A 95,428-nucleotide genomic window follows, 5' to 3' on the forward strand; every position below is an offset into this window, starting at 1 on the left:
CAAGCCTGAATTTAGTTTATTAAGCTGGTCAGCCATGTTGTTTTCTGCCGGAATCGGGATTGACCTGATGTTCTTCTCGGTGGCGGAACCTCTCTCGCATTATATGAATCCACCCGTCGGTGAAGGCCAGACTTTCGAGGCGGCTCGCCAGTCCATGGTCTGGACCCTGTTCCACTATGGTTTAACTGGCTGGAGCATGTATGCACTGATAGGTGTGGCCCTGGGCTATTTCAGTTATCGTTATAACCTGCCACTGACCATCCGTTCAGCACTCTATCCGATTTTTGGTAAAAAGATTCATGGTCCGATTGGGCATACGGTCGATACTGCGGCCGTACTCGGCACGATTTTCGGTATTGCGACCACCTGCGGTATTGGTGTGGTCCAGCTCAATTACGGCCTGCATGTGCTGTTTGATTTACCGGAAAACCTGTGGGTACAGACCGGATTAATCGCAGTCGCGGTGATTATTACCATTATTTCTGTTGCATCCGGTGTCAATAAAGGCATCCGCGTCCTTTCAGAAATTAATATTTATGTCTCGATTGGCCTGTTACTGTTTATTTTAATGATGGGCAATACCGAATTCTTGCTGGCCGCCCTGATTCAGAACTTTGGTGACTATATCAGTCAGTTTCCAAAGCTGTCCTTAACCAGTTTTCCATTTGAGCAACCTAAAGAATGGATGAACAGCTGGACCTTGTTCTTCTGGGCCTGGTGGATTGCCTGGTCTCCTTTTGTCGGGTTATTTCTGGCACGGATCTCTCGTGGACGAACCATCCGTGAGTTTGTCGCCGGCACCTTGATTATTCCCCTATTATTTACCCTGACCTGGTTATCTATTTTTGGTAATAGTGCATTACATAGCGTCATGTTTGATGGGAATACACAGCTGGCGACCACTGTCCTGGAAAATCCGGCACATGGTTTCTATGACCTGCTGGCACAATATCCTGGCTTTAGCTTTATCGCAGGGATCGCAACCATTACCGGTTTGTTGTTCTATGTCACTTCTGCGGATTCTGGCGCTTTGGTACTGGGGAATTTCACCACTAAATTTACCAATATCGAGCATGATTCACCGCGCTGGCTGAGTATTTTCTGGGCCATTGCCATAGGCCTGCTGACCCTGGCGATGCTGATGGCGAATGGGGTTACGGCCTTACAGAACACGACTATTATTATGGGGCTGCCGTTTAGCTTTGTGATTTTCTTTGTCATGGCGGGCCTATATAAGTCCCTGCGTCTGGAAGATTTCCGTCAGGCCAGTACCAGCATGAATGCCGCTCCTGTGGTCGGAAACGTGGATATTTTCAACTGGAAAAAACGGCTTAGCCGGGTGATGTTACATCCGAGCCTGTCCCAAACCCGCAGCATGCTGGAAGATGTGTGCAAACCGGCTATTCAAGCGGTAGCAACTGAACTAATGAATAAGGGCGTGCATGTCGATGTACAGGAGAAAGCGGTAGATGATGAGCCGGAACTCTATCATCTGGATCTGATTATTCAGCTCGATGAAGAAGAAAACTTTGTCTATGAAATCTGGCCGGTGCGTTATGACACGCCAAACTTCAGCTCACGCGGCAAACGAGCCAAACGTTATTACTACCGTCTAGAAAGTTATCTGTTTGAAGGTTCACAAGGCAATGATCTGGTCGGTTATAGCAAGGAACAGGTGATCAATGACATCTTGGATAAATATGAACGTCATATGATGTATCTGCATATTAACCGTATCAGTCCGGGTACACGTCCCCTGTTTCCAGACCGTGAAAATTAATACTGCCCAAGGTCTTAGAAGGAATTGATGATGTCAGAAAGCTTACATGCCTTTGCCCTGTTTTTTTCTTTGCTCAATCCATTTTTGATGAGTATTTATATGCTCGGAATTATCCGTAATTCCGAGGCCAAAGTCTTTAATATGGCATTGATTCAGGGCAGCCTGATCAGTTTTATCGTCTTTATCATTTTTGCCAAGACTGGTGAAGCCTTCTTTCAGGAAGTGCTGCATGTACGCTTTGAATCTTTCCAGATTTTTGGCGGTATCATTTTTCTGGTGATTGGTTATCGCTATGTCTTTGAAGGCGCCGATACCATTGGCGTGATGCGTGGGGCGCCTCATCATCTGGCAGGCACCATTGCCATGCCATTTATGATTGGCCCGGGCACCATTTCAGCGGCGGTGATTACCGGAATTCAGCTCAGTTTATGGCAAACCATGCTGGTGATTTTTCTTACCCTGTTTTTGACCTGCAGCCTGCTGATTCTAATGAAATATCTGCATGATCATTTACAGCATAAATACTCCAACTACATAGATTTATATGTGGATATTGTTGGCCGTGTTGCTGCGCTGCTGATCGGTACCATTGCGATAGACATGATCGTCACGGGCGTCAATGGAATTATCCAAAGTTAATGGTTGAATTAATCATATATAAAAAAGAGCGGGCTAATCTCCGCTCTTTTTTTTACGCTTGTAACAGTTTCAAGTTTAAAACTTGAAAGACACACCAGCATAGGTCGAGAATCCTTCTCCTGGTGAAGATCGCGCCACATCCTTCCCTTGATCATTTAGGCCCGGGATGACCACAGCAGCATATTTTTCATCGGTGATATTCTTGAAATTGATCCAGGTTTTCCATGATTGGTGTTCTGGTGCATAACCGAGGTCAATGCCCCAAATCTGGTAATCATCACTAAAGCGGCTATTGGCATAATCATGCGGCATTTTGGACGCATATTCGGTATTCACGCCGATATAAAAACCATTATGCATGGCATAACTGAGCTGTGCCTGATACAAATGTTTGGGTATTCCCGGCAACTGGTTTTCGCCAAACAGCGGATCATTTTTGTATTGGAAATCACTCAGTGTATAGGCCTGTTGCAAGCGTAACTCGCCGTGTTTAAATTCATGCAATGGTATATCCAAACTGAGTTCGACGCCTTGATGAATGGTTGGTGTGGCATTTGCTTCTACACTGATTCTTTCATTTTTGCTTGAACCCTCTCCATAATCCTTAATCATTTCAGACGTTAAAAGTTCATTTTTAACTTTAGAATAATAATAGCTAAGCGCCCAATCGCCAAAGCCTGATTGGCCACGTCCACCCAATTCCAATGTATTTGCAGTCTGGGTTTTTAATTGAATCGGAGCACGTACCCGACCTGAGGCAATTCCTTCATCAAAATAATAGGGAGATGACCATGCCATCGCCCAAGGATGAGCCGGTTCGATGCTGCGGCTTAAATTGGCAAACCACTGCACAGACTCATTCGGCTGATAAGTCATCCCGAGACGTGGGGCAAAATCCCACTCATACTGATTGATCTTAGGACTGGCAACTGGATAAGTCACTTCACTTTCACGATGGGCATAGACTGCTGCAAGACCCAGATCTAGGGAGAGCTGGTCATTGAGCGCCGTCTGCTGATCAAATTGCAATACATTGTCTGAACCACGATAGGTATAACGGCGCGTGACCGTATCTGCCGGATATGTTTGATTACCAATTTCTGTATTAAATCTTAAAGTTTCCGTTACACCACTGTTTGGACGATGGGTGGTACTGCGTAAGGCAATACGCCCCTGATGTTCCAGACCCAACAATTGATAGGGCTTTTCATACTGAATACGTGCAGTAATATCTTCATAATCGACATTGGTACGATAGCGACTTTCACGTAAGTCTAACGGATAATGATGATATGCCAGACTAGCAGTCAATTTTGCATCATCCTGCAAATTCCAGGTGGTGGTGTTGGCGAGCCAGGTACTGCCCGGCTGGATACGTTTGGCATCAATTCCTACAAAATTAGGATCAGCTACTTTAGGATTGTTTTTTAATTGTTCTTGCCTAATACGCCCCGGTGTCAGATGTTTGCTCTCACGGTAACGGGCATAAAAACGGGTTTCAATGTCCGGGCTAATCTGGTAGCCGAGATTAAAAGCTAGGCCTTTGCCATCACCTTTGGCATGATCCTGAATTCCGTCAAACTGGTTACCCGTTAGTGCCAGATAATAATCCAGCTGATCCAGTTTACGGCCAGTACTGAACTGATATTTTTGATAACCATGACTGCCTGCCTCATACTTCAGTTCAGAACCATTCTGCTCGGCACCAGTCTTGCTTTTATAGTTAATCGCTCCGCCTAGCGCCAGCGCCCCCTGTTTAAAACCGTTTGCACCGCGATAGACGCCAACATGATCAATCCACCAAGGCTCTAGTAATTCATAAGCGGTGCCGCCCGGCCCGGTAAATGGAATGTCATCAATCAGCACAAAGGTACCAGAGGCATGCGCACCTGATGTCCGGTTAATACCCGAGCCACGGATAGACACTTTGGCGCCTTCATTGCCCGGGGATTGAGCATAGATACCGGGTTGCAGACGAAATACATCGGCATTATTTGCAATATGTTGATGTTCAAGCTGCTGGGCTGAAATAAAATTGGTTCCACCTGAGGTTTGCGCAAGCTCGGTCTGGTATTGCTGCTGCGGATCTGTCTGTTCAGCACTGACCACGATGGTGTTGAGTTGTTGCACAGGATGCTGGCTGCGAGATGTTTCAGCATAGACAGCACTGGAAAGAACTGAAAGGATCATCAAGCTTAGCGGTTTTTTGTTCAGCGGAATTGTTCTCGTGCTCATATCGGGTTTATACAATCCTGTATACATGATCCTAATCCTAGAGGGATTCTGGTTTTAAAAATTATGCTGTAGCATAAATGAACAATGCCGAATCAAGGCATTATTTTCTGCCAAAAAACTGACTGATCAGCGTATATTTTTTGATGTAATTTTGGTATTTTTTGATTATACAACTTGCAAGATAGCCACCACATCCTCACAAGTTCCAAGAACTTAATAATTAAGTATTTGATATTAAATAATATGCTATTTAATTCTGCACACATGTATTTCCAGTTGGCATAATGTAATACTGCGTTAAATTCATAGTGGACTAAACCAGTTACTTCATATTCAAAGCTCACTGAAATTGAGTAGCATATCGATTTGAATTAGCTCATAGCATCGTCTTGGATCGAGCCCACAGTCGTTTATATATTTTGAGAAAATTACTGAGCACTGGGTCTTGGATCTGGGCTAAAGGATAAATTTTGGATCAGACTCAACCTGACTCATATTCAAAAATTATTCACTCATTGAGCAGAAAAAGGGTGAAAACCGCGTGAACATAAAGTGATGCAAACAGCAACTGTTTCATTAAAACCTGCACATAGAATAAGCAGATATTTGGACTGAATAATATGCCAAACATTCCCGAACTTGCTGCTGACAATTCAAAAAATATAATTGAATAGCCTATTAAAGAGCTTTATTTTGTAAAATATAGGGAAAAGACCAAGAGTAATAAGATAAACAGAATCGCGGTGCAGCATTTCCAGAATGTCAGGGGATGACGCTCAATCACAGGACGTGAAACAGATTTTTTTAATTCAAGATCAGGCTGTTTCAAGTCATAGATAAATGCTGAAAGTGCCTCATAACGTTGCTCTGGACGAATTGACAGTGCTTTTTTAAAAATCGCATCCAAACCCTTGGGCAAATCCGGACGATATTCAGACAGTGAATGATAGCGTACCTTTTTTAATTTTTTTTCGGTCTTGCAGCGCGCCAGCTCTGTCCCATAAGGCAATTGCCGGGTCAATAAATAATAGCTCATCACTGCCAGTGAAAACTGATCTGATTTTACCGAGGGTGAGCGCCCTATAAAATACTCTGGTGCCATAAATGCCAACGTTCCCAAAGGCACATCTGCATGTTTAGGATTCAGTTCGACCAGCCCTCTAACTGCCGTCGATCCATAATCAATCAGTTTTAATTTCAAAGCATCAATCGGTTCAAGCAGCATGACATTTTCTGGCCGTACATCCTGATGCAGCATTTCAAGTCGATGCATGGCATTCAGTGCTTTGGCCACCTGTTCAATAATCGGAATCAGTTGTTTTAAACTTAAAGCAGTTTTTTGACGATGTAGCCATCGGTTTAAGCTTTCCCCTTGCAAGTATTCATAACTTTGAAATAAAAACTTTTTACTGCCTGTATGCGGATAGTAGTGCATCAGGTTTTCATGTTTTAAACGCTTGGATACCCAGTCTTCCAGCTGGAATTGTTCCACTGCTTTCAGGTCATCCTGCAAATCGACAGACAAGGTTTTAATGACCAGCTGAGCTTGTGTGGCTGCATCCTGCGCCAAATAAAGGCTACTGCGATGATTTTGGTGCAGGATTTTATGAATGCGATAACCTTCAAACAAATCACCATGACTGAGTTGCTGTGGAAATAAAATATTTTCCTGAATCTGAAAGCTTTTCTCTTGAGCTAATGCATCAATTCGGATGATTTGAATGGTGAGATTGTCATCGCTGCCGCGCTTTAAGGCCAGTTCGACGATAGATTGGGCAATAGTATCCAGATTTTGTTTTTGCTGCAGCATATCCGAGATCTGCTGTATATCGATAAATTCATAGACACCATCGGTCATCAAGAGAAACAAATCATCTTCACATAATTCAAGTTGTTGATAATCGACTTCAATCCGATGATCTACACCTAAAGCACGACTTAAATAATGCTCGGTTGAAGATAAACGAACCCGATGATCAATGGTCAGCTGTTCAATGCTTTGGGCTTGAATGCGATAAACACGGCCATCACCTGCATGAAAAATATGTGCCCTGTTTTGTTTCAAAATCAGTGCACTCAAGGTGCAGACATAACCATGATCTTTATCAAAACGTCCCTGACTCTGTTGGGTTTGCGCATACAGCCAAGAGTTGGTCGCACGAATCACCCGAGCAGCTGAAGTTTGGGTACTCCATGCATCCGAAGTTGAATAATAATCGGATAAAAAACTACTGACCGCCGTTTCTGCCGCAATATGGCTGACATTGCTGCTGCTAATCCCGTCTGCAATGGCACAGGCAATACCTTTGCTGCTCAGCGCATGGCCTTCAGGAATATAAATGCCATAAAAATCCTGATTTTGTGCTTTGATTCCGGCGGAAGAATATTGTCCGATACTGATTTTTAATTTTTTATTCATTGTAGACACTCGAAAAGGGATCTAATCGATCCCTTCAATTTCAAGACATAAATATCATGCTCAAATTAAAATTCTTTTTTATCACCTGTACGGACATGCGTGGTATACAGCGCCAGACCAGTTAAAGCTAAACCACCAACCAAGTTACCCAGCACTACCGGTAATTCATTCCACAAGAAATAGTCTGTAATCGAGAAATCACCGCCCATCATCATGGCAAATGGGAACAGGAACATATTCACGACAGAATGCTCAAATCCCATGGCAAAGAACAGCATGATCGGCATCCACATGGCAATGAATTTTCCACTTACAGTTGTTGACATCATGGCGCCAATCACACCAAGTGACACCATCCAGTTACACAGCATGCCGCGTATAAAGATGGTCATCCAGCCAGCAAAGCCATATTCGGCATAACCCAAAGTCCGGTCTTCACCAATATGAGCAATTTTCACGCCGACTTCGTTTGGTTCAGCTGCGAAACCCATGGTATAGACCGCCGCCATCAAGATTGCGACGGTTAAACATCCAATAAAATTGCCTAAAAACACCAGCCCCCAGTTTTTTAAAATACGCGCCCATGTCACCCCTGGACGTTTGTCTAGCCAGGCCAAAGGAGTCAATACAAATACCCCGGTCAGCAGGTCATAGCCCAATAGATATAACATGCAAAACCCGACTGGAAATAACAGTGCACCGATCAGTGGCACCCCTGTCTGTACAGCAATCGTCACCGCAAATACTGCTGCCAGCGCCAGAATCGCACCGGCCATAAATGCACGAATTACAACATCACGTGTGGCCATATGCAGTTTTGCTTCACCAGCATCGACTACTTTTTTTGCAAACTCTGCAGGAGCAAGATAAGCCATAGTTTTATCCCCTTTATATAAAAATTTCTTGCCTGTTATTAAATAAAAAGACGCCTAAGGTCTATTTCAACCCTAGGCGTCTTTGCCTTGCATTATTTAAGCAGATCAATCGTGTCATGGCGCCGTTGCCATATTTACTAAATAGATCAGCAAATAACGTGCCATATTTTTAAATGTAATTGGCTTTGTTGCACCAACCTACAATTGAAGGCTTATCCAGCAATATAATTTCTGAATGAGCAAGCCTAAAATTTAATCCTCCCCAACCCTCCTTTGCTAAAGAAGGGCTGGAGAGCTTTATCCGATTAGCCTACTTTCCTTAATGCAAAATCCCGACCAAAAAGCAGTTTGCTGCGGATATTACTAATCGGTGTCTGATCTGCAATCAGTTCTGCATACCAAGCCCCATCTTCGGTATCGCCAAATAGCACCGCACCAATGACTTTGTCCTGCTGAATGATGATGCGTTTATAAATCTGACGTTTTTCATCATTCAGCACGATATCTTCAAAATCATCCTGAGGTTCGAAATTTCCGGCTGAGAAGACATCACATCCGCTAACCTTGAGTTGGGTCGGAACAGTCGGTGCCTTAAAGGTCAGTCGGCCATGTTCAGCCAGATGCGTCGCACAGATAAAGGCCTGTCCCCAGAGTGGCTCAACCAGTCCAAAGGTTTGGCCACGATGCTCAATACATTCCCCCACTGCATAAATACTCGGGTCATAGGTTTGCATGGTGTCATTCACCAGCACACCGCGATTGCAGCGCAAGCCAGCCTGTTCAGCCAAAGTTTTATTTGGACGAATCCCGACGGCAAAAACCACCAAATCGGCATTCAGCATTGTCCCGTCTTTTAAACGCAGTTGAGTCACGTGACCGTCAATACCGAGCAGCTCTTCGGTATTGGCTTCGGTAATGATCCGGATACCTTTGTCTTCAATTGATTTTTTCAGCATTTGACTGGCTTTCATGTCCAGCTGACGATCCATAATACGGTCCATCAGGTGCAGTACAGTTACATTCATCCCTTGCTGCTTCAGTCCATAAGCTGCTTCCAGTCCCAGCAGGCCGCCCCCAATCACGACGGCGTTTTGTTTGGTTTTGCAGTAATCCAGCATGCGGTTAACATCCTGAATATCCCGGAAGCTAATCACGCCTTCAAGTTCAGTACCTGGAATTGGTGGTACGAAAGGTTTCGAACCGGTCGCGAGGATCAGACGATCATAAGCAACGACTTCGCCTTTTTCGGTATGAACCTGCTTACGTGAACGGTCGATAGAGATGGCAGCATCTCCAGCAATGAATCGAATGCCTTTTTCGGCATACCAGTCGGCTGAATGCAGCATAATTTCGGCAAAGCTTTTCTCACCAGACAATACCGGTGACAACATGATCCGGTTGTAATTACCCCATGGCTCTTCCCCAATCACGGTCATTTCATAACGATCTGGTGCCATATCCAGCAAGTCTTCCAGACAGCGCATACCCGCCAGTCCATTCCCGACCAGTACCAGTTTTAAACGCTCTGTGTTTTGACCATTACTGGAAATATAGGTCTTTTGTGGAGTTGGACTCACCAGAACTTTGCCATTTTCAATTCGGGTTGGAAATACTAGTAATTTCTGCTCTTGTTCTTCCAGACAACGACCGGTCACCAGACTGAAATGCTGCTTGTAAATTGGGGATGCGACTACACGCTCACCTTGCAGATCACCCAGAATGCCACGTGCCATGACATTGGCCAGACTAAACGGATCCTGATTGCTAAGCGCATAAACCCGCTGTTCCTGACCCACGCGAAAAATTGCAATCTGCTGATCTTCAATCAGGGCTGCAACACCGGTATTCGGGGTGATCTCATCCAGATGACAGACTTCGTACCAGTACAGTTCGTTCATGTCTTTTAAAATTGTCATTTTCATTCTCCCTGACTGTGGTATTTAGGCTTCAACCACTGGAATACGGTTTAAATCACGTTCAGCTTCTGTCTTTGGACGAATCTGGCCACGTACAGGCGCAAACTGAATATGCGGGTCATTCTGCTCGGCTGTTTTGGCATTAATAAAGGTCTTAAAGCGTTTGCGCACTTCAGGATCTTCAATTGCGGTACGCCATTCATCCTGATAAGTGCCAATCACATGCTGCATACGGCTTTCCAGTTCAGCAGCAATACCGAGTGAATCATGCACAATGACATCTTTCAGATAGTCCAGCCCGCCTTCCATATTGTCACGCCATACGCTGGTGCGCTGCAGACGGTCTGCCGTCTGGATATAGAACATAAAGAAGCGGTCGATATATTTGATCAGTGTGGAAGTATCCAGATCCGAGGCGAGTAGTTCAGCATGGCGCGGTTTCATACCGCCATTGCCGCATACATACAGATTCCAGCCTTTTTCCGTGGCAATGACACCGACATCCTTGCTCTGTGCTTCTGCACATTCACGGGTACAGCCAGATACTGCCATTTTGGTTTTATGTGGTGAACGCAGGCCTTTATAACGGTTCTCCAGGAAAATCGCCAAGCCGACAGAATCATCGACTCCAAAACGGCACCAGGTACTGCCCACGCAAGATTTCACCGTACGTAAGGATTTGCCGTAGGCATGTCCGGACTCGAAACCGGCATTGATCAGTTTTTCCCAGATTTCAGGCAGCTGATGTACCTGCGCACCAAACATGTCAATTCGTTGTCCGCCCGTGATTTTGGTATATAGACCATAATCTTTGGCGATCTGACCAATGGTAATCAGGCCATCCGGAGTAATCTCGCCACCTGCAACACGCGGCACAATCGAATAGGAACCATCTTTCTGAATATTACCGAGATAGTAGTCGTTGCTATCCTGTAAACCGGCATGGCTAGGTTTTAAAACAAAATCATTCCAGCAGGATGCCAGAATATTGGCTACGGTCGGTTTGCAGATATCACAGCCCATGCCGTGCCCATGTTGCTGAATCAGGTCAGAGAATGTCTTGATTTCATGCACGCGTACCAGGTGATACAGTTCCTGACGTGAATAGGCAAAGTGTTCGCACAGGTGATTGTTCACCGTGACACCCTGACGCTGTAATTCAGATTTGAGAACCTGCGTCACCAGTGGCGCACAGCCACCGCACGCCGTTGCAGCCTGCGTGCATTTTTTCAGTGCACCCAATGAAGTTGCACCGCCATCAATGGCTGAACAGATATCAGCTTTGGAAACGTTATTACAGGAACAGATGGTCGCACTGTCAGGCAATAAATCGATACCACTACCACCTGATTTTGAAGTTGACTGATCAAAGCCCGGCATGATCAGGCTTTCTGGTTGCTCCGGTACAGCCAGACCATTCAGCATCATTTGTAGAAGATCGCTATATTCTTTGGCACAGCCCACCAGCACTGCGCCCAGCAGCTTGGTTTTGTCTGCTGACACCACGATTTTTTTATAAACCTGCGCGGCTTCATCAGCATAGAAATAGCTCAAGGCATCTGGTGACATGGCGTGTGCATCACCAATAGAAGCAACATCCACACCCATCAGTTTGAGCTTGGTGCTCATGTCGGCACCAGCGAATGCATGGCTCTCTTGGTCCAGTACATGTTTTGCCGCGATCCGCGCCATGTCATAGCCCGGTGCAACCAGACCATAAATTTTATTGTCCCAAAGTGCACATTCACCAATGGCATAAATGTCCGGATGTGAGGTCTGGCAATAATCATTAATGATGATGCCGCCACGCTCACCAATCAGCAGGCCGCTCTGGCGCGCCAGTTCATCACGCGGACGAATACCGGCCGAGAACAGGATGATATCGGTTTCAAGTACCGAACCATCTCCGAACTTCATTACATGCTGAGCGTTGTAACCATCTTCAATAGATGAGGTTGCTTTTTGGGTATGCACCTTGACACCAAGGTCTTCAATTCTAGAGCGCAGTACCCGGCCGCCCAGATCATCAATCTGCACCGCCATCAAGCGCGGAGCAAATTCTACGACATGGGTTTCCAGATTCAGATCTCGCAAAGCCTTCGCTGCTTCCAGACCCAGCAGACCACCGCCAATTACCACACCGGTTTTGGCATTCAGGCTGGCTGCGCGAATGGCATCCAGATCTTCAATGGTACGATAAACAAAGCAATTCTGACGGTCATTGCCCGGGATTGGCGGTACAAAGGCATAAGAGCCGGTAGCAAGAATCAACTTGTCAAAATTCAGCACATCACCCTGGCTGGTGGTGACGGTTTTATTGAGCTGATCAATTTCAACCGCTTTAGTATTAATTCGCAAATCAATGCCATAGGCATCGGCAAAATCACTACGACACAGACTCAGATCCTTCACCGACTTACCGCTGAAATATTCGGTCAAATGCACCCGATCATAAGCTAAATGTGGCTCTTCTGCCAAAATGGTCAGCTCAATGTCATCACCGGCCTGTTCCAGTACAGATTCGATGAATTTATGCCCCACCATGCCATGCCCAATCATGAGAATTTTCATATCTGCACTCCAACTATTGTTTTTTTAAAGATGATAAAAAGCCACATATCACGTCTAGGCATTGATATGTCTGCTGATTGAATATGTTGTAAATACCGCAACCCAGCACTTTGTAATGCTGGCGGAAGGGTTGAAACGCTTGTGCGTTTTGTATTGCTGAACAACTGACCATGTCATTTATCCTGTGCTGAACGAAATACCAATCACATTTTTTTGAAAATGCAATTACGATCAGAACGGACATCGTTGGCCGTTGTTAGTATTGAAAGTCATCTTTGACGATTTAATAAATGCAGAAATCGTGCCAACTTTTCCAATAAGAAAACGCCTTATTTCAGGCAGATGATCTACCTAAACGCTTCATTTTGATCAGCCATCAGCTGAAATCCCTAAAGCTATGCACTAAATTGAACAGAAAAATAGAATTTTATGCACCAATTTAATGGCATGTTTTTTGCTTTACTCCTGCTTGAATATTCCTTAGGCCTTACTTGAAAATATTCCATGTCCAAATTACGAATTGCTCTTATTGATGATGATCTGGAGCGTGCCCAATTCATCCAGGAATCCTTACTTTCACATGATTTTCAGGTGGTGGCCTGTTTAATCCTGAATGACCTGAATATGGTACATGTTAAGGGTATTCATGCAGATGTGATCCTGCTGAATATGGATCATCCGCATCGGGATATTATTGAAAGCTGTGTCAGCCAATATGAACTTCCGACCGTGCTGTTTACCCAGAACTCCAATAAAGACACCATCAAAAGTGCGATTGATGCCGGAATCACGGCTTATATTGTCGATGGTATTGATCCCACCAAACTAGAAAGTATTCTGGAAATTTCAATTGAACAGTTTCGCAAACATAAAAAGCTGCTGAATGATTTAAAAGAAACCCAGGACAAGCTAATTGACCGTAAAGATATCGATAAGGCCAAAGCCCTGCTCATCCAGCTGCATGCCTTAACGGAAGAACAGGCCTTTGCTTTATTGCGTAAAAATGCCATGAGTCACCGGATTACCATTGGTGAAATGGCCAGACGCTTACTGGATGCACAGAAGCTGCTACTGGGCCAATAAGGAAAAGCATATGTCCACATTAGAAAAAACTGAACTCAATATTGGCTATATTCCTTTACTTGATTGTGTTGCCATTCTCTGGGCCGAAAAACAGGGGTATTTTGCTGAGCAAGGATTAACCATCAATTTAATCCGTGAAGCCTCCTGGTCAAGTTTGCGTGACCGTCTGGCCTATGGCTTTCTGGATGCTGCACATTGTCTGTCCGCCATGTTGCCCGCTGCCGCTCTGGGCACAGACCAGTTACAGGTGGCTTTGCAAACCCCTCTAGTACTGAGCGTGAATCAGGCTTTTATTAGCCTGCGCCAGGATTTGTGTTATGAACTCGGTATCCAGCCTGAGGATGATGAACAAAGTACCTCAAAGAAACTGGTACAGGCTTTACAAAAGAATCATCCCATCAATCTGGCCTATGTGTATAAATATTCGATTCACCATTACTGCTTAAAAGAATGGTTAGCCCTGACAGATGTCAATATTGCCCACAAGATTCAGCTCATGACCTCACCACCAGCTTCGATGGTAAAAGGAATCTCGGAACAGGTCTTTGATGGCTTTTGTGTGGGAGAACCCTGGAATATTCAGGCCAAGCTTGAAGGCTATAGTTTAATTGTCGCTGCAAGCCAGAATGTCATTCCTAAAGTTGCCGACAAGGTTCTGGCCATGACTCAGGAATGGGCAGAATTACATCCATGCACGGTGAAGGCTTTGGTCAATGCTGTCCAGAAAGCCCAAACGGATTTAAAACAGCGTGCTGATCTGTCCCAAGTTTGGGACATGCTGGTTGATTATCAGATTATCCAGTTTGAATGCTCTGCACAGCGTCATGTCTGTGACTATCATAAAATTCAAAACATCATCCGCAATCTTGTTGGTGCAAGTGCGAAACCGCAGCTTGCCGATTTTATCTGGTTAATCGAGCAGATTGAAAAATGGGATGGTGTCGAAATCTCTGAGATAGAGAAAAAGCAGATTGCAGCACAATGCATGTATGCTGAAATGCTATTTGCTTAAGATTTCATGCAACATATTGCGTAGCCATTGATGACTGGTTTTATGATGACAGGACATATGCCAATACTGCTTTACAGAATAGGTCGGGAAAGCAATCGGTGCCCCAAAAATCTTGAGATTGCCACGTGATAACAGGACTTCACTCAAATAATAAGGCACGGTCGCAATCGCATCGGTTTCCTGTACCACCAGTCCCACGCCTAAATAGCTGGGCAGACGCATTAGAATGTCGCGCTTGAGTTCCAGATTCAGCAATTCATTTTCAATATGGTAATGCCCCATCCCGGCATCAATATCGATATGGGTTTCACGTAAATACTCTTCGGTCGTGATGCTGTCACCCGTTAGTCGCGGATGGTCTTTCGCTGCGATCACCACATAATACTGTTCAAACAGTTTCTGCTGATAAAAGCCATTCTCCAGATTTGGCAAGAAGCCCAAAGCCAGATCAATCTCGCCATTGGCCATCTGATAACTGGTTTCCGAGGTAATCGGACGCACATTCAGGCGGATATGTGATGCATGCTGCTTGAGATACTGTGAAATTTTTGGCAATAACACCAGATGCGATACATCGGTCATCGCCAGTGTAAAACGTTGCTGTGAAGTGACCTGATCAAAATTGATGGTGAAATTATTAATCGCTTCAACTTTACTGAGTGCTTCACTGACCAAGGGAAACAACTGCTTAGATAAATCTGTCGGCAGCATTTCATTGCCAATACGTAAAAATAAAGGATCACCATAATGCTGGCGAATTTTATTCAGCAGATTGCTCACCGCTGGCTGGCTCATGTCTAAATGATCAGCTGCCTGAGATACGTTTTTAAATTTATAGACATAATAAAAAATACTGAGCAATTTACAGTCAAGTTCAAACACAGAAACACATTTCCTTTAACTTTCTAATAATTTTGACGAAGATATCATCGACATCATTTTATCAATTGCCAATGTTCAAATATAACACTTTGCAACGATTTCTAGGATCAGTCAATTTCCATGTGGTGTTAAAAATTACTTTTCTCTGATGTGGAACCTCGTTACAAGTACTTCTGTTGTAAATATGCACTTCTGTTTTTCCTTGGTCAACTTAAACACGCAAGCTTCATGCTATATACTCAAGCCCACAGAATTAACGATGCAAATTAAGAGAAATATCTTATGTTCCAAGGCAAAAAGTTGGTGTGTTTTGATTTGGATGGCACCTTGATTGATTCCGTGGGAGTCTGGAATCAGGTCGATGCTGCGCTGATTCAGGAGTTGGCAAATATTGAAGTCGACTTAAGTCAGATCCAGCAACAGCGCGATCTTCAGCTCAAAAAATTTAAACATCGGCCGGATCCCTATCTGGAATATTGTGCTTATTTAAAAGCGCTTTATGGATTTGCGCCGAATAAAGAAGAAGTAAAAAACCGCCGTTATGCAATTTCACGGCATTTTCTCGATCATGTGGTCGAGCTAAAACCACATGCTGAACGGTTCATTCAAGCCCTGAAACAACAAGGGATTCAGATCGCCCTGACCACAACCACCAGTTTGTTCAATGTGCAGCGTTATCAGGACAATAATCAAAACATTAACAAAAAAATCAGCTTTAATGATGACTTTGCCCTGCTCTTGACCCGTGAAAATGTGCAGAACATCAAGCCGCATCCTGAAGTCTATTTCAATGCCCTTCAGCATTTTCAGGTGCAAGCCGCAGATTGCCTGATTATTGAGGATTCATTAATTGGCGTTGAAGCGGCCAACAATGCAGGAATCGATGTGATTGCAGTTTATGATCAATACTCTGTTCATGAAATAGATTTGATCAAGGTCCAAGCAAATTATTTTGCAGAAGATTTTACTGAGTTATTAAGTTTAGCCCAATAAAAAAAATGCCATGAATCATTGTATTTCATGACATTTTTTTCTGCAGATCTCTGACCTGAGAAGAAAACGTTATTTGGCTTTCTCATAGACTGAGCCTGAACCGACCAGATTTCCTGTTTTTTCATCGATTGCAAAATCAACCATACCTGCACCTGCATTTAACTGAAGTAAGCCATTTTTGCTCACTGCTGCCGGCATCGGATTTTTCTCTTCGGTTTTACCAGTTTCTTTGTCTTTTATGGTGTTGGTAATGAAGTAATTTTCACCATTTTTCGAAATGACCAATACATTTTCAAGTTTTGGATTTTCCAGCGTATTTTTCCAGTTTCCTTGATAATCTGGAGCTGGTGCTTCTGTGAGGTTACAAGCAGTTAAAAGCAGTAATAATGAGATGCCTGAAAAAAATTGAAGATATTTCAAAACTGAGACCTTGATTGTGACAACGCGGCCATTATAGGGACAACCCTCTAGAGCTTAAGCAGGTTGTTGTAGGCAAAGCGTTTCAGCAGTACCGTATCTGTTTTTCTTTGGTGATTTTTTTGAAATATCTCTCCATACTTCATTCATAAAAATGGATGATTCAATTTCTACTAAAACGACAAAAAAGCAAAAAAGTCCCCAATAGACCATGTAAATCTATTGAGGCGTAGCAAACGGGTGAATACCACACATTAAAAATTAGGGCATGATTTTGGATTTAAAGTGGCTCAATACAGATTTAGCAGAGTGGGTTTTTTCAATAATCTGTGCAGTCCAGTGATTCGGCAATGAACATTTGGCCAGACGCACCCAAACAGTAGAAAACTGTTTTATAAAGCTCGCTTCATTATAATGAATGCCATATTCAGCACACAGCGCTTTTACTTTCGGCGCCACCTGCGCATAGCGATTGGCTGGCATGTCCGGAAATAGATGATGTTCAATCTGATGGCTCAAATTACCACTCAAAATATGCAGCCAGTCCGTCCCGGTAAAATTACTCGAACCACGAACCTGGCGTAAATACCACTCAGCACGGGTTTCATTGTCGGTATTATCCATCTCAAAAGTTTCAGCATCTTCCGTAAAATGACCATTAAAAATCACCGCAGACGCCCACAGACTACGAATTACATTGGCTACAGCATTTCCGGCAAACACAGGAATGGCATTCGGGCCAGCAATCACTGGAAAAAATACATAATCTTTTAACACCTGACGGCGCATTTTTTGACGCAGTGGAGCCGCTTCTTTCCAAACTTCTTTCCAGGTTTTGGTTTTATAGGCAATCACATCTTCCAGATGCAAGCGTTGCAGGCCGACATACCATTCAAAAAACACCATTAACTGCATGCCCAGTGGAATATTGAACAGGAAACGTGGTTCCCATTTTTGGGATTCACTGACCCGAATCAGGCCATAACCGACATCATGATCCATCCCGACAATATTGGTATAGGTATGATGAATATAGTTATGGGTATATTTCCAGTCATCTCCTGTGGAAATCGTATCCCAGTCATAGGTGGTTCCGTTCAGGGTCGGATCATTCATCCAGTCGAACTGACCGTGCATGACATTATGTCCCAGCTCCATATTTTCCACAATTTTGGAGATGCCAAGCAGCCCTGTCCCTGCCAGCCAAACCGGTGGCAACCAGCCAGCAAACATCAACATGCCTCGGGATGCAATTTCGCTATAACGGACAAAATTACGGATTTTATAAATATAATTGGCGTCTTTTTCACCCAGATCGTCCATGACCTCGCGGCGGATCGCATCGACTTTAGCACCAAACTCCTCAATCTGTTCAGGACTGAGAAATTGCGACTTACTGTGTCGTTTAAAATCAATTTGCATATTCATGGGAGCACCTTTTTATTCGTTTAATACTGGCTTATAAATTAATAACGACTGGACTCATCGCCTGGGAAATACAAAGTTTAATCTGGGTGTTATTGCCATGATCAACCTCACCGGTCAGGACATTACGCACCGAGCCACTGACTTTGGTACAGGAACAGGTATTACAGATTCCCATCCGGCAACCATGAGCAGGACGCAGGCCTGAATTTTCAGCGCTTTCCAGCAAGTTGGACTGAGCCTGAAACACTTGCTGCGATCTTAAAAACTGTACCGGCTGTGCTTTAATTTTTTCATCGACCACAATCTGGAAATATTCCGAATGAAAATTGGATTTCAATTCCAGTTTATCAACGATTTTCAGTGCAGCTTTCATCATCCCGGCAGAGCCACAGGCATATATTTTTCGTTCTGCAACATCTGGCACCAGTTTTTGCAATAATCTTTGATTCAGATGCTGTTGCTGTTCCCGTGTATTAAAATGATGATATTTCAAGTTTGGATGCATTAAAGCCAGGGTTTTCAATTCAGCATGAAAGGCATCATCGCGAGTAAAATAAATCAGGTCGATCTGTTCCAGGGACTGGATCACTGCTTTTTGCAGCAAGGAATATATTGCAGTAATACCACTGCCGGATGCCAGAAATAAGGTTGGCTGGCTAGAGTTTTGCAGTATAAAGTCACCTTGCGGCTGCGAAATTTCAATGACAGCCCCGATTTGCATCTGGCTCAAGGCGCGTGACACTTTGCCTTGCTGTTTCACCGCAATAATCAGATCACCATTTTTTAATACCGTCACCACAGAATAATATCGCTGATGACGTACACCATCGAGTCTTATTGTTACTGCAATATGCTGGCCAGCCTGAAATGACCTGGCTTTAAAATTATGATTCGGGCGCAAGTGAATCTTGAAAAAGTCAGGACTGATGGCCTGAATGCCCATAATGGCCGCTTTAACTTTTTTAAACGCCCAGGTTGGATGGATTTTTTCACCAATAAAATCAATGAAATCTTCACGAACCCAATGCGGCTGATAGGTCGGCATACTTGTCATTTTTATCCCCTTATCCGCAGACAGTAATATTAATGTACAACTGTCTATTTATTATGTTGTCAGCATAAAGTGTTTTATAATTCAGACCATATCAATACAGGTCAAATTATGTGCTTATCAAACATAATAGAGCTTTTTGTCGGACAATATGAAGCAAAAGCATCTGCTGAAACTATAGTTTTTAGAAAAAGGGATTTTTATATCTGTTAATTCTGCTAACTCTATATAAAAAGCTGACTTTTATAAGGAAATCAATTCTGAGTGATTTTTTTGCTTGTAAGATCGTCATGCGATACATTATTTGTCATCTCTAGTAATTTGAATTGATAACATAGCATCCTTAAATTGCTAACCGTATATATTAGCTTCTCTAATTATTGCTAAGTTAGTTTTATTCTTTTTAGACAAATTCGTAAAGGGTAGTTTTTTAAAGAATAGTTGAAATGTATGGCAATATACCAACCATTCTTCTGACTCTATTTCCTGGCTGTGTTATTGGTTGTTTTTGATAAACTTAAAAGACAAAGAATTAGTCTATGAAAAAAATATTATATATCAGCATTTTATCTTTTGCACTAACCTCGGTATCTTTGTTTTATCAAAGATACATCCCTATTAATCGTATAGTGGTAGATCAAATTGAGGAAGTACATAGACTTGCAGGAGGATTTCCTTTTGTATTCTTAATTGATGGAGATTTTACATCACCTGCTAATAATATAAGTGTGTTATTTATTTTCTGGGATCAAGATGAATTTCTCTTTAACTATTTTCTTTTAAATTATTTATTTTGGTTAAGTGTTTTATTAGCTTTTTACTTTATGAAAAAGAAATTTAAGATTTTATAATTTTCTAAAACCAATGTCCTAAAACTCCATATATAACTTTAAAAATCAATGATATGAGTATTTATAAAAAGCCTATCCTCTCTAGAATAGGCTTTTCTTATGACAAAAGATATGTTATATATGGCTCAATCAAAATTTCATGTTGAGGCTCTAACCGACAGCCTGCTCTAAAAGAATATTCCCATAGAGTTCCCGCAAATCTTTTTTCAGCATCTTACCAGTTCCACTCAGGGGAATTGAGTCTACAAAAACCACTCTGTCTGGAACCTGCCATTTAGCGACTTTATCAGCATAATAATCGAGTAGCTCTGTCTCACTCAGCTGACTGTCCGATTTTTTAATTGCAATCAATACCGGACGTTCATCCCACTTTGGATGCTGGGCGGCAATCACCGCCGCCATCGCAATTTCCGGATGTCCCATGGCAATATTTTCCAGATCCACCGATGAAATCCATTCGCCGCCAGACTTGATTAAATCTTTGGAACGGTCACTGAGTTTCATAAAACCATCTTGATTCAAGGTGGCAATATCACCGGTATCAAACCAGCCATCAGCAGTCAGCGCTGATTCCTCCTTGCCAAAATAATGATTGATGACCCAATGCCCTTTCACCTGTAAATTTCCTGTGGTATGTCCATCACGTTCAATTTCATGTGTCCCTTTTTCTGCATCGGTCAAACGCAGATCTACTCCGAATGGCGGACGGCCTTGGGTCAACCGAATCTGCTGTTTTTCTTCATCTGATAGCTGCAAATGTTTGGTCTTGAGCTGATTGGCAGTCCCCAGCGGACTGGTCTCGGTCATGCCCCAAGCGTGAATCGTTTCACAATTAAACTGTTCCTTGAAAGTTCGTAACATTGCCGGTGGACAGGCCGAACCGCCGACTACATTACGTTTCAGACTTTCCAGCTTGGAACCTGACTGGTTTGCTGCGGCAATCAAACCCTGCCAGATGGTTGGCACGCCAAGCGCCACTGAAACTTTATACGTATCAATCAGATTCACCAGACTAACACCATCAAGACCTGGCCCCGGCAGTACCAGCGTACATCCCACCATGGCCGCCGCGTATGGCGTGCCCCATGCATTCACATGGAACATCGGCACCACTGGCAACATAATATCGGCAGCCGAGACATTTAGTGAGTCCGGTAAAATGATGGCATAGCTATGTAATACAGTAGAGCGATGACTATATAGCACGCCTTTAGGGTTGCCCGTGGTTCCTGATGTATAGCACAGTGAACTGGCTGAGTTTTCATCAATGATTGGCCATTCAAATTCTGTGTGTTGACTGGCAATCAGATCATCATAAAATTGCACTTCTGGAATGGCTTCAGTGACGCTCGGATCGGCAGCATCCAGACAGATAAAATGCTCGACTGAGGTCAGCAGCGGTTTTACCGCTTTGATTAAAGGTACAAATGTTTTATCAAAGATGACCACACGATCTGCCGCATCATTCATAATAAAAATCAGCTGCTCCGGAAACAGGCGCGGATTAATGGTATGACAGACCAGACCGCTGCCAGAAATAGCATACCAGGACTCTAAATGGCGATGATTATTCCAGGCAATGGTGGCAACCCGATCTCCCTGTTCCAAGCCGAGTTGTTGCAATACCTTGGCAAAACGTTTCGAGTTTTGATGAATTTCGCCCCAGTTAGTCACCTTAATGCTGGTGTCGGTATTTTTGGAAATTACCTCGGTATCGGCATGATAGCGCCCTGCATGTTCAATCATGCTGCTGATCAGTAAAGGCTGAAACATCATATTTCCGAGCATTGTCCACTCCTTTGTGCTTGTTATTGGTCCGTGTATTCGTATCGTTGTTATATAGACATGATGGGGTGGCCTAAGACCGTGACATAGTTTTTATCATCATGTGGACTGAATTTAGCAAGTAAATCTGAATTTGTAAGTATCGAATTGTGACAAATTAAGAGAAGTGACTCAGGCGTATAAAAATTAGAATACGATTGATGGAGAGGTAGAGAATTTCTCTAGAAAGGTTGAGGCCTGATATTCAGTTTAATGATCATGTATTGAGTTCATGTCGACCCGATTAATACAACCATCCCATTTGAATGGAAATATTTACTTGGATACTGATCTTAGAAGAACAGTACAGCAGATCGATAGAACGCCAGCTTGAAAATAGACTGACAACCACATTAAACTTAATTTGTTATATTGAGCACCTTGAAATATGCTATAAATCAAAATAATTAGAACAGTCTTAGTTCAAGCAAGTGTATGTATAAGTCTGAAAAACTGGCGCAGAATATCCGTCAGATGATTGAAAACGGCGTATGGAAGGTACATGAAAAATTACCTTCACTCCGCGAACAGACCCAATTGTCTGGCTATAGCCTGATGACGGTACTCAATGCTTATCAGGAACTTGAAGCGCAAGGTCTGGTTTATGCCAGAGATAAATCCGGCTATTACGTTGCAGAGCGTTCTACAGATCTGGTCAACAGCAAACAACCAATCCAGATTAGTTTAAGCCCAAAAGTTCAAATCAACTCTGTGGTATTTAATTATTTAAAATCGATCCAAGCAGCAGAAATTGTGCCTTTTGGTTCCGCATTTCCCAATGCAGAGCTGTTATATAACGCCAAATTTATGCAGATTCTGGCGCAGCAGGCCAAAAGAAAAAGCAGTTATAACAACCAGAATCATATGCCGCCTGGCAATCAGGATTTACGCCAACTGATTGCTAATCGTTACCAGTTGCAAGGCATTGCTTGCCATGCAGATGACATTGTCATTACATCTGGAGCATTAGAAGCACTGAATCTGTCTTTACAGGCATTGACCCAACCCGGTGATTTTATCCTGCTGCAACAAACCATATTTTATGGGGCCTGGCAGGCAGCCGAGCGTTTGGGGCTACAGGTGATTACTATCCCTGAGCATCCGCAATTCGGTTTTGATCTAGCATCATTTGAACAGGCTTTGAAACAGTATCCGATCAAGGTGTGCTGGCTAATGCTGAACGCGCATAATCCGATTGGCTTTACTGTTAGTTCGGAAATTAAACAGAGAATTGCTGAACTTTTGTATGAATATCAGGTCTATTTAATTGAAGATGATGTTTATCAGGAGTTGAATTATGGTTCATCCAAACCGCTACCAGTTAAATATTTTGACCAGCATCAGATGGTGCTGCACTGTGCTTCATTTTCCAAAACACTAGGCATGGGCGCACGCGTCGGTTGGGTCTATGCCGGTCCATTTTCCGATGTCATTCAGCATTTGCAGCTCATGAGCACTTTAACGGTCAGTCCCTTACTCCAGAACACGCTGGTAGAATTTATTTCGCATCATCATTATGAAAAACATTTACGACAGCTAAGACATCATCTGGAAAAATATAAAAAGAAGTTTTATCAGGATCTCAAAAACCGCTTAGCGCCTACATGTAAAATTTACTATTATTCCAGTGGTTATTTTCTCTGGATCGAATTGCCAAATGGTCTAGATGGACAGGTGCTTTATGAGCAACTGATTCAGAAAGGTATTTCAATCGCCCCTGCATTATTGTTTAAACCGGATCATGCCAGTCAGCATTATATGCGCCTGAATTGTTCTTTTGAATGGACCGCCGAGATAGAAAATGCAGTGAATCTTTTAGCAGATACCATTCAGCAGAAATAGAAAAGCGTGAATGAGTTCATCCACGCTTTTTTTAGGTCAAGATACCCGAATTTACAAGCATCTTAGAAGTTGTAAATGGCAACCGCATTGATTCGGTTGTCTTCACCTTTGTCACTGCCATTTGTAGCTGGAGCTAAAGCTGTACGTTCACCATAGACATATTCCAGACCAAAACTGAGTGGCTTGGTTGGGCTATAGAACACGTTTGCCCACGCTTGCCAGAGGTCTTTGTTGGCTCTAGTTGCATTAGATTGCGCTGCATCAGCTGGCGTCGAAGCAATAAGCGCATCGGTATAACGTTGATCATCATCAAAACTCATATAACCATAGCCTAAAGTACCGCGCAACTTGTCATTAAATTGCTGGGTTAAGCCCACCGAAATCGAATCGAATTCACTTTGTAACAGATCACCATTTACAGCTGTAATTACACCCGTATTGGCATTCGAGATAAAGCTACTATCGCCTTTGACATGATAGTAGTCGGCTTTTAAAGTCGTCCCCGGCACAATGTCATATTTCGCCCCCAGCCCCACGCCCCACGCCATTTCTTCATCTTCATTCACGCGCTTTTCATGACCCATGGCACGTGCGCTGACTGCAAAATTATCGGCAAATTTATGATTTAAACGTGCGGTTAAAGCCGGTAGGCGTTGTTTGATCCCAGGATTCGTATCTTTCGGATCTTCAACTGCAACGACCAGATTGGTTTCAGGGCTGAAAGTGCTGGTGTGGCGCACTTGTGGTGTGCGTTTAATCGAACCCCCAGCATATACCAGAGCATCTACAGTTTCCGGAATATAGTCTGGCGTGGCAAAGTTTGACCAGGTTTGACCGATCAGCCAGTTAGCATAGCTGATATAAGCATGACGAATTCGCAGGTTGTCAAAGCCGGCTCCACCTAAAAAGTCCACCTCAACTTTACCGCTGAGTGCTTTATCCCCAGCACCTACAGGTGCTTTAAAATCCATCCCTAAACGCGTGGCAGAAAGTGTCGACTTAAACTCATCACTACGCTCCCCAGCACCTTCAAGTGGTACTGAACCAATCTGGTTGAACATGCGTGCTGCTGACCCACCTTCAGCCTGATAAGATGCATCGGCACGAATGTTTCCGTATAGATTAAACTCGGCACCACTGGCGATTTTCATCACCGGTTTGCTGGCTAGAGTTGCAGGTGTAGATGCGACGACCGGCGCAGTTACAGCCGCTTTCTGAACGTGCTGCTGTTCAATCAAGGCACGTAAGGCCTGAACTTCCTGGCGTAGTTGTTCAATTTCCTGCTGACTGCTCTGCGTGGTTTGTGCTTGAACCGATAAGCTCATGCTCCCCATACTGATTGCAATCATGCTCATCAAAAGCGTGTGTTTTCGTGTTGGCTTATTGATTGTTGTGGTGAATAGTGTCGTGTTCATCCTAAACTCGCTTTTTATTGTTCGACTAGATTCTAGCAACAGATCACCACCCGTTACGATGGCGATCTATATCATTGGTAATACTATCTTTATTAACTATAGTTTAATTCATTAACTGGTCTTTTCTGCCAGTGAATCTGGCTGAATAGTCTTCGCCGTAAGGGCTTGACCATCTACAGAGCTTTTTAAGTTCACCAGGAAAATTGCCAGCGCAGCAATCACGCCAGGAATCGCAATAGCAAAGAAGTTCATTTGATGCGGTAAATTCATGGTTAATAAAGCACCGGTCAGTACCGGACCAACAATCGCCCCAATACGTCCAATCCCTGATGCCCAGCCCATGCCGGTAGAACGCACCGTCGATGGATAATATTGCGCAACAAAGGTATAGAGTAGAATTTGTGAGCCAATCGTTGCAGCACCTGCTATAGCAATCAAGGTATAGAGCACAAACTGTGGACTGTTAAAGCCAAGCAAGATCAGGGCGATTGCTCCGCATAAGAACATGATCGTGAGGACTTTTTTGATGTGGAAACGATCTGCCAGATAACCACCGCCAATTGCACCGACCATCCCCCCAATATTTAATGCGAACAGGAAGATCATACTGGCACCTAGCGAGTAACCGGCCTGAATCATCAGTTTAGGTAACCAGCTTCCCAAGGCATAGACCATTAATAGGCACATAAAGAACGCCAGCCAGAACATGAAGGTACTGAAGCTGCGACCTTGTTGAAATAGTGCTTTTAATGGGGCTTCATCGCCTTTTTGTACTTCATTCAGTACAAACTGGGTGTCACTGGTAATAACCTGTGTCGGAGATATTTTTTGAATAATATCATTTGCTTGTGCAGTCTGTTGCTTGTTGGTCAAGTACATCAGCGATTCTGGCAAGTATTTCCAAAGAATTGGCAAAAGTAACAGTGGAATACCGGCTAACAAGAACATGATTTTCCAGCCATATTGTGGCACCAGCCATGCACCTAACAGCGCAGAGGTCATACCGCCAATTGCATAGCCACTAAACATTAAGGCCACCAAAGTACTGCGGATACGCTTAGGCGCATATTCGGTCATCAAGGCCACCACGTTCGGCATAACCCCGCCAATCCCTAAGCCGGCAAGGAAACGTAAGATTCCGAATTCGACCGGTGATGTCGCAAAAGCACCGATGAATGTGAATCCACTAAAAATAGCCACGCACATCATGATGGTTTTTTTACGACCTAACTTATCGGACAAGGTTCCAAAAGTCATGGCACCAAACATCATGCCAAATAATGCGGTACTGGCCAGCATCCCGGCTTGCACTGTAGTTAATGACCATTCTTGCATCAACAGAGGCAAGGCGACCCCATAGATCACCAGATCATAGCCATCAAAAATAATGATCAGCAAACACCAGATCAGCACGCCCCAATGAAAGGGCGTGAACTTTGCTTCATCAATCAGCGTATTTATATTCACTTTATTTGTAGACATCTCCACCTCCAGATTGTGAAGTTCAATTTATGAAAGCCACAATGAAGAAGATGCAGAATAATGTCCAAAACTGAATAGGCATGCCTTTATACCTATAAAGTCTGATTCAGGCTAAGCATTTAAATTAATTAAAAAATATATTATTGAATCGTGGAATATTTTTTAACATAGGCCGATAAACTTGCCAAGAGCTGCTGATTGCTGTGCCTCTTGAAATGATTGATTGGACTTAAAACACCGAACGATCATACTTTAATGCTTCAAGATCATAGACTTGATAGACAGCATCAAATAGGTAGCGGATATATTCACTTTCATCCATATTACGCATCGCCATAAAGACAGGACTCACAGCAAATGCATCTGCTAAAGGTATAAAGTTGAGATGGGCCAATTTAATATTTTGTGCACTTTCCGGCGCGATACAAACACCCTCTCCCGCCGCTACAAAACCGAGTGCCAGCTGCAATTCGCGTACAATCCGCAGATTTTTAGGCTCTAATCCATACTCAGAAAATATGCCGCGCACCTGGGTGGCAAAATTAGCCTTTCCCGTATTCGGATATAAAAACAACTGCTGATCGACCAGTTCAGATAAATGTAGGCTCTCACGTTGAGCCAATACATGACTGGCATGCGCTGCCACCACTAGACGCTCTTCACGCAACAACACCCGCTTTATGGCCGGATCCGAGATTCTTAAGCGGCCAAAACCGACATCTATACGGCCTTCTTTGAGGGCCTGAATCTGTTCATAAGTATTCATTTCCATCATCTCGATTTTGAGATAAGGATGCTGCTGTTTAAACAAAAACAGAATACGCGACAGCAAACCGAACAATAAAGAACCAACAAAACCGATGGTAATGGTGCGATCTGCAATGCCGATGCGCTTGGTCATCGACTTAATTTCTTCCGCATTAGACAAAAGTTTAACAGCGTGCTGATAGAAGAACTGACCTGCTTCTGTGGTCTTCAATGGACGGCTACCACGCTCAAATAACTGAATATCCAGCTCTGCTTCAAGGTTTTGGATCTGTCTGCTTAAAGGAGGCTGAGCAATAAATAGTTTTTCTGCCGCTTTAGTAAAACTTTGCTCTTCTACCACTGCAACAAAATAGCGTAAATGTCTAAGTTCCATGATCTAGAATACCTTTAAAGTATAAAAAAATGCTAAATCGATCTTAGACCAATCAACATTATTCTTTTAAGGTATATCAAATCGAAGCATTAAAGCAAGAATGTGAATCCGTATTATGTATAAGTCAGTTGAAACCTTGCTGGTAGAAATCCCGACCATTCGCCCTCACAAGATGGCTGTGGCGACGATGCAAACCCAGACCCTGGTCTTAGTTAAAATCACCACTGAAGATGGTTATATCGGTTGGGGTGAGGCAACGACGATCGGCGGCTTAGGTTATGGTGATGAAAGCCCGGAAAGCGTTAAAGTCAATATTGAAACTTATTTCGCCCCCCTTTTAAAGACATTATCCGGTTTAAATGTTGCACAAACATTACAAGCGATCAAAAAGAATATTAATGGTAACCGTTTTGCCAAATGCGCGATTCAGACTGCCCTGCTAGATATTCAGGCACAGCGCATGCAGCAGCCGCTCAGTGAAGTCTTAGGTGGCCGCTTACGTGACAGTATTCCAGTGCTTTGGGTCTTGGCTTCAGGCAATACAGAAAAAGATATTGCTGAAGCAGAAAAAATGATTGCAGCAAAACGCCATAACATTTTCAAACTCAAAATTGGTTCCCGTCCAGTTGAAGAAGATGTTGAGCATGTGCTGGCGATTAAAAAAGCCCTGGGCAAAGACATTTCGATTCGTGTCGATGTCAACCGTGCCTGGTCAGAATTAGACGCCATTAAAGGAATTCAGTTGCTGCAAGACGGCGGTGTTGATCTGATTGAGCAGCCATGTGCGATTGATAACCTCGATGCAATGCGCCGTCTCACCCGACGTTTTGATATTGCCATCATGGCAGACGAATCTTTAATGGGCCCACATTCAGCCTATGAAATTGCAAAACAAAACGGTTCATCTGTTTTTGCAGTGAAAGTTGCCCAGTCAGGTGGTCTGATCGAAGGTTGTGAAGTCGGAAATATTGCCAAACTTGCAGGAATCGATCTGTACGGCGGCACCATGCTGGAAGGTCCGGTCGGCACGATTGCTTCGGCACATGTATTTTCAACCTTTGAAACATTAGCTTTTGGTACTGAACTGTTTGGTCCTTTGCTACTGACTGAAGATATTTTGAAAACCCCACTCAACTATCAAAACTTTGAACTTGAGATTCCGAAAGGATCTGGTCTGGGGATTGAGTTGGATGAAAACAAGATTGACAACTTGCGTCGTCAATAATTCGAGGAGATACCCATGCTTTTCCATGTACGGATGGACGTGAACATTCCACAGGATATGCCAGTGGAACAGGCCAATGAAATCAAGGCCATTGAAAAAGCCTATTCCCACGACTTGCAACGTCAGGGTAAATGGCGCCATATCTGGCGAATCACTGGCCAGTATTCAAACATCAGTATTTTTGATGTTGAAAGCAATGAAGAATTGCACAGCCTGCTTCAGGGCCTGCCACTCTATCCCTATATGAAGATCGAAGTGATGGCATTGAATCGTCACCCTTCTTCTATTCGTGATGACGACAGCTAATTAAGAATATGGGAATTGGGGAATAACGTTATTCCCCTTCCCACAGCAAGACCAGAGGGTAACCAAACAAGGATTGTGGCCAGCAAGATTTAGCCAGCCAGAGCAAGCTAAACAGCGCGCCACATAAAAGAATGTAGATATACTGAGGAGTAATAGTATGAATCGCCAAGAAATTGATGCATTAGTAAAACAAATGAATGTCGACACTGCGACAGGTCCTGTAGATGAGCGTGTACAGCAAATTACTGTACGTTTACTCGGTGATCTTTTCCAGGCGATCGAAGATCTTGATATTTCACAAACTGAATTGTGGAAAGGTCTTGAATACTTTACTGATGCAGGCCAAGCAAACGAGCTAGGTCTATTGGCTGCAGGTTTGGGTCTAGAGCATTACTTGGACCTACGTGCTGATGAAGCAGATGCAAAAGCAGGAATTAGCGGTGGTACACCACGTACCATTGAAGGCCCACTTTATGTCTCAGGTGCACCAGAGTCAGTTGGCTTTGCACGTATGGATGATGGTTCTGAATCAGACAAAATCCCAACGTTGATCATTGAAGGGACAGTGACGGATACTGAAGGCAATATCATCGAAGGCGCTAAAGTTGAAATTTGGCATGCCAACAGCCTAGGGAACTATTCATTCTTTGATAAGTCACAGTCTGATTTCAACTTACGTCGCTCTATCTTCAGTGACCAAGACGGCAAATACGTTGCACTCACAACAATGCCGGTCGGTTATGGCTGCCCTCCAGAAGGTACCACCCAGTTTGTACTGGACAAATTAGGCCGTCACGGTAACCGTCCATCGCATGTGCATTACTTCGTATCTGCACCGGGCTACCGCAAGCTGACCACTCAATTCAACATCGAAGGCGACCAGTACCTGTGGGATGACTTTGCATTCGCGACTCGTGAAGGCCTGGTGGCAACTGCGGTGGATGTGACTGATGAAGCTGAAATTGCAAAACGTGGCTTAAAAGGTCCTTTCAAACACATCCAGTTCGATATTGAACTTGTCAAAGAACAAGCTGCTGCACCAACGACTGAAGTTGATCGTCGCCGCGCTAGCGCTTAATACAACTATAGAAGCGGGGTATGTTTCAAAGATATATCCCGCTGACTTCCCCCTTGGAAAGTCGGAGAAAGGACATGCCTCGTATTCCCGTAATTAACACCAGCCATTTAGACCGCATTGACGAATTACTGGTTGATGATTATGAATCTGGTGAATTTAAACTACACCGTTCAGTATTTACAGACCAGGCCCTGTTTGACCTTGAGATGAAATACATCTTTGAAGGTAACTGGGTTTATCTGGCACATGAAAGCCAGATTCCAAACAATAACGACTTCTATACTACTTATATTGGTCGTCAGCCGATCATCATTGCACGTAACCGTCAAGGTGAACTGAATGCCATGATAAATGCCTGTTCGCATCGCGGTGCACAATTGTGCCGTAACAAGAAAGGCAATAAAGCAACTTATACTTGCCCATTCCATGGCTGGACTTTCAATAACTCAGGTAAGTTATTAAAAGTCAAAGATCCGGCTGAAGCGGGTTATTCAGACTGCTTTAACAAAGACGGCTCACATGACCTGAAAAAGGTTGCCCGTTTTGAAAACTATAAAGGTTTCCTGTTCGGCAGCTTGAATCCGGATGTTCCTTCTCTGGAAGAATACCTGGGCGAAGCGACCAAAATCATTGACATGATCGTGGATCAGTCTGAACAAGGTCTGGAAGTTTTACGTGGTTCTTCGACTTATACCTATGAAGGTAACTGGAAGTTGACTGCTGAAAACGGTGCTGATGGTTATCACGTGTCTGCTGTACACTGGAACTATGCTGCAACGACTCAGCAACGTAAAGAAAAAGAAGCTGGCGACAACATCCGTGCCATGAGCGCAGGCGCATGGGGCAAACAAGGCGGTGGTTCTTACGGCTTTGAACATGGTCACATGCTGCTTTGGACGCAATGGGCTAACCCGGAAGACCGTCCTAACTTTGCCAAGAAAGATGAATACACTGCGCAATATGGCGAAGCCATGGCGAAGTGGATGATCGAACGTTCACGTAACCTGTGTATCTATCCAAACGTTTACTTCATGGATCAGTTCGGTTCACAAATCCGTGTCCTGCGCCCGATTTCTGTCGATAAAACTGAAGTGACGATCTACTGTATCGCACCTGTAGGCGAAGAGCCTGAAGCACGTACCCGTCGTATCCGTCAGTATGAAGATTTCTTTAACGCTTCAGGTATGGCGACACCAGACGATCTTGAAGAATTCCGTGCTTGTCAGGCAGGTTATGCCGGTATCGCGCTGGAATGGAACGATATGTGCCGTGGTTCTAAACACTGGATTCAAGGTCCGGATGATGCTGCCAATGAAATCGGTTTAAAACCAAAACTGTCTGGTATTAAAACTGAAGATGAAGGTCTATACCTGTCTCAGCACCAGTACTGGTTAGAATTGATCAAAAAAGGTATTGCGACCGAGAAAGAAATTGCAGCATCAACTGAAGGAGAAAACGCATGAGCGACATCACTTTAGAAAATATTGCTCAGTTCCTGTATCAAGAAGCCCGCTTTTTAGATGATGAACAATGGGATGACTGGTTAACTTGTTATGCCCCTACTGCGTCTTTCTGGATGCCAGCTTGGGATGATGATGACAAGCTGACCACAGATCCACAGTCTGAAATCTCGTTGATTTATTATCCAGACCGTCAAGGTTTAGAAGACCGCGTGTTCCGGATCAAGACTGAACGTTCATCAGCAACCATGCCGGATACACGTACCTGCCATAACCTCAGCAATATTGAAATTGTTGAACGTGATGGCGACAAAGTGACTGTACGTTTTAACTGGAATACTTTGAGCTTCCGTTACAAAACAAGTTACAGCTACTTCGGTATGTCTCGTTATGAAATCGATTTCTCAGGCGATAAACCGCAAATTTTAAGCAAATACGTGGTACTGAAAAACGATTACATCAACCAGGTTATCGACATTTATCACCTCTAAGACTGTTTATACAGCTAGGTTATGCCTTTCGGTCAGATGGAAAATTGGCTGAAAGGCTCAGTTACAAAGATTTATATAGGATATTCAGCCATGTCAAACCACAATGTTGCACTTCAATTTGAAGATGGCGTTACACGTTTTATTTCTGTTTCAGATGGTGAAACACTGTCAGACGCAGCCTACCGTCAAAAGATCAATATTCCTTTGGACTGCCGTGATGGTGCTTGTGGAACGTGTCGTGCGTTTTGTGAATCAGGTTCTTATGACATGCCTGAAGAAACTTATATTGAAGATGCTTTAACTCCTGAAGAAGCCGCTGAAGGCTTTATTCTGGCTTGTCAGTGTAAACCGACTTCAGATGCAGTGTTCCAGATTCAAGCCTCTTCAGAAGTCTGCAAAACTGAAATTCATGCCTTCCAGGGTACTTTGGCACGCGTAGAGAACTTATCTGACTCGACTATTACTTTTGATATTCAGTTAGACGAAGGTCAGGCAGACATTCACTTCCTTGCAGGTCAATATGTCAATGTCGGTATCCCGGGAACGACTGAAACCCGTTCTTATTCATTCAGTTCAAAACCAGGTAACCGTTTAACCGGGTTTGTGGTACGTAACGTGCCAAACGGTAAAATGAGTGAATTTTTAAGCGTCAATGCCAAAGCTGGCGACAAAATGACTTTCACGGGTCCATTTGGTAGCTTCTACCTGCGTAATGTGACCCGTCCAGTGCTGATGCTGGCGGGTGGTACAGGGATCGCGCCGTTTATGTCGATGCTGCAAGTCTTAGAAGAAAAAGGTTCAGAACATCCAGTGCGTCTGGTGTTTGGTGTGACCAATGATTTTGACCTGGTAGCGATTGAAAAACTAAATGAGCTGCAGGATAAATTCCCTTGGTTCGAATACCGTACTGTGATTGCGAATCCAGAATCTAATCATGAGCGTAAAGGCTATGTGACCGGTCATATCGAAAAAGAATGGCTCAATGCGGGTGATGTGGATATTTATCTGTGTGGTCCTGTGCCAATGGTTGAAGCAGTTCGCGGCTGGTTAGATGCTGAAGGCGTTAAACCTGCAAACTTCCTGTTTGAAAAATTCTCTGCAAACTAAGTTCAGACTGAACCGGAGAATAGAATGAACCGTGCAAAAAGATTTGAAAATAAAGTCGTGATCGTGACCGGTGCTGCCCAAGGCATCGGGCGCGGTGTGGCGCTGCAAGTGGCAAGCGAAGGCGCACAAGTCGTCATGGCGGATCTTTCCCCTTTTGTAGAGGAAGTTCTGGCTGAAATTAAAGCCAATGGCGGTGATGCGATTACTGTCAAAGCCAATCTGGAAACCTTTGCCGGCGCAGAATCTGTTGTCGCTAAAGCGCTGCAAACTTATGGCCGTGTCGATGTCCTGATCAACAATGTTGGTGGCGCGATTTGGATGAAGCCTTTCGAAGAATTTTCTGAAGAGGAAATTATCAAGGAGGTGAACCGCTCACTGTTCCCAACGCTGTGGTGCTGCCGTGCAGTTCTTCCAGAAATGATTCAAAATCAGAAAGGTACAATTGTAAACGTATCTTCTATTGCGACACGCGGCATTAACCGTGTGCCATATTCGGCATCTAAAGGTGGTGTGAACGGCCTGACTGCTTCCCTTGCCTTTGAACATGCCAAAGATGGAATTCGTGTTAATGCGATCGCAACTGGCGGTACCGAAGCACCACCGCGTAAAGTGCCACGCAATGCCAATCCACTGACTGAGTCAGAAAAAGACTGGATGCAGCAAGTGGTTGATCAGACCATTGACCGTACTTTTATGGGTCGCTACGGTACGATTCAGGAACAAGTGAATGCAATTGTATTCCTGGCTTCGGATGAATCATCGTATATGACTGGTACTGTCGTACCGGTCGGTGGTGGTGATCAGGGCTAAGTCCTGATCATGACTTTTTTAACAGGATCATGGTTTGACGCAAGGAGGCACATCACCAATGAATAACCTGTTTCACAGTTTAAAAAATGATTGGTCAATTTCAGCGACTGTTGCAGGATTTTTAGCAGTGCTGATTTCCTATTCAGGTCCACTAATCATTTTTTTCCAGGCTGCTCAACAAGCCCAAGTTTCCCCAGACATGATGATTTCATGGATTTGGGGAATTTCTATTGGTGCTGCACTTGCCGGTATTTTCTTATCGATTAAATACAAAATACCGGTGGTGACTGCCTGGTCTGCACCCGGAACGGCTTTATTAGTCACGCTTTTTCCTGATATTTCGCTCAATGAAGCGGTTGCTGCCTATATCACCTCTGCCGTGGTGATTTTTTTCATTGGGATCACCGGTTATTTCGACAAATTGCTGTCCTGGATTCCTCAGGAAGTGGCTGCCGGAATGATGGCCGGGATTTTATTGCAGTTTGGTTTAGGTCTGTTTACGGCAACCGATACCATGCCCTACATTGTGTTCGGCATGCTGGCAGTATTTTTACTGGCCAAGCGTTTCAGCCCACGCTATGCCATGGTTTGGGTATTGGTGGCAGGTGTGGTTTTAAGTCTGTTACTCGGTAAAATTAACCCGGTGACCGCTGATTTTAGCTTGGCGATTCCACAATTTATTGCCCCGGAATGGACCTGGAACTCGACCTTGAATCTGGCACTACCGTTGATTTTAGTCAGTCTTTCTGGCCAGTTTTTACCAGGCATGAGCATTATCAAGCTCAGCGGTTATGACATGCCGGCCAAACCTATTATTAGTGTGACCAGTATTGCTTCGCTTGCGGTGGCCTGTGTAGGCGGTATTACCATTGTACTGGCCTCAATCACGGCTGCTTTATGTTTGGGTAAAGACGCACATGAGCTGAAAGAAAAACGTTATATCGCCGGTATCGCGAATGGGATTTTCTATATTTTAGGCGGTTTATTTGCCGGCAGCATCGTCATGCTCTTTAGCCTGATGCCTAAAGAATTAATTGCGGCTCTGGCCGGACTGGCATTGCTCGGTGCAATTGCCACCAATATTTCCGTTGCAATGGGCAAAGAATCACAACGTGATGCTGCCCTGATCACATTTTTGGCGACTGCATCTGGTATGCAGTTCCTTGGACTGAGCTCAGTCTTTTGGGGGATTTGTATTGGTTTGGTGGCGCACTTTGTATTGTCACAAAAAGACCGTAACGCTGTTTCGCTTGCAGCATCAGATTCAAAATGAGTTTAAAGACATCCATAAGTTTAGGATATGAAAGGACCAGATTATGATAGATAAAAGTTCATTATCATTGAAAGAAGCACTCTCCCAGATCAAAGATGGTTCAACCATCATGATTGGTGGTTTCGGTACAGCGGGTCAGCCTGCTGAACTGATTGATGGTCTGATCGAATTGGGTATCAAAGACTTAATTATCGTCAATAATAATGCCGGCAATGGCGACTACGGTTTGGCGAAACTGCTGAAAGCCGGGGCTGTACGTAAAATCATTTGCTCTTTCCCGCGTCAGTCGGATTCCTGGGTATTCGATGAACTTTACCGTGCAGGTAAGATCGAACTGGAACTGGTGCCGCAAGGTAATCTGGCTTGCCGTATTCAGGCCGCAGGTATGGGCTTAGGTCCAATCTACACGCCTACCGGTTTTGGTACCTTGCTGGCTGAAGGCAAACCGACTTTAAATTACGAAGGCAAAGACTTCGTTTTAGAAAATCCAATTAAAGCAGATTTTGCTTTGATCAAAGCCTCTAAAGGCGACCGTTGGGGCAATCTGGTATATCGCAAATCTGCCCGTAACTTTGGCCCGATCATGGCGATGGCCGCAGATATCACCATTGCTCAGGTGTCTGAAGTCGTGGAACTCGGTGCACTGGATCCAGAGCACATCATTACCCCTGGAATTTTTGTTCAACACGTTGTTCAAGTTAAACCTGCACAATAATTGGCATCGGAGATAAATAATGAGCTATAGCAAACTGACCCGTGACCAGATCGCTGAACGTGTGGCACAAGACATTCCTGATGGTGCTTATGTCAACCTGGGCATCGGCTTGCCAACCAAAATTTCCAGCTACCTGCCTTCAGATAAAGATGTATTCCTGCATTCTGAAAATGGCCTGTTGGCTTTTGGTCCTCCTCCTGCTGAAGAAGACCGTGATCCAGAGCTGATCAATGCTGGTAAAGAATTCGTAACCTTACTGGAAGGGGGTTCATTCTTCCATCATGGTGATTCCTTCGCGATGATGCGTGGCGGTCATTTAGACATCGCAGTATTGGGTGCCTTCCAGATTGCTGAAAATGGTGATCTGGCCAACTGGCATACTGGCGCACCGGATGCGATTCCGGCTGTTGGCGGTGCAATGGATTTGGCTGTGGGTGCCAAGAAAGTCTTTATTACCACCGATCACGTCACGAAGAAAGGCGAGCCAAAAATTGTGGCTGAACTGTCTTATCCGGCGACTGGTTTGAAATGTGTGGATCGTATCTATACCGACCTGTGTGTGATTGATATCACTAGCGAAGGCATGAAAGTGATTGAGAAAGTCGAAGGTCTGTCATTCGAAGAATTGCAGTCATTGACTGGCGCCAAGCTGATTGATGCGACTCAAAACTAATTCATAAATCCTCCCTAAATCCCTCCTTTATTAAAGGAGGGACTTTCACCCTTTAAATTCAGGGAAAAACGCCTCCCTTTAGTAAAGGGAGGTTGGGAGGGATTCAAAGATTTGGAAAGTAAAAACATGAAAAACGCATATATTATCGATGCCATCCGTACCCCATTCGGCCGTTATGCCGGTGGCCTCGCTCCTGTTCGTACTGATGATCTCGGTGCACTTCCAATCAAGGCCTTAATAGAACGTAATCCATCGGTGAACTGGGAACAGGTCGATGATGTGATCTATGGCTGTGCCAACCAGGCCGGTGAAGATAACCGTAACGTTGGCCGCATGTCAGCGCTGCTTGCAGGTGTGCCTTATCAAGTGCCTGCAACTACAGTCAACCGCCTATGTGGTTCATCGCTAGATACTATCTCCATGGCTGCGCGTGCGATTAAAGCGGGTGAAGCCCATCTGATCATTGCCGGTGGTGTCGAGTCAATGTCTCGTGCACCCTTTGTCATGGGCAAATCAGAAACCGCCTATGGCCGTAGTCAGAAAATCGAAGATACCACCATGGGCTGGCGTTTCATTAACCCGAAACTCAAAGACATGTACGGTGTAGAAACCATGCCGCAAACGGCTGAAAATGTCGCTGAACAGTTTGGGATTAACCGTGAAGATCAGGACAAATTTGCCCTGAGCAGCCAGCAACGTACAGCCGCAGCACAAGCCAAGGGTTTCTTTGATAAAGAAATCATTCCGGTGGTGATTCCACAACGTAAAGGCGATCCGGTGGTCGTAGATAAAGATGAACATCCACGTGCCTCTACCACTGCAGAAGCTCTGGCAAAACTGAAACCTGTGGTCAAAGCAGATGGTACAGTTACAGCCGGTAATGCTTCAGGCATTAACGATGGTGCTGCCGCCCTACTGATCGCGTCTGATGAAGCGATTGCGCAATACGGTTTAAAACCACGTGCCAAAATTATTGGCTCAACAGTTGTGGGTGTTGAGCCGCGCATCATGGGCTTTGGCCCGGCACCTGCTATCAAAAAGCTACTTGCTCAAACCGGTTTAACGCTAGAGCAGATGGATGTGATCGAGCTGAATGAAGCTTTTGCGGCCCAAGCACTGGCATGTACCCGTGATCTAGGCATTGAAGACGGCTCGGAAAAAGTCAATCCGAACGGTGGCGCAATTGCCTTGGGTCATCCACTCGGCGCATCTGGTGCACGTCTGGTGACCACTGCCTTGAACCAGCTGGAACAAACTGGCGGTCAATATGCACTATGTTCAATGTGTATTGGTGTCGGTCAAGGTATTGCTTTGATTATCGAACGCGTCTAAAAGCACGATCACTTAATAAAAATTTCCCCTCCCTTTTTTTAAAGGGAGGTCGGGAGGGATTTTAATGCCAACATTTACATCTAACGATGCACAAATTAATTACCAGACTTTTGGGGATACCTCTAAGCCTGCAATTGTGTTCTCCAATTCATTGGGCACCAAATTCAGCATGTGGCAGCCACAAATTGAATTTTTCCAGAAAGATTATTTCGTGGTGTGTTATGACACCCGTGGTCACGGTGGCTCGAGCGCACCACAAGGGCCATATACCCTGGATCAACTGGGTCAAGATGTAGTGAATCTACTGGATCATTTAAATATCCAGAAAGCTGCTTTCTGTGGCATTTCCATGGGGGGTCTGACTGGCCAATGGCTGGCAATTAACCGTCCAGAACGCTTTAACCAAGTGATTGTGTGTAATACGGCAGCCAAAATCGGTCAGGAACAGGCCTGGCTGGAACGTGCTGCACTGGTGCGTGAGCAAGGCTTGGCACCGATTGCATCGACCGCAGCATCACGCTGGTTTACCGAACCCTTTATTCAAAGCAACGCAGCAATTGTTGCAGAACTTTCAAACGACCTTGGAGCTGGCAGCCCGGAAGGTTATGCGAGTTGCTGTGAAGCTTTGGCTAAAGCGGATTTACGTGAACAGTTAAAGACAATTTCAGTTCCTGTATTGATTGTGGCAGGTCAGCAAGATCCTGTAACGACTGTTGCTGATGGTCAGTCGATGCAAGCCAGCATTGCCAATAGCCAACTGTTTGAAATCAATGCATCGCATATTTCCAATGTCGAGCAACCTGAAGCGTTCAATCAGGCAGTTCAGGCATTTATTGCAGCTTAAACTGCTCAAAAAAAGAAAAAAGCCACTGATCATCATCAGTGGCTTTTTTTTATCAAGATGGAGTCAGCATTAAGCCCAAATGACCAAAATCGCAGCGATCACCACCAAGCCCAGCCCCCAATGCTCGGCACGTGCCAGTTTCTCCTTAAAGAAATATGCAGAAATCAGCATACTAAATAAAATCTCGATTTGACCTAGTGTTTTGACAATGGGCACACTCATCATGCTCATGGCAGTAAACCAGCCCAGCGATGCCATAAAGCTGCACACGCTGACTTTAAAGGTTAATCTCAAGCGTTGCCACATGGCCACTAAAGTCTGGCGGCTAAATAGACTCAGATAGATCAGCATACTGATGCATTGAAAACTGATGACCATCAGCAGTACCCATGCAGCACGATGGACAGTTGGCAATGTGCTTAGCTCCAGACTCGCCTCCCTGACCAAGAGTGAGGTAATCGCAAAACTTAAGCCGCTGCCGATTCCAATCGCTAAGGTATGGGCAGAAAATCCGCTGATCTGCTGGCCTTTACTCAGCAGGAATACAGCATAAGCACCGAGTACCACACCGATCCAGGCCAGTACCGATAAATGATCGGCTAAAAACACGACACCAATGACGGCGGCAAGAATGGCTTCACTTTTAGCCAAACCGACCCCAATCGCATAATTTTTTTGTTGAAACAGCTTCACCATCAAGGCAGTCGCTAAAATCTGGCTTGAACCAGCAATCACAATATAGACCCAAAACCTGGGAGTAAAATGGATAATATTTTCAACGGGCTTGAAGTGATAAAGACTGGACAGATAGATTATTGCAAAGGGCAAGGCAAAGATAAACCGTGCCAGCGTGACCCCCCAAACATCGACCGTAGTGCTCAGCTGTTTTTGAAATGCATTGCGCCATGCCTGCATAAATGCAGCCATTAAGGTGAAAAAGATCCAACTGATTGCCATAAAATGATTTGCATATATAACAAAAGTGAACCAATTCTATGCCTAAGTAAAAGGCATGACTAATTAAAAATGGAGTGAAGGTGAATAGCGGAAAGTTTGGATTGTTTTTAGATAGTTTAAATTTCAGCTAAATAGTCTTTTCGCATGGGAATAAAACGAATGCCATTTTCCTCAGTGTATTCGCCCATTTCAACAAAACCGAAGCGTTTATAAATATCCAAAGCATATAAACTGGATTTTACAGTAATAGATTGATGACCTTGGCTACGAATCTGATTTTCTAAAAAGCGCCACATTTGGCGACCGTAACCTTGACCTTGATAAGCCTTATTCAAGAAAAAATGCATGAAATGTGCCGGCGCTATATAAGCCACAACACCGACTATTCTGCAGTCAATTTCAGCCACATAATAATAAATATCTGGCCGTTCAAAAATGGTTTGAATTACTTCAGCTTTAAAACGTAAGCGTCCCTCTTCTGCCGTAGTGACAGCCTCTACAAATGGCGCAATGACTTCTACGATAGCAGATGTATCCTGAACAGTAGCTTTTCTAATGTTCATATTATTTTAAATTTCACCTTAACCTGGCTTTGTTGCAAAAACAGATCATCTGTCAATTTGTATTTCTCTAAGCAATCTTTTTCTATTAAAAATAACAAGTTATTTAGCTCACAATATAATGCCAAGCATCCTCCACTTACAATTCAGCCATATAGAGTTTTTATTAAAATTTTTATGATGTTATTACAATAGGATGAAATTTAGGTAAGCATTCTAGACAGTTTGCTTCCCTACAGGGAGTTTAGATGAAACATTTTGAATGCGCCGTCTGCCAGCAACAGCTATTTTTTTACAAATCAGTCTGTGATCATTGTATGTCACCAATCGGCTATGTCGCTTCGGAAAAAGAATTGTGCGCATTTAAAAAGCAGAGTGCTGATCAATGGATTCCAGTCTCCAAAAGTTATCAGCATGCCAGTTATAAACCCTGTCATAACTATACGCACTATCAGGTATGTAACTGGATGATTCCCAGTAATGAAGATGAAGATTTTTGTGAGTCCTGTCAACTCACTCATGTGATTCCTGATCTGGAAAATTCAGAGAACCTGATTTACTGGTTTCGACTGGAAGAGGCCAAACGCCGCTTCCTTTATTTGGCGCAGCGTATGAACATGATGCCACGCCCCAAAAAATCTGAAGATGATCCATTTGGCCTGCGTTTTGATTTTTTACTGCCTGAAGATGATCAGCCGGTTTTGATTGGTCATGCCAATGGTGTGATTACTTTAAATGCGATTGAAGCGGATGTGGTGTATCGTGAAACAACACGCGTGAATATGGGAGAAAATTACCGGACTTTATTGGGTCATTTTCGCCATGAAAGCGGACATTACTATTTTGCACTGATGCAACACTTACATCCGGAACTGATTGAAGAGTTTCGTCATTATTTTGGCGATGAGCGGCAAAATTACAGTGAGGCGCTGCAAACTTATTATAATGACGGCGCCCCGATCAACTGGCAGGAAAACTATATTAGTGCTTATGCCACCGCACATCCCTGGGAAGACTGGGCAGAAACCTGGGCGCATTATCTGCATATGATGGAAACACTGGAAACTGCTTACTATGCTGGAATCCGCGTTATTGGTAATGGTGGCTATCTGGCCAGCATGGATTTTAAAGAATGTCCAATTGGCGGACAGGACGTTGAACATATTCTTGCAAACTGGGTTACCTTAACCTTTAATTTAAATGCCTTGAACCGTTGTATGGGTCTGGAAGATGCCTACCCATTCAAGCTGACCGAAGCGGTAAAAGACAAGCTTCGATTTATACATCGGCATGTACTGGAAAAAGTTTTTAAATCATCCAAATGATCTCTAAACGACAAAAAACTGAATGTAATAAAATGAATAAAGCCCGTATACGACGGGCTCTATTTGATGATCAATGCGATTAAACGTATTAAGCGGTTTTCATTGAACCGGTTTCTTCAAATTGGGCATGCCAAGACAAAGCTTCATTCAATAAATGCGGTGTCTGACCACCACGCGCACAGGCACGCTCAAAATAATGATTTAAACTTTCGCGGTAATCTGGATGAGCACAGATATCGATAATCTTGCGGGCACGTTCACGCGGTGCCAAACCACGCAGATCTGCTAAACCTTGCTCAGTCACCAGAATATCAACGTCATGATCGGTATGGTCGGTATGGCTGACTAGGGGAACGACTGAAGAAATCGCACCACCTTTGGCATAGGATTTGGTCACAAAGATGGCAATATGCGCATGACGGGTAAAATCTCCCGAGCCTCCAATACCGTTCATCATCTTGGTTCCAGTAACATGGGTTGAATTCACATTTCCGTAAATATCAAACTCAAGTGCTGTATTAATCGCAATAATCCCAAGACGGCGAATCAGTTCAGGATTATTGGAAAGTTCCTGTGGACGCAAGACAATTTTATCTTTGTATCGATCAAAATTGTTCATCACTCGTGCGGCACAGTCATCGGTCAGGGTCATGGAGCAACCTGAAGCAAAGGTCATCTTGCCTGAATCGATAAGCTGGAAAGTGCAATCCTGCAAGACTTCAGAATACATTTCCAGATTATTGAAATTGGAATGTTCGAAGCCGGCAAAGACCGCATTGGCCACGGAGCCCACACCGGATTGCAGCGGCCCCAGATTTTCAGGTAAACGCCCTGCTGCCACTTCCTGTTCAAAGAAATGAATCAGGTGACTGGCAATCGCCAGCGTTTCTTGATCCGGTTCGTCCATGCCAAAGGAAGTGTCTGGAATCTCATTGATGACAATCGCAGAAATTTTTTCAGGTGCAACATGAATCCCGATTGTTCCAATTTTGTCACTGGCTTGAGTCAGAGGAATTGGCCCGCGGTTTGGACGTGCTTGAGGTACATAGATATCGTGAACGCCTTCCAGCACGGGATTAATCGTCATATCAATTTCAATAATGACCCGATCTGCCATTTCGATGAAATTTGCAGAATTTCCACAAGAGCCTGTCGGAATAATATGACCGTCTTCAGTAATCGCAGTTGCAGCAATTACAGCCACATTAATCGCTGGCAGGTTTTTATGACGGATATTATCGGCCAGTTCAGAGAGATGCTGATCGACATACATCACTTCACCGGCATTAATCGCTTTACGTAAAGAAGGATCTGCCTGATAAGGATAACGGCGGGTTATGACATGTGCTTCATTGAGTTTTCCATCAATCCGGTTCCCCAGACTTGCACCTGTCGCCAAGGTAATATGAATTGGATACTTCTGTGCATATTCAGCCAAGGCCAAAGGCACAGTTTTCGCTTCACCTGCCCCCCCAAAACCACTTAAACCAACTACATCGCCATCTTGAATCAGTTGTAGTGCTTTTTCGACAGATACGACTTTATCTTGTAATGGGAGCAAACGAATGCGCTCTAAACCGTTCATAAAAAATCTCAAAAATATAAAATAAAGAGGCGTCTGCTCCTGGTGAACCAAGAGCATTAGCGTCTAAATCAATCAATAATTAATTTTGCTAATTCGAGCATTGAATTTTGGCTGGACTTAAACCAGTTCCACTGCAATCGCAGTTGCTTCACCGCCACCGATACACAGTGCGGCAATACCTTTCTTGCCACCAGTACGTTTTAAGGCATGAATCAAGGTCACAATAATACGGGAACCAGAAGACCCCAGTGGATGACCGAGCGCACATGCGCCACCGTTGATGTTGACTTTTGCAGTATCCAGTTTAAAGCCATCAATGGCTAGCATCGTCACCATGGCAAAAGCCTCATTGATTTCCCAGAGGTCAACATCGGCGGCATCCCAACCGGTTTTTTTCAGCACTTTTTCAATCGCACCGACAGGTGCAATGGTGAATTCCGAAGGATGCTGCGAATGGCTAGCATAGGCCAAAATATTAGCCAGCGGTTTTAAGTTACGCTGTGCAGCAATTTCACTAGAGGTGACCACCAGTGCTGAAGCACCGTCTGAAATTGAACTGGCATTTGCTGCGGTAATGGTTCCGTCTTTTTTGAAGGCTGGACGCAAGCTTGAAATTTTGTCCGCTTTGGCATTTAAAGGCTGTTCATCCTGCTCAACCACCACATCGCCTTTACGGTTACTGACAGTGACTGCTACGATTTCATCTTTAAAGAAGCCTTGCTGAACAGCCGTCACCGCTTTGTTTAATGAGCCAATGGCATAATCGTCCTGCTGTTCGCGTGTATAACCTTTTTTATCTGCCATTTCCTGTGCCAGAATTCCCATCGACAGACCTGTTTCTGCATCTTCCAGACCTTCCTGGAACATGTGATCCGTGACTTTGCCATGTCCCATACGGAAACCGGCACGTGCCTTGTCCATCAAATATGGCGCATTAGACATAGATTCCATGCCACCTGCGACCACAATTTCAGCCGAACCCGCTTTGATTGCATCTGCTGCCTGCATCACCGCTTTCATGCCTGAGCCACAGATTTTATTGATCGTGGTGGCACCTGTTGAATCCGGTAAGCCGGCTTGACGCATGGCCTGACGTGCCGGGCCCTGTTTTAAACCCGCCGGCAGTACACAGCCCATAATGACTTCATCAATATCGTTTGCAGTTAAACCTGCACGAGCTACAGCTTCCTTGATCGCCACAGCACCCAAATCAGGCGCCGTACAGCTTGAAAGTGAGCCTTGAAAACCACCCATTGCGGTACGTACAGCTTCTACAATTACAATCATTCTAATCTCATCCTTTTTCATCATTGTTATTTAACACCGCACAGCAGAAGCTCTGCAGTGTTTGTCCTTCGCAATACTTGCCGGTTTAAGCCTGTGCAGTGAAATAGTCTTCAGGTAATTGCATGACCAGTTCTGCACCTGCCTGAATACGTTGAATTCGGGCACTCAAATCCGGGAGAACTTTGGCGACATAATAATTCGCCAGTACCAATTTGTTCTGGAAATAGCTATCGTCTTTCGTTGCTGCAGCTTTGCTGATACGCGCATACATATACACAAAACTGAGCAGACCCACCGCATGCAGATAATCGACCGCAATCGAGTTAGCAAAGTCCGGATTCAGTTGAGACTGCTCGACGATAAAGCTGGTGATGTCTTCCAGTTGCTGACAGGTCTCTAATGTCGCCGTTTTAATCGTCAATGAATCATCCAGACCTTGGGCGAACTCGCGGATTTCAGCGATATACTCTGCAATATAAGCACCTTTACATTTGGTGGTTTTACGGCCAATCAGGTCAATTGCCTGCACACCATTGGTGCCTTCATAAATTTGTGAAATGCGCAGATCGCGAATACATTGTTCCATACCCCATTCACGGATATAACCATGACCACCGAAGCACATTTGCGCTTCCAGTGCAGAATCTAATGCTTTATCAGTCAGATATGCTTTGGCAATTGGGGTTAACAGAGCCACACGGTCGGTCGCTTTACGCACCGCTTCAGCATCGGTCGAATATTTGGTGATATCCAGCTGCTGACCGACATAGACAGCAAAGGCACGAGATGCTTCATTGTTGGCGCGCACATTCAGCAACATCCGGCGCACATCACCATGTACCAGAATCGAATCGGCTGGTTTTTCCGGTGATTTCGCACCGGTCGAGGCACGTCCCTGTAAACGGTCTGTCGCATATTGTGCCGCATTCTGATAAGCAAATTCTGCCGCGCCAATGCCCTGAATTCCCATCGACAGACGTTCGTAGTTCATCATCACGAACATGCCGGCCAGTCCTTCATTTTCGTTACCGACCATATAAGCTTTGGCACCATCAAAGTTCATGACGCAGGTCGCCGAGCCTTTAATTCCCATCTTATGTTCGATTGAACCCGCAGATACTGCATTACGTTCACCGAGTGAACCATCTGCATTCACCAGAAATTTCGGCACAATAAACAGGGAAATGCCACGTGAACCGGCGGGTGCATTTGGTGTTTTTGCCAGCACCAGATGAATGATATTTTCACTCAGGTCATGTTCACCGCTGGTAATAAAGATTTTGGTACCGCTGATGTTATAGCTGCCATCTTCATTGGGTTCAGCCTTGGTTTTGATTATGCCAAGATCAGTACCTGAATGTGGCTCAGTCAGACACATGGTGCCCGACCATTCGCCCGTATAGAATTTTGGTAAATAGGTTTCTTTCTGTTCTTGTGAAGCACGATCATTAATCGCCATGCCTGCACCCACGGTTAACAGCGGGTAAAGCATAAATGATGGATTGGTACTCCAGATCATTTCATCGGCCAGCACGGTCAGCATTTTTGGCATATTCTGCCCGCCCCATTCTTCACTGGCACCTAAACCTACCCAGCCACCTTCAGCAAACTGCTTAAAGGCATCTTTAAAGCCTGTAGGTGTGGTCACTTCACCATGTTTAAACTGAGCACCACCTTCTTCATCCGCAGGACGATTCAGGTCAAGAATGACATTCTTGGAAAATTTGGCCATCTCTTCCAGAATTGCATTTGCAGTTGCCATATCTAAATGTGCAAGATTTTCATTACCTTGCCAAAATTGTTCAGCTTGAAACACATCATTTAAAATAAATTCCATGTCTTTTAGCGGCGCATTATAAATAGGCATTCTTACATTCCTTAACTGGTGATACTCAATTCTGTTGCTGAGCGTTTTATAATCATTGATTAATGAAAATCTTTTTTATGATTTTACTTCAATCAATGCATATCAATCGAAAATCATCATCTCGAATTAATCCAGCAGTAAATCTCATTCAACTAAATAAGCGACATAAAATTTAAAAACCCAAGCTTTATGTCACCGTTATTTACTGAACCAAGCAGGCTTAAAATGATTCTTTATTCACCACTATAATCCTTTGCCAGGACGGTCTTAAACCGAATAATGATTTCACTTGATGTGCTGAAACAATAAAATAATTATGCTGAAAATGGAATTTTATTTAGCAAAGTTGATCTCTAGGGTTCAGTTTTCTTGACAATATTTCCAGACTGACACCATATATATTTTTCATTGTCAGCAGTTGCTGCATAAATATACAAAATTAGATAAATATCACGACCTTAGTTTTATAGCTATCTTGGGTAAAATTGAATATTCTTGAAAGGTTCTTTTTCGAAAAATATGGACCAAGAAGATGACGACTGTAAGACAGCAGAACTTCCTTCTTCGTAAAGAGAAGATCCTGAGCATGGCTGAAAGCCTGCTACTGGACAATAATCAGGACATTACCCTGAGTGAACTTGCCAGTGAACTGGACATCGCGAAAGGAACGATCTACAAGCATTTCAAAAGCAAGAACCAGTTATATTTAGAACTAATTATTCTGAATGAAAAAAGAATTCTGGAAATATCAAAAAAATATAATAACGATATTAAAAATTATGTTTCGCAATATATGCTCTATCACATGCTCAATTCCAATCGCACCATCCTGTTGCATGTGATTGAAGAGCGTTTAACCAATAATGAAAAAAACCTGAAAGATTTATTTCAGGAGCTTTATCGGATTCGCGAAGAACGGATTATCCGGATTAAAGACATGACCCATGATTATCTGGTGGCTTTAGAAAGTGCCATGTCGATTCGGGATTATTTGTCTTATATCTGGACCGTGACTTATGGAGCTTCACTATTATTAAATTCAACCAATTATCAAAAAGCGATTGGTTCGCGTGAACGTCTGATTAAACTGTATATTAATCAGGCGCTGATGACCCCGGATAAAATCTCGTCAGTCTAAGCCCTATAATAAAAAATGCCGGATTGAATCCGGCATTTTATTTCAATTGAATGACTTAACAAATATCAAGCAGCAATTGGCGGAAATCCGTCTTCGGTTAAAGCCGCGACAATCTCGGACTCAGTGACTGTCGATTCAACTTCGACCAGCTTAGTCGCCACATCTATATGAACGGTGGCATTTTCATCCAGATCTTTAATCGTAGCAGTCACACTGCGTGCACAGCCACCACAGGTCATATTTTCAATACGGAATTTCATATTTAGCTCCATAGGATCGCTTTAAAAATTAATGTGATTGGGCAGATTATATTTAACCTGAGCTGCAGATCAGCTCAGTGCTGCTCAGGGACGACACCCTGTTCAATCTGTTTTAAAATCTGGCAATCGGACTGTTCATTGCCGGCACACTGCTCCACCGATTGCTGTAATATCACCAGCATATGCTGCATATCGGCAATTTTCTGTTGTAAAAACTGGATATGTTTTTCGGCCAGCTGTTTCACCTCGCTACTCTGACGTGAGCTGTTCAGCCACAGGCCGAGTAATTCTTTCATCTGCTCTGAAGAAAAGCCGAGTTCGCGTGCATGTTGAATAAAACTTAAGGTTTTAATGTCCGCATCAGTATAAACCCGATAACCTGCATCGCTTCGTTTCGCAGCAGGCAACAACCCGATGTCTTCATAATAACGAATCATTTTTGCAGAGATGCCGGAACGTTTTGCCGCCTGACCAATATTCATCCTGCTTGCTCCTTGAACTGTACCGCTTTGTAGGCTTTTAATCTCAAAGCATTAGTGACAACAAACACGGAAGACAATGCCATCGCACCTGCGGCAAACATCGGCGATAACAAGATGCCCCAGAATGGATAGAGCACCCCGGCAGCGATCGGGATTAAAGCAATATTATAGACAAAGGCCCAGAACAGGTTCTGCCGGATATTGCGCATGGTGGCCTGACTCAGACCAATTCCGGTGGCCACATGCTGTAAATTACCTGACATCAACACCACATCGGCTGCCTCAATCGCGACATCGGTGCCTGTACCAATCGCCATGCCAACATCAGCCTGTGCCAGTGCCGGGGCATCATTGATTCCGTCTCCGACAAAAGTGAGTACGCCATATTGCTGCTGGAGTTGACGTACCGCATCCACTTTCTCATGCGGTAAAACTTCCGCAATTACCTGATCAATTTTCAGCTGTTTGGCAATGGCCTGCGCGGTATGCTGATTGTCACCGGTGATCATCGCCACTTTCAGACCCTGCTCATGCAAGGCCTGAATCGCACTATAGGTAGTTGCTTTAATCGGATCCGCGACGGCAATAATAGCCGCCAGCTTTTGATTGATCGCCACATATAAGGGACTACGGCCCTGATCACCGAGTTTTTGTGCAGTAGACCGAAACAGATCGACATTTAGACCCAAGTCCTGCATCAGACGTTCAGCCCCAATATGCAGCTGCTGACCAGCTACCTGTGCCTTGACCCCTGCGCCGGTGATCGAATCAAAATCTGTGACTTCACTCAGTTCCAGTTGTTGCTCATGAGCTGCCTGAACAATGGCATGGGCAATCGGATGTTCTGACTTGGCTTCAACCGAAGCCACCAGTTGCAATACAGTCTGCTGATTAAAATCTGCTGTGACTTCAAAGTCCGTCAGCAACGGTTTTCCTTCAGTCAAGGTTCCGGTTTTATCAAGTGCGACGACTTGGGTTTGCTGCAATAACTGTAAAGCTTCACCCTTACGAAACAGCACGCCCAGTTCAGCGGCACGCCCAGTTCCGACCATAATTGAGGTCGGCGTTGCCAGCCCCATCGCACACGGACAGGCAATAATCAGCACCGCCACGGCGTTGACCAATGCATAGGTCAGATTGGGTTCAGGCCCAAACAGGAACCAGACCATGAAGGTCAAGGCCGCCAGTGCCATGACGGCAGGTACAAACCATAAAGTCACTTTATCCACCACCGCCTGAATCGGTAGTTTCGAGCCTTGTGCCTGTTCCACCATCTCAATAATCTGCGCCAGTACAGAATCCTGTCCGACCGCAGTGGCCCTGATTTGCAAGGTTCCATTCTGGTTCACTGTACCACCCACCACCTGATCCCCGGCCTGTTTGGCCACGGGTAAAGGCTCACCACTCATCATTGCTTCATCGATATAACTTTGCCCGGCAACCACTTCACCATCGACGGCGACTTTTTCACCCGGGCGGATTTCAATCAGCATGCCCTGTTGTACATCGGCAATCGCCAGATCAACCCAGTTGCCATGCTGTTGTACCCGTGCGGTTTTCGGTTGCAAGCCGACCAGATACTGAATCGCTTCTGAGGTTTTACCTTTGGCTTTGGCTTCCAGATACCGCCCCAGTAAAATCAGCGCAACAATGACAGCTGCCGCTTCAAAATATACATGGACGGTGGACTGGGGTAACAGCTGCGGAAAAAAGGTCGCAATGCAGGAAAATCCATAAGCTGCGATTGTTCCGACTGCGACCAGAGAATTCATATCCGGCGCCAAACGCAATAAAGCCGGAATACCATGCTGATAAAAACGCCGTCCCGGAATAATCAGCACCAAACTGGTCAGCACAAACTGCAGATACCAGCTGTTCTGGGTTCCCAACGTCTGCGCAATAAAATGATGAAAAGCCGGGATCAGATGTGAACCCATTTCTAGAATAAATACAGGGACTGCCAGAATAAGAGCAAGCCAAAGATCCCGTTTCAGTTGCGCGGTTTCAGTGGCTTTCTTTTCCTGAAAAGCCACATGGCGATCTGCCGAGAGATGTGTATTGGTTTTTTCTGTGGCTTTAAAACCGGCTTTTTCTACAGCAGCAATCAAAGCTGGGATGTGCTGACGGGATGCCTGAATCGAAGCAGTTTCAGTCGCCAGATTGACTTGTGCTGTACTGACGCCGTCTACTTTTAATAAAGCTTTTTCAACACGCGCGACGCAGGAGGCGCAGGTCATGCCTTCAATCGCCAGTTCAATCCGGTCAGCCTGAAGATCAAAACCGGCTTTTTGCACCACCTGAGTCAACTTGGACAATGGCACAGAATTGATTAGACTCACATGCGCCTTTTCTGTGGCCAGATTCACGTGTGCATCCAGTACACCTTCTACTTTTTTTAGGGCTTTTTCTACGCGAGCCACACAGGATGCACAGGTCATGCCTTCAATATTCAAAGCAAACTGTTGCGTCGGTACATCAAAGCCAGTTTTTTCAATTGCTTGAACTAGCACAGCGGCAGCAATCGGCTGCTGGCTTTTAATAAAAGCTTTTTCAGTCGACAGGTTGACAGATGTCTCAACCACGCCCTCAATTTTTTTCAAGGCTTTTTCGACCCGAGCCACGCAGGATGCACAGGTCATACCGCCAATCTGCACCTGCTGTTCATATAACCGGATGCTGTCTTGTTCTGCCACGCCCATCTCCATGCATCAACTTGCTGCCGATGCTATAGCTTAAACATTCCCAGCATGGCAAGGTCAAGTCTTTCATTTAAATATTTTAGGAAAGATAAAGCGGTATTGCGATTGGATGCTCATCCAAGAACCAAATAAAAGCCCAAAGATGACTTCGGGCTTTTATAGCAGTGTTTAAAATATTGAATGCTTCAATTTTATTCGGCAGAAATATCTTCAAACAGAACCGAAGACAGGTAACGTTCTCCGCCATCTGGCAAAATCACCACAATATTTTTACCGGCATTTTCCGGGCGTGCAGCCAGTTGTGCCGCTGCCGCCATGGCCGCACCACTTGAAATGCCGACCAAGATACCTTCCTGAGCTGCAGTTTTGCGTGCCCATTCGATTGCCTCTGCGCTATTAATGGCAATCACTTCATCGACCAGATCTAAATCCAGGTTGCCCGGAATAAAGTTGGCTCCGATACCTTGAATTTTGTGTGGTCCCGGTGTCAGCGTTTCGCCGCGTTTGGCCTGACCAATAATTGCAGATTCAGCAGGTTCCACCGCCACCGAATATAGAGGCTTATTTTTAACTTTCTCAAAGTAACGCGAAATACCGGTAATGGTTCCGCCTGTTCCGACACCTGCGACCAGAATATCGACATTGCCCGCCGTTGCTTCCCAGATTTCTGGGCCGGTGGTTTCTTCATGAATTTTAGGATTGGCCGGATTTTCAAACTGTTGTGGCAGGAAATACTGCTCCGGGTTCTCATTCAACAGACTCTCGGCTGCTTCAATCGCCCCTTTCATGCCTTTGGCCGGATCGGTCAAGACCAGATTGGCTCCTAAAGCTTTGACTACTTTACGGCGCTCAATACTCATGCTTGAAGGCATGGTGAGCGTCAGTTTATAACCTTTAGCGGCTGCCACAAAGGCCAATGCAATACCGGTATTGCCACTGGTGGGTTCAACGATGTGCATACCGGGTTTGAGTTTTCCAGATTTTTCTGCATCGTTAATTAATGCTGCACCAATACGACATTTGACTGAAAAGGCCGGATTACGGCTTTCAATTTTAGCAAGTACAGTTACCGGAGCTGAAATTACACGATTAATACGAACTAGCGGTGTATTTCCAATTGCGTCTGCATTATTACTATAAACCGCTATCCCTAAATTATTTGGTGTTGGAAAAGCTGAATCTGTACTCATGATGATATCCCTGATGTTATTGGTTCAAGTCATTTAAACATCATACAAGCATTTTTTTCGTTTGTAGATGTTTGATGGAATTTGCACTTGATCGCAGTAATTTAAACCAAAATATTTTTTAAATAATTCGATGATTTTATATTATTTATCAACGTTTAAAATATAACTTTAACTAATATTTAACCTGATTAAAACCCGATAATATTTAAATATTATATCAATGTATTAATCATCGAGCCCCTTATAATGTGCGGGCTGTAATTTTATAATGGACATATGAGATGAAAACCGATTTTGAAATCACGACTATGCGCGATTCAGCAGAACAGGTCGTCGGCATTTTAAAATCTCTGGCCAATACTGACCGTCTCCTTATTTTATGCCATCTCTCTCAAGCGGAACTGAATGTTTCACAAATTGAAGATATTACCGACATTAAACAACCGACACTTTCCCAGCAACTGATGATGCTGCGCAAAAGTGATGTAGTGAATACCCGTCGGGATGGTAAACAGATCTATTATTCAATTAAAGATCAAAATTTGATTGTGGTATTGACTACGCTTTATCAGCTGTATTGTGCGAATCAAATTAAATAGTTTATTTTTAAACACTATTTAACGCCAAAACACACTTCTCTACCCCATTGATCTGGCAGAAATAACGACTTTGTAGAAAATCGCTATAGCTGCTTCAAGAAAATGGAGGCCAGACCTAGCTGATTTATTTTAAAAACATAAATCATCACAAATTCGACCCCTTAAGATTTCTTAGCAGAATTTGTGCATAATATATCTATATTTGTGATTTAGACCTTTTTATGCCAAATTCCAAGTCTAAACTTCTGCATAGACTGCCTGCCTGGGCATGGTTAAGCGACTATACGCCGGTCAAATTTAAATCCGATGTGCTGGCCGCACTGATTGTCGTGGCGATGCTGGTTCCTCAGGGGATGGCTTATGCCATGCTGGCCGGTTTACCGCCGATCATGGGCTTATATGCCAGCATCCTGCCAATGATCATTTATGCGTTGCTCGGTGGCAGTTCGACTTTATCGATTGGCCCGGTGGCGATCATTTCAATGATGACTTTTGCCACGCTCAATCCACTGTTTGAAGTCGGCTCACCGGTCTATATCGAAGCTGCGACCTTATTAGCACTCATGGTCGGTATTATTTCCCTGCTCTTGGGATTATTCCGTTTCGGTTTCTTAATTCAGCTGATCAGTCATCCGGTCATTCAGAGCTTTATTATTGCCTCGGCATTATTAATTGCTTTTGGACAATTGAAGTTCTTGGTCGACCTACCTTTAAAAGCCAATAACATTCCAGAATTTACAACAAGTCTTCTGGAGTATCTGCCGCTCCTGCATTTACCAAGCCTGTTATTTGGCCTGTTGTCGATGGCTTTACTGATCTATCTGCCCAAGTTGCTAAAATCTCAGACAGTACAAAGCCGGATCGGCTCTACAGATTTTCTGGTACGGGCTGTGCCTCTCATTCTGGTATGTCTCGGGATTGCAGCGATTGTATTTCTGAATTTAAAGGGCCAAGGCATTAAAACAGTGGGTGCAATCCCGTCCGGTTTTCCGCCCTTGTCTTTTCCGCACTGGAACTGGGAACTGGTCATGACCTTGTTACCGGGTGCCAGCATGATCGCCATGATCAGCTTTGTGGAATCACTGTCAATTGCTCAAGCCACAGCCTTGCAACAACGCAGTCATTTAAACAGTAATCAGGAACTGATTGCACTTGGCCTAGCCAATATCAGTGCAGGTGTCAGTTCAGCCTTTCCGGTTACTGGCAGTCTGTCGCGTACCGTGGTCAATGCCGATGCCGGTGCCAAATCCCCCATGGCAGGAGTTTTGTCCTCCATTCTGATTATTTTCGTCAGCCTGTTCTTTACCGGATTTTTTGAAGATCTGCCTCTGACCATTCTGGCCGCCACGATTATTGTTTCCATCTGGAAACTGGTCGATTTTCGGCCTTTCTTTGATGCCTGGCGTTATTCTAAAGCCGATGGTATTGCCATGTGGATTACCTTTCTGGGTGTGGTGCTGATTGATATTTCCACTGGCCTGATTATTGGGATCATATCGACGTTTATCCTGATGTTATGGCGAATCAGTCGTCCGCATATTGCAGTGCTCGGACTGGTCGAAGGTACACAGCATTTTCGTAATATTCAGCGTCATCAAGTCAGTACCTCCGATCGGGTGCTGTCACTGCGGATTGATGAAAATCTGACTTTTCTGAATGCCAATAGCTTCAAAGGTTATCTGATCAATCAGATGAGCCTGAATGACAAGTTGCAACATGTGATTTTAAATTGCTCCAGTATCAGTGCCATTGATTTAAGCGCTTTGGAAATGCTGGAGGATTTAAATGCGGAATTGGCCAAACTGAACATTCGACTGCATTTTGCCGAAGTGAAAGGCCCGGTGATGGACAAGCTACAAGCCTCGAAGCTGATGATTCATCTGAGTGGCCACATTTATCTGACTCATTTTCAGGCAATTCGGGACTTGGCTCCAGAAATCTTTGAGCAGCATAAAGATTATACGATTTAGGACAGCAGATAATTAAACTTATGGCCGGAGATTCAAACCGGTCATGACACCAAACTTTTTTAAATTTTCAAATATAATTTGAATTTATCGATTTAACTTTGATATTTATTTCATGAATATAACTTTAAAAGAGATGATTTATTCAGCATCTTTAGATTGTTTTTTCAAATAAAAGTATTCTTTTATATTGATTAATTTTAGAATAAATCAATCATATCAATAACTTGTTTTTTATATAAAAATATATTTCAAGCCTTGTTTAAATTAAGTATAAAATAGCGCAACTTTTTCCCAAATTTAGCCCTCGTAATTTTCACAAGGCAATCTTATGTTTTCTGCCCTTATGCGTATGAGCCTAGTCTCTCGAATCATCATCGCCATTATTTTAGGTGTAGGTGTGGCTGTGGTATTTCCCGAAGCTACTCCCTCATTAAGCCTATTGGGCGACCTGTTTATTAAAGCCTTGAAATCTGTTGCACCGATTCTGGTTTTCATTTTAGTTTTAGCTTCTATCGCAAATTTTAAAGTGGGGCAATCCAACACCGCCATTAAACCGATTATGATGATGTATGCGGTAGGTATGTTCCTTGCTGCACTCAGTGCTGTCGTTTCGAGTATGTTATTTCCAAGTACGCTGTTTCTGGATATTGCTGCACAAGCGGACTTACAGCCACCTGGCAGTCTGGTAGAAATCCTGAAGAATCTGCTGCTTAGCTTTGTCGCCAACCCGGTCGTTGCTATTGCTGAAGCAAATTTCATTGGCGTTCTGGCCTGGTCTGTGGCATTGGGCATCGCCTTCCGTCATGCATCGGATACCACCAAGACCCTTTTGAATGATGCCGCCTTTGCGGTTAATTATGTGATTCGTTTAGTGATCAGTTTTGCACCTGTGGGTATTTTTGGTCTGGTTGCAGTGACTTTTGCTGAATCCGGTCTGGATACGCTGACCAGTTATGCACATTTACTTGCGGTACTATTAGGTACGATGGCTTTTGTTGCACTGGTAATTAACCCAATGTTGGTGGCTTTAGTGACGCGTCACAACCCCTATCCACTCGTCTTTACCTGCTTGCGTGAAAGTGGCATTACCGCCTTCTTTACCCGTAGTTCGGCAGCCAACATTCCCGTCAATCTGGATCTGGCAAAACGTCTAGGCGTCAAAGAATCAACCGCAAGTATCGCGATTCCTCTCGGTGCTGCGATCAATATGGCTGGGGCATCGGTCACCATTACCGTATTGTCACTGGCAACGGTAAATACCTTGGGCATTAGCGTAGATTTCACCACCATGCTAATTCTTTCCGTAGTAGCAACCATCTCGGCCTGTGGTGCTTCAGGTGTGGCCGGTGGTTCATTATTGTTGATTCCTTTGGCCTGTGGTCTGTTTGGTATTTCTTCGGATATCGCTATGCAAGTGGTCGCGATTGGTATGGTAATCAGTGTATTGCAGGATTCTACTGAAACTGCTTTAAACTCGTCTACGGATGTTTTATTTACCACAGCAGTAGACCGCGCATCAAATTGATTTTATATTGAATAATCAATATTTTTTGCCAATGATGTTGTTATGCCATTACAGCGTTTACCTACCTGGATACAATTAGGGGCGTTCTTTCTTGCGGTGAATGCCGGCATGATTAACGTCCTGGGTCTGGTGACGGTATTACACCAGTCTGTTTCACATATGACCGGTAATGTCAGTATGCTGGCCATGGCGCTGCTGGACTGGCAGCCAGACATGATGCTATATCTGCTTCTGGTCACACTCTGCTATGTCATTGGTTCTCTGTATAGCGGGCTGATTCTAGGAAATAGTCACTTTCGCTTGGGACGACTTTATGGTTACCCTTTAAGCCTGGTGGCTTTTTTTATTCTGATCTGCTGGTTATTATTGCCCTATTTCCCGCGCTATGCCCTGTTATGGGCCTGTGTCGCGATGGGTCTGCAAAATGCCATGGTCAGCCATTATAAAGGTGCCATTATTCGCACCACGCATTTATCTGGTGTACTGACCGACCTTGGCTTGGCCATGGGTTACCGTTTACGCGGCTTAGATGTAGAACCACGCCGAGTCGTTTTACATTTACTTATTTTGCTCGGTTTTTTAAGCGGTGGTATTCTTGCCAGCTGGCTTTATCCTTATTTAAAATTAAATGCATTCCTGATCCCGGCAGGGCTGAGCCTGATGCTCAGTCTGATTTACTGGGTGATTTATTTACGTTATCGACATCAACACGATTAATTTCTGGACATTCTCATGGTTAAAAATGCATTGCAGGCACAATTGTTAAAGGCAGGTTTGGTCGATAATAAAAAAGCCAAAAAACTGTCTAAACAGGCTGTGCATGAAAAACGCACCGGTGATAGCACCGAGGCTGAAATCAAGGCGAAAATTGAGCAAGACAAGCAGCAGAAACTGGCCAAAGACCAAGCCATCGAGTTAGAGAAAAAAGCGGCCTTACAGGAAAAAGAACTGAAAGCCGCGATCATCCAGATGATTAACCAGCACAAAATCCGCGATACGGATGGTGATGCGGTGTATCAGTTTATTGATGACAGCAAGATCAAGAAGGTTTACCTGAACCAGCAGATCTATAATGCACTGGTGGCAGGCAGTCTGGTGATTGCACGTGAAAATGACAGTTATGTGTTCTTGCCTAAGGCTTTGGGAGATCGTATTAATGCCAAGATGCAAGGCTTTATCATTGTGAATAATTCAGAGAAAAATGAACAAATTACCGATGAAGAAGATCCGTATGCAGCCTATGTCATTCCGGATGACCTGATGTGGTAAGTTATTATTAGTATTTGATATCATACTAAACCGGCTTAGGCCGGTTTTTTTATATCAGATCACAGTCTAAAAGCTATTTCAGGTAAACACTTTCCAAAGATATGTATTAAAAGTTTAATTAAAATTAAAAAACTCAGCTTAAAGCTATAAACTCTTTCACAATTTTAACAGTGTGAGAAAAGATAAGTTGGAACAGTTTAAGCTTGTCCAGAATATACAAGTGTGGGCAGATCAATATCCCTGGCTAGAAATGCTCTCTTCATTGAGCATTGTGATTTTACTGGCAATTATTGCAAATTTATTTGCCAAACAAGTCGTTGTTCGCGGAATTCGTAAACTGATTTCCAAAATGCCTTTTGCACATAATGAAATCATTGCTGAGCATAGCGTGATCCGCCGTATTGCCAATATTGTGCCGGCCATTGTGATTATGAATGGAATTACCACCGTTCCGCATTTATCAGACAAGGTCGAGACCTTTATCCAGATGGGTGCGCAGGCCTTTATCTTCCTGACCATTGCCCTGGCGATTGGCGAATTGCTGAATATTTTTAACCTGATTTATCAGCGCAATCCGAAATCGCGTAACAAGCCGATTAAAGGCTATTTGCAACTGGTCAAGCTGATCATCTTCATCGTTTGTGGTTTGATGATTCTGGGGACTTTCCTCAAGAAAGATGTCTTTACCTTGCTGGCCGGTTTTGGTGCCATGGCCGCGGTGTTGATGCTAGTCTTTCAAAATACCATCCTATCGCTGGTGGCTTCGGTACAGATTTCCTCTTATGACATGGTGCGTATTGGTGACTGGATTGAAATGCCATCTTTAAATGCGGACGGCGATGTCATTGATATGTCATTACACACCATTACCGTGCAGAACTTTGATAAAACAGTCACCACCATTCCGACCAATAAACTGGTGACGGATACCTTTAAAAACTGGCGTGGCATGCAGGAAGCCGGTGCGCGCCGGATTAAACGTTCCATTCATGTCGATCAGAGCAGCGTGCATTTCATGTCAGCTGAGGAACAGAACAAGCTGAAAGAATTTATTCTGCTGGATCAATATCTAAATACCAAAACTGAAGAACTGCAGCAATTTAACTTGCAGCTCAGCCATCATTCGCAATATAACCAGCGCCGTCTGACCAATCTGGGGACTTTCCGTGCCTATGTGGAGTTTTATCTGCAACAGCATCCGGGAATTAGTAAAAATCACTCGCTGATGGTTCGTCAGTTACAACCGACCAGTGAAGGTTTGCCTCTGGAAATTTATGCATTTACCAATACCACGGTCTGGGTCGAGTATGAAAATATCCAGTCGGATATTCTGGATCACCTGTTGGCGATTATTCCTGAATTTGGCCTAAAAGTGTATCAGGCACCTTCAGGTTTCGACCTCAAGGAATCTTTTAGCGTTTCCTGAAAAGCTGCGACAATCTTCAAATAAAATAAAAGCCTGAAACTGGCTACAGTTTCAGGCTTTTTAATTGGTCTAATTAAATAAAAATATAAAAAACGACAACTTAAACAAATATTAGATTGGATATTGAGATGCTCAGGCTGAGATTACAGACGCTTGCGGCTGCATCAGTTCTTGTAGCATTTTATAAAAATCATGTTCTGAGTCAAACTGCTCTTCACAGATCCTTTCGCCGTTTAGTAATAAATGATGATAGCTTTGATGCTCATAAATCACCGTGTTCAGAAACTGTGCACCGGGCATATGCTTGAGCAGGTGCTGTGTCTGTTTCATTTCTGCAAGTTGCTGCTGTTCAGGAATCTTATTCAATACCGTATAAATTTTTAATTGAGTATTATATTGTGCGATCCCAATCGCCAATTGCACCAGTTCGGTTTCAAGTTGAATATCTTCTGGATTGATGGAACTGGGAATAATCAGCTTATCTGCATGTTTCAGGACTGAACGCAAGGCAGATGTATCCTGCCCGTCAATATCAACAATAATATAGGCGAACTGCTGTTTCAGTAGTTCCAGACGATGATCCAGACTACGACCATCTTGTTTTAAGATATCCAGATGCTCGAAAGAAAATTGTTTATTTTTCAGATTTGCCCATTCATAACCATACGGTTCCAGATTGGCATCAATTAGCAAGGTCGCGCCTTGCCCATGTAATAACTCATTGATATACATCGCAATCGTGGTTTTTCCTGAGCCTCGTTTACGGCTGGCCACTACCCAAATACTCATCTTTAAGCTCTCTCGTTTTTGATTCTTTTTATGAGGAAAAATGGTTTAAACTTTAATATAATTATGGATTTAGAATTACGTATCTGGCATGAAAAGTAAAGTCTGATTTGGATAATAATTTTGTGGCTATTTCATCTAATCCTAGGCTTAAAAAAATTCAATCCTTTATAATCACTACAAAGCAAAATGCATGATAAGAGTACGATAATGTTTCGATGGCTTGAAAGACTGGTTGATCCCTATCCCACCAAAAACCTGAATCAACCTTTACCGACCAAGTTTTTTCCATTTGTCTGGCAGGCAGCCTACGGTGTGCGCCGTTATTTGCTGATTCTGGTGCTGTGTACGGCCGGTGCTGCCAGCTTTGAAGCCTTACTCTACTCAAAAATTGGCGATCTGGTAAATTGGCTCAGCAAAAGCCAGCCAGATACTTTTCTGGAACAACATGCCAGCAACCTAACCTTGCTGAGCATTATCCTGCTGGCCAATATTTTCTTTGCCAGTGCCCAATCCCTGATCAAGCACCAGATTTTGTATAGCAACTTTCCGATGCGGTTACGCTGGCGCTTTCATAATTTACTGATGAAACAAAGTCTGGATTTTTTCCATAATGATTTTGCCGGACGTTTATCTGCCAAAGTCATGCAAACGGCGCTGGCCATCCGGGAATTCTGGGTCATTTTGGGAGATATGCTGGCCTATGTGCTGATTTATTTCGTCACCATCAATATCGTTTTAGGCAATATTTCTCCCTATTTAGTTATCCCTTTGATGGTGTGGCTACTACTATTTATCTGTGCGGCCTGGTACTTTATTCCGCGTTTAAGCAAGATTTCCAAGTCACAGGCCGATGCGCGTGCCGTCATGACCGGCCGTGTCACCGATGCCTATACCAATATCCAGACTGTCAAGCTGTTTGCCCATGCTGGCCGGGAAAGCCAGTATGCTAAAACCTCCATGCAGGAATTTATGGTCACGGTTTACAAACAGATGCGTCTGGGGGCTCAGTATGAAATCAGTATTTTATTTCTGAGCATTATTCTCTATGGCGGTGTGTTGGGTACGGCCATCTGGCTATGGATGGAAGGACAGGCCGAATTGGGCATTATTGCAGCCACCACGGCCATGATACTCAAACTGAACAGTATTGCCGAGTTTATGATGTGGCAGACCTCTGCCCTGTTTGAAAATGTCGGGACCATTCAGGATGGTATGAAAACTTTAGGCCGCAAGATTGCCATTGAAGATAAACCCAATGCCAAAGAGCTACAGCTTCAGCATGGTGAAATTAAATTCGACAATGTCAGCTTTGCCTATAATGATAAAAATGTCATTGACCAGTTTAACCTGACCATTCGCCCGGGTGAAAAAATCGGGATTGTGGGACGTTCAGGCGCAGGTAAATCGACCCTGATTCAGTTATTGCTGCATTTTTATCATCTTGACCAAGGTCGTATTTTAATCGATGGGCAGAACATTGAAGATGTGACGCAGGACAGTTTGCGTAAGAACATTGCTTTAGTGACTCAAGACACTTCGCTGCTGCATCGTACCGTTGCAGAGAACATCAAATATGGTCGTCCTGATGCAACCGATCAAGAGATGTATGAAGCGGTACGTAAAGCCAAAGCAGAAGAGTTTATTCCTCATCTGACCGACTTACGCGGCAAAAGAGGCTATGAGGCTTATGTCGGTGAGCGTGGTGTAAAACTTTCTGGTGGTCAACGTCAACGTGTTGCAATCGCACGGGTATTTCTAAAAGATGCACCCATTTTGATTCTGGATGAAGCCACCAGTGCGCTGGATTCTGAAGTCGAAGCGGCCATTCAAAACAGCCTCGATGATCTGATGCAAGGCAAAACCGTAATTGCCATTGCGCATCGTTTATCGACAATTGCCCAGATGGATCGCCTGATTGTAATGGATCAAGGCAAAATTGCCGAGCAAGGTACCCATGATGAACTGGTAGCATTAAATGGAATCTACGCCCAGCTTTGGCAGCGTCAAACGGGCGGATTACTGATACAACAACAGATCAAAGCAACGAAGGATCGTGAATAATGCTGTATTTGGAAGATTTGAACATCGCTGACCGCTTTAGCAGCCGTAAATATCATATGGGACTGGAAGAAATTCAAAATTTTGCCCGGGCTTATGACCCACAAGTCTTTCATACTGATGAACAGCAAGCTGCAGCCCATCCGGTATTTCAGGGAATTGCCGCCAGTGGTTGGCATACTGCGGCAGTGGTTATGCGCTTGTGGACTGAATGTTTTCCTGTGGCTTATGGGCTCATTGGTTCAGAGTCGCATCTGCGTTGGCCTTGTCCGACCCGCCCCGGGGATGAAATTCACGTCGAAGTCGAAATCATGGATATTCAGCCCTCCAGAAGCAAAACTGATCGTGGGATCGTTAGCTACCAGACGCAGGCATTTGACCAGCATCATAAAATGATTTTTAGTTCAACCACTAAAATTGTGGTATTTAAACGAGGATTTTCTCCGGTTTAAATTGATTTTTAGGCGAAATTCAGGCTAATCTGCCACAATGATTGTGGCAATAGCCAAAACTTTGTCCAACAATTTTAATGAAAAAAATGGCAGTTTCATGCCAATATCAGACCATAAATAAAAAAATTTAAGTGAGTGCAACGGATCGCGCATGAAAACAATTGCTCCACGCCAAGATCATGGAATTCCAGGTGTATACGCTCTTTTGCTGCTCGATGTCATTTCCCGCTGGGGATATAATGACGAATCGTTGTTCAAGCCCTTTGGCCTGAGTACGGAGCAGCTGGCGGATCCTGATTTTCGCATCCCGACACCTGTGGCCAATGAACTGGTCAAACATGCCCTCAAGCTGAGCGGTGAACCGACACTTGGTTATCATCTGGGTACCCAGATGCGGATTTCTATTCATGGTTTTATCGGCTATGCCATCATGACGGCCAAGGATATTACCGATGCATTAGTACTGGCCAACCGTTTCATCCAGCTGCGTATGCCCTTTTTACAGCTATTCTTTTCGACCTTTGGTGCCAAGGCTACAGTCCAGTTGCAAACCGATATTCAGCTGGAACCCTTACGCACCGAAATCTCGATTGCACTGATTTTTGGCATGATCAGTATGGCCAAGGCCATTACCGGAATTGATTATGCCGCTGGAGAAATCGATTTTGATTTCAAAAAACCGGAAGGCTTTGAACGCTTTATGGCCAAATTTCCACATCATCAGTTTCGCTTTGAACAGCCGCATTTGATCTTGAGTTTTGATAAGAGCTACCTGATGAACAAGCTGGTGCATGCCGATCCGATTGCCAGCCAGATTGCAATTAACCAGTGTGAAACTGAACTCTCGGCCTTGGGCGAGCGACACCGGATTGCGATGCGGGTTCGTGATATTCTAACCCATTCCGAGCAGCATTATCTGAGTATTGAAAGTGTGGCAGATCGTCTGCATATGTCCGACCGCACCCTAAAACGCCAGCTGGCGGCTGAAGGTACCTCTTTTTCTACGCTGGTCGATGAAGTACGCTACCGGCATGCGACGTCGTTATTGTCCCGGACCGACTTTAGCTTGGAACAGATTGCTGATGAACTTGGTTATAGTGATGTCGCCAATTTTAGCCGGGCATTTAAACGCTGGAGTGGTCGCAGCCCGAGCAACTGGCGCAAAGATCCTTATTTATAAAGGGTCATAAGCCTTTTGTTTTGGCCAAAAAGAATGTATAAAACATGTCAAAAATGATCTAAAGATTTTTAAGGAGTTATCAATGAATCATCCTTCAGAATTAAAGTACGCAAGTACGCATGAATGGGTACGCATTGAGGGTGATCTTGTTGTGACCGGTATTTCCGACCATGCACAGGATGCATTAGGTGATTTGGTCTATGTAGAAGCACCAGATCTTGATTCACACATCACTGCGGGTCAGCAAGCCGGTGTAGTTGAATCGGTCAAAACTGCGTCTGATATTCATGCACCTGTTTCTGGTATTGTCGTTGAAATCAATCCTGATCTTGAAGATGATCCTGATTTTATTAATGACGATCCCTATGGCAAAGGGTGGATCTATAAAATCAAACCAGACAATATGTCAGATGTTGAACACCTGCTTTCCAATACAGCATATGAAGCTGGCCTATAAACCCGCTTATATTTAGAAAATCAGCCTGCGGGCTGATTTTTTTTATGCCATAGATATTGTTCAGCTTTCCCAATCGGCTTCAATTACATATATTCATATTAAAATATTATTGTATTTTTCACGTATATTTCCTAAAGTACTGAACAGGACGCGCTGCACTCCTGAATATGCCACACTTATTTATAACAATAATTCCCCCATTCTAAGACCAGCGTCTCATCACCCATCATTTTAGGATAATCATGAATGCCATTGTAGCGCCGTTATGGACCAAGTCATTTGTACTGTGTCTGGCCAACAACCTGTTTTTATTTATTTTCTATTTTGCGCAAACCACAATTTTGCCGATTTATATCTTAAAAGAATTAGGTGGTAATCTGACCCAAGCTGGTCTGGCCATGACCTTATTTATGGTCTCTGCCATTGCAGTACGTCCTTTTAGTGGCTTAATTATCGAAAAATTTGGCATACGCAAAACTTTAATTGTCTCAGAAATATTTTTCAGTCTTTTTTCCTTAGCTTACCTGCTCGCTGATCAGCTCACGATTCTGTTTATCATCCGTTTCTTGCATGGCATCTGGTTTAGTATTCTGACCACAGCCTGTGTGCCGGTGGTCAACCAGTTTATTCCAGAACAGCGTAAAGGCGAAGGCATGGGTTATTTTGTCATGTCTGTCAATCTGGGAATTGTCCTGGGGCCTTTAATTGGTCTGAGTTTAATTGAATACTGGTCTTATTTTCAGGTCAGCACCTTGTTGATCGCTTTGGTTTTTATCGGCTTTATCTTCTGTTTACTGATTCCGGTCAAAGAGCCTGAAAAAATGATCGACAACACCGACAAGAAAACATCACTAGGGCTGACTGATTTTGTCGAAAAGAAAGCACTGCCTGTGGCAGGACTTGCCATGCTGATTTCCTTTTCTTATGCCAGCATCATGTCTTTTATCGCGCCATTTGCAGCCAGTAAGGATTTAATGGCCTATGCCGGTTTATTCTTTGTGATATTTGCAATTTCCATGATGAGCCTGCGTCCGATCACTGGAAAAATTTATGACCGCAAAGGTCCACAATACGTGATTTATCCGGCACTGCTGGCTTTTAGTCTGGGTCTGTTTTTACTGAGCCAGATTCAGACTTTATGGGGATTTATGCTGGCTGCGGTTCTGGTCGGAGTCGGTTTTGGTAGTGTGCAACCGTGCATTCAAACCTTAGCCATTCAACGTGCACCAAAACACCGGATTGGCTACGCAACTTCGACTTTTTATACCTGCTATGATCTGGGTATTGCCATTGGCTCAGTCCTGATCGGTGCTATCATTGCCGCTTATAGTTATCAAACTGCTTTTGTGATTTGTGCTGTCTTGACCCTAAGTAGTATGGGATATTTTCATCTGGTGGTTCAGGCTAAAGCAGTCAAAAATAGCTAACCCAAAACAGGCAGAATTCAAATCTACCTGTTTTGATTGTTTCCCAAGACAGTCTTTATTCAGCTACAGCTTGATTTTCTGCTGATTTTTCTTCAGGTTTTGGTTTTTGTAGCATAGAAAACTGCGTACTTTCTCCGACTGCTGCATTATCCTGACGATTACTTTTCAGCTTGATCTGTAAGCGTAATTCATTGGTGGAGTCGGCATTGCGTAACGCTTCCTCATAAGAAATTTCGCCCTGGTTATACAATTCAAATAAGGCCTGGTCAAAGGTTTGCATCCCCAATTCACGGGATTTTGCCATAATCGCTTTCAGCTCATGAAACTCACCTTTCAAAATCAGGTCGGAAATCAATGGTGTATTTAACATGATTTCAATCGCTGCACGACGGCCTTTACCATCCTGCGTCCGAATCAGACGCTGGGAAATAATCGCCTTCATATTCGAGGACAAATCCATCAATAACTGATTGCGGCGTTCTTCCGGGAAGAAGTTAATAATCCGGTCTAAAGTCTGATTGGCATTATTGGAGTGCAAAGTTCCAAGACAAAGATGCCCGGTTTCGGCAAAAGCAATCGCATGTTCCATGGTTTCAGTATCACGAATTTCCCCGATCAGAATCACATCGGGTGCCTGACGCAAGGTATTTTTCAGCGCATTGTGCCAGGAATGACAGTCCACACCGACTTCACGATGCGTAATCATGGATTTTTTATGTTTATGTACATACTCCACCGGATCTTCCACGGTAATAATATGCCCGGCTGAATTTTCATTGCGGTAGTCAATCATCGCAGCGAGCGAGGTTGACTTTCCTGAGCCGGTTCCCCCGACCACCAGCACCAGACCACGTTTCTCCATAATCACATGTTTAAGTGAATCAGGAAGTTTGAGCTTCTGGAAATTTGGAATTTCTGCGGTAATAGTACGAATCACCATGCCAACATTGAGTTGTTGCTGGAACACGTTGACCCGAAAACGCGAAACACCCGGCACAGTGATAGCAAAGTTGCACTCCAGTTCCGTTTCAAATTCCTTGCGCTGCTTTTCATTCATCAGGCTATAGGCAAACAGCTTGGTTTTTTCAGCCGTCAGTTCTTGCTGTCCAAAAGGCTTCATTAAACCCTGATGTTTAATACTCGGTGGAAAGTCGGCGGTAATAAATAAATCTGAACCACCATATTCGACCACTTTGGTCAGCATGTGGTGCATGAATTTTCGTGCTTCTTCTAAGAGCTCTGTTGCAAACATCAAGATCCCCAAACAACCTGCCATGACATTAAATTATTGAAAAAAAGGTTATATATTCAAATGGATATATTGTCTTTTAATTGTGTAGGGATTTATAAGAGGACACAAACAGATTTTATTTATTTTATAAAATTTATCATCTTATTTGTGTGATGTATTTCATGTTAAGTCAATTTACTGGGAAGCACTTTAAGCTTCTAAAATAAAATGCACTTTCACCAAACCTGTTCAGAGAAAGTGCTTTTAAAGCTTTATGCACTGCGTTTTAGACAGCGAAGCGATAAATGCTGAGCAATGCCAAGCAACAACTGTTCAGTTTTTACCCAGCCCAGACATCCATCAGTAACTGATTGACCATACACCATCTCTGCAGAAATTTTCTGGTTACCATCCACCAGATGACTTTCCAGCATCACGCCGCGAACATTGGTCTGCAGGCGTTCTGCGACGATTTGCTCCAGCACTTTAGCTTGCAGCATTGGATTTTTCGCACTGTTGCCATGACTACAGTCAATCACCAGTGCTGGCAATTCTGCTGAGTATTTCGCTTTGATTTTCTCGATTTCTGAGCACTGGTAATTCGGCCCACTGTTTGAGCCACGTAAAATCAAATGTGCTTTAGGATTGCCCTGAGAGTTTAAAATACAGGGTAAACCGGACTGACTCATGCCTAGGAATTGATGCGGATGAGAGGCAGACTGGATTGCATCCAGAGCAATCTGGATTGAACCGTCAGTGCCGTTTTTGAAACCGATGCTGTAGGGCATGTGACTTGAGATTTCACGGTGAATTTGCGATTCACTAGTGCGTGCGCCAATGGCACCCCAAGCCAGTAGATCATCAAAATAAGCAGTTGCCATCGGGCTTAAAATTTCAGATGCAATTGGCAAGCCCATTTCAATAATTTTAAGGTATAAAGCACGGGATTTTTCCAGGCCCAATTGCATATTGGAAGAACCATCGAGGTTCGGATCGTAAAGAAAACCTTTCCAGCCCACGGTCGTGCGTGGTTTTTCGATATAAGCACGCATGACCAGAAAAATTTGATCAGACACCTGAGCTTGTAGCTGTTTTAATTTTTCTGCATATTCTAAAGCCGAGGCTTCGTCATGAATGGAACACGGGCCTGTAACCACCATTAAACGATGGTCCTTGCCTTCTAATATATTTTGAATGATTTGACGTTGTTCAGCGACTTGATGAGCCAATTGCGCAGACAGGGGCAATTGCTGTTTCAGTTGCTGAGGTAAAGTTAAAATGGTTTCAGCGTGATGTTGTTGTGATGTATTTAAGGTATTCATGACTTTAATCCTGGGACTGGCAATCAGTCCAAACTTTTATTTGAGCGTTATGGGTCTAATTAACGAGGTCGAGAGTGTCATGAGCTGACTAAAGTAAGACCAATAAAAGTTGTTAAAATATGAATAGTTAAAGTTTGTCATGGCTGTCTCCAAAGTTTTGTAAAAATGATAAGCATAAAAAAACCTGATCAGGGTTGCCGATCAGGTATAAACTGGTGGGCAACCTGTTCATTGCCCAAACGCATTCAGGCAATTATCTAAACTGCCAGAAATAAAAATATGCGTTTGAAATGATAGGTTGCTTTAACATGTTATGTCTTTCATAAAATGTGAATCTAAAATTAAAATACGCGGTCTCTGCGCATTTGACAAGCATTAAATATAAAAAAATATTTATTAACTTTTCTACTTTTATTTATCAATTTACTGAATAGTGTTGAATATCGATAAAATTGGCAAAACCTGTAAATTTAATATAGGTCTTGCCAATCAAGCTTATTTCATACACAGATTAAAAATTAGTGTGTAACGCGATTCCAGGCATCACGTACCGCATATTTCGCCTGTTCCCAGTTTAAACGCGATTGGCCCTTCATCTGTTCCCATTTTACTCTAAGCTCAGGTTCAACATCTTCAAAACGGGTATTGGCATCATAGCTGCCGCGGTTTTCATAACCGACCCGATACGCCGTATCATAATCACGGTCATAATCCAGATCGCTATAGGTGGTACGAGCCTCTGAATAGTATGGTGTATTAATGGAATTATCACGCCAATAAGCTTGTTCTTCTGTTGGGTTCATCGCTTCGCCGACACCCTTACCTGCCAGACCGCCGACCACAGCACCAACAACCCCACCCACAGCTGCACCTACAGGGCCACCTGCTGCACCAATGGCTACACCTGCCGCTGCGCCACCTGCAGCGCCTACACCTGTACCAACAGGGTGTGCGCCCGGTTCACCGGTAATTGGATCGGCATTTAAATCATCACGCACATCTTTAGGAGAGTTTTTTATTACATCACGATCAAAATTATCATTCGACATAGCGCTTATCCTTATTCTTTAAAATGGTTTAATCACGTATTTTGATACGCTCTATTTAATATAAGCATCTCGAATGTAATGACATTAGCAGGCTTGTGTTGTTTAAGTGATTCTCTGTGACGCTTTCATGCACTAATGTATCCTGAATTAAGTGAAACGCACATAGAAAAGACCGGTATTAAACCAGTCTTTTCAAAATCAAACGCTCACTTATTCAAAATGAATAACGGTACGAATTGATTTGCCTTCATGCATCAGGTCAAAAGCATCATTGATCTGTTCAAGCGGCATGGTATGCGTCACAAAAGGTTCAAGTTGAATTTCACCTTTCATGGATTGTTCTACCATGTCTGGTAATTGTGAACGACCCTTCACTCCACCAAATGCAGTCCCCATCCATTTACGGCCTGTGACTAACTGGAATGGACGGGTGGAAATTTCTTTACCTGCTCCAGCGACTCCAATAATCACCGACTGACCCCAGCCACGGTGCGCACATTCAAGCGCTGAACGCATTACATCAACATTACCGATACATTCAAATGAATGGTCTACGCCCCAACCCGTCATTTCTACAATTACCTGCTGGATTGGCTGATCAAATTCTTTTGGATTTAAGAAATCTGTGGCACCAAACTGTTTTGCCAGTTCAAACTTATCCGGATTGGTGTCTACCACAATAATACGACCTGCTTTGGCCTGACGTGCACCTTGTACCACAGCCAGACCGATACCACCTAAACCGAATACTGCAACACTGTCGCCTTCTTGGACTTTGGCCGTGTTATGCACCGCACCAATACCAGTGGTTACGCCACAGCCGAGCAGGCAGACATGCTCATGATTGGCTTCAGGATTGATTTTTGCCAGGGAAACTTCAGCAACCACGGTATATTCAGAAAAGGTTGAGCAGCCCATATAATGATAAATCGGCTCACCATTATAAGAAAAACGTGTGGTTCCATCCGGCATGACACCCTTACCTTGAGTTGCACGCACAGCCACACACAAGTTGGTTTTGCCAGATTGACAGAACAAGCATTCGCCACATTCAGCAGTATAAAGCGGAATTACGTGATCGCCCGGTTTCAGACTAGTGACACCTTCACCAACTTCGACCACCACACCTGCGCCTTCATGGCCTAAAATCGCCGGAAATACGCCTTCAGGATCTTCACCAGACAACGTGAATGCATCGGTATGACACACTCCGGTATGGCTAATTTTTACCAATACTTCACCTGCTTTGGGTGGAGCAACATCTACTTCCACGATCTTTAAGGGCTGACCTGGACCAAACGCAACCGCTGCACGTGATTTCATGTAAAACTATCCTTTTTTGCTGATTTACAGATGACTAACAGTAACCTCTTTCTATTCGGAGATTCAACTATTAACATCAGAAGATAAGGAATAAAAAATCCTATAATCAATGGAACATCAATGACTAACCCTTCACCTTTTGTTTGTTTGAACATTTTAACTTTGAGCATGATTCTTTCTGGCTGCGAACTGGCTGCAAATACTGCTGAACAAGCAGAAATCACGCCGGTTCGACCTGCGCACTGGATTGATAATCAAATTTCAAAACAGCAGATGAATGAAGGAAAAACCGCTTTTTTACCGCTCTATGATGGTTTTATGAGTATGGCCGCACGTTTGCACCTGATCAATAAAGCCCAATATCATCTGGATCTGCAATATTACATCTGGAAGGATGATTTTATCGGCAACATAATGCTGGCCCAGCTGTTAAAAGCCGCAGATCGTGGTGTCAAGGTGCGAGTGCAGATTGATGACCAAAATGGCACCCAGCTTGATGATAAACTGCTGGCCTTAAGCCAACACCCAAACTTTGAAGTGCGGATTTTTAATCCTTATAAATTCCGTCATTTACGTGCGCTGGATTATGGCTTTAGAATGAAACAGATTAATCATCGCATGCACAATAAACTGATCATTGCAGACGGTACCGCAGCTGTCACTGGTGGCCGTAATATCAGCAGTGAATACTTTGATGCCAGCGAAAATTTCCAGTTTACCGATGTCGATATTTTCTTTGCAGGTCAACCCGTAGAAAATGCCAATCAGACCTTCATCAATTTCTGGAATGATAAGCTGAGTTATGATGTTCGGCAGATTCTGAATGATTCAGGTCATCCGGAAATGTTAAAAAGGCTAAGAGCTGATTTTGCGCGCGAAGAAGTGGATGAAACTGAATTAAAACGCCGAGTAGGCATTGCCGAAAAACAAGTTGCAGAGCACTTAAAGAAACAACCCATTTACTGGGCACAGGCTTATTTTGTCGCGGATACACCCGCAAAAGCACGTCCTCATGCAAAAAATGGCGATTATATTTACACCCATATGCTTGAACTGATGGGCGAGCCGAAAAATCATCTGGAACTGGTCTCCTCGTATTTTATTCCCACACAAAAAGGCACAGATTATTTAAGTATGCGTGCACAACAGGGTGTCAAAATTAGAATCCTGACCAATTCTTTTCAGGCCAATGATGTAGCTGTGGTACATGCTTATTATCAGCAATATCGTCAGCAGCTCTTGAAAAATGGCATCGAACTCTGGGAGTTTAAACCGTATATAGTCCGGCCAGAACGGACTTGGTATGAAATTATGACTGGTGACATCATCCCGGCCAAAAATAAAAACAGTTCGAGTCTACATGCCAAATTTTTTGATCTGGATGGTATGGTGTTTGTGGGTTCATTTAATTTTGATCCGCGTTCAGCTTATCTGAACACCGAAGTCGGTTTGGTGGTTAAATCGGAAGATTTTCAAAAGGAAATCTCTAATGCGATGAATCAATTTTTACCGCGCGTGGCCTATCAGCTCAAACTAAATGAAAAAGATGAAATAATCTGGTTAGAACATCAAAAAGATGGCCGTACTATTCAGCATGTACATGACCCTGAAACCACAAAATTTCAGCGTTTTATGATGAATCTGGTGACAAAATTCCCCGGGGAATGGCTAATGTAATGACATTGTAATGACTTTGGTATTACACAACGTACAGAATCTATTTTCCGGGCATGGTAGCGTCAAGTCATCTGGTGCTATCATCGCTTAAAGGGTTTTACAGGCGATTAGCCTTGCTTTAAAATTCAACTTTTCCAATATTTTGCGATTTTTTCGCCCTCTACTCCCATGCAATTTTTTGATTTAAGCCGTCAGTTTAAATTCAGTGATATTCTGACGCCTGTAAAAACTCTCCATGATTTATCTCAGCAAGAATGGTATTTGGCCAAAATTCGGGTAGAACATGATTGTCTGTCTGAATCCGATATTATTCAGGGTCAAGTTGTTCTAAAATCCAGTGAAAATATACAGCTCGAGTTAGAGTGGTTGATTCACGATAGCGGTCATGATTTACAGGTATTATTCAAAGGTGTCGAAACTGAAGCGCTTGAAGAAACCTGCGTGATCTTAAAAGGCGCACAACTAGTCGATGAACAACAGCAATTGCTCTCTGCACAGGCGCTCAGTTTATGGATTGATGGGACGTTATTGCCGATGTTGCCAGAGATCCGTCAGGAAATTAAAACCCGTTTAAACCTGTGGGACTATGTGGAATATCAGGATTGAGCAGTGATTTAGCATTGAAATAAATATAGGGTGACCACATTCACCCTTTTTTATGTGTGAATGTTCTTAAACCAATGAATGCCGAGTATAGCATCCAGCAATAAGACTCTGCTTAAATCATGTCAGCCTGTTCATTATAAAAATAATGAGAAAATAGCAATATAATCACCAAAATTCAGAACAACCTCTTGTTTTAAAAATTCTTACATATTCTAAGTTTAACTAAGAAAAAATCAGAGTGAGCTTCGATTTCATTAATTTTCTCCTGTCATCCGCTAGACCAGTCCAACATCTAAAAAGAGTTGTCGATAAGCTTCAGCTTTTCTATCTAAAGCCAGAGGATAAGCTCGAGATGAAGATGGCATTCGATATAAATGCAGTTCGCGTCCTTCCAGGTTGGTTTGCGTCGGCTCTCCAATTTTGGGCTTTTCTGCATCTTCAGGCATAGACAGCATCATGGTATCGGTGGCTTTATCACCGGTGGTCATAATGTAGGTACATTCTGGGATCTGTAGCAATAAATCCTTTAAATTGGTCGGTACCACAATTTCCAGAAACTTATCTGAAGCATTGCCCGTCAGCCGTCTGATCTGAGAGGCACTATCAAAAATCGCAATTCCAGTCTCCAATAGAAATTCACGGATCAATGATTCCTGAAATTTTTTATTCTCAATATCCAGAAAGTAATCTTTATTTTGAAAGAAAATTAAACCAAAAATCCGCCACATATCGTTTTGATAATTTGGATAATAAAAATTCATTTTCCAGCGAGTTGCTGGTGGTGGAAAACTACCCAACATCAGTAATTTGGCATTTGGCGGTAAAAAAGGCGGTAATGGATGCGTTTCAATATCAGACATAGAATTCCTTAAATTGAGAACTTTCAACTATTTTAGAGTGTCTGCCGAATCTTGCTAGCCACTTCTTGTCCCCAAAGTGTATAAACTTCCTTACTCGGATGAAAACCATCTGCAGCCATTTCTAAATTCATGGCACGATATTTTTCAATATCATATTCAATCCATTGCATGCTGTCTTGGCTTGCTACGAATTTCGCCAGTTGCTGATTCATTTTTTTGGCATATTGTCCAAATAACCAGGCCAAAGGATTTAGTAATGCCGGGAACATATTCATGGGTGGCACACCTGCTGCAATGACCAATTCAGGACTGAATTTTTGCTGAATCATAGCATATAGTTTTTTCTGTTTTTGAATCCAGATATCAGCCGGCATGAGCTTGGTTACATCATTTACACCAACTGAGCTAATGACCACATCAAAATGTTCTGTCTCCAGTTGTTCTATGGCACGAATCACTTTAGCTGTGCTATCCCCTGTTTTTGCATGCAATTTCCATTGAATTTTAAAGTCATGCTGCAAATCTTTTAAAATGGCGCCCAGCAATGCATCATCCTGATGCTCTACCCCAACGCCGGCAGCCGCAGAATCGCCGACAATCAGTATAGAAAGCGGCTGGCCTTGACCGCACGTTCCTTCACGTTCACCCTCCGGTTCTGGAAGTTGCACAGTGTTTTTTTTGACGCGATTGCCCTGAATTACCAATGCTGGAATTAATGCAAGAGTCGATATTTTCAGCCACATAAATCTATACTTTAAATATAAAACAATGAATTAGAACTTTATTGTAACCTGTCATGCTATGAATTTTGATAAAACATCATGTAAATAATTGAATAAATATATAAAAATAATTGAAAGACAAATCTGTGTTTATAATTGATAATAATTATCATTACTTTTTTAAACTAACAGGGGATGATTTGAAATACTTATACTTAAGCACACTCTTACTAAGCGCACTATCATTACATAGTTTGGCAGATTCACCTTCCTCAATGGAGCAAGCACCTTATGCTGCAGCGTGTGAAGCAGTTCAACCCGAAAGCGACCTGTTAAAAAGTTTACAGCAGCAATTAAAGCAGTATCCTGAAAACCGAGCCGGATTAATCCAACAATTCTGGGAAAAAGTGCAAAATCAAACTACACCGATTATTGAGCCACTTGATCAGGATCATGTTCGACTGATTTTTTTATGGAAAGCAGCCAAACATAATGTGCGTCTGGTCGGTGGCCCGAGTAATGATCATGAATGGTTGACTCGCCTGCCCGATACCGAGATCTGGTTTAAGGAAAATATTGTGAACCGTCGCTATATCGGCAGTTATAGTTTTGCAGTGGATTTACCAAATCTGGAGGGTTATCTATCGAATTACTGTGCACATTTAAACCCAGAACTCAAAGAACCCCGGGCGCAGCGCCGTGCTGTATTGCAGGTATTACAACTTGATCCATTGAATCCAAAACGCTGGCTTAAAGAAAATACTGCCTCTAAACTGAGGAATGAAAATATTATCGCCCTGGATCAAGCCCCTCCCTTTATCGATCCTAAACGCTATCCAGATCATCCGCAGCCTGAACTAAAACGTTATCAGCTATCCAGCCAGTTTTTAAAAAATCAACGTCGCGTTGAAATCTATCAATCTAAAAAAACTGCACAACAATCTTATATCACGGCTATTTTCTTTGATGGAAATGAATATGCCCATTTGGTTGATGTGCCAAAAGTGCTGGATATTCTGGTGGAACAAGGCAAACTTCCACCGATTCAAGCGGTTTTTTTACATGCACCGAATAGTGAACTTCGTCCTAAAGAGCTGACACCAAACCCGAAATTTTCAGGTTTTTTTAATCAGGAATTTTTGCCTTGGCTCGATCAGAAAATTGTACGTGATAAGCAAAAAACAGTTCTTCTCGGTTCCAGTTTGGGAGGGCTGAGTGCAGCTTATCTTGCCTTGGAAAATCCGCAGCACATTAGTCATGCTGTGCCTTTATCCGGCTCGTTCTGGTGGTCACCTGAACCACACTCAAAAATCAATGGTATGAATCAATTGATTCATAATTTAAAAAAACAGCCTCAACAGTATTTTCATATTTCAGCGAATCGTTATGAATCTTCGCGTACCAACAATGACTTAAGTATTCTGGAAACGTCACCCATCGTGGCACAAGCTTTAAAATCCAAAGGACATGAGGTCAGATATCAGGTTTATGAAGGCGCACATTCCTATGCAATTTGGCAGGTGATATTGCAAGACGCTTTGCTGTACTTCTTTGCAAATTCCAAAGAGTAGATAAAAAAATCCTGCATTTGCAGGATTTTTTTAATTCAGTTTTATTTTGTTTGAATATCATTCCAGCAATTTAAACGTTTAAATGTGCCCAGGTCATTAAAACGTACGCCCACTTCTTTCATCACTTTATGCGCCGTTTTCGAGGTCATTTGACGAATATAAAAAGGCTCTTTAACGACAAAGTGATGAATCGCATGCGTGGCCCCAAAGTTGCAGCAGAACAACTGAAATGGCATCATCCACCAAGGCGTCAGTACTTGTGTTTGCTTGATGACATCTCTTGGATCAATATCGCCATAATAATGCATATTCGAGCTAACAAATTGCAGGCTAAATGAACGGATAAAATTGGGCATCAGCCAGATGACTGCAATAAAATTAATGATTGGCATTGCTTCGATTACGACTTGCGACCAGCGCATCTCATAGCCAAATAAAGGCACGATTGCATTTGAAACATGGAACACGACAAATAAATAAAATAAGCCATAATAAAGAATGCTTAATGGCACAAAGCCCAATAGCTGGGAAATCATGGCAATTTTACGTTCTTTTTCAGGCTGTTTTTCCAGAAAAAGATGGATCATTTTAAACATCTGGAAAGGACGCAGATAAACCGACATCAATTGATCACTGATGATCAAAATCCGGCGAATTCCCCAGGGCATACCATTGCTGATTCCACGTTCTTCCAGATCATGTTCAGTTCCAGAATATTTATGATGATGCAGGTGTAAACGACGACGTGCCCACGGACTAATGGTATTTGGACGCGCCAACCACACCAAAGCCAGCATCAAGTGATGTGCCCAGGGCGTTTTTTTGAAATACATATAATGAATTAAGTCATGCTCTAATTCATGCGTCAGTGAAGCAAAAATTGCAATTAAAGGAATCGTCAGCCATACAGAAAGATAGCCATAGGCATAGGCCAATGCGCATAAAACCATACCGATCCAGGCAAAACCGAGAATACTGGCACCAATAAAATTTTGATGTTTCAATATTGGATAACGGTTACGTAAATCTTCACCTGCCTGTGTCACCACAGTTCTAACTTTGGAGATACGCTGCTGGTCTGTCATCTCTGAAGATGTAGACATATAGAGAACCTTTAATTTCTGGACAGTTGCACATTAAAGGAAATTAAAAAAAAGAGAAGTGATCTTTTGACTGTCCGAGCGAGTATGTCCAAGTTTTGGACAATTTTGGCACTTTTTCTAAGATGAATAAAAATACAGGGAGGTCATGCGTAATTTTTTATGAGATTCAGTCTCTAAAAAATCTGTTTTTTAACAGAAATTTATCTCTATATTAATTAAACTTGGTTTGCCTTGAAATAATAAATATTTCATTATTAAAAGCTTATCAAACTACCTGATCCTGATTAATCGAATTAACGAGCTTTGTTTTCTTTACACAGGATAGTGCATGTATTTGGCACATTTTTATCTGTAACTTTGATAACGTCAGCATTAGCGTTGACTTTGCAAAGCAATTTTTTCAAGTGAAATTACCAGCAAAAAAATTTCTGAAGTTCTAGAAAAGTAAAAAGCCCCTTATGGAGCTTTTAGATTTTAAATCTTAGCCTAATTTATTCACCAATTTCAGCGGCAATATTTTCATCGCCAGACCCAATGGCAGCCATGGCCATTTTGGCACATAAGCCTTTACTGGCGCTTTTTCAATTTCAGCAGCAAGTAAACGCGATCCGGTTTTTTCATCCACTTCAAATGGCAGTTTCTTGGCGCCTTCATTAAGTTCGGTACGAATATAGCCCGGGAAAATTGTGGTGACTTTGATTGGTGTATCAATCAGTTCGGCACGAATCCCTTCGGCCAGATGTGCAACACCTGCCTTACTTGCACCATAAGCGGTTAAATGTTTAGGCATACCGCGCATGGCACTCATTGAAGAAATCATGACCAGATGGCCTGAATTTTGCGCCCGGAAAATCTCTACTGCTGCTTCACATTGTGCCAAGGCCGAAATGAAATTGGTTTCAACTGTGGCCTTATTAATGGCAAAGTTGCCCTTGCCAATACGACGGCCTTCACCGACTCCGGCATTGACAATCACTCGGTCAATCGTGCCAAAATCTTGTTTAAAAGCACGAAATACGTCAAAGACCTGATCATAATTAGTGACATCTAAAGTTTTAGCAATTACTTGAATGCCGTATTGACTCTCCAACTCTTGTTTAAGTATTTCCAAACGATCCAGGCGACGCGCGCAGATGGCCAGGTTATAGCCTTTCTGAGCAAATTCGCGTGCCATACCTGCACCAATTCCTGAACTTGCACCAGTAATTAAAATTGTTTTTGCCATGTGTTTTACCTTATTCCTTTATTTTTCTAAGCAATCAGATTTGCAATATAGATTTAAATCCAGGTCAATAAATCCGGACGTTGCGCTTTAATATAATGATGTTCATTTAGGCTTAATAGCTGGGGTTGGTTGCCTACCAGACGTAGCGTGGTCATGCTGGTATTGGTAATTGCCCAGTTTAAAGCAAAAGTTTTATTCGGAGACAAACCGAGAATTTTGCCCGCAGCAACCGAAATGACTCCGCCCGACGTAAACACTACAGCATAGCGCGGTTTCTTTTCAGCCAGATCATCACACAAATGCTGCAATGCCGTTTCCACCCGATGTTTGAAATCTGGCCAGGATTCTTCATATTCATGGTGATAGTCACCGCCAGTCCAGCGCTCAATTGCACCTTCAAAAATTTTACTTAAATAGGCGCGTGGATTGGCATGCTGCGATACATCTTCTTTCAGCAGTTCTGGCTGATTAAAGCGTGGCTCATATTGAGCAAAGACTTGTTGATGATTAAATTCGTTCCAAGCTGAATCTGTAACTGGCTCACTTTCAGGAAAACATTCAGCCAAGGCCAATTGCGCCGTTTGTTGATGACGCTGCATGGAGCCTGCCACCACATAAGGTGCTTCTTTTAAAATTTCATCAAAATAGCGGCCCAATAATTTGGCTTGTAATTCACCATTTGGAGAAAGTTTGTCATAGCTTTCTGCACCGAAAGACGCCTGTCCATGGCGGATTAAATAAATCGTCGTCATTTCGGCATGAACTCCTTAAATTTGGTCATATATTTCTGTGCAATATCATTGGCCTCAATTTTCTGGCGGCCAATCAGTTTTAAGGCACGAATATGCAAGGCATGAATCACAATCCAGAAATCCTTAAATGCTGGATTATTGGTCTGTTTATGATAATAGCGATAATAAATTTGCTGCGCGATCACCGCTAAACGGAAAATTCCAAAGACTTCATAGAAGGTCCAGTTTTCAGGGGTTAATCCGGTTTTTTCCAGATAATAATCCACCACTTCTTTACGGCTAAACATGCCTTTTAAGTTGGTGGGTTGACGACGTGTGGCTTTAAAAATTGCATTATCCGTATCTTCAACCCAGTAAGCCAAAGCTGAACCCAGATCCATCAATGGATCACCGAGTGTCGCCATTTCCCAATCCAGAACGCCAATGACTTGAGTCGGATCGTTTGGATCTAAAATGACATTATCAAAACGCCAGTCATTGTGAATCAGACAGGTTTTAGCATCCGCTGGGGTATTGTCTTTAAGCCACTGACGGACATATCTGAAAGATGGCACATTCAAGGTCTTGACTTTGGTATAACGTGCATCCCAACCGTCTACCTGACGATGACAATAGCCCTCGCCTTTGCCTAATTTCTCCAGTTCAGTACCCACATAAGGCACCTGATGCAACTCAATCAGCTTATCAATGACGTTAATACACAGTTCACGTACCTGAGCTTCATTAAAATTCAGCTCTCTGGGTAAATTGGCGCGTGGAATAATGCCTTCAATGCGTTTCATCACATAGAAGTCGCAGCCAATCACGGATTCATCCTGACAAAGTGCCACCATCTCTGGTAATACCGGATAAAACTCGGAAAGTGCATACTGAACCTTAAATTCACGGGCCATGTCGTGGGCAGATTTGGCTTTGGTACCTTTGGGTGGACGACGCAGGATTAAATCGGCATTGTCATATTTCAGACGATAGGTCCAGTTCGATGCGCCACCCGAATATTGAGTAACTTCGACCGGGCCTTCAAGTTGAACGCCCTGCCCAATCAGCCAGTTTCCTACAGCCTGAACATCCAGTTCCTCACCTGCACGAACCGATCCACCGACATCAATAACTGCCATAATTTTTCCTTCAATTCTTTTTCAAATGTCTTCAAACTTTATATCGTGTTTAAGCTTATTTTTTATGGCGTGTACTGTAACCGCGTTTAGCCAGTTCCAGTTTTGCGATCATACCTTTATGCACTTCATCTGGTCCATCCGCCAAACGTAGGGCACGTGCCTGAGCAAAGAATCCGGTGAGTGGCGTATCACGGGAGACACCAGCACCACCGTGAATTTGTATGGCCATGTCCACTACTTTTTCTAATACACTTGGCGCAACCACTTTAATGGCCGAGATTTCAGTCAAAGCCGCCATATTCCCTAAAGTATCCATTTTATAGGCTGCATACAAGGTTAAAAGACGTGCCTGATCAATCGCGACCCGTGCTTCAGCAACACGTTCCAGATTGCCTCCCAGTTTTAAAATTTCTTTACCAAAGGCAGTCCGGTTCATACCGCGGTCAATCATCAGCTCCAAAGATTTTTCCGCAGCGCCGATACAACGCATACAGTGGTGAATACGGCCTGGCCCGAGACGACCTTGAGCAATTTCAAAGCCTTGACCGGCACCACCAATAAAACTGGCAACTGGAACGCGGACATTTTCAAAACTGACTTCACCATGACCATGCGGTGCATCATAGTCGCCAAATACCGGTAACATTCTTTCGATTTTCACACCCGCCGTATCGACAGGAACCAGAACCATGGAATGCTGATGATGACGGTCTTTGCTTTCATCTGGCGTATGTGCCATAAAAATAATGACTTTGGCATTGGGATCGCCCAGACCTGATGACCACCATTTACGGCCATTCAGAACAATTTCATCACCTTCGATGACCGCCGTTGCTTGCATATTGGTCGCGTCACTAGAAGCCACCGCCGGTTCAGTCATACAAAATACAGAACGGATTTTGCCTTCAAGTAATGGCAAAAGCCATTGCTGTTTCTGTTCTTCAGAGCCATAACGCCAGAGGACTTCCATATTGCCGCTGTCTGGCGCATTACAGTTAAATACGGTCGGTGCAATCAGGCTACGGCCCGAAAGCTCGGCAATATGAGCATATTCATTGACTGATAAACCTTGGCCCAGTTCAGGACATGGCAGAAACATATTCCACAGCCCTGCTGCTTTGGCTTTGGCTTTTAAAGTTTCCAGTTCAGTCGGCCATTGCCATTTGGTCCAGTCACTGCCTTGATTTAACTCATGCACTTGCTGCCAAAAATCGGCTTCAACAGCTTCGATTTCATCTTTAATAAATTTTTTAGTTCGTTCAACATAGTCTTGCGCGCGTGCGGATAACTCAAACATGGCTATTTCCCTCTGGATATTTTGTATTCTGCTTTACAAGACCTTAACTTAAAAACTATTATGAATAAAATGATTTTAATCCATAGCTCATCATGCATAGCATTCATAATAAAACACTGATGGATATGAGTGTTTTCCATCGTATAGATATCAATTTATATCCACTTTTTGTCGCTATTTTTGAACAGAACAGTATTTCTAAAGCAGCACAGCGATTATGTATCACCCAATCTGCTGCTAGTCACGCTTTGCAGCGGCTCAGAAATCAGTTGCAGGATGATCTGTTCGTACGTTTTGGTGCAAAAATGCAACCCACGCCGTTTGCTGAACAGATTTATCCCGCCATTAAAAATGCCCTGATGACGATTCAAAGTATTTCTATTCAGCATCAACAATTTCAACCAAATATGGTGCAAAGTTTAAAAATTGCCGTACATGATGAAATTGAACCAATGATTTTTCCAAAGTTGGTGGCACATTTTCAGAAAATGAATCTGGATATTCAGTTTAGTAGCATCAAACTGGATCGTAAAAATATCAGTGCTGACCTGGCAGCGCAGCAGGTCGATTTTGTCATGGATCTTGAGCAAAAACTGGGAGATAAAATTCAGTTTGAACCCTTAGTACAAGATGAATTTGTCGTCTGTACGCAGCAAAATAAAATTTCAGAACAATCCTATCTTTCCTCCCCACATATAGGCGTATCATCTCGCCGTACAGGTATCCTAATTGAAGATCTGTATTTGAGCCGTAAGCAGCTTTCAAGACAAATTTTTTTACGCTGTCAGCATTATTCAACTGCGTTGCAAATTTTGGAGCAATATCCCCAAGCGATGTTGACTATGCCACGCAATATCTTAGAGCATTTACAGGTAGCCAAAATTCTTAATTTTTTTGAAGTGCCTGTGCAACTGCCTAAGATTAATATGGGAATGTATTGGCACAAAGATTTACAGGAAAATAAGAGACATCAATTTTTGCGAAGCGAAATTAATAACATTTTTGCTTAGGCTATTTCTAAGTGGATATTAATTTTGCTTAGGCTATTCTAATGGTTGGTATTGTAGCCTGAAATGTCAGGCTCAACCTAAGTTGCTTAGGCTATTTATAAATACAAAATGAAACACTGACTGTTTAGCTTTTGAACTCTAGTGCTTGGGGCTTTCCTCTACAATCATGCATCTGCTTGCTGTTGTTCTTCTACAGCTTCTTTTGATGATCTGGATTTTAGCTTGTTGCCTCTTTCTCCCACCTGGCAAATTGTGCTGGGTTTATTTGCCTTATGCTTTTCCTATTATTTGCTGCACAAACTCACCATTTACCTCAAGGATATATTTCGTCCCTTTAAAAAAGGACAGAAATACTGGTGTCGTGTTAAGGCGGTTAGCGATGGGGATACCCTCACCTGCTACCGTTTCAATATTAGACGTTCTGAAACCAGACTACGTTTTGCCTATGTGGATGCGCCAGAATCCAGCCAAAGCTATGGCAAAGAGTCACAGCGTCTAGTTAAAAGCATGGTGAAAAACAAAATAGTTCGCGTGAAAATTACAGATATTGACCGTTATGGTCGCTGCGTCGGCGTCGTTTACCGCTATCGTAAAAATATCAATGAAGAAATCGTGAAACGCGGCGCAGCATGGGTCTACGAAGATTATATTAAAGATAAAAACCATTTACGCTATATGCTGGACTTGCAAAACAAAGCCAAAAAACAGAAAAAAGGACTCTGGAAAAGTAGCCGACCTGTACGCCCAAGTGTGTATCGAAAACAGGTAAAATCCTAATCTTTGCTGATTTCTCTTCGCTATTAAAAAGTGATCCGGCTCGCCAGATCACTTTTTAATTTTTAAATTAATACGCCAGATGGACAAAAAACCTGAATGCGCCTGCAATTAAAGCCAGAGTAACGAAGCCTAAAATCCATAGGCCCACAAACCATAATATCTGCTTCCCTTTCATTGTTGCTCCTTAATGATAGCCATCATCCCCGACCCGCACTTTATGGCGGAATACCCAGTACGACACGCCGGTATAAATCAGAATGATTGGAATAAGTAATAAAGCACCAATTAAGGTAAATAATTGACTACTTTCTGGCGCTGCCGCCTCCCAGATGGTCACTGACGGTGGAATGATATAAGGCCAGAGACTGATCAGAAATCCGGTATAGGCCAGAAAAACCAGCACCAGCATGTACATGAATGGGCTAAGTTCCTTACGTTGTTTGCAGGCACGTAAAGCCAGCCAGGTAAATAACAGGACTAAGATCGGCACGGGCATGAGATACATAAATTGTGGCTGACTAAACCAGCGTTCCGCAATCTGCGGATGAGTCAGCGGCGTATAAATACTGACAGCGCCCAGGATAATCAATAAGGCGATAATCATTTTTGGCATTAGCTGATACATACGGTCTTGTAACTGATCGGCCGTTCTAAAAATCAGCCAGCCACAGCCTAAGGCAGCATACAGCACCATGACACTCAGACCGGTAAACAGGCTAAATGGTGTCAACCAGTCCAGCCCGCCGCCCGCATAAATGCCATTTCGGGTTTCAATTCCCTGAATATAAGCGCCTAAAATCACCCCTTGCAGGAAGCTGGTCAGCGCAGAACCACCAATAAAGGCTTTGTCCCACCAATGTTTACTGCGATTGGCCTTAAAACGGAATTCAAAAGCAACACCACGGAAGATCAGCGCAATCACCATCAGGATGATCGGCATATACAGTGCAGATAATACGGTGGAATAGACCAGCGGAAATGCTGCAAATAAACCTGCGCCACCCAATACCATCCAGGTTTCATTGCCATCCCAGACAGGCGCAACAGTATTCATCATCACATCACGGTCATCCTGATGCGGAAAAAACGGAAATAGAATGCCAATGCCCAGATCAAAACCATCCAGAATGACATAGATCAGGACACCAACGGCGATGATCACCACCCAAATCAATGACAAATCAATCATTTTTTATTCTCCTGATCTGCATTATCGGCCCCATCCTCAATACTCTCGCGAATACTGCTCAATGGCCGGCGAGATGCCTGAATTACGTCACTATCAATTTCATGTGGGGGTGTAGAATGAATAAATTCCGGGCCTTTGTGCATGAGTCGCAACATATAATAAATACCGGCGCCAAAGACCACACAGTAGACCACGACAAAGATAATCAGGGTCAAGCCTACCTGCTCTGCCGATACCGGCGATAGGGCATCTTTGGTACGCATGATGCCATAGACCACCCAGGGTTGACGGCCAACCTCCGTCGTAAACCACCCAGCCAGCATGGCAATAAAACCGGAAGGCCCCATAATCAGGGCAAACCGATGTAATCCTCGGGATTCATAAAAGCGACCTTTTTTACGTGACCATGCCCCCCAGATTGCCAGCAGTAGCATCAACATTCCTAGCCCGACCATGATCCGAAAACTCCAGAACACGATTGCCGAATTAGGACGGTCTTCAGGTACAAAATCCTTTAAGCCGGTGACAGTACCGTCCATGGAATGTGTCAGGATCAAGCTGCCCAGATTAGGAATGGCGATGGCATATTTGGTTTCCTCAGCCTGCATATCTGGCAGTCCAAACAGATATAAAGGCATGCCGCCATCATGATTGGTTTCCCAATGACCTTCCATTGCCGCCAGTTTGGCGGGTTGATGTTCAAGCGTATTTAGACCATGTACATCACCCACCAAAACCTGTAGCGGCGCAAGTGCCAGAATCAGCCACATTGCCATGGAAAATGAAGTTTTGACCAAGGCATCACGACGGCCCTGAATAAGATGCCAGGCTGCTGTGGCTGCCACCAGCAATGCAGAAACCAAAAAGGCAGCAATGGCCATATGCGCCAAACGGTAGGGAAATGACGGGTTAAATACGATGGCGATCCAGTCTTTGGGGACAAACAGACCATTTTCGATGGCAAAGCCTTGCGGCGTTTGCATCCAGCTATTGGAGGATAAAATCCAGAACATCGAGATACAGGTGCCTACCGCGACCATCAAGGTCGAGAAAAAGTGTGCACGTGGCCCCACCCGTCCCCAGCCGAAGAGCATAATTCCCAAAAAGCCCGCTTCCAGAAAAAAGGCGGTAAGAACTTCATAGGCCAGTAATGGGCCAGTCACGCCACCTGCAATCCGGGAGAATTCACTCCAGTTGGTGCCGAACTGATAGCTCATGACCACGCCAGAGACCACGCCCATCCCAAATGCTACAGCGAAGATTTTCACCCAAAACTTAAACAGATCCCGATAAATCGGGTCTTGGGTTTTGAGCCAGCGCCATTCCAGAATCGCCAAAAAGCTGGCCAATCCGATTGAGATTGCAGGAAAAATAATATGAAAAGAGACAGTAAAGGCGAATTGTATTCGCGCTAACTCTAATGCGGTTAAACTCAGGGTCATACATTTCACCTATATATAATTATTTGTAGGAGCCTTGCTTAGATTTATTAGTGAAGTGTTTTTTCTTGGTCTTAGCTTAGGCTTAATTTGGCTTGGCAATATGTAGACTTTTGTCGGTTATTTTTTACTCAAGTTAACAATGTGTAAGCGCTATTTAATTAAATATGCAAGTGAATATTTAATTGAACGGTGACCACTTGTGTAATCCCCCAAATAGGCGTAAATTGGCTCTAAATTAGTTAGCCAGGTTAACTATATGCCTTCTGCCTCTCTTCCATTTCGCGCCTTGTTATTACGTTGTGCACGGTTACTCAGTGATGAAATAAATACGATTTTATTATCTTCACAGTTAAATTATTCCTTATGGCAAGTGCTGTATGTGATTCAGACGCATCAGCAATGTACCCTGATGGATATTTCTCATTATTTGAACGTATCTAAACCCAGCATCAGTAAACGTATCCAGAATTTAGTGGAACTCGGTCTAATTAGCCAACTCGAAACTGCAGACAAGCGTCAGAAGCTATTCACACTGAGTGAGCAAGGAGTCGAGACTTTTGCCCTGGGTTCCACACAGATTGAGGCATTTGAAAAGCAGTTGCTTGAGCAAATTGCCTCAGATGATATTGAAAGTAGTAAAAATATCTTGATGCAGCTCATTCAGCAGTTACAACCCGCTTCGCAGGATCGACTTTAATGAGCCAAGAACAAACGCCTTTATGGACTCCCAATTTTATTTTGATCAGTCTGGTGAATTTCCAGTTGGTGCTGGTGTTTTATTTGCTGGTGATTGTGATTGTCGGCTACTCGGTAGCAGAATTAGGTGCAACCACGGCACAGGCAGGGCTGGTTTCTGGCTTGTTTATTGTCGGTACCTTATTCGGCCGTCTTATTATCGGGAAACTGCTAAACCGTTTGGGCCTAAAAATTACGCTTGTGGCCGGTCTGACAGGTTTTCTGCTTTTTTCTGGCCTCTATCTGATTCCGGCCAAGCTGGAAATTTTACTGGGCATCCGTCTGATGCACGGTTTTATGATGGGTGTGGCCTCAACGGTATTAGGCACCGTGATTGCCCAGACCATTCCTGCGACTCGACGTGGTGAAGGCATTGGTTATTTTAGTATGAGCAGCACACTTGGCACAGCGATTGGCCCCTTCTTAGGCATCTGGCTAATGTCAAATTTTAACTATCAGGTGATTTTTGTTTTTACCAGTGTAGTCGCACTCAGCTGCCTGATTTGCAGCCTGTTTATTCAGCCGCCACAGATTAAAATAACGAATCCAGTCAATCATATAGAAAATCAATCATCTAGCAGACTGGCGCAATATATTGAACCCAAGGCTTTGCCGATTTCGATGATTGTTCTGATTGTGGCAACCTGCTATTCCGGCGTCTTATCTTTTATTCATTTCTATGCCAAAGAGATTAATTTAGTCGAAACGGCTTCTTTTTTCTTTCTGATGTATGCCATTGCGATTTTGCTTTCACGTCCATTTACCGGCCCGCTAATGGATCGTAAAGGTGAAAACATCATCATCTATCCGGCCATTGTGATTATGGCCTTAGGAATTTTATTACTCAGTCAGGCCCATAATGCTACGATGTTATTGGCCAGCGCCGCACTGCTTGGTTTTGGCTTTGGTAATCTCCAGTCCGTCTGTCAGACCATTGCGGTAAAAAGTACCAGTTTGCAGCGTATGGGGCTGGCGACTTCAACCTTCTTTATTGCGCTAGATGCAGGTTTGGGTTTTGGACCTTATTTCCTCGGCATACTTCTGGATCAGATCGGTTATCGTCAACTTTACCTGTACTCTGCTGTACTGACCATCAGCTGTCTGATCTGGTATTACCTGTTGCATGGCCGTAAAGCGGGGGAAATACAACCTTCTTATTAAACACTTCTAAAAGCGACGGCTAAAGCGGCGCCGATATTCCAACGGCGTCAAGCCAGTTTTTCTATGAAATAAACGGCGAAATGAACTTGGGTCCTGATAACCAATATTTTGCATGATCACATCCACCGCCTGATCGGTTTCTTCCAGACGTTTGCGTGCAGCTTCAATTCGGATCGCTTGCAGATACTGATTTGGCGGCAAGTCCAGTGCCTGTTTAAAATGGCGAATCAAGGTACGCGTGGTGACATTAAAACGTGTTGCAATATCATCCAAGCTAAAAGACTCATGAAAATGCTGCTCCAGCCAGTTCTGGACATTTTGCACCAGTTCATCATGATGCGGTTGTCCAATCTTGAGTAAGGAATAAGACAGCTGGCTATCGCGTCGATAATCAATCACAAAAGATTTGGCCGATTGCATGGCCACCTCAAAGCCATAAAAACGTTCAATCAGATGCAAACCTAAGTCGAACCAGGCCAGGCCACCACCCACACAATAGATATTCTGGTCGCGGCTAATCATCAGATCGGCATTCAATTTGACCTGCGGATAATGCGTCCGGAAAATATCTTGAAAGCCCCAATGCGTCGTTGCCACGCGATTATCTAAAATACCGGCTTCTGCCAGAAAGAAATTTCCGGTGCAATTTCCAGCAATTAAGGTCGAATCTGCATGAGCAGATTTTAGAAACCGGATCAGCTCAGGGTTTTGTTGCAATACATCCTGAATCGGTGCAGCTATGGTTGGCACCACCACAATATCTGCAGTTTGAATCTCTTGATAGGAACAATGTGCCTGTAATTCCAGACCATTAATACAACGAATCGGTTGTCCATCAGGACTGGCAATACTAACTTTAAACAGGCGCTGTACATCCTGCTGCTGAATGCGGTTCCAGCTCACACCGGCCATGGCAAATAAATCGACGACACCGGTAATGGCAGAAGCCAGAGCGCCATCAAAACCCAAAACTACGACTCGCTGCATCTTGATCTCATTGTCATTTTTTACCTGTTTGATGTCATTATTGACAATCCTGATGAATAAAAGCAACTGTTAGTCTTGGCGCTATCTCAAGGATTTTACATTCAGGACAGTACCGTGACCGAGCTAATAAATGATAAAGATCTTAATTTTCTACTTTATGATGTCTTCAAACTTGAAGCTCTGACAAAACTGGAACGTTATCAGGAGCATGATAAAAATACCTTTGACAGTATTTTAGATACAGCCAAGGGTATCGCGACCGATTACTTTGCCCCGCATAATGCCAAAGCCGATCAGCATGAACCGAGCTTTGATGGGAAGCAGGTCAAAACCATTGCTGAAGTCAAAACGGCGTGGCAGCAGTTTGCCGAGGCCGGCCTGCTCTGTGCCCAGCATGATTATGAACATGGCGGTATGCAACTCCCGACTTTATTAAATATGGCCTGCAATGCCTATTTTATGGCGGCCAATCCTTCAACTGTTGCCTATTCTTTTCTGACTGCGGCGGCGGCAAATCTGATTCAAGCCTTTGCTTCACCGGAACAAAAACAGCTATTTTTACCGCATATGTTGAGCGGCCGCTTTGCCGGCACTATGGCCATGACCGAGCCGAATGTCGGTTCTTCTCTGGGTGATCTAACGACCAAAGCTATTCCTCTGGCAGATGGAACTTATAACATTAAAGGCCAGAAAATGTTTATTTCTGGTGGTGATCAGGATATTACCGAAAATATTATTCATCTGGTTCTGGCGCGGATTCAGGATGCACCGCAAGGGGTCAAAGGTATTTCCCTGTTCATTGTGCCGAAATTTAAAACCAATCCAGATGGCTCTATAGGTGAATCCAATGATGTACAGCTGGCTGGTTTACTGCACAAAATGGGTTATAGAGGAACGACTTCAACGGTTTTAAGCTTTGGCGAAAATGATGCTTGCTTAGGCTATTTGATTGGTGAAGCAGGTCATGGCTTAAAATATATGTTTAAAATGATGAATGAGGCGCGTGTCGGCGTAGGCTTGGGCGCAGCCATGATTGGCTATCGCGGTTATCTGGAATCCTTAAACTATGCCAAAAACCGTCCGCAAGGTCGTCTTGCACATGAAAAATCGCCTGATTCCAAACCGGTCAATATTATTGAGCATAGTGATGTCAAACGTATGCTGCTGGCACAAAAAGCTTATGTCGAAGGATCACTGGCCCTGTGTTTATTTGCGGCGCGTCTGATTGATGAACATCAGGCAGCACATGATGAGGACAGTGCCCTCTTGCTTGATCTGATCACTCCAGTGGTCAAATCCTTCCCTTCAGCCTATGGCCCAAAAGCCAATGATCTGGCGATTCAGGTTTTGGGCGGCGCGGGTTATACCCGTGATTATCCGGTCGAACAATGCTACCGCGATAACCGCCTCAATCCGATTCATGAAGGCACGTATGGCATTCAGTCCCTGGATTTGCTTGGGCGTAAACTCTGGCAGCACAATGGCAAGGGACTCAGCCTGTTGATGCAACGCATCCAGCATACGTTGTCTGAGATTCAGAATCCCAAGTTAGTCGCACTGGCCAAAAGTTTTCAACAGCATCTGGCTACCCTGCAAAAAACCACCCAGATTTTAGGTCAGGCTCTACATCAAGGCCAAATCAATGAAGCATTAGCCAACTCTGGGCTTTATTTAGACATGATGGGAAAAACCATGATTGCCTGGCTCTGCTTAGACATGGCGCATCAAGCACAACTTAAATTTGACAATTCCGATCAAAAAGAAGATCAGGACTTTTTGGCGGGCAAGTTTCAGGCAGCCCAATATTTTATCCGCTGGGAATTGCCTGAAATTGAACATCAGGCCAAGTTACTGATGAACTTTGATGATAGCTGCAGGAATATGCAAGCTGACTGGTTTTAGGGTTCATAGCTAAATAAAAATGCGCTGTAAGAAGTAATGCTGATCAGTTAAGGAGTTTAGAAACAGACTCTTTAATTTTTAGTCATTCAATGCGGAGTATTAATGTTATAAATCAAATTCTTGTAAATTATTTGTTACTTTGGTTTCGCCCAAATGAGAAGCGAAGCTTCGCAAGGAGGGCATCTTGCGGAGCAACACTCCTCACCGCAAAACTCGTCAGCCACCATCGACTAGTAAATTTGTCGCAGAAACAATCATTTTTAAATGTAGTCCTGCCTCAAACAGTTGCGGATGACTTTTTTATCTATCAGATATACTCATGAATTTGAAAAAGAAAATGCCAGTCAATTCCTTAACTGACTGGCATTAGCTGTAAGAAGCGCATTTTTTATTTAAAACTAGGTTTATGCTTCAGTACTTAAAATAAGTCCAAACTTTTTAAAAATTTTCTCACGTTTGCCTGGATGAATATTGGCCTTAGTCAGGTCACCCTGATAATGCTGATAGACCCGTTGGTCCATCATTTTGTACCATAACGGCGGAATTAAAGCCGGAATCAACATGGTGGCATAACCACTGGGTAATTCGGGTGCTTCATCAAAATGTCGCAGTGCCTGAAATGGGCGACTTGGAAAGGCATGATGGTCTGAATGGCGCTGCAACTGGTACAAAAACAGATTGGTCACAATATTGTTATTATTCCAGCTATGTTCAGGCAAGGTCCGTTCATAACTGCCATCATCTTTTTCTGTGCGTTTCAAACCATAATGTTCAATATAATTGACGATTTCAAACAGAGTTACCCCATAAAAGGCCTGAGTCAGTGTATAAGGAATGAGCTTTTTACCATAAGCACTTAGCATCAAGGCATGGTAGCCTGCACTCATCGCCCAGCCATGAAACAGTTCATTTTCCTTGCTTAAAAATTTCAATCCTTTACGTTCCAGACGTTTCTTTTCAATCTGGATCGCTGACTTTAATCCGCCAAACACAGTGCGTGGCCAGAAACGGTAAAAAGACTCGCCCATTTGTGAAGATGCTGGATCTTCTGGCGTTGCCACCCGTTTATGATGCCCATAAGGATGTTCAATACGGAAATGATTATAGGCCAAAGGCATCAGGCTGGCATGCGACCAGTAATGGTCTTTTTTCTGCGGACGATGACTCAGTTCATGTGCCGTATTGACCGCAATGCCGTTAATCGCACCCATGGAAACTCCCAATAAGAGCTGATCCAGTATCGATACATTTGGACGTGTCACCACATAGCCGGCAAAAGCGTTGGCTGCCATTTGCAAGGGAATAAAGGCTTTTACAATCCGGTCATAATACGGATCTTTGACCAGCGCCTGAATCTGTTCGTCATTCGGATTGTTGGCATCATCGCCAATCAGGGCATCCAGAGTCGGAATAATCACATGCAATAATAAAGGCCCGCCCAAAGCAAAGACTTTTTTAGTCGCTTTGGGGCCAAAATGATAACCGGCCAAAATTCCCATTCCGATCACAGGCAAACCTGGGCTGAGCAACCAGCCAAAACGTTTTTTATCCAGCTTTACACCTTTTAGTGCTGACGCTTCCTGCGTAAACTGCGCTTTCTGGATTTGTGCAGGGGCATTCATTGCGAGCTTCCTTTTTTATGTTACTCTGCACTTATAGTTGAATATTTCAGCAACAGCGAACAGTATTCAACGTCCAGAAAACCTATGTCAGCGTCTTTGGCACATGCAGCCAAATTCTGGCCTAAAATCAAAAAGTTAAAAAATTTATAGTCAATTAAGTGAAATAAATAGAAGAATAGAGTTAGGCATGGATGCTTTGAGTAAAATTTTTGATGATATTCATTTGGCAAAATCTGAATATCTTTATCTGAATGTGTTTCATCCGAGCGGCTTTGACTATCAGCATGAGCCTTTTATGCTGGCTTATATCCTGTTACAAGGACAGGCACAATTAAAGTTCGCCAACGGCGATCTGCTCGAGCTGCAACAAGGTGATCTGGTACTCTTACCCGCAGGTTCTGCCCATCGCATTTCTTGCCCCGGCAGTGCCGATTTTTCTGAGCATCGTTCAATTAATGCTTATTTCCAGACCCATGCACAGCAATGTGTTGATCTTAATCGGGAGAGTTCAGCAGCACACAGCTTCATGCTCACCCTTCGTTCCAGTCTGGATATGCAGATGGCAAAACCTCTACTAAGTGCCTTACCTAAATACCTGCATATTCAGCATATTCTGGGCGACACCGCACCGGAATGGTTACAGGTCGGTTTGCAGTTTCTGGCGCTGGAAACCCAGCAGATGCGGCCGGGACGTGACAAGATTCTGGATCATCTGGTCAGTATTTTACTGATTGAATGTGTGCGGGATTATATTTTAAATCTGGAAAATGCCTCGAGCTGGCTGAATGCGCTCTCGCATCCGGAACTGTCCAATGCACTGGCTGCAATTCATGGCAAACCTGAGCAGTTCTGGACCGTAGAAAGTCTGGCTGAGCAATGTCATATGTCACGTTCCAAATTTGCCCAGCTCTTTACCCAGATTGTTGGTGAGCCGCCACTGGCTTATTTACAACAGCATCGCCTGCGACTGGCGGCACAATATTTGCGAAATAGCGGATTCAGCATTCAGCAAATTGCTTATTTGGTCGGTTATTCATCCGAGACAGCCTTCAGTCAAAGTTTTAAAAAACAGTTTGAACAGACGCCCACCCAGTACCGGCTGAATTGTCAGAACAATAATGTCAAATTACTGGATTAGCGCGAGCACGGCTTTGACCGGGTCTTCGCTATTACCAGACAATAGCTGCTTATGCATGGTGATATGCTGCATCACCTGAATTTGTGCAGTTTCAATATTCATCAGTTTTTCAATTTCAGCCGCCAGCTTTTCAGGCGTAGCATCGGCTTGAATCAGCTCCTGAATGACTTTTTTGCCGGCAATGATATTTGGTAGTGAATAATAAGGAATTTTGATGAGAAATTTCACCACATGATAAGTCAACCAATTCAGCTTATAGAAAGTCACCATCGGACGATGTAATAACATCGCTTCCAATGTCGCAGTACCTGACGCCAGCGCAATAATATTGGATGCATTCATGACCTGACGGCCGATTTTTGACTCGGTACCGCTGTTTTCCATTAAGCGGATTTGAATCTTTAGACTTTCAGGATAAGTCACCAGCAAGCGTTCTATCTGTTGCTTGCGCGCCTCATTAATTGCCGGAATCAGGAAAGTATAGTCCGGATATTTCTGATGCAGAATCTTGGCTGCATCCAGAACCAAAGGCCCCAAACGTTCAATCTCACCGCGGCGACTTCCCGGTAATAGTGCAATATGCTTCTGATTCGGATCAAGATTCAGTTCTTGTTTAGCATCGATAATCGGATTTTCAAGCGGCAACTGACTGGCCAGAGGATGACCCACAAAAGCGGCTGGCACATCCCATTTTTTAAAGAAGGTTTTTTCGAATGGGAATAAACACAGCACCAGATCAATGTCGGCCTTAATACCATGCACACGTCCCTGACGCCATGCCCAGACCGAAGGACTGACATATTGCACGGTCTTAATCGGCAACTGTTTTTGTTTAATGGTTTTCGACAGGCGCAGGTTAAAATCAGGTGCATCTACACCAATAAAAATATCGACAGGGTTTTTAGTCCAAGTTTCGACCAGCCCATCACGTACAGCAAAGAGTTTTTTAATATCCTTGAGAACTTCAACAATGCCCATCACCGATAAAACATCCATCGGATAATAGCTTTTAAAGCCTTCTGCGATCATTTGTGGACCACCGATGCCTTCAAATTCGGCATCAATCCCTTGCTCACGAAAACGGCGAATCAACTTTGCGCCAAGCGTATCTCCAGAGACCTCACCGACCACGATTCCAATTTTTAGTTTTCGATTTAGCAAGTGAGTTCCCTCTCAGATCCGTATTGAACTGTATTTAATCGTAATTCTAACATAAAGCTGGGTTTATGCCTGAATAAGCAGTGAGCATCTTATATTTTAAGAAAGGTATGCTTTAGAATTACTTAGCCTACTCTTAATCTTCCCTGATGATTTTTTCTATTGAAGTGGTTTTCCTGATTCATCTTCATTTTCAGGCAGATCAAAGTGTCCTTTAAAATAAGTGACCGGTCTTTCACGTTATTTTCTTAGCGAGGATGAACATGAAACTTCATTTAGGGTCTGTTGACATTTTCTGTTCAAAAAAATAGCGAGAAAGTAAAATTTAATCGCCAAACCAAATTTACTTCTCGCTATGCCTCGTACAATGCTGAATGATCAACACTGGTCTAAGTTACTTTCTATTTTCCGAAATTTTGATATCTATTTCAAATCTAATTTGAGAAATTTTGTCGAAGCAATACTTTATAGAATAAGAACAGGCTGCCCATGGCGTGATTTGCCTAAAGAATTTGGTTCGTATAACTCAATCTTTAAAAAATATAATCGTTGGTGTAAAATGATAAGTTAATGAAAATATTTAAATTAATTTCTTCAAGTGCTGATATGGAATGGGTTTTTATTGATGGTAGTCATGTTCGGGCACACCAATATTCTGCTGGAATAAAAGATCAGGATATTTCTAAAAGCATTGGTGGAAATAGTTCTAAAATACACTTAGCTGTTGATGCGGATGGCAATCCAATCGAAATTATTATCTCCGATGGAACGATACATGA

81 protein-coding genes and 1 pseudogene (1 of these 82 running past the window's edge) are annotated in these 95,428 nt (G+C 43.5%); 42 read left to right on the forward strand and 40 right to left on the reverse strand.

Features of this window, described 5'->3' with window-relative positions; all coding sequences use genetic code 11:
* Together FTU42_RS09150 and FTU42_RS09155 are read left to right on the forward strand one after the other, a co-directional pair.
* Window positions 1–1,780, forward strand: partial view of a choline transporter gene (locus tag FTU42_RS09150; protein WP_100535114.1) — the 3' portion only. Its footprint begins 257 nt before the window's first position; the window shows 1,780 of its 2,037 coding nt (coding positions 258–2,037); the start codon falls outside the window, past its left edge; it ends in the stop codon at window positions 1,778–1,780.
* A gap of 30 nt (window positions 1,781–1,810) precedes the next feature.
* On the forward strand, window positions 1,811–2,419 hold the full coding sequence (locus FTU42_RS09155) for a MarC family protein (RefSeq protein ID WP_100328614.1): 609 nt from the start codon (window positions 1,811–1,813) through the stop codon (window positions 2,417–2,419).
* 75 nt (window positions 2,420–2,494) lie between these two features.
* On the opposite strand, the gene FTU42_RS09160 is transcribed toward FTU42_RS09155, so the two are convergent.
* From FTU42_RS09160 to nirB, 5 genes are all read right to left on the reverse strand, one after another.
* Entirely contained in the window at window positions 2,495–4,654 is a 2,160-nt protein-coding gene (locus tag FTU42_RS09160; RefSeq protein ID WP_180075426.1) for a TonB-dependent receptor domain-containing protein, read from the reverse strand.
* Between the two features lie 688 nt (window positions 4,655–5,342).
* Window positions 5,343–7,073 (reverse strand): bifunctional protein-serine/threonine kinase/phosphatase, encoded by a 1,731-nt coding sequence (locus tag FTU42_RS09165; protein ID WP_180075425.1) that lies wholly within the window; start codon window positions 7,071–7,073, stop codon window positions 5,343–5,345.
* A gap of 65 nt (window positions 7,074–7,138) precedes the next feature.
* Entirely contained in the window at window positions 7,139–7,948 is an 810-nt protein-coding gene (locus FTU42_RS09170) for a formate/nitrite transporter family protein (RefSeq protein WP_005170868.1), read from the reverse strand.
* A gap of 305 nt (window positions 7,949–8,253) precedes the next feature.
* Complete coding sequence (gene nirD / locus FTU42_RS09175; RefSeq protein WP_180083300.1) at window positions 8,254–9,864, reverse strand: nitrite reductase small subunit NirD; 1,611 nt, start codon at window positions 9,862–9,864, stop codon at window positions 8,254–8,256.
* A 24-nt stretch (window positions 9,865–9,888) separates the two neighbouring features.
* The gene (nirB, locus tag FTU42_RS09180; protein ID WP_218949813.1) at window positions 9,889–12,435 is read right to left on the reverse strand and encodes a nitrite reductase large subunit NirB; all 2,547 of its coding nucleotides are present in this window, start codon (window positions 12,433–12,435) and stop codon (window positions 9,889–9,891) included.
* Window positions 12,436–12,939: 504 nt separating this feature from the next.
* Between nirB and FTU42_RS09185 the strand changes: the two genes are divergently transcribed.
* Window positions 12,940–13,518 carry an ANTAR domain-containing response regulator gene (locus tag FTU42_RS09185; protein WP_004280362.1) on the forward strand — a complete coding sequence of 193 codons (579 nt, stop codon included), beginning with the start codon at window positions 12,940–12,942 and terminating at the stop codon, window positions 13,516–13,518.
* Between the two features lie 10 nt (window positions 13,519–13,528).
* Window positions 13,529–14,530 carry a CmpA/NrtA family ABC transporter substrate-binding protein gene (locus FTU42_RS09190; protein WP_180083301.1) on the forward strand — a complete coding sequence of 334 codons (1,002 nt, stop codon included), beginning with the start codon at window positions 13,529–13,531 and terminating at the stop codon, window positions 14,528–14,530.
* On the opposite strand, the gene FTU42_RS09195 is transcribed toward FTU42_RS09190, so the two are convergent.
* Entirely contained in the window at window positions 14,519–15,412 is an 894-nt protein-coding gene (locus tag FTU42_RS09195; protein WP_005096940.1) for a LysR family transcriptional regulator, read from the reverse strand. The genes FTU42_RS09190 and FTU42_RS09195 overlap by 12 nt on opposite strands.
* A gap of 282 nt (window positions 15,413–15,694) precedes the next feature.
* On the opposite strand from FTU42_RS09195, the gene FTU42_RS09200 reads away from it, so the two are divergent.
* Entirely contained in the window at window positions 15,695–16,405 is a 711-nt protein-coding gene (locus FTU42_RS09200; RefSeq protein WP_005096941.1) for an HAD family phosphatase, read from the forward strand.
* 69 nt (window positions 16,406–16,474) lie between these two features.
* On the opposite strand, the gene FTU42_RS09205 is transcribed toward FTU42_RS09200, so the two are convergent.
* From FTU42_RS09205 to FTU42_RS14760, 3 genes are all read right to left on the reverse strand, one after another.
* A complete protein-coding gene (locus FTU42_RS09205; protein ID WP_074382760.1) occupies window positions 16,475–16,825 on the reverse strand; it encodes a hypothetical protein in 351 nt (116 codons plus the stop codon).
* A 258-nt stretch (window positions 16,826–17,083) separates the two neighbouring features.
* A complete protein-coding gene (locus tag FTU42_RS09210) occupies window positions 17,084–18,250 on the reverse strand; it encodes an acyl-CoA desaturase (RefSeq protein WP_180075422.1) in 1,167 nt (388 codons plus the stop codon).
* Window positions 18,251–18,281: 31 nt separating this feature from the next.
* Window positions 18,282–19,304: a flavin reductase family protein gene (locus FTU42_RS14760; RefSeq protein WP_218949814.1), complete on the reverse strand. Its 1,023-nt coding sequence runs from the start codon at window positions 19,302–19,304 to the stop codon at window positions 18,282–18,284.
* A gap of 536 nt (window positions 19,305–19,840) precedes the next feature.
* On the opposite strand from FTU42_RS14760, the gene FTU42_RS09225 reads away from it, so the two are divergent.
* Complete coding sequence (locus FTU42_RS09225) at window positions 19,841–20,152, forward strand: hypothetical protein (RefSeq protein ID WP_005096948.1); 312 nt, start codon at window positions 19,841–19,843, stop codon at window positions 20,150–20,152.
* 150 nt (window positions 20,153–20,302) lie between these two features.
* Here FTU42_RS09225 and FTU42_RS09230 read toward each other — a convergent pair whose 3' ends face one another.
* Window positions 20,303–21,940: a long-chain-fatty-acid--CoA ligase gene (locus FTU42_RS09230; RefSeq protein ID WP_180083303.1), complete on the reverse strand. Its 1,638-nt coding sequence runs from the start codon at window positions 21,938–21,940 to the stop codon at window positions 20,303–20,305.
* Between the two features lie 471 nt (window positions 21,941–22,411).
* Here FTU42_RS09230 and FTU42_RS09235 point away from each other — a divergent pair, with 471 nt between their 5' ends.
* Window positions 22,412–23,818, forward strand: coding sequence for a PLP-dependent aminotransferase family protein (locus tag FTU42_RS09235; protein ID WP_180083304.1), 1,407 nt, complete (start codon window positions 22,412–22,414; stop codon window positions 23,816–23,818).
* 62 nt (window positions 23,819–23,880) lie between these two features.
* Here FTU42_RS09235 and FTU42_RS09240 read toward each other — a convergent pair whose 3' ends face one another.
* From FTU42_RS09240 to FTU42_RS09250, 3 genes are all read right to left on the reverse strand, one after another.
* Complete coding sequence (locus tag FTU42_RS09240) at window positions 23,881–25,233, reverse strand: DcaP family trimeric outer membrane transporter (protein WP_180083305.1); 1,353 nt, start codon at window positions 25,231–25,233, stop codon at window positions 23,881–23,883.
* 111 nt (window positions 25,234–25,344) lie between these two features.
* Window positions 25,345–26,715, reverse strand: coding sequence for an aromatic acid/H+ symport family MFS transporter (locus tag FTU42_RS09245; protein ID WP_100357612.1), 1,371 nt, complete (start codon window positions 26,713–26,715; stop codon window positions 25,345–25,347).
* A 229-nt stretch (window positions 26,716–26,944) separates the two neighbouring features.
* A complete protein-coding gene (locus FTU42_RS09250) occupies window positions 26,945–27,856 on the reverse strand; it encodes a LysR family transcriptional regulator (protein WP_005096953.1) in 912 nt (303 codons plus the stop codon).
* 115 nt (window positions 27,857–27,971) lie between these two features.
* Between FTU42_RS09250 and FTU42_RS09255 the strand changes: the two genes are divergently transcribed.
* The 12 genes from FTU42_RS09255 to pcaD all read left to right on the forward strand — a co-directional run bounded on the left by FTU42_RS09255 (window position 27,972) and on the right by pcaD (window position 39,170).
* Window positions 27,972–29,081, forward strand: a complete 1,110-nt coding sequence (locus FTU42_RS09255; protein WP_005170827.1) for a muconate/chloromuconate family cycloisomerase — start codon at window positions 27,972–27,974, stop codon at window positions 29,079–29,081.
* A gap of 15 nt (window positions 29,082–29,096) precedes the next feature.
* Entirely contained in the window at window positions 29,097–29,387 is a 291-nt protein-coding gene (gene catC / locus FTU42_RS09260; RefSeq protein WP_005170825.1) for a muconolactone Delta-isomerase, read from the forward strand.
* Between the two features lie 157 nt (window positions 29,388–29,544).
* Window positions 29,545–30,465 (forward strand): catechol 1,2-dioxygenase, encoded by a 921-nt coding sequence (gene catA / locus FTU42_RS09265; RefSeq protein WP_005170822.1) that lies wholly within the window; start codon window positions 29,545–29,547, stop codon window positions 30,463–30,465.
* Between the two features lie 74 nt (window positions 30,466–30,539).
* The gene (benA, locus tag FTU42_RS09270) at window positions 30,540–31,928 is read left to right on the forward strand and encodes a benzoate 1,2-dioxygenase large subunit (RefSeq protein ID WP_005096958.1); all 1,389 of its coding nucleotides are present in this window, start codon (window positions 30,540–30,542) and stop codon (window positions 31,926–31,928) included.
* Window positions 31,925–32,416, forward strand: a complete 492-nt coding sequence (gene benB, locus FTU42_RS09275) for a benzoate 1,2-dioxygenase small subunit (RefSeq protein ID WP_005096959.1) — start codon at window positions 31,925–31,927, stop codon at window positions 32,414–32,416. Before benA ends, benB begins: the two co-directional genes overlap by 4 nt.
* A 90-nt stretch (window positions 32,417–32,506) precedes the next feature.
* Window positions 32,507–33,523, forward strand: a complete 1,017-nt coding sequence (gene benC / locus FTU42_RS09280) for a benzoate 1,2-dioxygenase electron transfer component BenC (protein WP_005170812.1) — start codon at window positions 32,507–32,509, stop codon at window positions 33,521–33,523.
* A gap of 24 nt (window positions 33,524–33,547) precedes the next feature.
* Window positions 33,548–34,333: a benzoate diol dehydrogenase BenD gene (gene benD / locus FTU42_RS09285; protein ID WP_180083306.1), complete on the forward strand. Its 786-nt coding sequence runs from the start codon at window positions 33,548–33,550 to the stop codon at window positions 34,331–34,333.
* 58 nt (window positions 34,334–34,391) lie between these two features.
* Window positions 34,392–35,606 (forward strand): benzoate/H(+) symporter BenE, encoded by a 1,215-nt coding sequence (benE, locus tag FTU42_RS09290; protein ID WP_180083307.1) that lies wholly within the window; start codon window positions 34,392–34,394, stop codon window positions 35,604–35,606.
* Between the two features lie 43 nt (window positions 35,607–35,649).
* Entirely contained in the window at window positions 35,650–36,321 is a 672-nt protein-coding gene (locus FTU42_RS09295) for a 3-oxoacid CoA-transferase subunit A (RefSeq protein ID WP_005096964.1), read from the forward strand.
* A gap of 19 nt (window positions 36,322–36,340) precedes the next feature.
* Window positions 36,341–36,994, forward strand: coding sequence for a 3-oxoacid CoA-transferase subunit B (locus FTU42_RS09300; protein ID WP_159515746.1), 654 nt, complete (start codon window positions 36,341–36,343; stop codon window positions 36,992–36,994).
* 126 nt (window positions 36,995–37,120) lie between these two features.
* Entirely contained in the window at window positions 37,121–38,326 is a 1,206-nt protein-coding gene (gene pcaF, locus FTU42_RS09305; RefSeq protein ID WP_005096966.1) for a 3-oxoadipyl-CoA thiolase, read from the forward strand.
* Between the two features lie 64 nt (window positions 38,327–38,390).
* Window positions 38,391–39,170: a 3-oxoadipate enol-lactonase gene (pcaD, locus tag FTU42_RS09310; protein ID WP_005096968.1), complete on the forward strand. Its 780-nt coding sequence runs from the start codon at window positions 38,391–38,393 to the stop codon at window positions 39,168–39,170.
* A gap of 69 nt (window positions 39,171–39,239) precedes the next feature.
* Here pcaD and FTU42_RS09315 read toward each other — a convergent pair whose 3' ends face one another.
* Together FTU42_RS09315 and FTU42_RS09320 are read right to left on the reverse strand one after the other, a co-directional pair.
* The gene (locus tag FTU42_RS09315) at window positions 39,240–40,127 is read right to left on the reverse strand and encodes a DMT family transporter (protein ID WP_180083308.1); all 888 of its coding nucleotides are present in this window, start codon (window positions 40,125–40,127) and stop codon (window positions 39,240–39,242) included.
* Between the two features lie 116 nt (window positions 40,128–40,243).
* Entirely contained in the window at window positions 40,244–40,690 is a 447-nt protein-coding gene (locus tag FTU42_RS09320) for a GNAT family N-acetyltransferase (protein WP_180083309.1), read from the reverse strand.
* 245 nt (window positions 40,691–40,935) lie between these two features.
* Between FTU42_RS09320 and FTU42_RS09325 the strand changes: the two genes are divergently transcribed.
* Window positions 40,936–42,012: a putative zinc-binding metallopeptidase gene (locus tag FTU42_RS09325; RefSeq protein WP_005096974.1), complete on the forward strand. Its 1,077-nt coding sequence runs from the start codon at window positions 40,936–40,938 to the stop codon at window positions 42,010–42,012.
* Between the two features lie 88 nt (window positions 42,013–42,100).
* Here FTU42_RS09325 and FTU42_RS09330 read toward each other — a convergent pair whose 3' ends face one another.
* The 3 genes from FTU42_RS09330 to FTU42_RS09340 form a co-directional block, all read right to left on the reverse strand.
* A complete protein-coding gene (locus tag FTU42_RS09330) occupies window positions 42,101–43,597 on the reverse strand; it encodes a succinate CoA transferase (protein ID WP_180083310.1) in 1,497 nt (498 codons plus the stop codon).
* A 117-nt stretch (window positions 43,598–43,714) separates the two neighbouring features.
* Window positions 43,715–44,890 (reverse strand): thiolase family protein, encoded by a 1,176-nt coding sequence (locus FTU42_RS09335; RefSeq protein ID WP_180083325.1) that lies wholly within the window; start codon window positions 44,888–44,890, stop codon window positions 43,715–43,717.
* Window positions 44,891–44,969: 79 nt separating this feature from the next.
* Complete coding sequence (locus FTU42_RS09340; RefSeq protein ID WP_005096978.1) at window positions 44,970–46,751, reverse strand: acyl-CoA dehydrogenase C-terminal domain-containing protein; 1,782 nt, start codon at window positions 46,749–46,751, stop codon at window positions 44,970–44,972.
* A 532-nt stretch (window positions 46,752–47,283) separates the two neighbouring features.
* On the opposite strand from FTU42_RS09340, the gene FTU42_RS09345 reads away from it, so the two are divergent.
* Window positions 47,284–47,889: a TetR/AcrR family transcriptional regulator gene (locus FTU42_RS09345; protein WP_005096979.1), complete on the forward strand. Its 606-nt coding sequence runs from the start codon at window positions 47,284–47,286 to the stop codon at window positions 47,887–47,889.
* 65 nt (window positions 47,890–47,954) lie between these two features.
* On the opposite strand, the gene FTU42_RS09350 is transcribed toward FTU42_RS09345, so the two are convergent.
* The 4 genes from FTU42_RS09350 to cysK form a co-directional block, all read right to left on the reverse strand.
* Window positions 47,955–48,149: a heavy-metal-associated domain-containing protein gene (locus tag FTU42_RS09350; protein WP_005096981.1), complete on the reverse strand. Its 195-nt coding sequence runs from the start codon at window positions 48,147–48,149 to the stop codon at window positions 47,955–47,957.
* A 74-nt stretch (window positions 48,150–48,223) separates the two neighbouring features.
* On the reverse strand, window positions 48,224–48,631 hold the full coding sequence (gene cueR, locus FTU42_RS09355) for a Cu(I)-responsive transcriptional regulator (protein WP_005096982.1): 408 nt from the start codon (window positions 48,629–48,631) through the stop codon (window positions 48,224–48,226).
* Window positions 48,628–51,330, reverse strand: a complete 2,703-nt coding sequence (locus FTU42_RS09360; RefSeq protein WP_180083326.1) for a heavy metal translocating P-type ATPase — start codon at window positions 51,328–51,330, stop codon at window positions 48,628–48,630. Before FTU42_RS09360 ends, cueR begins: the two co-directional genes overlap by 4 nt.
* Before the next feature lie 191 nt (window positions 51,331–51,521).
* Window positions 51,522–52,520 carry a cysteine synthase A gene (gene cysK, locus FTU42_RS09365; RefSeq protein ID WP_100535133.1) on the reverse strand — a complete coding sequence of 333 codons (999 nt, stop codon included), beginning with the start codon at window positions 52,518–52,520 and terminating at the stop codon, window positions 51,522–51,524.
* 281 nt (window positions 52,521–52,801) lie between these two features.
* Here cysK and FTU42_RS09370 point away from each other — a divergent pair, with 281 nt between their 5' ends.
* The 6 genes from FTU42_RS09370 (at window position 52,802) to FTU42_RS09395 (ending at window position 59,309) form a co-directional block, all read left to right on the forward strand.
* A complete protein-coding gene (locus tag FTU42_RS09370) occupies window positions 52,802–53,119 on the forward strand; it encodes a helix-turn-helix transcriptional regulator (RefSeq protein WP_005170781.1) in 318 nt (105 codons plus the stop codon).
* A gap of 221 nt (window positions 53,120–53,340) precedes the next feature.
* Entirely contained in the window at window positions 53,341–55,089 is a 1,749-nt protein-coding gene (locus FTU42_RS09375; protein ID WP_180083311.1) for a SulP family inorganic anion transporter, read from the forward strand.
* Between the two features lie 328 nt (window positions 55,090–55,417).
* Window positions 55,418–56,614 carry a serine/threonine transporter SstT gene (gene sstT / locus FTU42_RS09380; protein WP_005170774.1) on the forward strand — a complete coding sequence of 399 codons (1,197 nt, stop codon included), beginning with the start codon at window positions 55,418–55,420 and terminating at the stop codon, window positions 56,612–56,614.
* Between the two features lie 42 nt (window positions 56,615–56,656).
* Window positions 56,657–57,331, forward strand: coding sequence for a YoaK family protein (locus FTU42_RS09385; RefSeq protein WP_005170772.1), 675 nt, complete (start codon window positions 56,657–56,659; stop codon window positions 57,329–57,331).
* A gap of 15 nt (window positions 57,332–57,346) precedes the next feature.
* Entirely contained in the window at window positions 57,347–57,883 is a 537-nt protein-coding gene (locus FTU42_RS09390) for a DUF2058 domain-containing protein (protein WP_005096992.1), read from the forward strand.
* A gap of 187 nt (window positions 57,884–58,070) precedes the next feature.
* Window positions 58,071–59,309 carry a mechanosensitive ion channel family protein gene (locus FTU42_RS09395; protein WP_005096993.1) on the forward strand — a complete coding sequence of 413 codons (1,239 nt, stop codon included), beginning with the start codon at window positions 58,071–58,073 and terminating at the stop codon, window positions 59,307–59,309.
* A 132-nt stretch (window positions 59,310–59,441) separates the two neighbouring features.
* Here FTU42_RS09395 and FTU42_RS09400 read toward each other — a convergent pair whose 3' ends face one another.
* Window positions 59,442–60,098 carry a hypothetical protein gene (locus tag FTU42_RS09400; protein WP_180083312.1) on the reverse strand — a complete coding sequence of 219 codons (657 nt, stop codon included), beginning with the start codon at window positions 60,096–60,098 and terminating at the stop codon, window positions 59,442–59,444.
* A 207-nt stretch (window positions 60,099–60,305) separates the two neighbouring features.
* Between FTU42_RS09400 and FTU42_RS09405 the strand changes: the two genes are divergently transcribed.
* The 5 genes from FTU42_RS09405 to FTU42_RS09425 all read left to right on the forward strand — a co-directional run bounded on the left by FTU42_RS09405 (window position 60,306) and on the right by FTU42_RS09425 (window position 65,672).
* On the forward strand, window positions 60,306–62,159 hold the full coding sequence (locus tag FTU42_RS09405; RefSeq protein ID WP_005096995.1) for an ABC transporter ATP-binding protein: 1,854 nt from the start codon (window positions 60,306–60,308) through the stop codon (window positions 62,157–62,159).
* On the forward strand, window positions 62,159–62,608 hold the full coding sequence (locus tag FTU42_RS09410; protein ID WP_005096996.1) for a MaoC/PaaZ C-terminal domain-containing protein: 450 nt from the start codon (window positions 62,159–62,161) through the stop codon (window positions 62,606–62,608). The genes FTU42_RS09405 and FTU42_RS09410 overlap by 1 nt, the downstream gene beginning before the upstream one ends.
* Before the next feature lie 151 nt (window positions 62,609–62,759).
* The gene (locus tag FTU42_RS09415; protein ID WP_100354802.1) at window positions 62,760–63,788 is read left to right on the forward strand and encodes an AraC family transcriptional regulator; all 1,029 of its coding nucleotides are present in this window, start codon (window positions 62,760–62,762) and stop codon (window positions 63,786–63,788) included.
* A gap of 82 nt (window positions 63,789–63,870) precedes the next feature.
* Entirely contained in the window at window positions 63,871–64,245 is a 375-nt protein-coding gene (gene gcvH, locus FTU42_RS09420) for a glycine cleavage system protein GcvH (protein WP_005097000.1), read from the forward strand.
* Between the two features lie 242 nt (window positions 64,246–64,487).
* A complete protein-coding gene (locus FTU42_RS09425; RefSeq protein WP_100328583.1) occupies window positions 64,488–65,672 on the forward strand; it encodes an MFS transporter in 1,185 nt (394 codons plus the stop codon).
* A 55-nt stretch (window positions 65,673–65,727) separates the two neighbouring features.
* Here FTU42_RS09425 and FTU42_RS09430 read toward each other — a convergent pair whose 3' ends face one another.
* The 4 genes from FTU42_RS09430 to FTU42_RS09445 form a co-directional block, all read right to left on the reverse strand.
* On the reverse strand, window positions 65,728–66,924 hold the full coding sequence (locus tag FTU42_RS09430; protein WP_074382739.1) for a PilT/PilU family type 4a pilus ATPase: 1,197 nt from the start codon (window positions 66,922–66,924) through the stop codon (window positions 65,728–65,730).
* A gap of 251 nt (window positions 66,925–67,175) precedes the next feature.
* A complete protein-coding gene (locus FTU42_RS09435) occupies window positions 67,176–68,225 on the reverse strand; it encodes a 3-deoxy-7-phosphoheptulonate synthase (RefSeq protein ID WP_180083313.1) in 1,050 nt (349 codons plus the stop codon).
* A 518-nt stretch (window positions 68,226–68,743) separates the two neighbouring features.
* Window positions 68,744–69,274, reverse strand: coding sequence for a hypothetical protein (locus tag FTU42_RS09440; RefSeq protein ID WP_005097004.1), 531 nt, complete (start codon window positions 69,272–69,274; stop codon window positions 68,744–68,746).
* A 210-nt stretch (window positions 69,275–69,484) separates the two neighbouring features.
* Window positions 69,485–70,597, reverse strand: coding sequence for an S-(hydroxymethyl)glutathione dehydrogenase/class III alcohol dehydrogenase (locus FTU42_RS09445; RefSeq protein WP_100354801.1), 1,113 nt, complete (start codon window positions 70,595–70,597; stop codon window positions 69,485–69,487).
* Window positions 70,598–70,717: 120 nt separating this feature from the next.
* Between FTU42_RS09445 and FTU42_RS09450 the strand changes: the two genes are divergently transcribed.
* Both FTU42_RS09450 and FTU42_RS09455 read left to right on the forward strand, forming a co-directional pair.
* Window positions 70,718–72,274: a phospholipase D family protein gene (locus FTU42_RS09450; RefSeq protein ID WP_100328581.1), complete on the forward strand. Its 1,557-nt coding sequence runs from the start codon at window positions 70,718–70,720 to the stop codon at window positions 72,272–72,274.
* Between the two features lie 168 nt (window positions 72,275–72,442).
* On the forward strand, window positions 72,443–72,880 hold the full coding sequence (locus tag FTU42_RS09455) for a hypothetical protein (RefSeq protein WP_005170745.1): 438 nt from the start codon (window positions 72,443–72,445) through the stop codon (window positions 72,878–72,880).
* 275 nt (window positions 72,881–73,155) lie between these two features.
* Here FTU42_RS09455 and FTU42_RS09460 read toward each other — a convergent pair whose 3' ends face one another.
* Both FTU42_RS09460 and FTU42_RS09465 read right to left on the reverse strand, forming a co-directional pair.
* Window positions 73,156–73,740: a uracil-DNA glycosylase family protein gene (locus tag FTU42_RS09460; protein ID WP_005170739.1), complete on the reverse strand. Its 585-nt coding sequence runs from the start codon at window positions 73,738–73,740 to the stop codon at window positions 73,156–73,158.
* A 32-nt stretch (window positions 73,741–73,772) separates the two neighbouring features.
* Window positions 73,773–74,483, reverse strand: a complete 711-nt coding sequence (locus tag FTU42_RS09465) for an SGNH/GDSL hydrolase family protein (protein ID WP_180083314.1) — start codon at window positions 74,481–74,483, stop codon at window positions 73,773–73,775.
* 179 nt (window positions 74,484–74,662) lie between these two features.
* On the opposite strand from FTU42_RS09465, the gene FTU42_RS09470 reads away from it, so the two are divergent.
* The gene (locus FTU42_RS09470; RefSeq protein ID WP_257225568.1) at window positions 74,663–76,033 is read left to right on the forward strand and encodes an alpha/beta hydrolase-fold protein; all 1,371 of its coding nucleotides are present in this window, start codon (window positions 74,663–74,665) and stop codon (window positions 76,031–76,033) included.
* 41 nt (window positions 76,034–76,074) lie between these two features.
* Here the strand turns inward: FTU42_RS09470 and FTU42_RS09475 are convergent, their stop codons facing one another.
* From FTU42_RS09475 to FTU42_RS09495, 5 genes are all read right to left on the reverse strand, one after another.
* Window positions 76,075–77,136 (reverse strand): fatty acid desaturase, encoded by a 1,062-nt coding sequence (locus FTU42_RS09475; protein ID WP_180083315.1) that lies wholly within the window; start codon window positions 77,134–77,136, stop codon window positions 76,075–76,077.
* Between the two features lie 481 nt (window positions 77,137–77,617).
* A complete protein-coding gene (locus FTU42_RS09480; RefSeq protein ID WP_005097014.1) occupies window positions 77,618–78,361 on the reverse strand; it encodes an SDR family oxidoreductase in 744 nt (247 codons plus the stop codon).
* A 53-nt stretch (window positions 78,362–78,414) separates the two neighbouring features.
* Complete coding sequence (locus FTU42_RS09485) at window positions 78,415–79,113, reverse strand: histidine phosphatase family protein (RefSeq protein ID WP_005097015.1); 699 nt, start codon at window positions 79,111–79,113, stop codon at window positions 78,415–78,417.
* Window positions 79,110–80,231: a phosphotransferase family protein gene (locus FTU42_RS09490; protein WP_180075407.1), complete on the reverse strand. Its 1,122-nt coding sequence runs from the start codon at window positions 80,229–80,231 to the stop codon at window positions 79,110–79,112. Before FTU42_RS09490 ends, FTU42_RS09485 begins: the two co-directional genes overlap by 4 nt.
* 55 nt (window positions 80,232–80,286) lie before the next feature.
* The gene (locus FTU42_RS09495; protein ID WP_180083316.1) at window positions 80,287–81,528 is read right to left on the reverse strand and encodes an acyl-CoA dehydrogenase family protein; all 1,242 of its coding nucleotides are present in this window, start codon (window positions 81,526–81,528) and stop codon (window positions 80,287–80,289) included.
* A gap of 92 nt (window positions 81,529–81,620) precedes the next feature.
* Between FTU42_RS09495 and FTU42_RS09500 the strand changes: the two genes are divergently transcribed.
* A complete protein-coding gene (locus tag FTU42_RS09500) occupies window positions 81,621–82,538 on the forward strand; it encodes a LysR family transcriptional regulator (protein ID WP_180083317.1) in 918 nt (305 codons plus the stop codon).
* Between the two features lie 222 nt (window positions 82,539–82,760).
* Window positions 82,761–83,315, forward strand: a complete 555-nt coding sequence (locus FTU42_RS09505; RefSeq protein WP_005170726.1) for a thermonuclease family protein — start codon at window positions 82,761–82,763, stop codon at window positions 83,313–83,315.
* A 67-nt stretch (window positions 83,316–83,382) separates the two neighbouring features.
* Here FTU42_RS09505 and FTU42_RS14900 read toward each other — a convergent pair whose 3' ends face one another.
* Genes FTU42_RS14900 through FTU42_RS09515 form a run of 3 tightly spaced genes read right to left on the reverse strand, consistent with a single transcriptional unit; the run spans window position 83,383 to window position 85,946 of the window.
* Window positions 83,383–83,490, reverse strand: coding sequence for a DUF2474 domain-containing protein (locus FTU42_RS14900; protein ID WP_100328576.1), 108 nt, complete (start codon window positions 83,488–83,490; stop codon window positions 83,383–83,385).
* Window positions 83,491–83,499: 9 nt separating this feature from the next.
* On the reverse strand, window positions 83,500–84,504 hold the full coding sequence (gene cydB / locus FTU42_RS09510) for a cytochrome d ubiquinol oxidase subunit II (RefSeq protein WP_005097023.1): 1,005 nt from the start codon (window positions 84,502–84,504) through the stop codon (window positions 83,500–83,502).
* Window positions 84,501–85,946, reverse strand: a complete 1,446-nt coding sequence (locus FTU42_RS09515) for a cytochrome ubiquinol oxidase subunit I (protein WP_180083318.1) — start codon at window positions 85,944–85,946, stop codon at window positions 84,501–84,503. Before FTU42_RS09515 ends, cydB begins: the two co-directional genes overlap by 4 nt.
* Before the next feature lie 256 nt (window positions 85,947–86,202).
* On the opposite strand from FTU42_RS09515, the gene FTU42_RS09520 reads away from it, so the two are divergent.
* Both FTU42_RS09520 and FTU42_RS09525 read left to right on the forward strand, forming a co-directional pair.
* On the forward strand, window positions 86,203–86,643 hold the full coding sequence (locus FTU42_RS09520; protein ID WP_005170722.1) for a MarR family winged helix-turn-helix transcriptional regulator: 441 nt from the start codon (window positions 86,203–86,205) through the stop codon (window positions 86,641–86,643).
* Complete coding sequence (locus tag FTU42_RS09525) at window positions 86,643–87,842, forward strand: MFS transporter (RefSeq protein WP_180083319.1); 1,200 nt, start codon at window positions 86,643–86,645, stop codon at window positions 87,840–87,842. Before FTU42_RS09520 ends, FTU42_RS09525 begins: the two co-directional genes overlap by 1 nt.
* 6 nt (window positions 87,843–87,848) lie before the next feature.
* Here the strand turns inward: FTU42_RS09525 and FTU42_RS09530 are convergent, their stop codons facing one another.
* Complete coding sequence (locus tag FTU42_RS09530) at window positions 87,849–88,829, reverse strand: GlxA family transcriptional regulator (RefSeq protein WP_180083320.1); 981 nt, start codon at window positions 88,827–88,829, stop codon at window positions 87,849–87,851.
* 114 nt (window positions 88,830–88,943) lie between these two features.
* Between FTU42_RS09530 and FTU42_RS09535 the strand changes: the two genes are divergently transcribed.
* Complete coding sequence (locus FTU42_RS09535; protein WP_180083321.1) at window positions 88,944–90,731, forward strand: acyl-CoA dehydrogenase; 1,788 nt, start codon at window positions 88,944–88,946, stop codon at window positions 90,729–90,731.
* A 404-nt stretch (window positions 90,732–91,135) separates the two neighbouring features.
* Here the strand turns inward: FTU42_RS09535 and FTU42_RS09540 are convergent, their stop codons facing one another.
* Window positions 91,136–92,353 (reverse strand): alkane 1-monooxygenase, encoded by a 1,218-nt coding sequence (locus FTU42_RS09540; RefSeq protein WP_005170714.1) that lies wholly within the window; start codon window positions 92,351–92,353, stop codon window positions 91,136–91,138.
* 187 nt (window positions 92,354–92,540) lie between these two features.
* Here FTU42_RS09540 and FTU42_RS09545 point away from each other — a divergent pair, with 187 nt between their 5' ends.
* Entirely contained in the window at window positions 92,541–93,491 is a 951-nt protein-coding gene (locus tag FTU42_RS09545) for an AraC family transcriptional regulator (protein ID WP_180083322.1), read from the forward strand.
* Here the strand turns inward: FTU42_RS09545 and lpxB are convergent.
* Complete coding sequence (lpxB, locus tag FTU42_RS09550; RefSeq protein WP_180083323.1) at window positions 93,480–94,652, reverse strand: lipid-A-disaccharide synthase; 1,173 nt, start codon at window positions 94,650–94,652, stop codon at window positions 93,480–93,482. The genes FTU42_RS09545 and lpxB overlap by 12 nt on opposite strands.
* 352 nt (window positions 94,653–95,004) lie before the next feature.
* Here lpxB and FTU42_RS09555 point away from each other — a divergent pair.
* Window positions 95,005–95,428: pseudogene (locus tag FTU42_RS09555) on the forward strand (IS5 family transposase); the annotation flags it as partial.

Source organism: Acinetobacter sp. YH12102 (assembly GCF_013419125.1).
GTDB lineage: Bacteria > Pseudomonadota > Gammaproteobacteria > Pseudomonadales > Moraxellaceae > Acinetobacter > Acinetobacter pseudolwoffii.

What these genes read in the sequence shown, in the direction of transcription:
- FTU42_RS09320 (WP_180083309.1), bottom strand. Translation starts at nt 40,690, where the DNA reads ATGAACATTAGAAAAGCTACTGTTCAGGATACATCTGCTATCGTAGAA.
- FTU42_RS09255 (WP_005170827.1), top strand. Translation starts at nt 27,972, where the DNA reads ATGTATAAGTCAGTTGAAACCTTGCTGGTAGAAATCCCGACCATTCGC.
- FTU42_RS09400 (WP_180083312.1), bottom strand. Translation starts at nt 60,098, where the DNA reads ATGAGTATTTGGGTAGTGGCCAGCCGTAAACGAGGCTCAGGAAAAACC.
- FTU42_RS09390 (WP_005096992.1), top strand. Translation starts at nt 57,347, where the DNA reads ATGGTTAAAAATGCATTGCAGGCACAATTGTTAAAGGCAGGTTTGGTC.
- FTU42_RS09440 (WP_005097004.1), bottom strand. Translation starts at nt 69,274, where the DNA reads ATGTCGAATGATAATTTTGATCGTGATGTAATAAAAAACTCTCCTAAA.
- benA (WP_005096958.1), top strand. Translation starts at nt 30,540, where the DNA reads ATGCCTCGTATTCCCGTAATTAACACCAGCCATTTAGACCGCATTGAC.
- FTU42_RS09360 (WP_180083326.1), bottom strand. Translation starts at nt 51,330, where the DNA reads ATGGGCGTGGCAGAACAAGACAGCATCCGGTTATATGAACAGCAGGTG.
- FTU42_RS09235 (WP_180083304.1), top strand. Translation starts at nt 22,412, where the DNA reads ATGTATAAGTCTGAAAAACTGGCGCAGAATATCCGTCAGATGATTGAA.
- FTU42_RS09450 (WP_100328581.1), top strand. Translation starts at nt 70,718, where the DNA reads ATGACTAACCCTTCACCTTTTGTTTGTTTGAACATTTTAACTTTGAGC.
- FTU42_RS09190 (WP_180083301.1), top strand. Translation starts at nt 13,529, where the DNA reads ATGTCCACATTAGAAAAAACTGAACTCAATATTGGCTATATTCCTTTA.
- nirB (WP_218949813.1), bottom strand. Translation starts at nt 12,435, where the DNA reads ATGAAAATTCTCATGATTGGGCATGGCATGGTGGGGCATAAATTCATC.
- FTU42_RS09165 (WP_180075425.1), bottom strand. Translation starts at nt 7,073, where the DNA reads ATGAATAAAAAATTAAAAATCAGTATCGGACAATATTCTTCCGCCGGA.
- FTU42_RS09250 (WP_005096953.1), bottom strand. Translation starts at nt 27,856, where the DNA reads ATGGAACTTAGACATTTACGCTATTTTGTTGCAGTGGTAGAAGAGCAA.
- FTU42_RS09495 (WP_180083316.1), bottom strand. Translation starts at nt 81,528, where the DNA reads ATGTTTGAGTTATCCGCACGCGCGCAAGACTATGTTGAACGAACTAAA.
- FTU42_RS09465 (WP_180083314.1), bottom strand. Translation starts at nt 74,483, where the DNA reads ATGTGGCTGAAAATATCGACTCTTGCATTAATTCCAGCATTGGTAATT.
- FTU42_RS14900 (WP_100328576.1), bottom strand. Translation starts at nt 83,490, where the DNA reads ATGAAAGGGAAGCAGATATTATGGTTTGTGGGCCTATGGATTTTAGGC.
- cysK (WP_100535133.1), bottom strand. Translation starts at nt 52,520, where the DNA reads ATGAGTACAGATTCAGCTTTTCCAACACCAAATAATTTAGGGATAGCG.
- FTU42_RS09460 (WP_005170739.1), bottom strand. Translation starts at nt 73,740, where the DNA reads ATGTCTGATATTGAAACGCATCCATTACCGCCTTTTTTACCGCCAAAT.
- FTU42_RS09350 (WP_005096981.1), bottom strand. Translation starts at nt 48,149, where the DNA reads ATGAAATTCCGTATTGAAAATATGACCTGTGGTGGCTGTGCACGCAGT.
- FTU42_RS09520 (WP_005170722.1), top strand. Translation starts at nt 86,203, where the DNA reads ATGCCTTCTGCCTCTCTTCCATTTCGCGCCTTGTTATTACGTTGTGCA.
- FTU42_RS09430 (WP_074382739.1), bottom strand. Translation starts at nt 66,924, where the DNA reads ATGTTTGCAACAGAGCTCTTAGAAGAAGCACGAAAATTCATGCACCAC.
- FTU42_RS09455 (WP_005170745.1), top strand. Translation starts at nt 72,443, where the DNA reads ATGCAATTTTTTGATTTAAGCCGTCAGTTTAAATTCAGTGATATTCTG.
- FTU42_RS09295 (WP_005096964.1), top strand. Translation starts at nt 35,650, where the DNA reads ATGATAGATAAAAGTTCATTATCATTGAAAGAAGCACTCTCCCAGATC.
- FTU42_RS09545 (WP_180083322.1), top strand. Translation starts at nt 92,541, where the DNA reads ATGGATGCTTTGAGTAAAATTTTTGATGATATTCATTTGGCAAAATCT.
- FTU42_RS09485 (WP_005097015.1), bottom strand. Translation starts at nt 79,113, where the DNA reads ATGACGACGATTTATTTAATCCGCCATGGACAGGCGTCTTTCGGTGCA.
- FTU42_RS09405 (WP_005096995.1), top strand. Translation starts at nt 60,306, where the DNA reads ATGTTTCGATGGCTTGAAAGACTGGTTGATCCCTATCCCACCAAAAAC.
- FTU42_RS09445 (WP_100354801.1), bottom strand. Translation starts at nt 70,597, where the DNA reads ATGAAATCACGTGCAGCGGTTGCGTTTGGTCCAGGTCAGCCCTTAAAG.
- FTU42_RS09500 (WP_180083317.1), top strand. Translation starts at nt 81,621, where the DNA reads ATGCATAGCATTCATAATAAAACACTGATGGATATGAGTGTTTTCCAT.
- FTU42_RS09385 (WP_005170772.1), top strand. Translation starts at nt 56,657, where the DNA reads ATGCCATTACAGCGTTTACCTACCTGGATACAATTAGGGGCGTTCTTT.
- FTU42_RS09160 (WP_180075426.1), bottom strand. Translation starts at nt 4,654, where the DNA reads ATGAGCACGAGAACAATTCCGCTGAACAAAAAACCGCTAAGCTTGATG.
- FTU42_RS09530 (WP_180083320.1), bottom strand. Translation starts at nt 88,829, where the DNA reads ATGCAGCGAGTCGTAGTTTTGGGTTTTGATGGCGCTCTGGCTTCTGCC.
- FTU42_RS09415 (WP_100354802.1), top strand. Translation starts at nt 62,760, where the DNA reads ATGAAAACAATTGCTCCACGCCAAGATCATGGAATTCCAGGTGTATAC.
- nirD (WP_180083300.1), bottom strand. Translation starts at nt 9,864, where the DNA reads ATGACAATTTTAAAAGACATGAACGAACTGTACTGGTACGAAGTCTGT.
- FTU42_RS09245 (WP_100357612.1), bottom strand. Translation starts at nt 26,715, where the DNA reads ATGTCTACAAATAAAGTGAATATAAATACGCTGATTGATGAAGCAAAG.
- FTU42_RS09240 (WP_180083305.1), bottom strand. Translation starts at nt 25,233, where the DNA reads ATGAACACGACACTATTCACCACAACAATCAATAAGCCAACACGAAAA.
- catA (WP_005170822.1), top strand. Translation starts at nt 29,545, where the DNA reads ATGAATCGCCAAGAAATTGATGCATTAGTAAAACAAATGAATGTCGAC.
- benC (WP_005170812.1), top strand. Translation starts at nt 32,507, where the DNA reads ATGTCAAACCACAATGTTGCACTTCAATTTGAAGATGGCGTTACACGT.
- gcvH (WP_005097000.1), top strand. Translation starts at nt 63,871, where the DNA reads ATGAATCATCCTTCAGAATTAAAGTACGCAAGTACGCATGAATGGGTA.
- FTU42_RS09170 (WP_005170868.1), bottom strand. Translation starts at nt 7,948, where the DNA reads ATGGCTTATCTTGCTCCTGCAGAGTTTGCAAAAAAAGTAGTCGATGCT.
- FTU42_RS09490 (WP_180075407.1), bottom strand. Translation starts at nt 80,231, where the DNA reads ATGGCAGTTATTGATGTCGGTGGATCGGTTCGTGCAGGTGAGGAACTG.
- FTU42_RS09340 (WP_005096978.1), bottom strand. Translation starts at nt 46,751, where the DNA reads ATGCCTATTTATAATGCGCCGCTAAAAGACATGGAATTTATTTTAAAT.
- FTU42_RS09315 (WP_180083308.1), bottom strand. Translation starts at nt 40,127, where the DNA reads ATGGCAATCAGTTGGATCTTTTTCACCTTAATGGCTGCATTTATGCAG.
- FTU42_RS09345 (WP_005096979.1), top strand. Translation starts at nt 47,284, where the DNA reads ATGACGACTGTAAGACAGCAGAACTTCCTTCTTCGTAAAGAGAAGATC.
- pcaD (WP_005096968.1), top strand. Translation starts at nt 38,391, where the DNA reads ATGCCAACATTTACATCTAACGATGCACAAATTAATTACCAGACTTTT.
- FTU42_RS09525 (WP_180083319.1), top strand. Translation starts at nt 86,643, where the DNA reads ATGAGCCAAGAACAAACGCCTTTATGGACTCCCAATTTTATTTTGATC.
- FTU42_RS09185 (WP_004280362.1), top strand. Translation starts at nt 12,940, where the DNA reads ATGTCCAAATTACGAATTGCTCTTATTGATGATGATCTGGAGCGTGCC.
- FTU42_RS09300 (WP_159515746.1), top strand. Translation starts at nt 36,341, where the DNA reads ATGAGCTATAGCAAACTGACCCGTGACCAGATCGCTGAACGTGTGGCA.
- FTU42_RS09230 (WP_180083303.1), bottom strand. Translation starts at nt 21,940, where the DNA reads ATGCTCGGAAATATGATGTTTCAGCCTTTACTGATCAGCAGCATGATT.
- FTU42_RS09225 (WP_005096948.1), top strand. Translation starts at nt 19,841, where the DNA reads ATGAAAAAAATATTATATATCAGCATTTTATCTTTTGCACTAACCTCG.
- cueR (WP_005096982.1), bottom strand. Translation starts at nt 48,631, where the DNA reads ATGAATATTGGTCAGGCGGCAAAACGTTCCGGCATCTCTGCAAAAATG.
- benD (WP_180083306.1), top strand. Translation starts at nt 33,548, where the DNA reads ATGAACCGTGCAAAAAGATTTGAAAATAAAGTCGTGATCGTGACCGGT.
- benE (WP_180083307.1), top strand. Translation starts at nt 34,392, where the DNA reads ATGAATAACCTGTTTCACAGTTTAAAAAATGATTGGTCAATTTCAGCG.
- FTU42_RS09375 (WP_180083311.1), top strand. Translation starts at nt 53,341, where the DNA reads ATGCCAAATTCCAAGTCTAAACTTCTGCATAGACTGCCTGCCTGGGCA.
- FTU42_RS09210 (WP_180075422.1), bottom strand. Translation starts at nt 18,250, where the DNA reads ATGAATATGCAAATTGATTTTAAACGACACAGTAAGTCGCAATTTCTC.
- benB (WP_005096959.1), top strand. Translation starts at nt 31,925, where the DNA reads ATGAGCGACATCACTTTAGAAAATATTGCTCAGTTCCTGTATCAAGAA.
- FTU42_RS09425 (WP_100328583.1), top strand. Translation starts at nt 64,488, where the DNA reads ATGAATGCCATTGTAGCGCCGTTATGGACCAAGTCATTTGTACTGTGT.
- FTU42_RS09480 (WP_005097014.1), bottom strand. Translation starts at nt 78,361, where the DNA reads ATGGCAAAAACAATTTTAATTACTGGTGCAAGTTCAGGAATTGGTGCA.
- sstT (WP_005170774.1), top strand. Translation starts at nt 55,418, where the DNA reads ATGTTTTCTGCCCTTATGCGTATGAGCCTAGTCTCTCGAATCATCATC.
- FTU42_RS09435 (WP_180083313.1), bottom strand. Translation starts at nt 68,225, where the DNA reads ATGAATACCTTAAATACATCACAACAACATCACGCTGAAACCATTTTA.
- FTU42_RS09515 (WP_180083318.1), bottom strand. Translation starts at nt 85,946, where the DNA reads ATGACCCTGAGTTTAACCGCATTAGAGTTAGCGCGAATACAATTCGCC.
- FTU42_RS09155 (WP_100328614.1), top strand. Translation starts at nt 1,811, where the DNA reads ATGTCAGAAAGCTTACATGCCTTTGCCCTGTTTTTTTCTTTGCTCAAT.
- FTU42_RS09200 (WP_005096941.1), top strand. Translation starts at nt 15,695, where the DNA reads ATGTTCCAAGGCAAAAAGTTGGTGTGTTTTGATTTGGATGGCACCTTG.
- FTU42_RS09475 (WP_180083315.1), bottom strand. Translation starts at nt 77,136, where the DNA reads ATGTCTACATCTTCAGAGATGACAGACCAGCAGCGTATCTCCAAAGTT.
- FTU42_RS09540 (WP_005170714.1), bottom strand. Translation starts at nt 92,353, where the DNA reads ATGAATGCCCCTGCACAAATCCAGAAAGCGCAGTTTACGCAGGAAGCG.
- pcaF (WP_005096966.1), top strand. Translation starts at nt 37,121, where the DNA reads ATGAAAAACGCATATATTATCGATGCCATCCGTACCCCATTCGGCCGT.
- catC (WP_005170825.1), top strand. Translation starts at nt 29,097, where the DNA reads ATGCTTTTCCATGTACGGATGGACGTGAACATTCCACAGGATATGCCA.
- FTU42_RS09330 (WP_180083310.1), bottom strand. Translation starts at nt 43,597, where the DNA reads ATGAACGGTTTAGAGCGCATTCGTTTGCTCCCATTACAAGATAAAGTC.
- FTU42_RS14760 (WP_218949814.1), bottom strand. Translation starts at nt 19,304, where the DNA reads ATGACAAGTATGCCGACCTATCAGCCGCATTGGGTTCGTGAAGATTTC.
- FTU42_RS09410 (WP_005096996.1), top strand. Translation starts at nt 62,159, where the DNA reads ATGCTGTATTTGGAAGATTTGAACATCGCTGACCGCTTTAGCAGCCGT.
- FTU42_RS09325 (WP_005096974.1), top strand. Translation starts at nt 40,936, where the DNA reads ATGAAACATTTTGAATGCGCCGTCTGCCAGCAACAGCTATTTTTTTAC.
- FTU42_RS09370 (WP_005170781.1), top strand. Translation starts at nt 52,802, where the DNA reads ATGAAAACCGATTTTGAAATCACGACTATGCGCGATTCAGCAGAACAG.
- cydB (WP_005097023.1), bottom strand. Translation starts at nt 84,504, where the DNA reads ATGATTGATTTGTCATTGATTTGGGTGGTGATCATCGCCGTTGGTGTC.